Here is a 93377-nt window from a genome sequence, read left to right on the forward strand (position 1 = left end):
CAGGCATTATGGCATCTTGGCCAGTGCATTTAAGGCCACACATAAGGTCAATATCGACCTTCAAATCGGTCAGGTGGTGATAGAAGTTGGGGAAAAACCTGCTTCCCTGCTCAGAAAGTGTCCTTGTTGCAAAACCGGGGAACTGCATACAGTGGCATGTTTTGACCAACGGGGGCCACCAGCCAACTGGTTTAAGAAAATCAGAAAGCAAAATAAAAAGCGCCAGTTAGCTTAATGGGACAGGTATGTCCAAAAGGGAAAAACCACCTAATAATCACGCTTAAAACATCATAAAAGTGACTTTAGCCTACTAAAAAAACAAAACAACGTAAAGGAAAAACCTATAACTACCTAACTTTTTCATCCTCCAACCATTGAAAAATAAAACAGGGAAAACCATTCCCCATAGTAATCCTAATTCCCAACACCCTTTCGTTCAACATTGCATTCAGACTAGGCTGTTCCAGCCGTCAGAATGCTTAGTTATTGTGGGTAGTGTTTTTATTTTGCTCGTTTTTCAATTTCATCTAATACAGAAGTCAGGTCTTCATTTATCTGTTTTCCACTAAATCTTAAAACGTCCACACCAATATCATTTAGTTTCTTGCTTATTTCTTTGTCTTTCATTTCATCGTGAAATTCCTTTCCGTCACAAAATATAGCAAGTTTTTTTTCAGGGAAATAGAAGTCAGCAGAAGTTATAAGTTGTTCTTGTCCTACCCAAATTTCATTTTCTTGCATTTGATAGTAGTTGGGAAAAATTTCTCTGTTTTTATAAAAGCACATCTGAATTTCAGGATACAGTTCTCTAAGGCTCAGTCCTTGTAAAACAAATAATTCGATTGGAGAATCACATCCCCATATTCTTCTCGGTCTTGTGTCTTGAAATTGCTTAAAATACAAATCAGTCTTGAATCGTCTGTATTTTGCATTGATTTGCTTACTAAATGTTGGGTTTTCTATTATTTGAACTTCTTTTTTGTCAAATACTGGTGAAAGAAAATACATTCCCCAAACAAAACCGATACAGTCAGAATATCCTTTATTAGGGATGCTAGAAAATACATTGTAGTGGGAAACATACCCGTCATACCAACCTTGAAATGGATTGAAGTCAGAATAAACATAACCACCTTCTTGACATAATTTTTCTAAGTCAAATTGTTTTAATAGATTAATATTCCAAGTGTCTATTTTCTTATTCTTCTCCATTGGAACTAGTGAAATACTATATGGTATTCCACGTAAAGCCTTGTCCCTTTCTTCTTTTAAAGTGTGAAAGTTCATTACTATTTGAATTGCTTGAAATTCAGTTGCTCCAATACTTTCATAATATTCATATTCTTCTGGAAGTGGATTAGTGAATATTACTGTTGATTCTTGATCTTCTACATTTCCGTTTTTTCCGATAAAATCAAACCTTGATTTAGTCAATGGTAAAATTCCATTTAAAGTATGAAAGTCTAAGTTTAGCAATGGAGGCAATTTATGATAGTCAGCATCCAGGTTAAAGCCAATAGGAAACTCCTTATAATACTTTAAATTTTCTTCCAAATATTTTGGTCTGTTTGCTATCATAGTCGTCTTTTAGCATTACCCTCAACGTTTGATGTAAGCGTAGTTGCGGATTTCAAGGCACTTACTTTCAATTTATCACTAAACTTTGTTCAAAGATATAAACTTTAAATTAAGCACAGAACCGCAATTACGTTTACATTTTGTTACCTGCTGGCTGTTTTATTAGATTCGATTGTCAATAAACAATGATAATCATTAAATTTAATATAAATTTACAAAAAATATAATTAAATGGAATTAAAATTTATTGGTCAAGGATTAGATTCAGAAAACGATATTGCAGCTGGTGATTATTTGATTGATTCTTTAAATGATGAAAGATATACTTCGTTTAAGGCTTTCGTTGCTTTTATAAGTAAAAGTGGCATTGAAAATATCATTGATGAATTAACAGGGTTTATAGGAAATGGCGGTTCTGTCTGCTTATATGTAGGTGTAGATTTGAATAGCACATCAAAAGAAGCCTTGGAAAAATTGATTGAATTAGGAATTGAAACCTACATAATATTTTCACCTAACAGTATAATTTATCATCCAAAAATATACACTTTTGAAGGTGATGAATATTCAAGAGCAATAATTGGTTCTTCAAATTTCACTAAAAGAGGACTTTTTCAAAGTATTGAAGCTTCGGTATCTGTAAGTTTTAATATTGAAGAGGATGAAACTGGGAATAATTTTCTAGCTGAAGTTTATGAATATTACAATACAATTTTAAATGATGAAAACCCAAGTTGCAATAAATTAACTCCAGAATTGTTAAAAATTCTTATTGACAGCAAAGTTGTCCTTCCAGAAGCTGTTAATTGGAAAAAACAGAATAAAGTAAATAAAGAATTTGGTTCAAAGGATTCAGCAGCTTACGATTCTTTACTCAAAAAATTTGGAAAACTTAAAGCAAAAAGACCTCCAAAAGGTTATAAAAAGGTTGTAACAAAAGAGGAAATATGTTTTAACGAAGATAAAGAAGAAAGCATAACTTCAGAAATTATTGAATTGGAAACTGGTTCAATGTGGATTGAAACAGGCAAGGTTACAGGAGGCTCAAAGAATCAACTTGATTTAAGTAAGCAGGGAAAACTAGATGATGAAATAATTCAAGGAAGTGTTGCATATTTTGGGATTGTACCTGATGAAATAGATACTATAAAACATATTGATATAAAATTAGGTGGTAAGCTTTATAAAGATAATCCTATTGAGTATAGATTAGGAAATAGTAATTGGAGATTATTATTAAAAGGTGTCACAGATGATGGAGATAAACTGACTTCAATATCTAGGATGCAATTAGGTCAAGAAGGTGGTTTTGTATATAAAATTCTATTATTCACTAAAATTCAAGATGAAATATATAAATTAGAAATACTTGATTTAAATGACAAGGAAACCTTAATAGAAAACTCAACTGTTTGGGGGAAAATGGGTCGAGGAAATACAGGTAGAGCCTATGGATTTATTTGATTTAAGTTTGGAATAACTCTCTATAAACCATTCTATATCATTTTCAGAATATTGTTTAATAAACGATCCTAAAAGAAGTCGTATTTCATTATTTCCTAGACGATATAGATAAATAAATAGCAAATCAATATATCTAATTATTTCAAATCTATTTAAGAGATTATTGTTTGAATTACTGTATTGATTAATATTTACAAGTTGCACAAGTTTTGTGTCATTTTTGTATAATAATGAAACTAAAAATGATATGTGATTTTTAACAGAAAGAACTGTATCATAAAGCTCTAATTTTTCATCTAATAGTTGATTATTAGGTACAGGAACTTGTTTGATTAAGTTTTGTGTTAAGTCTATTCCATTTATTTTTTTCTTTAATATAAAATCAAAAACTACTGAATTAAAAAGTCCATTTAAATAAAACAAATCATACTGATTAGTTGTTAAAAATTGAACTGATTGAGACGCTGGTATAAAAGGTAGTACAGTTGCAATACAAGTCCTAGTATTAGTTGCAGAAGTTAAACTTCGCCAGCATAACATATAATCTTCTGAATGATTTTTTGAAAGTTCCATCCATTTTTTTTCACTTATAAAATATCTCGACTCGGGATAAAATAATATATCTTCTTTTTCAGAATCATTAATTATTCTGGATGATGATTTATTACCATATCGTAATTTATCATCAACGTCATTAAAGCCAGAATACTTATTGTCAAATTGATTGAAAAATTTTCCTTCAAATATTCCTAAATTTTCAGATGTTTTATTTTAGTAATAAAAGCCGAATGGCTTGTGAAGTGAACTATTCGACCGAATTTCACATCATCATATACATCTTCGAAATAAGGATTGTTTTTTGAAACTCTAATTAAAAAATTGATTTCATCTTTATTTGAAAAATTTGGTAACATTCCTGTAAGAGGATTGATTAAAAATAAATCGCTACTCGATAATATAACAGTAGATTTCGATTTATTTAAATCATCACAATCTAATAGATTCATTGAAACAGAAAATGAGTTCGTTTTTGAATTACCTAATAACAGAAAGCAAAATCTCTCTCTACTATCAATATTGAATATTTTTTTTCGATTAATAAAGTCATAAATTGCAATTAAAGAATTGCTTTTTGAAAGAGTATTAAATAATAGTTTATTGACTTGACTTGTAACAATACTGCTTTTTAAAACCAATCCTATGACACCTCTTTTAGTTTTCAATTTATATGCTGCATCAGTAAACAAGGCATAAGTATTAAGCTCTCCCTTATGCGATAAATTGAAAAAAGAATCTTTTTTTAATTTAGCCTTTGCTAAATTAATTTCCTCCTTAAATGAATTAGCAAATTCTGCTAATTCAATATTTTTCTCCTTTAACTTTCTAATCTCTTTTGTCCTTGAGGATTTAAAATGTGCGTTGGAAATTATATTATCATAAAGTGCATAAAATTTCTTTTCTTCAAATCTAATTTTTTCCCAAGGAGGATTTCCGAGTATAACATCAACTTTCTTTAAATTTTTATTATCAACAGATAATTTACTATGATATATAAAGCCACTAGAAAATATTTTCTGTTTTTCAAATGAAGATTCTTCAAAATCTGAATGCAATAGAAAATTGCAATGACTGAAATTGTAATTAATTAGACTGTAACTTGAAGTTTGATTAATCTTCAATGTTAAAAGTATTTTAGCAACTTCGAGTGCTATACAATCTACATCATAAGCATAAATGTTTTTGGCAATGTTAACCAATAACACATCTTTTTCTGTTGAATTTAAATTGGATTTCTCGAAAAGGGTTACAAAATAAGAAATGACCTCTAAAAGAAAAATTCCACCACCACAAGAAAAGTCAGCAAATGTTATTTCTTTTAAATCATCCAATAGCTCTTTACTTATGTCTGTTTTTTTGGAGCTAGAAAGATTTTCAATATTATAATTAAGCTCAAAAAAAAGTGTCAATTGTTCTTTGCGTTATTTTCCTCGCTAAACTTTTAGGAGTATAGTAACTACCTAACTTATTTCTATAATTTTTGGCGTTTGAAATCGTTGTTTCAATATCACCAGTAAAAGATTCAATACTTAATAAATCTTCATATAATGTAATAATATCAACATCATCAATACTGCTGAAATTCGCAAAACTACTTTCAATGATTGATGATAAATCTTCTGGTATATCATTTAATATTGAAGAGAAGAAATTTTCTTTATGGAAATTAAGCTTTAGCCATTCGTTTGCTTCAACTAGAACAAGTTCACTTTTTCTGCTATTATTGTTTTTAAATATATAATTACAGCTATAAATGCTGCTCTTATTCTAAATCTCTCTTTATTAAGTTCAATAGGATTAATATTTTTAAAACCGTTAAATCTCAAGGAAAGATATTCCTTTAGTATAGCTGAAAATATTTCTAATGCTTTAATCATATTACTCTTGACCAACAATTACAGATTCATTATATATTGATACTAAAGGCTTATTCAAAAAACTAGTTTTATGGTGTTTAATAACAATGAGTGCGATTGTCTTATTCAAGTCTTTTAAATTTTTAGAAAAAAATNTTTATGTTTTAATGTCTGTACTAAACATTTAAATTAATTATCTTCTTTGAATAATCTGAAATATGATTAATTCCTAACTCAAAAAGAACCAATTTGTGAAGTAAATCTTTATAATATTTATCTTGTGTAGATTTCAATAGCTTAATATTATTAACAAGATGCGTATATATAACTTTAGGACTTAAATCATATATATATGAAAGTTCTTCCAATATACTTTCACTTCCAATAGAAAATCCATTAATTGTCTTACTTCTTGAAAGGCAATTGATGTCTATGCAATTACTTAAAAATGAATCTAATTCTATAATCGACAATTCCTTTTTGTTTTTTATTATAAAAAGGTGATTCTCCAACCATCCTTTTCATTTCTGCCAATTCTTCTTTCCCAAATTTGTATTCTCCTCGAATCCTATCTTCAATCTTAAATTCTAACAATAAGCGCTGAAAATCATTCTCTAAATCTTTCAATATGCATTCATTAATAAAATTGTCTAATTTTTTAATCGTAAAATAATCGATGTGATTAAATTCAAAATTCGGTAGTTTGTTTTTTAAATAATCATCCTTTAAATTGAGACATAACTCACTTTTATTAGATATATATTTAGAATCTAGTATGTTTTTAGCAACAGGAATATTAGAAATGTAACCTGCACTAATTGTGAATTTTGGATTAATTAATTTTAAAAGAAAAGTTGCAACTCTAGAGTTTAAAAATGCTAAATGAGCAAATTTGTCGCCTTTAATCACTTGAATTCCTGGACCAGAAGCTATAAATACTTGGTTGTTTTTTAAAATCCTTACATTTAATCCTAGAGTGCCAGTATCACTATATACTAACTCTGTGGAAGGGATTTTATTTATATTACGAAGAGCACTTCCTTTATTAGCTTTAATAAATTCTGCGTTTTCACCCCAAAGTACTTTGTAATAATTTAATCCAACCCATTTACTAAAACCACCACCTTTACTAACAAGTTTCCAGTCAGAGTTTCCATTTACTTCCCAAGCATACTTTACGAATTCTTTATTATTTCCTGTGGATGTACCTTGCATTGGGTTACCATAATCAGAATACAAATTGAATTTTTTAATAGTTTCAAATCTATCAGTTAGTTGGTAGTTAAACTCAAAGTTTTGATTATCTAAAAACGCATTCTGATTGACTGTATACACAACTTCTACAGGCATATTATTACTTGAAACTAATAACTTCTTTTCATTTCCTTTTTTATGCTTAAGATTAATAAATAAGGTAGGACTTGAATTTGATTTCTCTATGACACACAAGGCTATATTAGTTTTCTCTCCATTTATATCTTCAAAAGCATTGGTTCCTAAATCTACACAAACTCTTAAACTGTTTTCCTTTAAAAATAATTCTCTAAACCCTTTTAAAGAAGACAAATACATCCAGTTATTTTGAGTTACAATAGATAGTATATCGTTGTGATTCATTATCTGCATAATTCTTTGAATAAAAGAAACACATAAGTCTCCTTTACTTTCTGGGTATTTATTTAACAAGTAGTTTTTAAGAGTTACATCCATATCTCTTTTACCCATAAAAGGTGGATTCGTCAAAAATATTTTCTTAAGGTTATCTTGATTAATCCTTTTTAGTTTAGAGTTTATTGTTGCTCTATTAATTGAATTTGAAGTGATTTTAGTATTTAAAAAACCTAAATTGTCATTTTCTTTTCCTCCGAAAATATTAATTGATACTGACTTATCTGGTATTGAATATTGACAAGCATTAATGAATAAAGATAATGAGGCAATTTTTGAAAGATTGGAGTCTAAATCATAACCAACTATTGCATTATTTAATAACCAATCAACAATTTCATTATCTGTCCAATCTTTTTTGTGAGACTTAAACAAATAAAATAATCTTTCAAAAGAATAATTCAGAAAATTGCCTCCTCCAGACGCTGGGTCAATTATAACTATATCTTCGAGTTCTTGAGGTTTAATACTTAAAACTGTTTCATCCACTAAATATTTAACCATATAACTGTCAGTGAAAAACTGGGTTGTTAAAAGCAAATCAGCATCTTCAATCTTATTGTTATTCTGACCAGTCTTCTTAAACGCTTTGTTGGTTAATTCCTTTTTTAAATATTGAAAAGACCAAGAAATAATATCTATTATATCCTCATTTACATTTTCAAAACTTAACTGTAAATCACTAATAGTTGGAGTAAGTAATTTTGAATTAATGCTTTTTTTTGTCTCTTTAAATGATTCAATAAGTTCAGGAAATCTATCTTCAATTATTAGCAATTCGTCTTTAAAAGTCAATAATATATTATCAGAATGAATCTGATTTAATTGAATATTTGTTTTTCTATTTTTAAGAATAAAACTTGAAATCAACACAGAAAAAAACACACTTAAATCTGAAACAGAGATTTCTGCACAAGTTGTATTTAATTGGCTATTAAATTTTGAAATTATTTTCTTTATGTCTTGCTTCAAAATAATTATTTTTTATTCTTTTTATTATAATTTATCAATTGTTCATTCACTAGTTTAACAGCATTAAATGTAATATCGTTAGCACCATAATCTTTCAATATTTTTTCAGCAACGTGTTGTATTTTTAATTTTTCTTCCGATATTTTGTAATATTCTGCAAGTCGTTTTATTTGTTCTGAAGTTGGAAGTCGTTCACTTCTTTCTATTTTACTTAAAAGGGGAGAGTCTATATCAGTTCCTTTTGAAACCTGATGTAAAGTTTCACTCTTTAAAGTTCTTAACTCTCGTAGATATTTCCCTAATTCTAATTTATTTAAACCCATTTTGCTAACTATTGACTTGTCAAGTTTTGTCAAAAATACTAATAATATATTAAATTAGGAAGTTACTAGGGTGTTTTTTTTTGCTTGCAGGTAACTCGTTTATATGCGCAGTTTTATTGCACAATATAACCCTATATTGCTGACTTGGTGCAGTTTTACTTCCTATTATATTTTTATACCCATGTCCTCTATTGGGCTTCGGATCTCTTTAATTTCACGGTTACTTACCTGCAAATAATTTCTGTCGCTCTACTGCTTTGATGCCCAAGTAGCGCATGTGTGTACCTTATATCCCTCAGCCTTTCATGCAAATGTTTGTTCAGGAAGGTGGTACTGATGAGGAATAACCAGCTTTTTAATACCCCTTTTGAAGCCTATTATTTTTCAAAATAATGGTCTTACGCATAAGGTTGAAAAAATTGGTTACCACAAGATACAAAATTTCAGGATTTCCCTACTATCTAAATCGTTTGAAGTCACTATTTTGAACCCGGATTGTGTAAAAGGATTTCCTTAACTTTCTCAGGAAGCGTTGTAATCGCAAGAAAACAGGCTGTTTGGCTGATTTTGAAGCGACTTCAACACGGAATAGAAAGTCTATTGCCTATTTCGGGCTGAAACACATTGCCTTCCCAGCTACAGTTGCTCCTCCCTTCGATTAAGAAGAAGTGTAACCCCCTTTCCTTATCGGTACTTGGTGATAACAAATACTCCTATGTATTGTGTCAATAGGTGAAAAACCCAACCAAACGTAAAGATGAAAAGAACACGAATTAGTAAAAATAGGATCAGAATACACCTGAGGGTTTTGAGAAAACGGTGGCACATAAGATTCACCAGGTTTTCTCAAAAGCCCCCTAAATAAAACCAAGCAATCCTTCCAACTTCATGCCTCTACTCCCTTTGATTAGAATTTGATAATCTTCCAAATTGGAGTCCTGTAGCCAGTTCCTTAGGGAAAAAGGATCGGGAAAATAAAGGGCTTTGGGTGCTTTTGACAAGGCATACTGGGTGTCTTTTCCTGTAAAACAGATTTTATCCAAGGTCATTTTGTTGACAAGTTCTCCCAAATGCTCATGTTCAGCCTTGCTGTAATCCCCCAACTCATACATGTCGCCAAGGATTACCATCTTATGCTTTCTCTTATTTAGCTTTCCAAATGCATCAAGCGCAGCTTCCATGCTGGTAGGGTTGGCATTGTAGGCATCCAGTAATATCAGGTTGCTTCTTTTTTCGATGACCTGAGAACGCATGTTTTCAGGAACATAAGCAGTAATGGCTGCCGCAGCTTCCTTCATAGGAACCTCAAAAAAAACTGGCCACACATAGGGCTGCAGCAATATTGTCAAAGTTATAATGCCCTATTAGGTTGGAAACATAGTTTGTCTCATCGGGAGGCAGGCTAAAGGAGACATTAGGTGATGCGTTCAGGAATTCTACCTGGCAAAAATCAGCCTTTCCAGGAAACAGGACAGGATTTTTGAATCTCTTGATCATATTGGTAAAGATTTCTTGCCTCGAATTGATAAATACCTGACCATTCGTTTCCAGTAGAAACTGAAAAAGTTCTGTTTTTGTCTTCAATACGCCTTCCGTCCCTCCCATGCCTTCCAAATGGGCCTTGCCTATATTGGTAATCAACCCATGGCTAGGCAGGGCTATCCGACACAATTCATCGATGTCCCCTTGCTTGTTGGCCCCCATTTCTATTATGGCAATTTCAGTTTCCGGCTTCAATCCCAATAGGGTCAACGGAACCCCTATATGGTTGTTAAGATTGCCTTGAGTGGCCTGCACCTTGTACTTAGGAGACAAAGCCCTTATCAATAATTCCTTGGTGGTGGTCTTGCCATTGGAACCTGTAAGCCCTATGACAGGTAGGGACAATTGTTTACGGTGGTGCATGGCCAATTGCTGCAAAGCCACCAAAACGTCTTCTACTAAAAAATAGCTTTCATTCTCCACCACTTCCGGATCATCGACGACAACAGCTTTGGCACCTGCTTCCAGGGCTTTTTGCGCATATTGGTTCCCATCAAAAGAGGGCCCTTTTAAGGCAAAAACAAGTCTCCATCTGCAATGGTACGCGTATCTGTCGACACACGTGCTGAAGAAAGGAAAAGGGAGTACAATTGCGCTATTTTGTCCATAGTGGTTTTATGGTTTACTTTGATCAAACTTAAGACAGGTAATCTAAATGCTGAAATGAGAGACAAAAGTAATGCATCTGTTTTCAATTATGGCCGTTAAAGATGAAAAATACCTTTCTAAATGAATCGCAAAAATTTAATTTTGCCAGTACAGGAGATTTGAAGCCAATTCATTATTTTCACTTATGTTGACAAAAACCATTCGCTTACTTATACTATTTACCCTCTTTTATAATATTGCAAAGGCCCAATACAACTTTGCTTTCGAAACAAATTTGGAGGTATTGGACGAAAATGGTGAGGTCCTTCCCATGCCATTTGCTGGCGGGATAAATGCGGCACAACTCCAGCAATTTGACAGCAACAACAATGGTGAAGAGGAATTGGTAATTTGGGACATCAACTCAGGAAACATAAAGGTTTTTGAGAAAAATGGTACTGCCTATCGCTTTCTCCCGGGGGGAAGTTATTTGTTCCCTGAAGATGTCAATGCATTTCTGCTCCTGGTGGATTTTGATGGGGATGGTAAAAAAGATTTGTTTACCGGCTCTCCGTTTGGCATCAAGGCCTACAAAAACATTACCCCTCAGGACAGTGCTATACCAGTTTGGGAAGTCGCTCAAAGCTTTTTACGCCTGGAAAATGGATCTAACCTCACGGCCAATATATTGGACATTCCGCTAATTGAAGACCTAGACCAGGATGGGGATTTGGATGTACTAACTTTTAATTTTGCCTCAGGAGATTTTTTGGAGTACTACCAGAACACCAGCATGGAACGCAACGGCAGTCCTGACATTGACCAATTCAAGGCTTCTCAAAATCATTGGGGGAATTTTGAGTTTTGTGATTGTGGTGACATTAGTTTTGGTTTCACATGTGGTGGAAGCCCCATAAGTAACGCCCGGCTGGAGGCAGAAAGGTTGAAAACCCTTCATTCCGGTGGACATTCCCTACTATACAAAGACCTAAATCAGGATGGTATCAAAGACCTCCTTATGGGAAGGGATGAATGCAACAGCCTGTATTTCTTAGCCAATGAAGGGACAGATATAGCACCAGTTTTCACCTCTATCAGTACAAGCATCCCTCAATTTGGTCAATTGCCTCAATTCCCTATTTTCCATGCGGCTTATGTATTGGAAGAGGATTTGATTGTTTCTTCCCACTCTTCTGCCACTTCTTACAATTATAAAATAGACTTTGCGAAAGCACTGTACCGTATCCCACCAGGACCAAATACCAGCCCTGAACTGTTTTTAAAACCGGATATGCTGGAATTTGGAGAAAATTCCAGGCCTTTTTTTATTGGAAATAAATCCAATGGTGAACTCTTCATCGCAGCCAATACCAAGGTAGGAGACGATGTACAAGGGAGAATATTCGCTTATGAAATAACAGCAAATAAAGCCGTACTCACATCCAGTGATTATCTCAATATTAGTGAACTCGAATTAACAGAACCCAATTACCAAAGGTACACTTCCAAAGACAATCAATCTTTCCATATCATTGCAGGGGACATTTATGAAGAAAACGTCCCTTATAAAAAAATTTACGTGGCGCCTGTTGCCAGTCCTGAAGAACGCCATGAAATAATACTCCCTTCGCTTGTTTTGAGAGGTTTGGATCAGGTTCATCTTTTTCACGACCAAGCGAATGACTACCTGCTTTTGGCAAGACAAACCGGGGAGTTACTGCTTTATTCCTTGGACATTGACAAGGGATTTGAGGTGGATTTATTGGAAAATGATTTTTTAGGTTTTATAGACAATCCTGTCGCAAGAACACTATCCGTTGCCGTAAAATCAGGGGCATCTCCTTTGTTAATGGCTATCAACCAACAGGGAATCTTGTATGCGATTGAAGATTTTCTTCAGGAAAGCGAGAGGGTTCAAGTTGCTATTCATTTGTATGACCAAACATTTGACCCTACCAGGTTTGGCAGAAATACCTCCCTAACATTTGTGCCGGAATTGTTGGGAGAAGGTTTTGATTTGATCCTTGGAAGCAGAGCCGGTGGTTTGGAATACCTGAGCCAATTAGACGATGGAGGTTCCGAGCCCGGGTCTACTACTGAAATCTTACTCTTTCCGAACCCTACCAATGGACAAGAGTTTAAGTTAATCACCAATAGGGACGCAAAGCTAAACCTTTACAGTACTTCGGGAAAACTTATATACAAGGACATCGTCCTGATAAAAAATCAGGAAAACTTACTTAATAGCTATGGATTACCTCCAGGCTTGTACCTCGTCGAAGTTATCAATGAGGCCAATGAAAGGCATTATAGAAAGTTAGTCGTTAGTCCTTGATGGAGGAGTCATTAACTCAAAAAATTATCGTAAGAATCCCCCCTTAATCAAGGGGGATTTTCGGAAATTGGTATTTTATTGCTAAAAGTTAGAATTTATGTCGGCTCCTGAAATTTCGAATCAGAAATGTACTCGCTAATCCTGAAAAACCTCCCTTTTTTTAAAGGTGGATCAAGGGTTTTTTTTATTTAACCTGTAAACTATTTTTCAGTTCGGGTCACTCTATAGAAAAGCCATCCGCATCTTTCCATGCGGGGAATTTGGTACGGTAATCTACAAGCTCTTTTCCGCTCAACTCTACGATGGATATCTTTGCAGATTCACCAGATTGAATAATATCCTCGCCTTTGAATCCGTAAGCAGCAGAATGTCCACAATAACTTACACCATTTCCATCTTCACCTACACGGTTCACTCCAACGCAATAGCTAAGATTTTCTACGGCCCTGGCTCTGAGCAAGGCATCCCAGGCAGTTACCCTAGACGCAGGCCATGAAGCAATATAAAAAAGCAAATCATAATCCATTTCACCTTCAGGAGTGGAAGCATTTCTGGACCAAAGTGGAAACCTTAAATCATAACAAACCTGTGGTCGTATCTTCCAACCTTTGCAGGTAAAAGTTTATTTTCAAGCCCCATTGAAAAATAATTGTCTTCCCCAGCCATTCGGAAAAGGTGTCGTTTGTCATAGTGCAACAGCTCACCATCTGGAGTTGCCCAAAGCAAGCGGTTGTAATGCTTTCCTTCTGCTTTAATGATCACACTCCCTGTAATGATGGATTTCAACTGCCCGGCCATTTGAAGCATCCACTTGGTGGCATGCAGGTTCATGGGTTCTGACTGACTGGCGGAATTCATGGTAAAACCGGTAGTAAACATTTCCGGTAAGACGATAATGTCCACCTTTTGGTCCATCGCCCATAGCTTTTCCTCAAACATGGCAAGGTTAGCAGCGCTATTTTCCCAATAAAGATCAGATTGTACTAAAGCTAAGGTTAGATTTTGCATGATGACGACCTATAAAAAATTAAAACTCTTTAATCAGGGGTAAAGCATTCGGTAATCGGTTGACACTTTGCCTTTGCTAATATCCACCAATTTACCTTTTACCATTCTTCTTTTAAGGCCTTTGAGGTAATCCACAAATAGGATCCCTTCCAGGTGGTCATATTCGTGTTGAATAACCCTGGCGGTCATGCCTGAAAACTCTTCTTCTTTGAGATTCCAATTTTCATCAAAGTACTCAATGGTTAATTTTTCAGGTCTTGTTATTTCTGCCCTCACTTCTGGAATACTCAAGCATCCTTCTTCAAAGGTATATTTGTCTCCATATTCGTCAAGAATAATGGGGTTAATAAAAGCTTTTCTTATGCCTTTCTCGTCGTCTTCTTCGTCCAACATCAGGTTACTGTCGAGCACAAAAAGACGTATCCCCTTATTGATTTGAGGGGCAGCAAGACCTACACCATTGGCTTTGCCCATGGTGTCAAACATATCCGAAATTAACCCGCTAACATCATCACCTTCATGAATTTCTTCTGCCTCTTTCTTTAATACTTGGTGACCGTAAGCTACTATAGGGTATATCATTTTCTTTCTAAATATGTTTGTAAAATTATAGCGGCACTAATTTTATCCAGGTTACCCGCTTTTTCCATTCTATCTTTTTTCTTGCTTCCCATACTGATCATGGATTGCATGGCCATTTTGGAGGTGAAGCGTTCATCTACCAATTCAACCTTTATCTCAGGGAATATTTTCCTTAATTTTTTCTCCATGGCCACAACAGGTTGTGTCATGTTAGTATCCGTACCATCCAGGGATTTTGGCCATCCCAAAACTATTGTAGAGACCTCTTCCTTACTTGTGTAATTCTTTAGGTAATCCAACAATTTGTGTGTAGGTATAGTTTCCAAAGGACTTGCTACAATCACCAAAGGGTCAGTAACAGCTAAGCCAGTACGCTTAGTTCCCAGGTCAATGGCCAGCACCCTGCCCATCAATTGTTCTTAATTTGCAAACGAAGCTTTCTTAAAACCTCACGTTCAAGTTCTACTGCCTTTGGGAAAAGCAGGTCATTTTCAATTTTAGCATGTATCATTAATTCACTTTCGAGCTTTTGAAGTTCAAGGTACAATACACGCACAGATACGCTTGCGCTATTAGAAATCTGGTAATCGTTTGTAAGTTTCCTGATACCCTTCATTTCATCATCATGTGCATCATGCTCTTCAGCCATTTTCTGAATCGACGGTAAAGTAAAAACTTTAATCCCCTCAGACAATGGAACCGAACCATTTTCAATTTCATGCAAATAGGCAATCCTTTCAAAAAGGCTATCCTCCTCTTCATGAATGTGGTGAATAAAGTCGTCCACAAACAAGGGAAACATCAATCTCAAATCAGTGATCAGGCTTTTTTGGGATTTATCCATTTCGATTCCCTCCACCATACTGGTAAGGAAAGGCAAGGCCTGCCTGATAAAATGCCGGTGTTTTTTCTTGAGATATCCTACCAAAACGCCTATAGGATGAAGAAAGAGTTCATCTTTAGTTGGCTCTACCCTGCCAGCCCATTCTTCCAACTCAGCAATTACCTGGGAAGGGTTCACATTGTATTTGGCACAGACTTCTTTCAAGGAATGTTCCTCATGATGAAAGAAACTAATGCCAAAATAGTGCAGTACTTCAGCTAAAACATGGTTTTCAGTAACCAATTCTCCAATGGATTTTATATGTTTGTTTTCGGAAGAGTGCATTAACACAAAATTAAAAGAAATAAATGTAAAAAAAGTAAGTTAGCGCACCGATTTTAAAAATATTACGTTTATCTAAACGAAACGCCAGTAATAGATGTTTAATTGTAAAATTGGCGAAAAACCATTAAATTAAACGATGCTTTTCTTTGCATAAAAATATAAACAGGAACAACGTGAGCATAAAGAAGAATACGAAATCACAAATAAGACTACCAATTTTCCTGGCTTTGGGTATTTCGGCGGGTATTTGGATAGGAGCAACCTTTGCAGAACCCTCATCAGATAGAAATGATCTAAAATCAGCAATTTATAAATTGCAGGAGATCATTACTTACATCAACAGGGATTATGTAGACAGTGTAGATACCAACGAGTTGGTAGAATTTGGCATTGAAAAAATGCTCGGGAAACTTGATCCTCACTCCAGTTATATTCCAGCGAAGGATGCAGCCTTGGCAAAGTCTCAGCTAGATGGAGAATTTGACGGGATAGGCATTGAGTTTGGTATTTTAAGAGACACCATATATGTGGTATCCCCTTTAACCGGTGGGCCTTCTGAGAAGATAGGTTTGCTACCAGGAGATCAAATCGTAAAAGTAGATGGTGAAACGGTAGCAGGAACAGGTATTACCAATAGAGATGTTTTTGATTTACTACGTGGGCCAAAAGGCAGTCAGGTAGAAATTGCTATTAAAAGAAAGCGAGAAGAAGACCTTCTGGACTTTAAAATCACACGTGATAAAATACCTCAATACAGTGTGAACGCCGCTTACATGATAGACGGTGAAACAGGTTATATTAAAATAACCCGATTTGCAGCCAACACGCATGAGGAATTTAGAAGTGCTTTGGAAGAATTGAAGGCTGAGGGAATGAAGCGTTTAATAATGGATCTTCAGGGAAATCCTGGAGGCTATATGGGAGCGGCCATAAATATTGCAGATGAAATGTTGAAAGACAAGGCTGTAATTGTTTCTCAAAAAGGAAAACTGGATAGATACAATCAGGAAGCTTTTGCAGTTCGCCCTGGCGCATTTGAAGAAGGCGCAGTGATTGTCTTGGTAAATGAAGGAAGTGCTTCCGCCTCTGAAATTGTAGCCGGTGCCATACAGGACAACGATAGAGGGCTAATTGTAGGCCGGAGATCTTTCGGTAAAGGACTTGTGCAGATGCCTATAGATTTATCGGACGGTGCTGAATTAAGACTTACCATTGCCAGGTACTATACGCCTTCGGGAAGATCCATTCAGAAACCTTATGGGGAGAGCGAAGAAGATTATGCCATGGATTATTACAATCGACTAGAGCATGGAGAATTCTTTAGTGCTGACAGCATAGACTTTAACGACACCTTGAAATACGAAACTTTGAAAGGAAGAACCGTATATGGCGGAGGTGGTATCATGCCTGATTACTTTGTTCCTATGGATACAAGTATGTCAAGCTCTTATGTCAACAGGCTGTTTAGCTCTGAGTCATGGAGGGAATACATCTTGGATTACCTGGATATAAATAAAAAGAAATTTGATAAAATGTCTTTTGAGGCATTTAACAAAGACTTCGAAATTACGGATGCGATGCTAAGTGATTTGGTCAAAACAGGAGAAAAATACAAGGTGAAGTTCAATGAAAAGGACTTTGCTAAATCGAAAAACTATTTAAAGATTCTCCTCAAAGCCCACATGGCTAGAAACATCTACGATGATGACGCCTTTTATAAGGTGATTAACGAGGTCAATGAAATTTACCAACAAGCAATAAAGCTGCTGGACAATGCAGGGGCTTTGGCTTTCTTTAAAGAAGAATAATAACATTATCACCATATAAGCCGGGGGAACAATTTCTCCGGCTTTTTTTGTGCCTTAGTAATTTTAACCCGAAATAGGCAATAGATCATCTATTACGTGATGAAATTACTCATCACGAACCCTATTGTATAATCCGGGTTTAACTTAAAAAATACAATCCAGATTTAAACCCTAACCCGCTACTCCAAATGAGTGAATCTGTTCAAATTAAATTTAATCATTACGCCATTTACGCACGTAACCTTGAAGAAACCAATGACTTTTACAGTGAGGTTATTGGCCTTCAAAAAATTGAGGATCCCTTTAAAGATCACTTACATACTTGGTTCGATATTGGACATGGACTTTCTGTACATGTAATAGCAAGAGAACAGCCTTGGAAAGAACAAAAAGTAGATCGAACCAACCACATATGCTTTTGCGTCAAAGACCTGGAAGGTTTTATGGAGAAATTGAATAAACATGAGGTGCCTTTTGGGGATTCAAAAGGCAGTAATGGGAAGGTTAACCTCCGCCCGGATGGTATTAGGCAGATATTCTTTCAAGATCCAAACGGCTATTGGCTAGAAATCAACGATGATGTTTAAAAGGAAAATCGTCTGTCCTTTATTGGAAATGCTAAATAAAAATAAAAGGAGGGGCTAGAATGCCCCTCCTTTTATGCCTACTCTTTATAAATATCACTTGGCCATTTGTCATTGGCAATATTAATGTCTGGAAGCACTTTGTCAGGGTCAATTTCAACACCGACCAGCTGTTTGTTGGATTTGTGTTGGTAATTCCAACTGTCTCCCCTTTGCCATATTTCTACAGGCAACATTATTCTTTCCTTGCTGCCATCTGCATAGGTTAGGCCCAATTTCACAGGCATTGGCACGCCACCTTTATTGCTTAAAATCACCACCTGATCATTGCCATAAGGCACTACATTTTCTATGGCCAGATCAATATTATCAGTGCCATAAAACCAGGACTTCCAAAACCAGGAAAGGTTTTCTCCTCCTACATTTTCGATGATATTGAAGAAATCATTTGGCTGGGGATGCTTGTAAGCCCATGCTTCAATATAAGCCTTAAAGGCATTGTCAAAACGCTCTTCACCCAATATATACTCCCTTAAAAGAAACAACCCAATGGCTGGTTTCATATAGGCAATCATCCCTAAGTTTGAGGTATTGGCAACATCAGGATAAGTGTCGATTCCTTCCCTATCTTCGCTGTTTAGCCAGTTTACGTATTTTCTTGTTTGCTGTAAGTCAGAACCATACTCTCCCTCGTTGAATGCGACAGAACTGTAATGGTTGATAAATGAATTGAACCCTTCGTCCATCCATGCATAACGCCTTTCATTCGTTCCTACAATCATAGGGAACCAATTGTGACCAAACTCATGGTCTGTCACGCCCCAAAGGGAACCTTCTTTGCTTTTATAGCTACAGAAATTCAAACCAGGGTATTCCATACCGTTAATGTCTGCCGCAACATTTACTGCCGCGGGGTAAGGATAAGGATACCATTTATTGGAGTAATGTTCGATAGACGCCTTGCTGTATTCTGTAGAACGGCTCCAGGCATCCTGTCCGTCACTTTCTTTTGGGTAAACAGATTGCGCAATGGCCTTTTTACCTTCAGGTAAATTTATTTGGGCAGCATCCCAGATAAAAGCCTTAGAAGAAGAAAAGGCTACATCTCTGGCATTTTCTATTTTGAAGTGCCAGGTAAGGGTACCCTCCTGTTTCGGTCTGGTTAATTCTGGCTTTAAAACCTCCTCAGGTTTTACGAGATAAACAGTTGTGTCGCTATTGCTTGCCTTTTCTAATCGTTCCAATAAAGTCCCATTCAGTACTTCTTTGGGATTCTGAAGTGCACCCGAACCTACCACAATATGGTCATAAGGAACGGTCACTTTATAATCAAAGTCACCATAGTCCAGGTAAAACTCTCCTGCTCCAAGGTATGGCTCTATGTTCCAACCCTCCACATCATCAAAAACCGCTACTTTTGGATACCATTGCGCCAAAGCGTATATGGTACCATCAGCTACAGTCAGCCTTCCCATTCTGTCCATGCCTTTTACAGGAACCTTAAATGTGAAATTCATTGAAACAGTGGCCACTCCACCCTTAGCAGGAATAGGTTCATTAAAGAAAACCTGCATCCTCGTATCTGTAATGATATGTTTTGAAGAAACCGTACTTCCTCTTTTACTCAATTGTGCAGCTACATTATTGATCGTATAGCCACCATCAATATCACCATTGTACCTATTGCCCTGAATAGGTGTAGTAAGTGTACCCCTGGAATCTGGCGTAAACCTGTTTTGCTCCAGGTGAAGCCAAATAAATGACAAACTTTCCGGACTATTATTGGTATAGGTAATGTCTACCTTACCAGTAACGGTATGCTCGTCTTCATCAATGGTAACAGCAATTTTATAATCGGCTCCATTTTGCCAATAGTCTGGCCCTGGCTTGCCTGAAGCAGCCCTATAGGCTGAACCTTGACGGTAGGTAAATTCATTGAAGTCATTCTGGTTATTGCTTTCCACCTGGGCCAAAACCCAATTGCTGGAAAACAAAAAGGCTACAACCAGCCATTTGCTTAGATGATTATATTTCATAATTCTTTTTTTGCTAAATTAAAAGAATTGAGTAACAAAAAGGAATTCACAGGTATTATTCGTTCTTTAACTTGCAATGTCTGGAACAAAAAAAGCCATCATATCAGCTAAAAATTAAAAGTTTATTTCGTTAAATACAGGTCTCTTTATTAGAACTATAAGTTTGCGGTCTTGAACGACTACGATCTTCGGATTTGTATTTCTAAGTTTTTGAAGGGTACTTTGGGCCGCAAATAACTATTCATATGAAATACTGCCTACTATTAAGCTTTCTTTTGCTCAGTGCATTAACCACACTGGCCCAAAATGACAGCATCACGCATACCTTGGATGAAGTAATCATTAAGGAGAATAGGATGAAAATCCCCTTTTCCAAGAGCTCCCGAAACATAAATATTATCCATAGAAAGGAAATTGAAACAACCCCAGGAAGGAGCCTACAGGAAATCCTTTCTTTCACACCAGGCATTGACGTTAGGCAAAGAGGAGTAAGTGGTGTGCAGGCAGACATAGGCATACGAGGTGGCTCTTTCGAGCAAACCCTTATGTTGGTCAATGGAATCAAGCTTTCAGATCCGCAGACAGGCCACCACATGGTCAATATCCCCGTACCCTTGTCCAGTGTGCAGAGAATTGATGTACTCAAAGGACCTGCTTCCAGAATATACGGGCAGAATGCCTATGCTGGTGCAATAAACATAGTTACGGAACTATCTGATAGGTTCAACGTGAACGGAGGCGTTTACGGTGGTGATTTTGGCATGAGAGGAGGTTCTATTCAAGCGTCTCTACCGATAGGGAAGTTAAAACAAAACATCTCAGTTGCTCACGATGCCAGCGATGGCCATTGGCACAACAGCGATTATTCGATCAATACCCTGTTCTATGAAGCTGGAATAGCCTTGACAAATTCGCAGGAATTAAAAACCATCCTGTCTTTTGCCAATAGGGACTTTGGCGCAAATGGTTTTTATACAAGCACCTTCCCTGACCAATGGGAAAGCGTCCAAACCAGCCTGGCGGCCATCAGCCATACGCTGGAAAAAGGCAATACTTATCTTCAGACACGGGCTTATTGGAGAAGTAATAAAGACGAATTCAGGTTGGTAAGAAATGATCCTTCCTTTTTCCAAAACCAACATACTACCAATGTCTACGCCCTAGAAATCAATGGTCGTCAGGACACAGATTTTGGTACTGTAGGCTATGGAGTCGAAGGAAGGCAGGAAGAAATAGACAGCAATAATCTCGGCTTGAGAGAAAGGACCATCATGGGCGCTTTTTTAGAACACCGCATGAATTTCTCTAAACATGGGGACGTTAGAGCTGGGCTCTATTCCAATTATTATTCAGAATATGGATGGAAACATTTTCCAGGAGCTGAGGTTGGTTATCAACTCAACCCATGGCTGAGAACCTACGCCAATTTTGGTATGAGCTTCCGAATCCCTACTTATACTGATTTGTACTATGTTGGTCCTACCAATATAGGCAACGAGGAGCTGAAACCTGAAAAAGCGATCAATTATGAAGGTGGATTTAAAATTTTGAAAGAAGGATTCAGAGCAGAAATAGTGTATTTCAACAGACATACCGACAACCTGATAGAATGGACCAGAGCCGATACTGAATCGCCATGGAAGCCTCAAAATTTTAACGAGGTCACCTTTCAGGGAATAGAAACGGGATTCCATTATCAATTTGCTGATACGCAAAAGGATTTAAAATTAAGTGAAATTAGCCTCAGTTATAACTACATAGATGCCAACCTCATTGAGAAAGAAGGCATAGAAACGAGGTATTCCCTAACAGCTTTGCGTCACCAGTTAATCACCGGTTTGCAGCTCACTTTTAAAGAAAGCTTTGAACTTACCGCTAAAATGAGGTACATAGAAAGGATGAGTTTGGACCCCTATTTTCTATTTGATGCCCGTTTGGATTATAATCGCTTGAAAAAATTCAGCTTTTTTACAGAAGTTTCGAACATTAGCAATACGGATTATGTAGAAGCCGGAACCGTGCAAATGCCGGGAAGATGGGCACGAGCGGGAATGAATTTCAGGTTAAAGTAAGTGAATTTAGGGTAGGAAAAGAAAACTTCGATTCCATCTAACTCTTTATAGCTTAACATTACATTCTATGCTCATGTTAAGCTAAAAAATTCAATAAATCCGAAAAACCCCACCGAGGTGGAATTTTTGTACCCAATGGCGGCAGCCCTAGGGTTAGAGAAATATATAATATACAATTTTGGCTTCAAAACATTACTAATCGATGTATTCGAATCCGGGTTAAAGCAAAGAAGCCCCTGCATACGGAAATTATCCATTTGCAGGGGCTTTTCCACTACCTAAAGAAATTTAGACAGTTCCTTTATTTATTTTTTCCGTGCTTCCAGATAAGCATCCAGGTATTTTTTATCATTCTCGTCACTGTCTCCGTATTTTTCACGGAGTCCTTTCAGCCTTTCATGCATCATGGTCCTTACCTCTGCATATTCTGGATCGTCATATACATTGTTCATCTCAGAAGGATCTGTTTTCAAGTCATACATTTCCCACTCGTCAATGTCATAATAGAAATGCATCAACTTGTAGCGGTCTGTGGCCACCCCATAATGACGCTTTACCATGTGTACAGAAGGATACTCATAATAAGTGTAATAGACAGCATCTCTCCATTCACCTGATTCTCCACTGACCAATTTTCGGAACGATTCTCCCTGCATTTCTTTAGGTGTTTCAACACCCGCATAATCCAAGAAGGTAGGCGCAAAATCTAGATTCTGAACCAATTTATCGATTTTGGTCCCTGCTTTTATTTCCTTTGGATATCGAACCAAAAGAGGCGTTCTGAAGGATTCTTCATACATAAAACGCTTGTCAAACCAACCATGCTCACCCAAATAGAATCCCTGATCGGAAGTATAGACTACTATTGTATTCTCTGCAAGACCATTAGCCTCCAGGTAATCCAGCACCTCACCTACTCCATCATCTACTGACTTGATTGTTCTTAAGTAATCTTTAATGTAACGGTTAAATTTCCAATGAGCGATTTCTCTCTTTTTCTCAGCACTAAAAGTAGATTCATCTCCTTGCCCAAAAGCCTTTTTAAAAGCTTCATTTTTTGGATCATAGGCCGCTTTCCACTTGGCCAGTTGTTCAGGATTAAAACGCTTTAATTCATTGGCAAAACCAGTACTGTCACCGTAAGGATCCACTTCCATTTTAAAATCATGTCCCCATCGGGCATGTCCATCTATTTCCATCTCTTGTGTCTTGGCAGCAGTGCCTCTACCCACATAGTTGGTTTCCTGGTCAAAGAAACTGGCTGGAGGGGTGAAATCCTTGTCATCATACAAGGTCAGGTATTCTTCTGCGGGTTTCCAGTTTCTATGAGGTGCCTTTTGATGGTACATCAATGCAAAAGGTTTTTCTTTATCCCTTCCAGTTTCCAACCATTTTAAAGCTTCATCTGTGGTAATGTCGGTCACATAACCCTCAAACCTTGTTTTCTTACCATCTACCAAAAAGTCTGGATTGTAATAATTTCCTTGTCCAGGCAAAACCATGGAATAATCAAAACCCTGAGGCAATCCATCCAAGTGGATCTTTCCGATCAAAGCTGTTTGGTAACCATTAGCCTGTAATAGCTTCGGGAAATTGTCTTGGTTCCAATCAAAGGGTTGAACATTGTCTACCTTACCATTGACAAAACTGTGTTTACCAGTAAGAAGTACTGCCCGGCTAGGCGCACAAATGGAGTTGGTAACGGTGGCTCTGGTAAAGATCGCCCCTTCATTCGCAATCCGGTCTATATTCGGCGTTTCATTTAAATCATGCCCATAAGCGCTGATCGCCTGATAAGCATGATCATCTGACATGATAAAGAGGATATTGGGTGGTTTTTCATCCGTATTTTCCTCCTCTTTGGTATTACATCCTGTTGCCATATAGACAATTGCAGCCATGTAAAAGATTAATTTGAGTTTACAAAAATTCATGGTATTTATTGTTTAATTGTTTCAATTCTACCAGGTTCACGCCTGTTTTTTCCAGCTATATCCATCAAATCATCCCCCATATCTTGACGGACTTCATTAGCCAGTGCTGATAATTCCGCTACAATTTGGGGATTTTCTTGCTGCACATCATAACGCTCTCCCGTATCTCTTCGGAGATCGTACAAGGCCATGCCTGTTGCTATTTGCCTGGTCTCTCCATTCACTCCTTCTTTGCCAGGAGAAGACCCTTCATAAGTACGGTGTAAATGTGGAAACACGAGTTTCCAATTGTCTTTTCTAATGGCCTCCAAAGCATTTTTTTGGTAATAATAGTTAAACGTTTTCCTGGGATTGGCATCAGGCACATTCTCCCATAAAGCCAAGATACTAATGCCATCAATTTTTCTTTCCGGTAAAGGCACCTTCAATATTTCGGCAAAAGTTGGAAAAAAATCGATGGTGGAAGCCAGCTTATTGTTGATGGTACCAGCTGGGATTCTTCTGGGCCATTTCACGATACAGGGTACTCGCTGACCACCTTCAAAACTGGTTCCTTTTCCTTCCCTTAAACCACCTGCAGAACCTGCATGTGTCCCGAAATTAAGCCAAGGGCCGTTGACATCATTTCCTGATGATTAGTAGCAAGTACTACCGCTGACTTCTTACAGAGAGCAGAAAGCCTATTAGATCATCCGATATTAATCCTAAAAATCGGCAAATTAATCTTCCTTTACAAAAGAAATTTTGAAGAAATAATCCCAGGGTTGATAAAGTTCCTAAGCTTGCAAAACAAAAGTGAATTCAAGTTCACCATATCGTGGTACAGGTTACCGAAATCTACACTAAAATGCATGTGTTAATGGCGTGAGTTTTATATGCGGATTCATAAAAAGCTTCAACAGCAATTTTAATTGGAAAAAAATCAGGTATATTTTTGCAACATTAAAATTTAACCCTACATTTGCAATCCAAATCGGGTGATTTACCGCTGCTAATTGCTTTAAGCGTACTTCATACCACTTGGTTAATTTGTTGAAAAAATAGTAATTAGAAGGTTAAAAGTAACCTAAAACTAATTTAAAATATTGCGAGTTTAGCTCAGTTGGTTCAGAGCATTCCGATTTTAATCGGAAGGGTCATGTGATCGATTGTTAAAACGTATTGGGAGTTTAGCTCAGTTGGTTCAGAGCATCTGCCTTACAAGCAGAGGGTCGGGGGTTCGAATCCCTCAACTCCCACAATAATTATAAATCACATTTCCGGTAAAAGTACCGGTTTAACAATACAAGTTGTTAAAAGCATATTGGGAGTTTAGCTCAGTTGGTTCAGAGCATTCCGATTTTAATCGGAAGGGTCAAAAGAACGAATTCTTAACTCTTATATCTTTCAAAACAGCATTAAAATATTGGGAGTTTAGCTCAGTTGGTTCAGAGCATCTGCCTTACAAGCAGAGGGTCGGGGGTTCGAATCCCTCAACTCCCACATCAAGCCTTTTAATAAGGCTTTTTTATTTCATGTCATGCCATTTTTACATATTGTTTTCCGGCATTAAAAACCGTTTTTATATCGGCGCAACCTGTGATGACCTTAAGGAAAGGGTTCGCAAACATAATTCAAACCATAAGAAGGGATTTACCGGAACGGTAGGTGACTGGGAGGTTATTTATTCTGAAAGCTTTGAAACTAAGGAGGAAGCCTTTGCCAGAGAGCGAGAAGTTAAAAAATGGAAAAGCCGAAAGAAGATACTAGACCTTCTTAATTCCAAACCATAATACCTCAGAGCATTCCGATTTACATCGGAAGGGTCGGGGGTTCGAATCCCTCAACACCCACACCAAGCCTTTTGATAAGGCTTTTTTATTTCATGTCCTGCCATTTTTACATATTGTTTTCTTAGATTAAAAACCGTTTTTATATCGGCGCAACATGTGATGACCTTAAGGAAAGGGTTCGCAAACATAATTCAAACCATAAGAAGACATTTACTGGCAAGGTCGGTGACTGGGAAGTTGTTTATACTGAAAGCTTTGAAACCAAAGACGAGGCCTTTTCCAGAGAGACACAGCAACACATCTCAATATTGATGAAATAACACTTCCTCAATGGGAAATGAATGGCCGGCTAAAGGAAAAAAATGTAGCTCGATGGAAGTTTCCGTAAATCTCATTTAGTCAAAATGATCATTTTCTTATTCAAAAAATCTTTCATGACGCTTTTCCTTTTTTTATAAACCGACAGACATTACTTAAGCTGAATCTTTTAATGCAATAAAAAAGGCCACCATTAAGGTGACCTTTTTATATTTAGTAAGTTGATTGTACTTGATGATCTATTCTATTATAGACTCAATTCATAATAAGAACGCTGCCCATTTGGATAGACTCCTAAAATAATTACTTCTTCTCCCTCGTAGTTCTTAAGGGCTTTGATCACATCCTCACCTGTAAGGATTTTGATCCTTCCGATTTTAGTGATTATAAAGCCTTCTTGAACACCTGCATCTTTCCATGATTTATTGTCGATGGAGGATATTGTCGCTCCACCTTCAAGTTCAAGTCTAGCTTTGTACTCTACTTTTAAGTCTTCAAAGACTACTCCTTCAAATTCCGTAATTTTTGGAATTGTCTTAACCACGACCTTCGTATCTCCTGATACATTCTTAAGTGTTGCCGTAGTCGTCATTTCTTTCCCGTCCCGAAGGAATTTAACATTAATCTTATCTCCAGGACGCTTTCTAGCGACCCTTTCTTGTAGGGAGGAGGTTGTGTACGTATCTGCACCATCAATGCCTATGATAATATCTCCTCTTTGTAAACCTGCTTCTTCGCCACCACTGCCTTCATTGACTTTATCAACGAAGACACCTCTGTCAGCTTTCACTTCTTCACCAATTGACTCCGCAAGGTCAGCATTTACATCCCTGATAATTACACCAAGCAATCCTCTCTGTACAGTGCCAAATTCTAAAAGATCATCCATTACTTTTTTTGCAATGCTACTTGGAACTGCAAATGAATATCCACTAAAACCACCTGTTCTTGAGGCAATGGCTGTATTGACCCCAATAATCTCTCCATTAAGGTTTACCAATGGTCCGCCCGAGTTTCCTGGGTTAACAGCTGCATCAGTCTGGATAAATGACTCTACTTGCATATTGCTCTCATCTCGGAGGATGCCAATATTTCTTGATTTGGCGCTGATGATACCAGCAGTTACCGTTGAATTCAATTCGTAAGGATTACCTACTGCTAGAACCCATTCTCCAATTTGAGCCTCATCTGAGTTTCCAAAGGGAATAAAAGGCAGGTTATTCGCATCAATCTTTAGCAATGCAAGATCCGTTGTTGGATCTAAACCTATTACCCTGGCAGTAAACCGCCTGTTGTCCTCTAAGGTAATCTCTACCTTCGAAGCATTTTCTATCACGTGATTGTTGGTCACGATGTATCCATCTTCGGAAATAATTGCACCAGATCCAGTGCTTTTACCTTCTCGTGGAGTGGCTTCGCCTCTTGGAGATCTGAAACCAAATAACTCTTCCATTGGATCCACACCTTGTTGGCTCCTACTTGTGGTTACTGTACTTCTTACGTGTACTACAGCAGGCGTTACTTGAGCTGCTGAAGCCACAAAATTAATTCCTTCAGGAATCACAAACTTGTCATCACTAAGCCAATTCACCAAACTGGCGTTTTGCTTTTCAGTAAAATTTGTGGTGGAATCTTGATTGGTTTGTAAAAAACCCACACCAAGAACTGCTACAAATCCCCCTATTAAAGAAGCGAGCACGATTCCAAGGAAAAACTGTTTTCTATTCATTGTATACCTTTCTTTTAAATTAAATCAATTAACACGAAATATTCTTTCATATTGTTACTTCTAAAACGATGCCAGTTGGGTTTTAGGTTTGCTATTTAACAGCATTTAACATAAAAAAGAGTATTTCTTTCAGCATATTCTTAAATAATCACCAAAAACAAAATAAACAATGCCCTCATACTAAAGAAGGCAATTTCAATATAACTCATTAACAACAATTTGCAACGAGAAAAAGTTAATGTAAAGTTTGTTTTATTTTTTAATCCTTAAAAACAGTCCATTTAGATCTGTTTTTTATAACCATGATTATACAACATAACGAATAGAAGCCTGTTCTCCACTTTCTTAGAAAACAATGTAATCGAAAGACAATCAGCACTTTTATAGTAAAAACGGACACCTCATGAAACGGTCTACACAGCTAATGCCCCATTTAACTTATCCTGCATACAGCTCAAGGTAAGAGAAATGTAGAATTGCAGCCGTAAAAATCAGCATCATTGTTTATGCCACGGTGACACACCTCCAATTGGAATAAGTAAAACAGTTAGAAAACAGAAAGCACCACTTTAGCGAAACCCTTTTTAAACCAGCCTTAACTGACTGCCATTTTGACACTTTTCGAAATGCATTCGCTAGCATAAAAGCACAAAACGGTTATTTTTTTATCATTGACTTATAAGTGAGGCCTTCAGGCTGGCTTTTACCTTTGGGGAATATTAAACTAAAAACAAACCCAATGACAACACAACTTAGCACACCTACAGCGCCATAGAGGTATCCATTCACATCTGTATACCTGCTGACCATAAAAGTAATCCCAGCCCCTGAAAGCGTCCCAATAATCACTCCAATTGCATTGGCTCTTTGACTAAATATCGCCAGGATAAAAACACCTGCCAGACAGCCGCCAATCATTCCCACTAACTTTTGGAACAAATCAAAAATAAACCCTACCTCAGTAGCTGCAATCCAAACGGCTGTTAAGGTCCCAAAAACCCCCATAATAACCGTAACAGTCTTGGCCAATTTTAAGTACTCCCGATCTCTGAGCCCTGGCTTTAGGTACTTGTGAATGTCTGTGATGTAGGCCGTAGAGATACTGTTCATACTACTGTCCAGTGAAGACATACTTGCTGCAAAGATTCCAGCAATCACTAGCCCAGCAATACCCATAGGAAGTTCTGCTACTATATAGTAAGGCAATAGCTCTTCAGGATTGGCACTTCCAATTTTTTCTGGATTGGTGAGGTAATAAACAAATAGTACAGTTCCCAAACCAAAGAATAAAAATATCCCAGGAATCGTAATAATCCCATTTGTCCAAAGACTTTTCGCCGCTGCTTTTTCATCTCTCACAGTAAGGTAACGTTGGATTACTACCTGATCTGAGGTATAAGGGATTAAATTTAAAAGAAAAACCCTACAATGGCCACCCAGAAAACCAGCTGTGTGTAATCCCAAGACCAGTCTACCAGCTTAAATTTATGGTATTCCATCCCTACGTCAATTACTGTAGAAAAACCGCCATCAATATTGGCTATCGCTATAAATATGGATAGTAACGCTCCTCCTAACAATACCACAACCTGAATTACATCTGTCCAAATCACGGCTTCCATACCACCCAAAACCGTATAGATGGTACTGAAAACGCCCATTATGGCGATACACAAAAAAATATCCATATTGGTTACCGACGAGATCGCTATGGCTGGTAAATAAAGTACCACACCCATACGGGCCAACTGAAATACAATAAAAGTCAAGCTACCCAGAAGGCGAACCCTTACATCAAACCTCAACTCCAGGTATTCATAGGCCGTAGTAATGTTTAAACGCTTAAAAAAGGGCAGGTAAAATTTAATAATCAAAGGTACAATCGCTAAAATCATAAAGGAGCCCACTGCCAGGCGCCAATTGGTGGCATAAACAATGACTGGAATGGCCATAAAGGTAATTGCACTTAACTGTGTACCATATATACTTAGTCCTGCTGCCCACCAAGGTATGCGCTTCCCTGCCAGAAAATATTCCGTGGTGGTATTTTCTCTACTTGAAAAATAGAAGCCAATCCCAAGCATACAAGCCAAATAAGCGCCTAAAGTAGTCCAGTTGGCCCAACCAAATGGATTGTGTACGGATAAGCCAAAAACTTTAGGCGACCTAACGCCTGGGCCTTTTTCTCCATTTGGAACAACCCAAAAACCATCCCAATAGACAGATGGGGCAGTAACCCTGGAAGTACCCTCAGGCATGTCTCCCATTTCTACCCATTCCTCAGAATTGGTATTGTAAGCCAGCATTTTATCCAAAAACCCAGGATGACTTGCAGGGTCAGTATGCGTCAATGTTTTTTCATCCAGACCACCGGGAATCAAAATATGGTCTCCACCCAAACTGAATGCTGGCGAAGGTGCTGCGGCAACACCTCTGGGCAAATCTTTTAATTTCTCCCAAATTCCTTGTGCAGGTTGATCTCCAGGAATAAATCGGTAAGCATCCTTTAACAAGGTCCTGCCTAAACTTTCGTCTGTGTTTTTATAAAGGCCAAAACCACTAAAAATATAAAATGCCTCTTTGTGTGAAGCGGCTACAGCCTGGATTCTAGCCATACCTGGAAATGCAGGGCCTTCCTCCCACTTCATCTCTGCTTTGCTTTTCTTTAAATCAAGATAATAGAATTTTGTCTCTGCAAGGCCAGTAGCGGTCTTCTGCCCTCCTAAAACATAAAATACCCCGTCCAGAATTGTTCCTGTCATGCTTGCCAATGGAACTGGAAGCGGTGGGTAATCATTTTCCAAAACAATTTCTCCCTTACGATAAACCAGGCTAATGACCAAATTGCTATGCGCTTTGGCATCATTTCCACCTATAATCCAAACCTTATTTTTGTAACTTCCGGAAACAGAATAAGCCAATGGTTGTGGTAACTTTTGCCCCGCAACTGTCCAGCCCGCTTCAGTGTTTTCCATAAAGTAAATCTCATCATACCATACTTTTTCACCACCTTCCCAAGGCCTCTTTTCTGGAAAATTAGCACCGCCACCTACTAATAAAGCACCATTACTCACGCCTGCAAACATTCCAGCAAAACCCTCTTTGTCCGGAATAGCAGGCAATTCCTCCCATCTTACTTCTTTACCAACTGCTTGAAAAACTACAAGAATAAAAAATAGAGTAACAAATAAGTATCTTTCCAGCGTTGAATGCATTTTTATATTGAATTATAGTAATTATTTTTAATTTAATGTAGCCTTATAGGCGCTCCTGTAGCAGCAGAATCAAAAGCTGCAAATAAAACTTCCATGGCTTTTAAGGTAAGCCCACCAGAAGCAATTGGCTCTCGGTCTTCCATTATAGCTTTGGAAAACTCCTCCCATTGATTGACCAAAGCTTCATTCATCCAATCTTCGGAATAGGAATCAGGTAGAAGCTGATAATTTTGATCCTTTCCCAAGAAAGTACCTTTGGTATTGTCAATTTTAAGACTGCCTGTGCTTCCGTTAAAATCGATGCAGATATCATTCACGCCATTTTTAAATCCTGAGTAATGCAGGGAAGCTTTCTGACCGTTTTTGAAACCCAGCATAATCACCCCTCCATCCTCTACTTCATCTTCATGAAAAGCATTGGTCATTTTGGCATAAACACTGCTGACATCAGAAGGTATCAAAGCACACAAGGCATCCAATTGATGGATGGCTACAGTGAGCAAATATCCTCCACCAGAAACCTTCTTCAAGTGCCAATCCTTCCGATCACCATGTTTCCAAAATGATATTGAGCTGGCTTTAACCATGTATATTTCACCAATTTCTCCAGAAGCAATAGCAGTTTTTGCAGCAATAAAAGAAGGTGAAAATTGAGCGACTTGCCCAATCATTAACTTTACGCCTGATTTAACACTGGCTTCATGGATGGCTTTACAGTCTGAATAAGTTGATGCCATAGGCTTTTCTAGCAAAATATGCTTTCCTGCGGCAGCGGCCTCAAGAGCAATCTTTGTATGCAAATGGTGGGGCGTGGCAATAAGAACGGCACCTATCTCAGGATCACATATCAATTCGCGGTAATCTGTAACTCCTTTAAGATTGTATTTGTCAGTGAGTATGGATAATGAAGCTGCATCTCTTCTGCAAATTGCCTTCAATTCAAGTGATGGGATTTTTTGTATGGCTTCAATATGTCTTGAGCTAAAATTTCCCGCACCTATAATTCCAATCCCTATCATTTCCTTCTTTGTTCTGTCCATTTAATTCAATGGCATGCCTTCAATGCCAATGTTAATTCGGCTTACTTTACCTGGCCCTGGTTCGCCTACTCCACCTGTTATCCATAAATAGCCACCTGCAAAGCAAAGGTTGCTGGTAAGTGGAATACCCGAATCGTAGCTAGCGAGCAATTCCCCCTCCTCCGAAAGCACCTGTATGGCCTGCATTCCATAATGAGCAACCCATATTCTGCCTTCCCTATCCATCGCCAAACCATCCGGAAGGTTTCCGGTCTCCTTGTTTTTATCATTAAATGGCAAGGTTGCCAGCACCGTTAAGGAATCAGGGCTTGTTTCAGGAAGACTCAGGTCTATTTTCAATATCCTGTTTTTATAGCTTTCAGCGATGTACAATACATTTTTATCTTTATGGAACACAATGCCATTTGGGAAATCAATACCAGTGGCGACAGCATATGCCTCACCCTCCCAGCCTACAAAATATACACCCCCATTGTGCCTTATGGAATCGGTGAAAAAGAAACCTTTGTCTGTATGCACTGCGACATCATTGGGACAACTGATCGTCACCCCATTGATTTCAGCAGGAGATACATCTCCCAGTAGCTTCCCCTCCCGGTCATACCTTGTTACTCTGGCAGACAAACTGTCACAGAGCAGGTGGTCTCCATTGGCTATGATCGCTTGTCCATTTGGCCGTTTTCCTTTGGCCCATAGTTTGGGTTTTTCATCTTGATACCGGTAAATTCCTTCACCTGCCAGATTCGTGTAATAAAGGAAACCATCATTCCCTAAAACTGGCCCCTCTGTATAATATTCCAGCTCCAACATGATTTCTGGCTGGATGGCATTAGGATCAGGGAGCTTCTGGTGAATGTGGTTTCCTTTCTTCATTTAACTTATATTTTATCCAATGGAAACAAAGGTTTTCTTCGGTGCTTGTAAGTCAAACTTGCCATATCTGCCCTTGTAACGCCAGGGGTATTGGCCCTTAAAATCGTTTTGCATACAGATTGGTAAGCTGCCAATGGCGCATTAACTCCTTTTGCCACCAACACATCATAGGACGATGGGTCAATATTAAAATGAAGCAATTGCTGAAGACTAAATGGTACAATACGCAAGGAGGTAAGCATAATGGTATTGCCGGCTTTGCTGGTTACAATGGCTGTTTCTCCCATATTGAAGTTGACCTGTCCACCATGTCTTGGTTCTTTCTCTGTGAATTTCCCATCTACAATTTCCTCCAGTTTCACTTCCAAAGACATGGTTTCACCATGTAATTTGTCTGTTTTTGCGCCAATATTTATAGTGTAATACCCTTCTGGATTCTTCGCCTTAATTTCAGCTACTGCTTCAGGATCATAGATACACACAAAACTTTTTACTCCAGAACAGGATTCCAAAACATCAAGAAGAAAGGTGCTGTCTGCCGGTGAACCGCCACCAACATTGTCACCCATATCCAGTATCAGCAAAGGTTTTTCAGCTTTGTCGATATGCTCCGGCAATTCTTCCAAGCCTATTTTCTTTCCAGAAAAATCCTGGTGGTTTTTAAGCAAATAATCATTTAAAACATTTGCTTTATTTTCTGCCAGGTATTTATCGTTATTGGTTATCACAATAAAGCTCGTTCCCATTTCTGGTACATCAGCATAAGGAAATCCCAAAACAACATTTGTAGACAATACGCCAGGATCATCCTGAATTTCCCTGGCAAAGGCAAATAAGGTTTTGCAAGGATCAGATCCAGTGTGCTGCATTTCAATGCTTATTGCCACCTTCGTTTGCATAAGAAACATTTCAGGCTTTATCTTGCCCTTAAGCGTATCCACCATCAAGATAGCTGCTGATTTACCTACATCTCTTTGGTCTACATGAGGATTGGTTTTGTAAGCAACAAGCGCATCTACCGCCTCCACCATTGTCTCACTTAGATTGCAATGTGGATCAATGGTGCCAATAATAGGAAGATCTGGCCCCAGGATTTCCCGAACCATTTTTAACCAATGACCATCAAAATCCAAATAGGGCACACTAACACCAGCACCATGAGGCACTACCATTAAGCCATCTAATTGAGGAGCCTCTTTTAGGGTTCGCTCCACTTCTTTGATTAAGCGAATAGCCGTTTCTTCAGCAATTATTCCTCCTGGAGTCGCTTCAGCATAAAACAAAGGGACAAGTTCTATGTCCTCTTCAGCGCTTAAAATCGAAACCATGCCACCAATTTCATGAAAAGCATCACGGTATTCGGCTATAACATCCTGTCCATACAGCAGGTGTCCATTTTCGAAATCTCCCCAAGTAGTTTCCTGGTCTAAAAAGGTGTTTGATTCATGGTAAACACCGATTATACCAATGCGTTTTTTTGAACTATTCAACATATGCTACTAAATCTACTTCAAATTTCAGCAAAGTACCCAAGCAACCAATCAAGGTAGTTCTAGCAGGAAATGGTGCCTGAAAGTATTCTTTATAAATGGCGTTAAATTCCGCCAGGTCCTCTTGATTTCCTACGTAGTTTCTCACCTGAACCACATCACTAAAATCTAAACCAGCGGCCGCCAGGATCTTTTTAGCGTTATCAAAAGATCTTCTTACTTCATTTTCAAATGTGTCGTTTACGATTTTCCCATTTTCATCAACCGAAGCCTGGCCAGAAACGAAGACCATATTGTTTACTTTGAGTGCTGGAGAAAAAGGCAATGGACTTCTTGGAACACCTTCGCCTGAAATAACTTCTTTGTTTACCATAATTTTTTTAATCGTTTTTCTGTGATTTGTTTTACCCGGATTTTAATTGGGTGGATTTTAAATACAATTTACAAATCTGATCAGTCAAATATTATTATTAATCCAGATTATACGAAAGAATTCGAAATAACCCGTCCTGAACTTTTATCAGGGCCTGTCCTGAACATTCTTCAGGGGATTGGTAAAACCACATGATAACCAGACTATCTGCCTGATTATCGTGTGATTTTACCATGTATTAGGATAGCAATATCCCAATCCAATATTAAGCACCTATTTTTGCTGCTTTTACAACTCTATCAATCAATTCTTCCACTTTCTTGTCTTCCCAAACTTTATTGGTATTACCCACTGGTGCTATAGAAGCCCCAATATCTACTCCATACCTCATTTGAATGGCTTGTCTAAAGAAAGTCCAGATATTTGGTAAGGTTTCAGCAATTACCTCTTGGAAAACCAGCATGAAGTCTGTTGCCAATGCCACATCCCCTTTTACAAATGCATCTCGAACATGTTTACACTCAGGCTCGAAAACATTATAATAAGAACCAATGGCACCATTAGTACCACATAAGACTGCATGACACATCAATTCATCTGCTCCACTAAAAAGCACCAACTCACCCTTTGAACTATAAGAAATGGTACTAATCTCAAGAAGGTTATTGGTAGTCAATTTCATGCCCACCATATTAGGCATCTTGAGTAATTTATTTACAAATCCGCCCAATCCGTCTGAAAAACTGGTGGAACCCAATTGGTAAGGAAAGAAAGGCAAATCTGTAGCGGTAGCAATAGCTCGATAATGTTCCAATGCCATCCCTGAACTTCCGTCTGTAGGACCATAATAAACAGGCGCAACAGAGGAAATACCATCTATTTTGCATGAAGCAGCATGCTTGGCTAAACGTACAGACTCCTGTGTCGTCATGGAACCTACCTGTACCATAATTGGCACTCTACCCGCATTGACATCTGCAGTAATCTCAGTCACCTTGTTTCTGTCAGCTTCACTTAGTAAAAACCCTTGACCTGTAGATCCAAGTAGATACAAGCCATCTACTCCACCCTGAGATATTAAAACATCTACCCACTTCTCTAACTGCTTAAATTCAGGACGACCATTGCCATCCATTGGAGTAAGCATTGCTGGCCATACCCCTTTCAAATTTTCATACATATTTAATTGATTTATCTTTTATACTGCAAAATATTGATCCATTTCTTTATAACTACTTAAATAGCTTACCGGGTTGTGGACAATCAACTCTTCAACGGCATCGGGGTCTTTAAATCCACTTCCAGAGACAATACAAACTGCATTGGCATCTTTATCCACTTCACCAGCGGCTACCGCTTTCATCCATCCCGCCAAAGCTACCGCACCCGCAGGTTCTGTGTATATCCCTTCTTTTATTGCCAATAATCGCTGACATTCAAAGGTCTCTTCATCACTGACCAAAAAACCATTTCCACCAGTTGCCTTGCATTCTCTTAAGGTTTCCGTTCCGTCTATTACATTGGCCACTTGAAGCCCGCTCACTTTAGTCGTGGCATTTGTTACAGCCTGGGCTTCTTCCAAGCCTTTTCTCAGATTTCCGGCAATGGTATCATTTCCCTCAGGTTGAACGCAATGCACTTTTGGCACTTCAAAATTTGCATGCTGGCATTTCCATGTTTGAAAGCCTCTGGCAATCGCCAAGGCCAAGCCTCCACCTCCGGACGGTACAAATACATTGCCCACATGCTCAAGGTCTTCTGCCAGCTCAAAACTTATCGTTTGTACGCCTGTCATCCCAATAGGACTGTACTTAAAAGCACTTACTTGTAAGCGGGTATTGTTTTCTATAGCTACTTCACCAAGCTTGTCGAATACCCTTTCGCTTACTTCACTGTTCTTTCCAAATTCTTTAATAACATACAAAGAGGCACCATAAGCCCTCATTTGTTTTAATTTACCTTCAGGCGCGCCATCTACTATCGCAATTTTGCAAGGAATACCTGCTGCGGCTGCATAAGCAGCGAGTGCGGCACCAGTATTCCCACTGGAGGTAGCCAAGCAAATCTTGCCTTTATTCGCCAAAACATCTGCTATGGCAAAAGCAGCGAAGCGGTCTTTGTAGGAACCGGAAGGATTGGAGGATTCCAATTTGAAATAAAGGTTTGGAAAACCCAATTCAGGGCCAATTTGCCTTGACTTAATCAAGGGCGTATTTCCTTCTCCCAATGAAAATGGTGCTATTCCCTGGGGTAAATTTAATAACGGTGTGTATTTGCTTATTCCTTTCAAAATTCGTTGGGGAATTGTAGGTTCTTGTTTTTATAACTATTGAAATTATGGGTAAATCCTCCATCGATAACCAATGAGGTCCCATTTACAAAAGAAGCATTGTCAGAAGCCAACCAGAAAACGCCGTTAGCAATTTCCTCAGGTGAGGCACTTCGTTGTAGAGGTGTCATGTCTTCCATTTCATTCACCAGGCTCTGACTTACATCAATGCCTTCGGTATCTTTGAAATTACTGCTCATGGCCGTGGTTACATTTCCAGGGCAAACCGCTACAACTCTGATACCTGACGGCCCATACAAGGCTGCCATTTCATAGGTTAAGCTTAACAAAGCACCTTTTGCAGCAATATAGGCTGGGCTTGAACCTCCTGCTCTTTCTGCCATAACACTGCTCAGGTGGACAATTACTCCTCCCTTGCGTCCAGACGCCATCTTTTTTGCTGCCAATTTCGAAAGAAATACCGGAGAGGTGAGACAGATCTTTAAGGTCTTTTCCCAATTTTCCCTGGAAATGGTATTCAAAGTCTCAATGGTTCTCCAAGCTGCATTGTTAATTAAAACATCTATTCTACCCCATTTACTAAATGTCGCCTCCACGATTTCATCCACAAAATCATCTATTGCCAGGTCTCCATCTAAGACCAAAACATTTTCTGGTTTTGAAAGAGAATTCGCTGCGTCCTGCAATTCATCTTTGTTTTCTGAAACCATGGCAACAAAATCACCATTGGCAACAAAAGCCTCTGTAATTGCCTTGCCTATGCCTCTAGAAGCGCCGGTAACAATAACTACCCTAGGCTTGTTTTCCTCTTCACTTTTCATTTAATGCTATTTATTGTATTGGTAAAATTCCAGCAAGTGCATCTCCTGCCTTTGCCATAGGCACCGCCCTTTTTAAGAATACCATTCCTGATCGTTGCGCAATGATGTCCGCTCCTTTCTCCCCATTCTCTCTTAGTAAATACCCCAACTTATCTCCTTCGCTAACGGAATCACCCAAATCAACCTGAGCAATAAATATCCCTTCTTCAGGGGCAGGATGCATCACCTGCAAATGCCCACTTCCAGGCTTATTGTCTTCAAGCGTATATTGAATGTTTGCCTGACTGGCCTGGCCAGGCAACATACCGAAATACTTCAATACATTCTCACAACCTTCAACAAGGTCATCCACCCCTTCTGCCCGGTAACCTCCACCTCTGTACTCACTATAAATAGCCGGCACATTGGCATCCCTTGCTACTGATAAAGTTCTTCCCTCTAGTTCAGGACTTGTTCCCCAAACAATAGGCAAGTTAAAAGCGGCTGCCATGGCTCTCTGAGTGTCCAAAACCGATGGGTCCTGGTGCAACATATAACCTGAAAGGGGAGAAATATCAAACAAGTCTCCTCCCGTGTGCATGTCAATAAAGAAATCTGCTTTTTTGATCAGCTCACTTATTTCTGCAGCAACTTGTTGGGTAATGGTACCTTGAGAATCTCCAGGGCAAGTCCTGGCAAGGTCAAGCTTGTCTTCTCCTACCCGTGCTCCTGAAAAATAGGCGTTTCTATTAGTAATTGGCACAAGTGTAATCGAACCAGCTATCAAGGTCTCTTTCAACTGGTTAATTAACTTCAACACCGCCAGGACAGGTTCGTATTCATCACCGTGAACCCCTGCAATTATAAGCCCATTTGGGCCTTCTTTAGAAGCCTTGATAATATGGGACGAAAATAATTCAGCCATTTTTAATTTAATTTTTCAACTTTTCGATTCTAACTATTTCTTGGCATATTTTGTCTGCCATTAGTGCATGCCCCTTGTCATTGGGATGCACCCCGTCCAGTAATATTTCTTCTACTGTATTTTCCTTACTGTCATAATAGTCGGAAAACAGCTTGAAATTGTCCACCAGACCTGTCTTGTATTTATTTGATAGCTTTTTAACAACGGCTACATATTGTTTCAGCCTAACATTCTGGTATTCAGGATACTTTCCTCTCAGTCCATTCGGTGCGATTAAAAGGACCTTAGTCCCTCGGGATTGTAGTTCCTTTATCATGAATTCCAGGTTGCTTTTATACTGTTTTAATGGAATTCTTGATTTCCCATCAGGCCCGGAATCATCTATATGGGCATCATTGGTACCAAAACCTATGATCACCAAATCAGGATTATGAGCTAGGACATCCGTTTCGAATCTGTCCATACCATGTTTAATTTTGAATAAATCATGGTCTTTAATGCTACCAGTATGACTTCCTGGAATCCCGGAATTGATCACTTCTGCCGCTATGCCTTTCTCCAAAAGCAGTGAAGGCAACCTTTGGGCAAAAACCTGTTCTATGGTACTTCGTGTTGCTGTTATTGAGTTCCCAAAAGCGACAACTTTTAGTTTATCCCCCATCAAGGAAACGGTTTCTGTTTCAGCGCGCTGTTTGAAATTGGCATTAAAAACGGCATCCACTACCGTCAATGGCAATAACTTTAATAAAAACAAAACAACTAATAGGTTCATCTCTGCATTAAATTTATGCTAGCCAAATATATTTCAGGCTTCAATAACATATCGAATTACTTATTCTCCGTAAACCCAATCCAAATCTAAAAGCGTCAATCTGGTTACGGAAAGCCCTGTTCCTGCAGGTCTATCCCCCGCACAATAGGAGAGTAAGACCTCATCATCATTTACAAAATGAATGGCCGTATAACAATACCAACCATCAGGATCATCTTCCAAAACTTTTTCGCTTTCCCAGGTTTTGCCTTCATCTTTAGAAATGGCAATATTCAATGGGGTCCTTTTCCCCTTGTACATTCCTTGTTTTACTCCGTTATTGTTCCAGACCATCAATAAATCCCCTGTAGAAGGGATTCTTGCAATAGTAGCCGGAGAGACTGGAGATGAAATATTTGTAGGTTTTGCGGGAGTCCATTTCTTTCCTAAGTTTTTAGAATAAGAGGAATATTGCACACCATCATCAGTACGAATAATCATCATCAATTTTCCGTTTTTCAGGGCAACCAAACCAGGCTCTTGAAAGACGATATTGTTTTGGTTTTTCACTTCTTTTCCTGACTTCCAGGTTGCGCCATTGTCATCGGAAAAATAGGTGAATAACTGACCATTTTCGTTGAAATCTTCTCCTTCCGAAGTTCTGTGTAAGGCTACAGGCATTATCAACCTGCCATTTTCCAATTGGAGCACCCTGTTATTATTGAGGACAAAGTATCCTTCCCGATCCGTAATACAAGATGTAGGTGCTGACCAGGTTTCTCCTTCATCTTTGGAAATTCGCATCAAGGGTTTGCAATCGCTTAAACCGTTTTTACGAGCGTAAAACAATGCAATATTGCCATCCTGGAGTCTCAATAATGAAACGGACATGACATTCATTCTCCCATCATTTGGAACTATGGTCCTGTCCTCATCAGTCCAGGTTTGACCATCATCTTCAGAATACCTTGCTGCCAAAAAAGCGGAGCCAAAATCACTGGCGGATTTGCCCGTAAAATGGGTGTAAATAAACATGATCCGCCCATCTTTTAAGCGGATAAAATCTCCCTCACTGTTTCGGGGATTGTTTTCTCCTGGATCCAACTGCAAAACAGTTTTTCTATCCTGGGCTTTTAACTCATCCAAGGCGGAAAAACTAAAAAGGAGGAATAGAAAAATCAATCCCTTACCTAGCTTCATACTTAAATTATTTCCATTCATATTTTTAACTATTTTCTATGGTAGGTTAATTCTCTTCCAAAACATAACGCCCAAAATAATCCGGATATCGCCAATGAAAAGAGCTGTCTTTTTGATAGCTATGATCTGGATAATACTTGTTTATTGAGTCAACTTCTTCCCTGATCATTTTTACATTAACTGAATCCATAAATGGGTCTCTTGTATCTATCCTCCAATTATTAAGCACACGCTTTAAGCGCTCCATCTCCTCCTTATAATTGGGATCATCTGCCAGATTTCTAAACTCCCAAGGGTCATTCTCCAAATCATAAAACTCAAAAGCAGGTGGGTTCTCCCAGCGCTCATAAACTTCTTTAAGTTCATCTGATAATGAGGCTATTTCTTCTCTGGAAGTACCTGACAAAACAGTTGGATAAATATGATCCGTATACACGGAAAAGTAGGGATCAGGCGTTCCACTGAACAAATTATGAATCAACTTGTATTGTTTGCCTCGAACACTTCTTTTAGGATAAAAATACTTAGCCGTTCCAATCATTCCTCCTGCAAAAATATACTCATGCCCACTATCCTTCCCTTTACCTACCGCTAAAAGCGATTTTCCAGGAAGTCCCGATTGTTTTTGGTCAGAAACCGCATCCACTATGGTTGGAAAAATATCGATTACAGATACCAGTTCATCATGCATCACCTGTCCTCCAGTTAATTTTCCTGGCCAGTTCACTATTAAAGGTATTTTTAGGCCTGCTTCATAATTTGTGGTTTTACCTCTGGAAAACTGAGCCCCATGATCACTGAGGAAAATTATCAAGGTGTTTTCTGCTTTTCCAGTAGCTTTAAGAGAATCCAACAACATTCCAATAGATTCATCCAATCGATTAATCTGACTATAATAGTCCGCAGTCTGCTCTCTCAGTCGTTCTGTATTTGCACCTACAAAAGGCAGTGTACTTGACACATTGTCTCCCGTAACTTCAATCGTAGGAAGACCTTCAACCTTCCTTAATAGAGGGAAATGTGCATCAGGAAAATTGACCATAAGAAAAAATGGTTGTTCACCTGCAGCTCTGATAAACTCAGACGCTTTAACCGCATAATCACCCATTTTTTCCTTGGCAAAATTTGAGCTTTCAATTTCATGAAAGTCGAATGGAAATGCTGATTCTGGATTGACATGCAGTTTTCCCAGGCATCCTGTACTATACCCCTCTTCTTTCAAATAGAAAGGGATGTTATCAAAGGCCTTATACATTTCAAAATCATGTGTGGCCAATCCTATCTGACCATTTTGATGAGGATAAAGCCCCGTCAAAATTGAGCCTCTGGAGGGGCTACAGACAGAATACGTGGTATAGGCATTTTCAAATAGGACTCCATTTTCTGCCAATGCGTCAATGTTTGGAGTTGTTACTATGCTATTACCATAAGCACCAAGGTCTTGCCCATGATCTTCTGAAACAATTAGAATAATATTGGGTTTTGTTTCTCCAGAACTTTTCAGGCCAGATTCGCATGAAGCCATCAATACCAAGAGTAGTAAACCTGATAAAATCAATTTAAATCTGTTGCCTAAAAGTTCTTTCATGTTAATTAATCTTTATAAAACCAGTCCGTACTTAGCTTAGTTACTTTGGTAACTGAAAGGCTTGTTCCAGCTGGTCTGTTACCTGCACAATAGCCCAATAACACATCATCACCTACAAAATCCATGGCGATATAGCAGTACCAACCATCAGGATCGTTCTCCAAAGTCTTGTAATTGCTCCATGTTTTTCCTTCGTCTTTAGAAATGGCTGAGCTCAAAGGTGTCCTAAGCTTGGCCACATCTGGATCTTCTGATAAGTTATTGTTCCAAACAGCCAATAAATCTCCTGTTCCAGGAATTCTTTCAATTGTCGCTGGTGACACGGGGGAAACCAAAGTACTTTTTTCTACTTCTGACCAGGTTTTCCCTTTGTCTTTGGAATAAGAATAGCATTGAACGCCTGCATCTGTCCTAATGACCATCAAAAGTGAACCATCATTAAGTTCAACTAAGCCTGGCTCTTGCAAAACTATTTCTTTTGGGTTAGGTACCAATTCGCTACTTTCCCATGTTTGTCCGTTGTCAGTAGAAGAATAAGAAAAAAGGTCAGCTCTACCTCTCCATTCCATCCCAGGGCCAGCATGTTTGGCTACAGCAAGAACTAGAGTACCATCTTCAAGTTGAATAACCCTGTCATTGTTAAGTACAAAATAACCTTCATTGTCGGTAATACATGCAATAGGTTCTGACCAGGTTTTGGCTTCATCCTTTGAAATTCTCATATAAGGAATACAATCGTCTGTATTGTTTTTCCTCAAATAAAACAGGGCGATGTCACCATTTTGCAATCGCAACAAGGAAACTGACATCACATTCATTCCACCTTCATTTGGCAAAACTTCCACATCCTCTGAAGTCCAGGTCTGTCCTTTATCATCTGAATACCTTCCAGCCAAATAAGCTGTTGCATGATCACTGGAAGATTCGCCATAATAATGAGAATAGACGAAAAGCATTCTTCCATCTTCTAGCTCAATAAAATCACCTTCACTGTTTCTTGGGTTATTGTCTCCAGGGTTTAAAACTAAACTACCAGGAATACTTTCAATCTCTTTCGCAGTGGTATCGGATTCGGCTGTTTGGTCTTCTACTGGCTTACCGCCACAACCATAGGCTATCAAAGCAGTTAAAACCAACATTTTGATTGCGCCACTCAATTTGTTCATTGTCATATTCATATCATTTAGTCGTAAAATTCATCCAAATTTAATTTCCGCACTACCAAAGGTATTTTTTCTTTTAATCCCAATCGCTCTGCAGCCATATACCCAAGTAATACTTCATTGTCTACAAAAGAGATGGCTGTATAGCAGAAAAAACCTTCAGGGTCATTTTCAAGTACTTTTAGGTGCTTCCAACTTTTGCCCTCATCCTTAGAAATGGCCGCTGTCAGTGGCGTTCTGAAAGTAGCTGTCTTTTTATCTAAACTTTTATTGTTGTTCCAAATCAACAAAAGGTCTCCGGTTTTCGGGATTCTTTTTAGAGAGGCTGGAGCTCTGGGTGAGACAATTTTTTGAAGGATGAACTTCTTCCCAGGTAAGTCCACTATCTTGGGATGTACTTAAGTACTGGACACCTCTATCGGTTCTTAACCACATCATAATGTCACCATTTTTTAGCAATACCACCCCGGGTTCTTGCACGACGACATTGTCTTGGTTGGGCATTTCCTGGCTACTGTTCCAGGTTTTACCCTGGTCGTCGGAGTAGTAGCAGTAAATACTACCACGCATGCTAAAATCAACTCCAGCAGTTTTATGCAGTGAAACAGGTGCCAAAAGTCTTCCGCCAGGAAGTTGAATTACCCTGTCATTGTTCAAAACGAAATAACCATCCTTGTCATTGATCATAGGGATGGGGGCGGACCAGGTTTGTGCTTCGTCATTAGAGATCCGCATAAAGGGTTTGCAATCGTCCAAAGAATTTTTTCTAGCGTAGAAAATAGCGATTGAACCGTTGTCTAACCTTAAAAATGACACGGACATGACATTCATACCCCCTTCATTGGAAACGATTATCTCATCATTTTTGGTCCAGGTTTTTCCTCCATCTGAAGAATAGCGTCCAGCGATTGATCCATTTGCATGGTCACCAGATCCTCCTTCGAATTTGGAATAGGCAAATAAAATCCTTCCGTCTTTCAATTGAATAAAGGCTCCCTCGCTATTTCTAGGAGGAATACCGTCTTCTCCAATATGAAGCACCACTTCTGAAGGATTCAGTAGTACCTGTGCTTCAGAAAAATTCACAAAACTCAGAAGGATCAAACCCGATAATACCAAAAATCTAATTTCTTTCATCAATATCGTTTTGCACATAGGCGCCATTTAATGTTTCCCTTCATAATAAGGCCCGCCACAGGTAGACGCTTCAGGGTCAAAAATTGAGAGCTCCTTGAACATCAGCCTTGCTATTTCAGAATGCCCTTCACCATCTGGATGTAGCGGATCATTCAACCATTCCTTATTTACGTTTATACCGTCAGCCTTTTCAGCTGTCTCAAGCCAATGCCCATAATTATCAACCAGGATAATGTTTTCTTCTATTGCAACCTTCCTTATTACGGCAACATATTTATCCAAACTTGCTCTGCTAGGATCCAATTCTTTGATAATTAGATTAGGGGTGTGAAGGATAGGAATTGCACCGAGCCCCCTGAATTTTTTAACCAAAAGGTTAAGATTCTCTTCATAAGCTTCTATTGATACCTTCTCATTGGAACAATCATTTGTACCAATCATCAAAGACACAACATTTGGCTTGAACTGTTTAATCCTCCAGTCAAAGTCCTGAAGGATTGTTTCGGTTGTATTTCCGCTGATTCCTGTATTTATAATTACATCTCTTACTCTTCCCAATTCCCAGCGAATGCGTTCTCCAAAAACTTCGGGATAGGAGCGGTACCCATGAGTGTGTTTTGCTCCATGGGTAATACTGTCTCCAGTAAAGGTCCATATCAATGGCACTTTATCTTTTAGTAAGGCGGAAATGCGCTCCTTGTCACTTTCACCTGAAAGTGGAGAAATAGGAAGATCCTCCAAGCTTGTGAGTTTATTGGTAAAAGATAAAATTGCTGGCAATGGAAGCAGAAATAAAGATTTTTCAAAAAACCTTCTTCTAGAGAATCTTTTCATTTTCTTTATTATCGATTAAAGACAAATATTTAAGTAAACATTTTAAACCCGAAATATGCAATAGTCAAATCTTGATTTTCTCATCAAGTTTGCTTTTACACCAATGATCCAATTAATGTGTAAAATCCTTCTCATAAAATTTAACACGTAGTTCTCCCTGCATGGTGGTCACCCATAATTCTCCAGGGTTTCGTTCAAAAACATAGGGATAAGAAATCCACTTAAAGGTTGGGTCCGTTTTTTGATTATCGCCAATTTTAGCAATTACTATTGGGTCTGACCAGGTTTTACCATCGTCTTCAGATAAGGCGATGGACAATTCACCCCTATGATTACTGGCCGCTACTTCCGACCATTGTCTGTCCCCTCCTCGTAAGGGATATTGATCGGTTCCTTCAGGGAATCTTCTATTCCACACCAAAATTAATCTGCCACTTTCGAGCCTTTTAAGAAGTCCTGGTGCAGAACTTGCAGCTATATCAGTAGGACGTATATTGTCCCAGGTTTTACCATCGTCCATTGAGAAAGCTTCCCAAAAAGTACCCCAATTGGTCCGCATCAATAGCCATAATTTTCCGAATTCAAGGGCTTCCAGGGTAGCTTCTGTTACACCGCTATGGTGACCAATACCACCAAGATCAATAATATTAGACCTTTCCCAGGTTTTACCTTCATTGCCCGACTTATAAGTCAATACCGTATGGTGGCCCGGGTGGTGTCTCATCATCATGGAGGTGAAGACTATATTCCCATTTTCGGTTTCTATCATGTCACGAACCGCACCGGTCCACTCATTATGGAGCTTTTGCACATCTTGCCAGGTTTTACCCCCGTCTAAACTTCTCACCGTATAGGTCGGTAGTCTGGCTCCCGGCGAATCCGAAATTTCTTCTTGCCAATTCCAATTTGCCCTTTCCTGCAAATTCATAAAAGCCAGGATGATCACCCCATTGCTGGTCTTTAGTATTGCCCGTTCATTTGAAATCAAGAAATTTTCAGGATCTTCAAATACAGGATAGCTTTGCCAGGTTTTACCATTGTCATTGCTAATGGTGCAATCTGTTCCCTCCACTGTCAGAATGTCCCCATTGTCTAATTTGACAAAAGGCCCCATTTTAAGGCCTTTTATTTCTTCTACATCATGATGTACCAAAGCTCCTGTGGAGATCGCTTTACCATTGTCAGCATTTAAAAGAACATGCTGCGCCTTTCCCGAAAGGGAAAGGGCAGTCATGATCACAATTAGGGTTAAAAATCGGTGAATTTTAAACATGGTTATTAGGGCTATTTATAGGTTTAAGACTGCATTTTTATTACTGCTCGTAACCAGTATTTTGGGTTATTTTAGAATTTAAGCTTATGGTTTCCAAAGTTATAGGCCACAACATAAGGTAGTTTTGACCTTCTTTTCCTTGTAAGGAAGGCACTTTCTCAAATGCTTTATCAAAGCGAACGAGATCCCACCATCTTTTTCCTTCAAAAGCCAATTCAAATAATCTTTCCTGCAATATGGCTTCGTCGTTTTCAGTTTGAGAACTACTAGTGAATTCGTAGCTAGAGAAATTCTCGCCATAAGCCCTACTTCTCACACTATTTATTTCAGCAGTTGGATCCTGACCAAGGGCATTTTTAGCTTCAGCTATAAGCAGCAACAACTCAGCTTGTCTGTAAATCACAATATCATCAAGAAACCTTCTAGAACCTGATTCAGTATACCCACTACCCTTTGTTACAATCGTGGTTATATAAGCATTATCGGCTTCATTGGAATATACCTCCAAAAAACTAGCTGATTTCCGGCTATCTTCATCCATAAACTGATCTCTCATTGTAGCAGAAGGGGCCCACCAATTAAATCCTCCGGGGGTTCCAATCGTTTCTAATGTTTCCTGATCAAAGGTCTCTCTTACATCAAGGGCATTGATATACATGTCTGAAAACATGTTGTCGGAAACCTCAAAATCACTAAAATGAACTGAGAAAATGATCTCTTGATTTCCTTTATTATCAAAGTCAAAAACCCTGGAATAATCATCCAATAGACTTAGATCAGCCGTGTTCGCTTCATTCAAGGCACTCAAAGCAATGGTAATATCAGCATCACCTCCACCCATGGTTTTACCTGTCCACAAATACACATCTCCTTTGAGCGTATTGGCTGCAGGCTTGGACCACATGGATCGGCCATTCTCAAACTCGTTACTTGGAAACAAGCTTATCGCCATGTCCAAATCATCTTTAATCAATTCAAAAACAGTAGCAACCGCGGCCCTTTCCTGAAAGGTCGTTTCTGCATCATAGCCTTCTACAGGATCAGTGATCAAAGGAACATCTCCCCAGGTTTTCGCAAGAACAAAATACACAAATGCTCTCATGCTATAAGCTTGCGCTAACAAATCATTTTTATTCTCTTCACTAGGAAAGGAAATGTTTGGAACATTTTTTATGACAAGGTTGGCATAATTGATCACCTTGTAGGTTTGCAACCAATCCAAATCAGCGTTTCCTTCATTCATGTCATTTTCAAAATACTTTCTTCTATAGTCCGCATTTTGAACTCCTTCACCCATTATTTCACTCCTTGCTTCACCCATAAAATAGAGTGTCCTACTTGACAAATCCCTAAACTGGTTGTACATCCCTATTACTCCGCCTACGGCATCTTGTTCTGATTGCCAGAATGAGTTAGCCCCTATTGAACTAATGGGTGCTAATTCCAAAGGTTCTGTACAGGAATAATTCAGAAAAAAACAACAACGCCGAGCAGGTATATCTTTATATTAACTAATTTTTTCATGACTTTTTATATTTGATCAGGACTTAATTAAAGAGAAAGGTTAATACCTAGCATGATGTTACGAGGAACAGGAAAACGTCCTCTGTTTATCCCTCCATCTTCCGGAGAAAGACCACTAAAGCTGGTAAAATAAACAAGGTTATTACCTGTCAGGTTAAGCCTAATTCCTTCAATTCCAATCTTTTTGTACCATCCTGCAGTATAATCATAACTTATAGTAAGCTCCCTTAAGGCAAGGAAATCTCCCTTTTCATAATTCACAGAACTTCCTCCACCATTGTCCAGGTTTCTAGGATCACCTCTCCAGTAATTGCTTTGGGCTACCTGATCTGCCCAGTAAAATTTGGGAACATCTGTCACATCTCCCTGGTTTTCCCAAGACCTGGCGATATTTGAGCTCATGTTGGTATTTCCAACGAACTCTCCATCCAAATTGGCCCTTACATAATTATAAATGGTATGTCCGGTGGTATAATCCATTCTCAAGTAAAGGTTCACTCCTTTATAGTTCACGTTATTTGAAAAACCTCCGGTCCATTTTGGGAAGATATTCCCCATATAAACCCTGTCTCTTGTGTCTATCACATTATTACCATCGACATCCTGCCAATCCACATCTCCTCCATACCTGGTTCTGTCAGGACCTGCCATGATTAAATCCTGAGGAGCTGCAGCTGCTGCCTCATCAGTAGGAAATACCGACAGGTATTGATAACCGTACATTTCGCCGATTTGTCCACCTTCTTGTAAACCACCTTTCCAGGCATAATCTCCAATTTCTTCATCATACAAGAACAAACCGCCAATTCTGTTGTTTTCATTGTCATTTTCAGGCAGTTCCAATATTTTATTCTTCACAAAAGAAGTGTTGAACCCAATGTCCCACATCCAATCCTTCGTTGAAAGCACATTAAAATTTACTTCAAGCTCTACACCACTGTTCTCCAAACTACCCAGGTTTGTTAAAATGCTGGTGAAACCAGTCAACTTCGGCATGGCCAAGGTGGTGATTAGATTGGAAGTTACCCTTTGATAATAATCAAACAGAACAGTAAGCCTATTATTGAAAAGACCTGCATCAAACCCCACATCAAAAGTTCTGGATTGTTCCCATTTAAGATTTGGGTTGGCAATAGTAGTGTATTCAACAGCGGCATTTCCTTGATAAATACCCCCAACACTGTAGGCTCCTTGAGCCTGGAAATCCGCTAAATTACCAAGGTTACCATTGAGACCATAACTAGCTCTCAACTTAAACTTATCAATAGCTGCTGGCGAGTCCCAGAAAGATTCGTTATGTAAATTCCAACCAGCAGATACCCCAGGGAAGAAACCCCATTTGTATTCAGATCCTAAATTAGAAGCACCATCATACCTGGCACTCATTGAAAATAAATACTTATTATCAAAATCGTAATTGGCTCTACCAAAATAACCCAGGATCAACTGCTTCCCTTTAGAACTGGAAACCTGTACAGCTTCCCCTGAAGCATTTAATGTCGGGATTAAATCTGTTGCTGCTCCTCTACCCTGAGCAAAAAGACTATAATTGTCTCTCTGATACATTGAATAGCCAAGGGTGGCAGTGAAATTATGTAGTTGAGCAAAGCTTTTTTCATAGTTTAAAACTGCATCCAACTGTAATTGCTCCCAGTTTGTTTGGCTTCCTGTAGCAATTCTATCTTCCACCAATTGGGTTGGTGAATTGAGATAAGACATCAAGAATGTGTTAGCTGTATTGGCTTTGGTATAAAGAGATGCTGAAGGTTCAAAGCTGAGGCCTGGAGCTAACTCCCAATTGGCACCACCACTCAATGTCATAAGACTTAATGTATTGTCATTAACACTACGACTTAATTGATAGGCTGGATTACCCAAAGAACGACCGACTCCCGGAGCAAGGGTTCCATCTTCAAATGCATACTTTGCAGTAGGAGGAGTAGCGATAGATCTTTCAAACAAGCTATTTTCACTGTACACCAAATTATCGGAGGACCTGGTGAAATTCAAGCCTGCAAATACAAACAACTTGTCACTTACTTTTAACCTACCATTCATATTGGCAGTGAATCTTTTATAATTGGTGGTAATTGCTATTCCATCCATATCCGAATAACCCACACCAATATTAAAAGTTGCTTTTTCAGTACCTCCTGATAAATTCAAATAGTGGTCTTGGGTCACTGCAGTTCTAAACAACTGATCCTGCCAATCAACTTCGTCAAAAATAATGGTTTTGGTAGGATCAACTGGGTCCGGCATACTTTGCCATCCTTCACTCAGCTTGTATTCATTTTCAGGTGTCAGGTATTGAGTAGTATAAGCCGTGTTATTGGTAAGGTCGTTACCAATGCCATACCCGAAGGCCCCATCTAACTGGGCAAGTCTTGTGGGAGATTTGATACCTGTAGCGGCTATTCCTAATCTTGAATAGTATATATAATCCCTTGCAGAAAGCAGGTCATATTTTTCTCTTAATTGTGAGGTACCAATAGTGTACCTATAGGTAACCTTAGTATCACCAGCCTTACCGGTTTTCGTAGTCAAAATAACCACACCATTAGATGCTCTGGAGCCATAAATCGCTGTAGAGGCCGCATCTTTTAAAACCTGCATGGATTCAATATCCATAGGATTGATCCCTTGAATATCATCTCTAATTACACCGTCCACTACATATAATGGCTCGGCACCATTCGGGTCGTTTATTGAAGTTCCACCCCTTACGATTATTCTTGGTGCAGCACCTGGCTGACCACTTAATGTTTGAACCCTTACCCCAGAAACTGTTCCCTGCAAAGCTGAAGCTGCATTACCTAAAGGTACATTTTCAAGCACCTTGGTATCAAGTGTACTTACTGCAGAAGTTAATTTTTCTCTGGATTGCTCGCCATAACCAACAACAATGATTTCATCAAGTGCACCAAGGGCTGTTTCTAAGGTTACATCAATATTGGTTTGATTTCCAATGCTTATTTCCTGCGGTTTAAAACCAATAGCAGAAAATTTCAATACGGTATTGTTACCTGACAGGCTTATGGTAAACTTCCCGTCCATATCTGTAACCGTTCCAGTGGCAGTACCCACGTGAATGATATTGACACCAGGAATTGTACTTCCATCTTCTTCGGAATATACTGTCCCTGTTACATTTTGGGACTGGGCCCAAGTCTTCTCTGTAGAGAAGGTTATTAACAGCAACACTATAAAAACGGATTGCCACCATTTTGTGTAGAGTTTCTCGATCATATTTGTCCTATTTATGTTATGTTTCATTAACATCCACCTATAAACTGCTTGTTTATAGGTATTAAAGTTAAATAATAATATGTATTATTTATTCAAATATAATGAATAATTCTAGCCCTCAAAATCCAGTCATCCAATAAATAAAGATTTTTTAATAAAAAATTAACAAACAAAATATTATTCTTTATTTTACCATGAAACGAATAAATCATAAATGAAAAACTTCCAAAACTACTTTAAAAAACTAAACCTAACACATTCCACAATTCACCGACATTAAGTAACAAAACGATACATCTTCCCATAATGAGGATAACAAATACAAATACCTTAAAAAAAATACGCATACTTGGTCTATAACCCCTTGGGGAAAATCCTCGCCGGAGCATATGTAATACTAGTTTTATAGTTTTTATAATGATGCAAGAATCACTGATTTAACTTACTGTACTATTCAATTAAAACACCCAAATTACCTGAAAAGTAAAATTTAGCGATGAAAAAGGAGGCGTTATTAAAAATTAAGATCTTTTATTATGTATTATATATTTTAAATAAGATTAATATTAATGATGGAATTACCAAAAAATCTTCATTTATAGGCCTATTAGAGGTAAAAAATCCTATTTTATTTTGACTATAAGTATAGATATGAAAGAGTAGAGTGGTAATTAAGGGAGCAGTTTAATAATACTTATTATATTTGCGGGAGTCAAAAAAACCAAAAACATAAGTGAGCAAATTCAGTGTCAAGCCAAAACCAGTTTTAGATGCCACCTTATCATTGGTAGACAAGGTAGAACAAAACTTAAGAGAGTACTTTGCGGAAGCCAATCTCCAGCCAGGTGATGCGATCCCAAAAGAGGCCGAACTTGCGCTATCCATGGGGGTAAGCAGAACCGCCTTAAGAGAAGCACTCTCAAGACTTAGAACACTTGGTTTAATAGAGTCCAAAAGGAATAGGGGCATTATCTTGACACAACCAGATATTTTAGGGAGCTTCGAGCGGGTATTGAATCCGATGTTATTAGACAGTGCCACCCTCCAGGACATTTTTGAGTTGCGTTTGGTTTTGGAAATGGGCATCACAGACTTTTTGTTTATGAGAAAATCCAAGGCCAACCTGGAAAAGCTTGAATTACTTGTAAAAAAAGAAGAAGAAACGAAAGACAAGTTCCTGAAAAACAGGTACGATGTAGATTTTCATTCCATGCTTTATGAAATTTCAGGCAATCAAACGCTTTTGAGGTTTCAGAAAATGCTGCTGCCTATATTCAACCTTGTACACAGCGGGCAAATCATCAGTAAATCCGAGGTTAAGAATGCTGTTACTCACCGTGACTTATTGCACGACCTTCAACAGGGTACGCCTGAATCCTTCCGGGAAAAAATGAGCATCCATTTAAAAGTATATTTGGACAAAGTGGATGAATAAAAAAAACGGACAGAATTAAATCCTGCCCGTTTCAATCAATAACTATTATACCGTGACTTTTTAGCCTTTGTAGTCTTCAGCAACTTGACTAGAAACACCTAAACCATCAATACCCAGTTCTACAACATCACCGGCCTTCATGTATCTTGGTGGCTTCAGCCCCATACCAACACCTGCAGGTGTTCCTGTACTGATCACATCACCAGGCAATAAACTCATGTATTGACTGATATGACTTACCAGTTGAGGAATATTGAAAACCAAGTCAGAAGTATTGCTGTCTTGCAACATTTCACCATTTACCTTAAGCCACAACCTCAATTTGTGAGGATCAGGAATTTCGTCCTTAGTTACTAAATTAGGTCCTAGTGGAGCAAAGGAATCAGCACTTTTCCCTTTAACCCACTGTCCACCGTGTCTTAACTGGAAATCCCTCTCACTTACATCATTGTGAACAACATAACCAAACACATGATCCATGGCATCCTCTTCGGATACGTAACTGGCTTTTTTGCCTATTACGACTGCCAACTCAACTTCCCAATCCGTTGCTTGGGAGTTCTTTGGAATCACAATTGGATCAAAAGGTCCTGAAAGCGCAGAAGTAGCTTTCATAAACAACACGGGTTGCTCAGGAACGGCCATGCCACTTTCCTTTGCGTGTAAAGAGTAATTCAACCCTACACAAATAATTTTGGATGGAAAAGGAACGGGAGATCCTAATCTCACATCAGATCCGATTTCCGGGCAACTTGCTGCATTCGCCTCTAACCATGCTTCTAATTTCTTCAGATTACCTTCATCGCCTAAAAATTCAGCGGTCCAATCTAAACCAAAAGCTGAACAATCAATTTTTTACCTTCAGAGGTTATCACTCCGGGCTTCTCCTGCCCTACTTTTCCAAATCTTATTAATTTCATTTTTCAATTATAGTTTAAAGTAATTACATTTTCAATTTAGAAAATCCACCGTCTACCAAATAATCAGCACCGGTTAAAAACTTGGCTTCATCAGACGCTAAAAAGAAAGCCATACTGGCCACTTCTGCAGGAGCTGCCATTCTTCCAATTGGTTGAGTAGCCGAAAGCTGTTCAAACATTTCCTTTTCTTTTCCCGGATAGGTTTTGGAAATATAATTGTCCACAAAAGGAGTATGTACCCTCGCCGGCGAAATGGCATTGCATCGAATATTGTCTTTGACATAATCCCTTGCAATGCTAAGTGTCATGTTGAGCACTGCACTTTTACTCATAGAATAAGCAAAACGATCCGGTATACCAACGGTAGCTGCAATAGAGGCCATGTTAATAATCACTCCTCCACCATTGGCGATCATCCTTCCAATCACTGCTTTAGAACAATGGAATACTCCTTTTACATTCACCGCAAATAAACGATCTAAATCAGCGCCTTCTGTCGATTCAATGTTTCCAATATGAGAGACGCCGGCATTGTTGATCAACACATCTATTTCACCGGGAATTGCTTCTATGACCTCATTTACATTGGCCTGATTAGAAACATCTGTTTGCTTAAAATAGACATCATAACCTTTGTCTTTTAGTTTCCCGACAATATCCAGCCCATTTTCCTGATTAAAATCCAATACATAGACTGAGGCACCAGAAACTGCAAATTTCTCCACTATTGCCAAACCTATTCCACTGGCCCCACCCGTGACCAAAACATTTTTCCCCTTCATTTAATATGAAATTTTCTAATAATTAATACTTTACATTCAATATCACTTTCCCAACATAGGGAACAATCGCTTCAAATCTTCTTCTGAAGGCTGGGAACCGTATTCACAAACTTCAAAAGCTTCCGCATACTGCGCTTTTTCAGCCTTAGCAGGGCCATACCATTTCTCCAGGCTCTTCCTCACAGCAGGATTTATCCCTCCTCCTCTTTTTTCTTTTAACCAGGCTATTCTTTCTTGTTTACCTTCAGGCACCTCGTCAGCGTAGCCCGCTATCCACGGTAGCCACTCATAAAATTGAGATTCATGTGCGTCCAAGCCATGTATTTTCTTGTCGATTACCGAGGTAATGTCTATCGCTATATGAGGCTCAAATGGATTAGGCTTTTGGAAATGATCCTGAAAGTATAAAAACACCGGGTTTTTACTTAGAGGTGGTGTATCTGGAGCCACATTAGGAACACCTACCATATAGGCAGCATCCTGTACCAACACACCGGTATAGCGATGATCGGGATGGTAGTCATTAGGTCTTGGAGCAATGACCACATCCGCATCCCATTCCCTGATTTTCCGGATAATCTGAAGCCTTATGGCTAGCGTAGGTAGTAATTCACCGTCATGGTTATCCAAAACGTCATAAGAAACGCCAAGTCTTTTGGCCACTTCCTGGGTTTCAGCAATACGCCTTTTGGCAAGCATTCCACCCCCCTCTTCCATATGTCCTGCATCACCATTTGTGACAGAGACAAATTTTACTTTGTGGCCCATAGCCACAAAAAGGGATGCTGTGCCACCACTTTTTATATCGCAATCATCAGGATGTGCACCTATCATAATGATTTTCAAAGGTCTTTCTTGGGCTTCTACTATAGAAACGGCGAAAAAACAGAACAAAATTGCAATAAAACTTGATTTCATAGTCAATTTTTCGGTTGTTAGAATTTAAAGCTTGAAGATAGGCATTTAGCCCTGTTTTGTCAATCCGTTAATCCAAATTATCAGTCATTTGCCCACTTTACTCAGAACTTATTCCTTATCTTTGCCACCTAAAAATTAATTTCGCGAAACAAAGTTACAATTAGATATGCTTCAGGTAAATGAAATAAGAGCAAACTTTTCCCAGGCCTGCGAAAGGCTTAACGCCAGGAATTTTGAAAACCCTGAAGAAGTGCTGGGAAATGTATTAAAGCTAGAAGACCTAAGGAAACAAATTCAGCTAGAGCGAGACACCCTTCAGGCTGAGTCCAACACAATTTCGAAGCAAATTGGTAAATTGATGCAGGCTGGCAATAAGGAAGAGGCAGAAAAGATTAAGCTGAGAACTTCTGAGATAAAAACACAGGTGAAGTCTTTGGAAGAAAGCTATTCGCAGACTGAAACTGAACTAACCCAGATTCTATATACTATACCCAATATTCCACATTCATCTGTTCCTGCAGGTAAATCTGCAGAAGACAATGAGATCGTCTTAGAAAACGGAACGGTCCCACAATTGGAAGAAGGCAATAAAAGCCCTCATTGGGAGTTGATTAAAAAATATGACATTGTTGACTTTGAGCTCGGGGTTAAAATCGCTGGTGCAGGGTTTCCTGTTTACAAAGGCAAAGGAGCCAAGATGCAAAGGGCTTTGATCAACTTTTTCTTAGATGAAGCAGAGAAAGCGGGTTATACAGAAGTGCAGCCACCCATATTAATCAATGAAGAAAGTGGCTATGCTACAGGGCAACTTCCAGACAAGGAAGGCCAAATGTACTTTGCGCAAGAAGATGGCCTATACCTTATACCTACCGCTGAAGTTCCGATTACAAATATGTACCGGGACGTAATTCTTCAGGAAGATGAGTTGCCTAAAAAGAATACGGGCTATACACCTTGCTTTAGAAGAGAAGCTGGAAGTTGGGGAGCACATGTAAGGGGATTGAATAGACTACACCAATTTGACAAGGTGGAAATTGTACAAGTTACCCATCCTGATAATTCGTACAATACCCTGGAGGAGATGAGCTTGCACGTTCAAGGCTTGTTGCAAAAACTAGAGTTGCCTTACAGGGTCTTAAGACTTTGTGGGGGAGACTTGGGATTCACCTCCGCATTGACATTTGATATGGAAGTGTATTCAGCTGCGCAGGAAAGGTGGCTGGAAGTAAGTTCTGTAAGTAATTTTGAAACCTACCAAACCAATCGGTTGAAATTACGCTTTAAGAACAAAGACAAAAAGACCGTTTTGGCCCATACACTCAATGGAAGTGCTTTGGCGTTACCTAGAATAATGGCTGCCATTTTGGAGAACAACCAGAGTGAAAATGGCATTAAAATGCCAAAAGCATTGGTTCCTTATTTGGGTTTTGACACCATAGCGTAGGCATTTATAACAAAACATTTAAAATGAAAAAGGGCTTCTTTAATAAAAGAAGCCCTTTTTCATGTCATTAAAGTTGATTATATCGATAATTTCTGTTTCCAGCCCTGCACCTCAGCATAGCATGTGTCCACTACACTTTGCTGAGCTGAAGTAAGTGGATTTTTTGCTCTTCTGCTTACAATTTCCAAATCCAGCCCTTCTTTATTAAGGAAATACCTGGAAGAAAGCATGTAATTGGCGGTCACCCTACGTTCCATGTCTCTAACTTGGTCTTGCAACCAATCCACCTGCTCTGTTTTTCCAGTATCACTGGCATTTTTACAAATCCATGCGATTACCTCTGGGTAATAATTACCTGCTATTGGGGACAATCCAGCCCCTCCATTGCGAAGGGAAGCTACTGCGCTACCCATGTGGGCATTGTAAAAGCCCATTTTAGTACCCTCTGCAGTTTTAAGTTTTTGAAGAATATTGTCGATGTCTTCAGATGTGTCTTTGTGGTACACAAGCCTTCCTGAATCCAACAAAAACTGTTGTACCCTTTGAGAAAGTATCCTTTTATAAGGAGTTGGGCATTCATAGGTTCCTAAAGTGATGTCACCTGTTAAAGACAAATAAGCTTCCAAATTTTTGATGACCACATCATCGGACTCTCCCTTTTCTGCAAAGTGAGAAGTAATCATAATTACGGCGTCAACGCCAGTATCAGCAATTTGCTTGGTGAATTCAGCTTTTTCCTTTGCTGTATCCCCAAAAGAACCTGTCGCAACGACAGGGAATTTCCCATTGACCCTTTTAACAACGGTCTTGGTTACTTTCAGTCTTTCCTCTGGGCTCAGGTCATACATCTCACTGCTTAGGCAATTGGCGAAGAAACCACGAGCACCTGATTCAAGATAGTAATCGGTAAGTTTTTTTAACCCTTTATAATCTACAGTCATGTCTGCTTTATAAGGGGTCAGCATTACAGGTATAAAAGCTTTTTCGACAGCTTTTGCTGACATTGGCGTATTCGCCAATAGACTATTCCAAGGGGTAAGTCCTGCCAAAGTTCCTAATGCCATTTTTCCTAAAAATTTTCTCCTATCGTTTTCAAAACTCATGGTAATATTATTGATTTAAACCCGATGACTCGGCTTCAATTGGGTGGTAAATTTAATTGTTTAAAATATTCGTACACACTAATAACCCCTAAAAAGGGGAAACAGACCAGTAGAAAGCAATAAAATTTGGCATTACGGGGGAATTATTATGATTAGGTGCCTATATTTGCCCTCTATATGTGGAAGGAAATAGCTTTGTTGGTAAAAAAAGAAGCCTTGTTGGAATGGCGGCAAAAGTATGCCATCAATGGAATACTCCTTTATGTGACCAGTGCTGTTTTTATTGCCTATTTAAGTATGGGGACAGGCCAGGGGAAATTGCAAGTACCCATATGGAATGCCCTTTATTGGATCATTATCCTTTTTTCGGCAGTAAATGCTGTGGCAAAAAGTTTCGTACAGGAACAGCAAGGTAGGCAACTCTATTATTTTATGATCGCTTCACCTGAGGCCATTATTTTATCCAAAACCATTTACAATACTGGACTCACCCTGGTGTTGGCGCTATTGGGCTACCTGGTATTTAGTGTGGTTTTCGGAAATCCTGTAGCTGACAATTCTTTATTCCTTCTGAACCTTTTGCTAGGAGCCATTGGTTTTTCGGCCGCCCTAACCATGGTCTCTGCCATTGCCTCAAAAGCAGGAAACAATGGTACCTTGATGGCCATTTTAAGTTTTCCAGTAATGATCCCAATACTTCTGATGACTATCCAGGTTTCCAAGAGTGCAATTGATGGATTAGACAGGGGCATAAGTGCCGAAAAGATCCTGACTTTAATGGCCATCAATGCAATTGTACTGGCCACCTCCTACCTGCTTTTCCCCTATCTTTGGAGGAGTTAAGCCTGTAGAATGGGGGCTGAGCCTTCCGAAGCCAAAAAATCAGTTATTTATAATTAATTTGTTCTCTCTATTTCGGCTAAAGCCAAATGAAATGGTATTGTCCTTTTTAAATGGGCTAAAGCCCATTCCTATTGAGGAGGTTTCGACAATTAATTTGTGTGGGTGGAAAGCTAGATTATTGAATGAAAGTTGGAAACTTTCGGCATTTTAGGTCTAAGTTACGCTTCGCTAAACTTAGACCAGATGGGAATTCTGGTATATCCCGAAAACGACATGGTCGATCAAATTTTCAATCGAATCGATTCCAGAATATCAATAGCCCCCAGCTTCAGCTGGGGGATTGAATTGCAATATGTCGTCTAGGGGATTTAGCCCAATGTTTCACCCGATGAGGTCATTAAATTATTTTGAAGCCCTAACCAAAGGCTAACCATAATTAAAAGGCTTTCTATTTTCCTTAAAATTTTGGCTAAAGCCGAATGAAATGACAATGCCCTTTATAAATGGGCTGAATCCCATTCCTATTGAATTGGTTATATTTATCAATTTGAATGTAAGAAATGCTGGATTATTAAATGAAAGGAGACTTTCGGCATTTTGGGTCTAAGTTACGCTTCGCAAAACTTTGACCAGTGCATCAGATAAACTCCCTATGGGCAATACTATTTAATAAAGTACATGAGCCATTAATTATAATCCCATGTACATTTAAATAATTACTCTTTTAACACCAAATAAGGAACTCCACTAGCTGAAAAGGATCCATCAACTTCCGATCTTAACCTTATCCCTAAAACTATGTTCTTATTAGGAAGATTATTGATGAGGTTTTCTGTTCTTAAAAATTCTTTTTCGGTATATCGATTACTCGTTCTAATCAAAGAACTGGTGATTACAGTATTGTCGGTAATATTGTACAGTTCAAGTAAAGCATGGTTACTGCTTTTTTCTACATATGGATCAGCTTCAAAGTAAACTGTTCCCACATTTGGATAATTTCTAATGTCAAATGGGATACCCGATACAATTGTTGGAGATGTGCTGGTCGTATTGGCTGAACTACCTACTCCTTCGGCAATCTTTAGCCGGATTTCTTCATTAATCACCCCACTACTTCCATTGCAAACATATTTGGTTACCAGAACTTCGCTTTTGTCCAAAATTTTATTCTCATTTTGATCAAGCCCTGCTTCAATTTTTATGCCGCTATACGCACATATATTTCCATCAGGTTCATCAGTAATATTAATAAGACTTAGAGTCCCATTCAATCCATTACATGTATAAGAAGTATATTCTACTTCATTTTCATTTAAGATTCCATCCATATCAGAATCCAAGCCATAATCAATTTTCAAACCTCCATTTATGCAATTGTCACCTGAATTTTCATTGGTAATTTTTATTAGGCCCGCTGTTCCGTTTATCCCATCACAAACATAGGCGGTAGAGGTTATTTCATTTTCTTCCAAATTACCGTTTCCATTTATATCTAAACCTGAATTCAACTTTATCCCACCATTTACACAGTTGGCTCCACTTGGTTCATTAATAACAGTGGTAAGACTGCTATTTCCATCGACTCCGTTACAGATGTACTTTGTGTTTTGAACTTCGTAAATCTCAAGGATTCCATTGGAGTTGGCATCGAGTCCAGTTTCTATTTTTAAGCCAGCATTCTCACAGAAATCACCTGCACTTTCCTCTAAAACATTAATAAGACTGTTTTTGCCATCAATTCCATGAGTTCCATCTTCCCCATTACAAGCAATTAAAAAATTAATCAAAACTATATAAAACAATGTTTTCTTTATCATGTATTTTTTCCAATTTTAAGTTTAGATCAACACCAAAAAATTAAACGCTTTTTTTGATTGCTGCTCCAACCTTTTCATTATTATTTAAAGGCTAAAAGAGCAACCCTTCCCCTGACAAATCACGATTTTATAGACAATATCAGATAGACTATTTATTGAAAACCTTTCACAAAAAGCAACGATTGCAATAAGTCAATTCTGGTTCCAAAAATTTCATTGTACCAGTTACAAAAACTATCTCTATAAACTAGACCAAATTATAAGGACGCTTAAAAAAGGCAATACCAAGTGATTTGAAAAAAAACTCAATCAAAAAGCATGTACCACTGTACCAAAAAACGTAAAAAAAGCATTCTTTCCACTGCCAACGTTTTAAGGATGATATTTATTTATAACTAATCAAAAGTAAAACTATTAATGAAACTATCTATACTTTTAAACCTGATTTTTAAATTTGAAATCAATGTGGGGGGTTAATTATTTTTCTCCCTCCGGAGGAATCTTTCCAAATTCTCAATAAAGAAAAATCAGATTTGTAAAAAGGTAAAGATTCAAATTGATAAATTCGCTCTAATAAAAAAATACAAACAAAATAAGTCCTTTCATTTACTCTTTAAATTTTAGCTAAATCCGGATAAGATAATGTTGGCCTTTGTAAATGGGCTGAAGCCCATTCCTATTGAGGTTTTTTTTAATAAATTTGTTTGTGAGCAAAGCTGGGCTATTAAATGAATTTGGAAACTTTCGGCATTTTGGGTCTAAGTTACATTTCGCTAAACTTAGACCATATCGGGACCTAGAAAAGACCCAACAGGACCCGAGTTTTTTGGTTGTAAAACAGTGATTAACAAACTTTATTCACTCTCTTATAAACTTACCTATCAATCAAAACGTTAATTGAATAATGGGTAGTTTCTTTCATCGGCAAGGAATACCCCATAATCCCCGAAAAAGCCAAGATACATTCTGGTACCTGATGAAATCACCTTCCAATTAAAATCAGGTAATTCTAATGCATAACCTTCAGTGAATTCATGACTTTGGTCATATTGTCGCCTTTTTTAGCTTCAATATGACCAAATTATTGACCTAAATTATTTGCAAAACGTTACTTATCAATGTCTTTGAATCAGAGTTGAATTACCCTCCCCTTGATTAGCAGACCCATTTATGAATTAAATAATTCTGAGAACAGTAAACAATTTCACGCGACCATGAAAAAAAGCATCATCATTTTAATCATTGCATTTATCAATATTAGTTCAGGATTCGCTCAGGATTGGCAGACTGATTTCTCGAAGGCAAAAGAATTGGCTACTAAAGAAAAAAAGCCCATTATTTTGGTATTCCAAGGATCGGACTGGTGTGCTCCTTGTATAAAATTAAGCAGAGAGATTTGGACCACCGAGACTTTTATAGCGTACGCTAAAGACAATTACATAATGTTTCAGGCAGATTTCCCTAGAAAAAGAAAAATGCTTTGCCAGAAAAACAGGCTACAGCCAACGCGAAATTGGCGGAGAAATATGATAAAGAAGGAGTATTCCCATTGGTAGTCGTTCTGGACAATAAAGGAACCTTATTGGGAGAAACAGGCTATAAAAAAATTACACCAAAAGCTTATATTCAGGAACTGAACAGTTTTGTCAAATAAAATGAGACTATTCATTACGCTTTTTGTTTTCTTATTGGCTATCACCTCTTATGCGCAACAAGCTCACAAACGCACCCTGAAATTAATGGGGAGCAGATTTGACATTACTGTCGTTGCCGAAGATTCCATTACAGCAAAGGATTACATAGATAGTGCAATTGAAGAAATTGACAGAATAGAAAAATTAATCTCTTCATGGGATGAAAATTCTCAAACTTCCGAAATAAATAAGTTCGCTGGAATCAAACCAGTCAAAGTTGAGGCAGAACTATTCAGCCTAATTGAGAGGGCCATCATGATCTCGAAATTGACTGATGGTGCTTTTGACATCAGTTATGCCTCAATGGATAAAATCTGGAAGTTTGATGGCAGTATGAAAAAAATGCCTTCGGAAGAAGACATCCGTGCTTCAGTAGCCAAAGTAGGCTATACTAAAATTTTGCTAGACAAAGACAAGCTTACTGTGTTTCTCAAAATCAGGGGAATGAAAATTGGCTTTGGGGCTATTGGAAAGGGGTATGCAGCAGATATGGCTAAACAATTACTTGTAGCTAAAGGAGTAAGTTCTGGCATTATCAATGCTTCGGGCGACATGAATTCCTGGGGCCAACAAGTTGATGGTAGCGAATGGAAAGTCGCAATTACCAACCCACTCAATAAGAACAAAGTTTTTGCCTTATTGCCAATCAACAACGGTGCAGTTGTCACCTCAGGTGACTACGAGAAATATGTTGACTTTAATGGCAAAAGGTATTCACACATAATTGACCCAAGAACGGGATATCCTTCTATTGGAATTATTAGCGTTACCGTTTTTGCTCCAAAGGCAGAGCTTGCAGACGCCCTTGCGACATCCGTATTTGTAATGGGAAAAGAAGCTGGCTTAGACCGTATTAATCAACTTCCCAACATAGAATGTATCATTATAGATGATAAGGGGAATATTTCAAAATCGAATAACATAGTCATCGATAAGTTATGAAAAAAACAATGGTATACTTCGCAATTATCGCTTGCCTGGCAAGCAGTTGTACGGTTGTAAAAGGATATGAGAAAATAAACATTAATGATCCGGACATGGCCCTTTCTGAAAAGAAGTTTGACCGAAATGTATCCACAATGCATTCTTATAGAGAAGCAGCAGTAGGTGCCAACAGTGGGAAAACCGGTGGAGGATGTGGTTGTAATTAATTAAACAAGAAATATGCATTCCTTAAAACAAATCATTTTCCTTTGCTTGTTTATTACTCCTTTTATAGGTTATTCACAAGATAGTACCCAAGTATATAAAAAGCGGGTATTGGAAACCGCAGAAGTCGATATTTTATCGAGTTATTATAGCCAAGATGGCGATAATGCTGCCGTAAGCGGTGGCATTGGAACCGAAGCATTAACCGATTTAACTACCACATTTATAATTTCCATCCCCCTAAATGAGGATGATATTTTAACCATTGATGCAGGAATATCTGCTTACACCTCTGCTTCATCTAGTAATATCGATCCATTTGACGGTGGAACAGCTGATGCTTTCCAAGCCTCTTCTGGTGCTTCCAAAAGCGATGTATGGACAAACTTTAACGGAAGTTATAGCCATAGTTCTGACGATCGCAATTCCATTTGGTCTACAAGCATTTCTTTCGCCAATGAATATGACTATTTTTCCGTAGGTGCTGGAGGCGCTTATACCAAACTCTTCAATGAGCAAAACACGGAACTTAGCATAAAAGGAAATGTGTATTTTGATTCCTGGACTACTATATACCCAATTGAATTAAGGCCTTTTTCGGCCGGAGAAAATGGTTTAACAAATAACTTATTTACTAACAATACCATTTCAGGCAATACAAATTACAACCCTGTTTTTAATGAATATGATGCAAAAGGACGAAATTCTTATTCGATGGGACTCGGTATTTCACAAATCCTACACAAAAATGTACAAGGATCAATGGCCCTTGATTTTATTCAACAGCAAGGCCTGCTTTCCACACCATTTCAAAGGGTTTATTTCAGTGATGTTGCAGATTCATTTATTGACAATTTTCAATTGGCAGATGCCAATGAGCGACTACCTGACAATAGGTTTAAAGTGGCTATTGGCGGGAGACTCAATTGGTACTTGAATGAGAGGCTGTCACTAAGGACTTTTTACAGGTATTATTTCGATGACTGGGGAATTGCATCACATACTGCAAGCATTGAAGTCCCAATCAAAATAACCAGTAACTTTACTTTGTATCCATCTTATAGGTTTTACAATCAAACCGCTGCTGATTATTTCAATCCTTATGAAACAGCATTGTCTACAGATGAATTTTACACTTCTGATTATGATTTATCTGAATTCTCGGCCAACCAATTTGGCTTTGGGATCTCCTATACAGATATTTTCACCAAGGTCCATATTGAGAAATGGGGATTAAAAAGTATTGACCTTAAATTTTACCGGTATGACCGGAATACCACCTTCCGATCAAACATGATATCAGCAGGGGTTAAATTTGTAAGGAATTAAACCCAAAATGTGCAATAGGCCATCTGATTACATAATCCGGGTAAACGGAATTATTTATAGCTATAAAACAGGAGAAAGAGTGCCCCCTCAAGTACACAAAAGGAAGATAAAAACAGTGTAGTTTCCTAAATTTCAAAGTGATTCAGGCGAATTTCGAAGTGTACCATTGCCAGTTGAAGGTTTGGACGTAATATTTTATCCGAAAAACACTTTAATTTCACCTTTGGAAGAAAATCACCAAAACCAAATAAAATACCAGTTTCAGGCCTTTTACTAAAAAAACCAACCATCCGAATGCTTCGGAAAAGCAGTTTATATGCTTTCTCAAAACACCACTAAAAGCCGCTTTTTGATTTACACTTACCGATAAGCAAATAAACGGGATAAAAGTAAATAAATCACTTAATATGCCCTATTTTTGCGTGTTGATTCAATGAGGTCAATAATCAATTTTCCCACCTGTACTCACTGTTGTTAAAGATTCAGGCATTTATGGATACTAATCTATAGATGAAAGCAATGGGAAGAACTTGACCCACTAAACACTATCGAATATGAAGGCTTATTGGTGGAAAATATTGGCCATTTTATTACTGGCTTATACCATAATTGCAGGTTTATTGATTGATGTTCCCAGACTTCCAATTCTGAATGAAACGATCAGAGGATTGTTCTTTCATGTGACCATGTGGTTTGCAATGTTAATTATGCTGGTGGTTGCAGTTATTTATGGTGTACGACACCTTAGAACTGGAAGCCTTGCTGACGATGACATGGCTGTAGAATTCACAAATGGCGCCATATTGTTTGGTGTCATAGGCATAACAACAGGCATGGTCTGGGCCAAATTCACTTGGGGTGATTTCTGGACCAACGACCCCAAACTTAACGCATCGGCAATAGGCTTATTAATGTATTTCGCCTACCTGGTTTTGCGTAACTCTCTTACAGACGTCTACCAAAGAGCAAAAATCAGCGCAGTGTACAGCATCTTTGCTTTCGCTGTTTTTATTCCATTGATATTCATCCTCCCCAGACTTACAGATAGCCTTCATCCCGGCAATGGCGGAAACCCAGGATTCAATGCCTACGATATGGACAGTAGCTTAAGGACGGTATTTTATCCGGCCATAATAGGCTGGACCCTACTTGGCACCTGGATAAGTACGGTAAGGGTGAGGTTAAGACGTTTGGAAAGAAATTTAGAAGACAAATTGATCAATCAGTAATATGAAAAAGTTCATTATTATATTCTTGTTGTTTATCAGCTTTTTTGCGAAGGCTCAGGATAAAATTGGCATTACAGAAAAGGATTACCAGAATTCAGGTGTCGAAATGGCGGATAAAATGCGGTCGGAAGGAAAAATCTACGTATTAGTCAGCATTATTGGAATTGTTTTAGGTGGTATTCTCGTTTATGTGATACAAACAGATAGAAAGATTAGTGGGTTGGAAAAAAAATATAACAATTAAGTCATGAAAAGAGGACATATATTAGGCTTGGGCATTATAGCAGTAGCTATTGTAATCATTATCACTTCTATAGGTGATGCCAGTACTTACGAAAGCTTTTCAACTGCCAAAGCGATGGCCATGAATGGGAAAACCGAAGCCATTCACGTGGTAGGTCAACTGAAAAAAGGACAAAGCGGTGAAGTGGAAGGAATAGAGGTAGGAGAAGACAAAACCTCTTTTATTTTCATAATGGTAGACAATGACGGCAAAGAACAGCAAGTGTATTACAATGAACCTGTGCCAGCTGACTTTATTAGGTCAGAACAAGTAGTGGTCATAGGTACATACAAGACCGAAGAAATGTTTGTAGCTGAAAAAATTCTAATGAAGTGTCCATCTAAATACCAGGAAACAGATGTAAAACCTACAACATCCTGATTGATTCTGGTCTTATTATACACAAAAAAAGAACCTTATAATGACGAATACCTTTATGGGTAATTTGGGGCACTTTATGGTAATTCTGGCTTTTGTCAGTGCCTTAGTCTCAGCAGTATCCTACTTCTATTACACCCGTGCTAGCGAGTTGGATAAACCATCCTGGAAAAACTTTAGCCGAATCACTTTTTACATTCACGGTTTTGCGGCTATTTCTATTGCATTCTGCCTCTTTGAAATAATTTACAACCATCGGTTTGAATATTTCTACGCTTACTCCCATTCTTCGAAAGGCCTGCCAGTACATTATATGATCTCCAGTTTCTGGGAAGGTCAGGAAGGTGCTTTTATTCTTTGGATATTCTGGGATGTAGTACTTGGTCTGGTTATCATCAATACCAATAAATTCTGGGAAGGACCTGTCATGTTGGTGTTCATGCTCGTTCAGGCATTTTTAGTATCCATGATACTGGGAATCGTTATTGGAGACCTGAAAATTGGTAGTTCACCTTTTATGCTACTCCGCGATGTTTCAGAAGCACCAATATTTCAAATCAATCCGGATTTCGTTCCTGAAGACGGTACAGGCTTAAACCCTTTATTGCAAAATATCTGGATGGTAATCCATCCACCTACCCTATTTCTGGGTTATGCATCTACTTTGGTTCCTTTTGCTTTTTTAATGGCTGGGTTAACCTTAAAGAGATATTCTGAATGGATAAGACCCGCATTACCTTGGGCCATTTTCTCTGCCATGATTTTAGGTATGGGCATTATAATGGGTGCTTATTGGGCTTATGTTACGTTAAACTTTGGAGGGTATTGGAACTGGGATCCAGTAGAAAATGCCGTCTATGTTCCATGGCTAATCATGGTAGCAGCGATTCATACCATGATCACATTTAAGAAAAGCAGCACCGCACTAAAAACCTCCATGATACTCGTCATTGGCTCGTTTATACTGGTACTGTATGCTACTTTTCTGGTTAGAAGTGGTGTCTTGGGTGATTCTTCTGTACATTCTTTTACTGATCTGGGATTATCTGGACAACTACTTATTTACATGTTGTTCTTCCTTGCCATTGCCATCTTCCTTACCGCCAAGGAGTGGAAACACATTCCAACCTCAGAAAAAGAAGCATCGGTATATTCCAGGGAATTTTGGATCTTTATAGGCGCCACTACCTTAGCCCTAATGGCTTTTCAGGTGATTGTACCTACTTCCATTCCGGTTTACAATGCCATTATTGAAATGTTTGGTGGCTTGTCAAATCTAGCTCCACCAGCTGATCAAATTGGATTCTATACCAAATTCCAACTTTGGTTTGCAGTTGCACTTGCCTTATTAACGGGTGTAGGGCAGTATTTCTGGTGGAACAAAATGACCAAGGAGGATCTTAAAAATGCCTTGGTTACCCCATATATCATCTCTATGGTTTTGGCAGCCGTAATCATCACAGTTGGTAAAGTTTATGACGTTACCTATATCGTGATCGTCCTTGCTGGAGCATTCACCATTGTGGCCAATTTCTCTATTTTAGTGAAATTATTGAAGCATAAAACCTTTAAATTGGCAGGAGGATCTCTTGCCCATATTGGACTAGGTATGATTCTGATTGGGATAATGTTCTCCTCAGGATACTCCGACACCATATCCATCAATATGTCTGGCCTAACTTATAAAAAAGATTGGGAAGATGACCTGAACAAAGAAAATGTATTGCTTTGGATCAACAAGCCGCTACAGATGAAAGATTATGATGTAGTCTATAGAGGAAGGTACAAGAAAGTAGTAGGCGTTCCTGACTATGTCAAAGCAGATGCAATGGAATCCCTCGATGGAGTAAATCAAGCCCTGGCTTTAGAAAACATTGAAGTTAAGGACAAAGTGTACTTTCAAAAAGGCGATACGCTCAAACTGGTTTTGGAAGAAAACTCTTACTTTAAGGTGGAGTATTTTCAGGAAGATGACAAGAAATTCACATTGTACCCCATGTCTCAACCTAACCCTACCATGGGTTTAATTTCTTCTCCAGACTCAAAAAGATACTTAACCAAAGATCTTTATACCCACGTCTCAGCGATCAATGATTACGAAGAACCGGAGTGGAATGATGACCAGTTTATCAATGCCGCCCCTGGTGAACAGTTTTTCATCAATGATTTTGTTACTCAATTTGAGAGTGCGGATGTGGTCAAAGAAATGGATGGAATCCCCTTAGAAGAAGGAGACATAGCTGTTCAGGCAGTCCTTACCATTATGGATTATGATGTAAAGAAAACATTGAAACCAGTATTCTTAATTCGAGGAAATCAAGTAGGCAAAGTTGAACACATCGACCATGACCTGGGCATCAAAGTAGAAGTCGACAATATTGTTCCCGAAGAAAACAAATTTGTATTCAAGGTCAACACCTACCAAAAGGATTATGTAGTAATGAAAGCTGCTGTCAAACCCATGATCAATGTATTGTGGCTCGGTACGATCATTATGTTGATAGGCTTCTCTGTAGCCATATTCCGTAGGTTTGATGAATTCCAAAAAATGAAAGCCAAAGGCCTGGAATAATTTCTAAAAAGTAAATAGATAAGTTTTAACCCCTAAATAACTTTAGGGGTTATTTTTTATAAATTTATGGACATGAAGTTTACTATAGCGATTATCGGAACGGGTAATGTGGCCTGGCACCTGTCATCCGCTTTGGAGAATGCGGGGCATGAAATATTGGAGGTGTATGGAAGAGACATCCAAAAAGCGCGTCAACTTTCTTCCCGACTATATGCTACAGAGCCTCAGGATCACCTGGATTTCACAGAAAGCAAGGCCAATTTATTTATCATTGCGGTAAGTGACCAGGCCATAGCTCAGGTTGCAGAAGCGGTACTGTTGCCAGAGCGTAGTATTCTTGTGCATACAAGTGGCACCATGCCTTTGGACATTTTGTCCTACAGCTCAGCCGATTTCACCGGCATACTTTATCCTTTACAAGGCTTCAGTAAAAGCCGGGAGGTATCCTTTGAGGAAGTCCCTTTTCTTCTGGAGTCCGAGGACAAAGAAACCTTGAAAAACTTGAAAAAACTTTGTAAAAGTCTCAAGGCCCCAAGTCATGAAATCAGGTCAAAAGACCGAAGGTCCATCCATGTTGCAGCAGTATTTGCGGCAAATTTCACTAATCACATGGTGTTTATGGCTGAATCCATAATGAAACGCCAAGGCTTGGATTTTGACATTTTAAAACCGCTGATCATTGAGCAGATGAATAAAACACTTCTACTGGGAGCCAGTGATGCTCAAACTGGCCCAGCTGTAAGAAATGATATCAATACTTTGGAAAACCACCATGATTACCTAAGTTATAATGAACAACTTGCAGAGATTTATAGAAATATTTCTCAAGACATTATGGACAGCCATTAATTATTGTTATTAACTTAATAGCCGTTATCTCTATAATAATCAGTATTTTATTAATTCTTAATGTTCAGATTGCACTTAATCTCATTAGTTTTGTAGCATGAAAAATCCAAAGGCTTCTCCTGTATTTACTTTTGGTGGGTTTATGAAAATTATCCGTCCGGAAAACCTGCTAATGGTCGCCTTTGCGCAATTGATGACAGCCTTCTTTCTTGTTGGTACCACCAACAATGGGTTATCGGTATTGCAGGATTATCACCTCTACTTATTGATCATTTCAACGGTCATCCTTACGGCCTCAGGTTACATGATTAATGATTACTATGATGTAAAGATTGATTATGTCAACAGGCCTCAAGCCGTAGTGATCGGGAAGGGAATGAAAAGGCGCATGGTAATGATTCTTCATACCGTAATGAATGTCGTTGGTATTATGATTGGCTTATTGGTGCACCCAAAAATCGGAGCCATCACCTTTGTGGCAGCATTCCTTTTATGGCTTTACAGCAATTCCCTCAAGCGACTTCCTTTTATAGGCAACTTAACTGTGGCTTCTTTAACAGGCCTTGCCATCTGGATTGTTGGAATATATTACCAAAAATCAGAGCTTTTAATCATCACCTATGCCATATTTGCCTTTTTCATCAATTTAATGCGTGAGATATTGAAGGACATAGAAGACCGAAATGGAGACCGGAAACATGGCTGCAAGACCTTACCAATTGTTCTGGGGTTTAGAAAAACCAAAAACATTATATTTATCATTGCTTTCCTATTTGTTGCAGCTATTCTATTTGTCACATTTAAGATAAATGAGCCTTTACTCTTCCTTTATTTCGGAGGGCTTAGTCTGTTTTTCATCGCTTTTATGGTGAAAATATACAAGGCTGATCGAAAATCTCATTTCTCTGAATTAAGTACTATATCTAAAATACTTATGCTTACAGGCATACTAAGTATGGGATTCCTTTAAGAAAATTTAAAAACCATCAATATGAAAAACAACATCATCGCCTTAGTCTTTTTCGCTGTCCCTTTTCTCTTCCTCTCCTGTTCAGGAAAAAGCAATCAGTCAAATACTGTAGCTGAAGAAACACCACAACTCTTTCCTGACGAAATTACCAAGTTCAGTCCAGTAGAAGGAAACCCGATTTTTACGGCGGCAAGTGAAGGCGCCTGGGACAGTGGCATCAGGGAAAGGGGATTTATAATGAAAGAGGAGGACGGCTATCATATGTGGTATACTGGATTTGATAAGTTTGGTGAAGACAGGTTCCTCAATTTAGGATATGCCTTTTCAGAAGATGGCATCGAATGGACCAGGTATGAAGGCAATCCTATTTTCAGTGAGAGTTGGGTAGAAGACATGATGGTCTGGAAAGAAGATGGTGTTTATTATATGTTTGCCGAAGGAAGAGGTGACATCGCCAAAATGCTTACTTCCACTGATCGCATCCATTGGGAAAACCAAGGAGATCTTAATATCAAGAAAGTGGATGGCTCACCAATTAGCGAAGGTGCTTATGGCACACCAACTGTTTGGGTAGAAGATGGGATTTGGTATCTGTTTTACGAAAGAGGCGATCTGGGCATTTGGCTGGCAACTTCTACAGACCGAAAAGTGTGGACAAATGTTCAGGATGACCCAGTAATTACTATGGGGCCTGAGGCTTATGATATATATGGAGTGGCTGTAAATAAAATAATTAAATATCAGGACCATTATTATGCCTACTACCACGCTACTTCCTTAGAAGATTGGAGCGATTGGACCATGAACATGGCCGTTTCGAAAGACTTGAAAACCTGGACAAAATATCCTGAAAACCCTATCATGGGAGACAACAAATCTAGTGGTTTCCCTGTTTATGATGGAGAACAATTTCGATTCTACACAATGCACCCTGAGGTGGCGTTACATTTCCCTGCTAAATAAACAGGACAACGGGATAAATAAATGTGGAATGCAAAGAGATTCCTTTGTATTTTTACAGTGAGAATAAAACAAATCATACAGTGAAAAACATTGCCATACTCGCTTCTGGAAGCGGATCAAATGCGGAGAAAATAATAAGCCATTTCCAAGGGTCTACAAAAGCCCGCATTGCATTAATTGCCTCAAACAAAAAAGGTGCATATGTACTTGAAAGAGCAAAAAAATTGAATGTGCCTAGCCATGTATTTTCCAAAGCGGAATTGGAAAGCGGGGAATTCACTGAAGTGCTTCGAGACCAAAAAATTGATTTCGTTGTATTGGCCGGTTTTTTGCTTCAAATTCCAGGAAATCTAATCCAGGCTTTTCCAGACCTTATGGTCAATATTCATCCCGCGCTATTGCCAAATTATGGAGGGAAAGGAATGTATGGAGACAATGTGCATAGGGCAGTAAAAGCAGCTGGAGACACCGAAACCGGAATCACCATTCACCTTGTCAATGAAAATTATGATGAGGGAAAAATCATCTTTCAAACTGCGGTAGCTGTAGGTGAAAATGACAGTCCTGAACAAATTGCAGAGAAAGTTCATGTCCTAGAACATAAATACTATCCAAAAATCATTGAAAGTCTGATTTAATGCCTTGATTTTCCTAACTTTGTCTCTTCGTAAAGTTATATTAAAAAGTAAATACCAAATAATTTCCTTCTCTATCGGTTTAATTCCAATTAAAATTTTCCGATGGGTTTAAATGTGATAAATTACAACAGTAATGGCTGAAAAAAAATACAATCTGCGCTTATCTCGGTATATTATAAAGACAACCTGGAACCCATCATTGAACTATTAAAAAACCAGGGAGTAACCATCTATTCTACGGGTGGAACACAGAAATTTATCGAAGAGCAAGGTGCTGATGTAATTCCGGTGGAGGAACTGACTGGCTATCCTTCAATTTTTGGAGGTAGGGTAAAAACCCTTCATCCAAAGGTATTTGGAGGTATTTTGTATAGAAGGGAAAATGAAGGCGATATCAAACAGGCAACTGAGTATGGTATTCCAGCCATCGATTTAGTAATCGTAGATCTTTATCCTTTTGAAGAGACCGTGGCATCTGGCGCTTCTGAAGCAGACATTATAGAAAAAATTGACATTGGAGGAATTGCATTAATCAGAGCAGCCGCGAAAAACTGCAAAGATGTAACCATCATTGCTTCAAAAGCACAATACGGGGAATTAGAGGAAAGACTAAAAGCACAAAACGGGGCTTTGACTACCGCTGACCGTAGGTATTTCGCAGCCCAGGCTTTTAAAGTATCCTCCAATTATGACACGCATATATTCAATTATTTTAATCAGGAAGAAAACATTCCTGCCTTAAAAATAAGTGAAGAAAATGCATCGGATTTAAGGTACGGAGAAAACCCACACCAGGAAGCACGTTTTTACGGAGACCTTAAGGCCTTGTTCGATCAGCTAAACGGAAAAGAATTGTCTTACAACAATTTGGTCGATGTGGATGCTGCAGTGTCTTTAATTGCTGAGTTCACTGAAGAAACTGCTTTCGCTATTTTAAAACATACCAATGCTTGTGGTGTTGCACTAGGAGCGACTGTTAAGGAAGCTTACGAGAAAGCATTTGCTGCAGATACGATCTCTGCTTTTGGCGGTGTTTTAATAACCAATAAAAAAGTAGATTTGGCTGCGGCCGAAGCCATACATGGATTGTTTTTTGAAGTGCTTATAGCTCCAGATTTCGATCAAGATGCTATGGACTTGCTAAAAGGAAAGAAGAAAAGAATCCTTTTAAAGCAAAAAATGAATTTGACTGGTGCCAAGCAAGTCAAAACGCTTTTGAATGGATTTGTAGAACAGGACAAAGACTTAAAAACGGAAACCAAAGCGCAATTTGAGGTAGTGACTAAAGTGGCTCCAAGTGAAGCTGAAAAAGACGCCTTGGTATTTGCGTTAAAAATCTGTAAACACACTAAATCAAACACCATCATTCTCAGCAACCATGACCAACTCTTTTCAAGTGGTGTAGGACAAACCAGCAGAGTAGATGCGCTCCAACAAGCGATAGAGAAAGCCAAAGCATTTGGCTTTGACCTCAAAGGTGCTGTTATGGCATCTGACGCATTTTTCCCATTCCCAGATTGTGTAGAAATCGCTGGAAAGGAAGGAATATCTGCAGTGGTACAACCAGGAGGCTCTATCAAAGACAAAGACAGCATCGCTTATTGTGATGCCAATGGCATGAGCATGGTGATGACGGGTATCAGACATTTCAAGCATTAATTGACAATGGCTTTGGTATTTTTTTCCAGATGAATATTTATATGATTCATCTGGAAAAAATACCGATTTCCAATAATATTCCTTTTACATTGCTGACAAATTAGACGCAGATTATGTAATCGGTAATAGGATTCGTTTTAAGTGCTAAAGCTACCTAAATTAAGGCTATATTGAAGATGAGCGGTTGCAGCTGCTTGGGGACATGGATAAAACCAGATTTACCAATTAATCATAAATCAACTGTTGATTAATCCCTGGTAAATCTGATGAAATCACCTCTTCGGTACTACAGAAAGTTGGAATAATAGGCCAGACCTGTTTACTCCCACGGATTTAATTGTGTTAAATTTAAAGAAACAAGAATCATTTAATTAGAAAATATTAAAATGGGATTATTCGACTTTTTCTCAAGTGACATCGCCATTGACTTAGGTACAGCCAATACGCTAATTATACATAAAGAAAAAATAATTGTGGATGAACCATCCATAATCGCTATAGATAAAACAACCAATAAAGTATTGGCTATTGGCCGTGAGGCCATGAACATGCACGAGAAAACGCATGAGAATATCAAGACGATCCGCCCATTAAAAGACGGAGTAATTGCGGATTTTTATGCAGCCGAACAAATGATCAGAGGATTGATCAAAATGATCCCTGGACATAACAAAGGTATGTTTCCCCAATCTCATAGAATGGTGATTTGTATCCCTTCCGGCATTACTGAAGTGGAAAAGCGAGCTGTCAGAGATTCTGCAGAACATGCTGGTGGCAAAGAAGTTTACATGATATATGAACCCTTAGCAGCAGCTATCGGTATAGGTATAGACATAGAGAAACCAATGGGATCCATGATCGTGGATATCGGAGGTGGAACCACTGAAATAGCACTTATAGCGCTTTCAGGAATAGTTGCAGACCAATCCATAAGGGTAGCTGGTGATACTTTCACCAAGGACATCCTGGATTATATGCGACGACAACACAACCTGCTTATTGGAGAAAGATCTGCAGAAAAAGTTAAGATCGCCATCGGTTCAGCATTGACTGAGCTTGATGATCCACCGGAAGATTATGAAATAAGAGGTAGAGATTTAATGACCGGTATTCCAAAGGTCATAAAAGTTTCTTATTCAGAAATCGCTTTTGCTTTGGACAAGTCTGTTTCTAAAATTGAAGAGGCTGTACTCAAGGCATTGGAGATTGCTCCTCCGGAACTTTCTGCTGATATTTATGACAATGGCATCCATCTAACAGGTGGTGGCGCATTGCTTAAAGGCTTGGACAGAAGGTTACACCAAAAGACCAAGTTGCCAATTCATATTGCAGAAGACCCACTTAGGGCAGTAGTAAGAGGCACTGGTAATGTCTTGAAAAACATCAAACAATTCAGAACTGTTCTCATGACCTAAAAAGAAGATGCAGCAAATCTTTCTATTTTTATATAGACTAAGGGCATTTATTCTTTTTCTGATTCTGGAATTACTGGCATTGGGGATTATTTTCACGCATAATTCACCACAGGGGGCGGTCTATTTTAATAGTAGCAATAAGTTTACAGGGCGTTTATTGTCTTCAAAAAACAACTTTGTCTCTTATTTTACGCTCTATTCTACCAACAAAGCATTGGCTGAGAAGAATGCTTCCCTTCTCAACCGGCTGGATAGAATGACTCCCGTTGCCGATTCTGCCTATTTCGCTTTAGACAGTACCCTTAGTAATAATTACAACTTCTGGTCGGCCAGGGTAATCAATAATTCTATCAATCTGAGCCAAAACTTCATCACGCTGGATAAGGGAAAAGTAGACGGCGTAGTAGAAGGAATGGGTGTATTCAATGAACAAGGTATTATTGGAAGAGTAAAAGGTACAAGCAACCATTTCTCTTCGGTAATATCTTTATTACATACAGACCTTCTGATCTCCTCTAAGATAAAAGCAACAGAGGTTTTTGGCTCTATAAAATGGGATGGAATTAACTCAAGTGAAGCCAAATTGCTCTATGTTCCACGGCATGTGATGGTGGAGCCCGGCCAGGAAATAGTTACCTCCGGATACAATGCCGTCTTCCCTGAAGGCATTCCAGTAGGCAAGGTAAAAGAGGTTTCTTATGGAAATGAGACCAACTACCTTGACATAACAATCAGTTTGGGGGCTGATTTTAGTAAACTCAATTTCGTATATCTGGTAAAAAATGATCTACGAGAAGAAATGGACAGTTTGGAAATAGAAATGGTGAATCCCAATCAATGACAACAGTTAATTTACTCAAATATAGCTTTAGCTTTTGCCTTTACTTTCTAATTCAGGTTTTCATCCTGAAGGATTTGGTTTTGTTTGGCTACTCCTTTTGCTTTTTATATGTATTTTTTCTTTTGAGTCTTCCACATGAAGTACCTACCATTTCATTGTTATTAATTGGCTTTTTCTTAGGGCTATTCATAGATATGTTTTATGATAGTTTTGGGATTCATGCAGCCAGCACCGTGTTTCTTGCCTTTCTTCGGAATTCATGGATCAAGGCAATTATCCCCACTGGAGGCTATGATGACAATGTCCCCCCCACTTTATTGAACATGGGATTGGCCTGGTATATATTATACTGCCTACCGCTGATCCTTATTCATCATCTTATATTTTTTTATATTGATAGTTTAGGAACGGATTTGTACCTCCCGCTCGTTATTAGAGTATTCAGCAGTATGGCGTTCACATTTCTCTTGGGAGCAATCGTACAAGCAATATTTTACAAAAAAGAAAGGGTAGTATAAATGTACACAGGAAGATCTTTAGTCGTTGCCATTACAATTGGGGTAATTGCTTTGATTTTATTGGGTAAATTATTTTTAATTCAGGTAACAGATGACAGTTACCTTAGGAAAGCAGAGCGCAATGCCATCCAACGGGTAGTAGACCATCCTTATCGAGGGCTTGTTTACGATAGAAATGGCGCTTTATTGGTCTTTAATGACCCTGTTTTTGACCTGATGGTAATCCCAAAAGACTTTAGTCTAAAAGATACAGCCAGGTTCTGCAACTTGTTTGATATTGAAAAAGATTACTTGATAGAGAATTTCACGGCAGCAAAAAATTACTCTTGGGTAAAACCCTATCCCTTAATCAAGCAAATTTCCAAGGAAGACTTTGCCAAAGTGCAGGATTTTCTCATCGATTACAAAGGCCTCTTCGTGATGACCCGATCCGTAAGGTCTTACCCTAGATCTTCTGCTGCTAATATACTTGGATATATTGGAGAAATAAGTGGTTCTCAACTTTCCCGTGACAGCAGTCGGTATTATGTTCAGGGCGATTATGTTGGACATAGTGGTCTAGAGGCTTATTATGAACCTGAATTGCGCGGAAAGAAAGGCGTTAAATACAAGCTCGTCAATGTCCGAGGCATTGAAAAAGGCGCTTTTAAAAATGGAGACCTGGACACCCTTTCTATGCCCGGGGAAAACCTGCAATCGACTATTGATTTGAACTTACAGCTTTATGGAGAGCAACTAATGCAAGGCAAGCGGGGATCCATTGTGGCAATAGAACCCAAAACCGGAGAAATCCTTACCATTATTTCCGCACCTACTTATGACCCGAATGTTTTAACGGGTGCAAAATTTGGGCAAAATTATACCGTTTTAAACAATGACCCTGAAAAGCCACTGTTTAATAGACCCATCATGGCAACCTATCCTCCCGGATCAATTTTTAAAATTGTCCAATCCTTAATCGGACTTCAGGAAGGAATCCTGACACCAAATTCTACTTTCCCTTGTAATAAATCCTTGGTTAATTGCCATAACCACCCTACACCAGTAAATCTATTTGGTGCCATAAGAAATTCTTGTAACCCTTATTATCACCAGGCCTTTAGGCAGGTAATCAACCAGGAAGTTTCTACCAACACCTATACGGATACCCAAATTGGACTTGACAAATGGCAAAAAGCAGTTGTTAAATTTGGTTTAAACAACCGATTGGGAGTAGACATAAATGGAGAAAAAGGTGGCTCTATTCCTTCAAGTAGCCTATATGACAAAATCTACGGCAAAGGAAGGTGGAAATACTCTACCATTTACTCCCTATCAATTGGACAGGGTGAGATGTTGGTTACCCCGTTACAAATGGCAAATCTTGCAGTCATTTTTGCGAACAAAGGGTACTTTTATACTCCCCATTTGATCAAATCGATCAATGATGATCCGTCCAGAATTCCAGCAAGATTTAAAGAAAAAAGGGATTCAGGTGTTGAAGCAAAACATTTTGATTTGATACAGGATGCAATGGTTCAAGCCTTGTCTGGTACTGCCACAAGAGCTATAATGAAAGACATCGAAATAGCAGGTAAAACTGGTACGGCGCAAAATCCTGCTGGTGAAGATCATTCTGTCTTCATTGCTTTTGCCCCAAAAGATGATCCAAAAATAGCCATTGCAGTCTATGTGGAAAATGCGGGATGGGGAGGAAGAGCTGCTGCAAGTACAGCGAGTCTTTTGATTGAAAAGTACCTTACCGGAGAAGTTAAAAGACCGGAATTGGAGGAATATGTGCTAAAAGGAGATTTTATTTATTAAGTGAGACAAAAAGACACCAATTTACATAAAATAGACTGGGTAACTGTAGGGTTATATTTCGCGTTGGTTTTTATAGGCTGGCTGAATATCTATGCAGCAGTATACGATGAACAAAATGCTACCTCCATTTTCGATTTTTCCATCAACTCAGGGAAACAGTTGGTATGGATAGGTACAGCCATTCTGCTTATCATAATCATCATGGTAGCAGATTACCGCCTTTTTCATAACCTTAGTCTCGTACTATATGCAATATTTGTCCTCATCCTTTTTTTAACCCCTTTTATAGGCAAAGAAATCAACGGACAAAGGGCTTGGTTTGAGATAGGTGCTTTTAGATTGCAACCCGCAGAATTCACCAAGTTTGCCACTGCACTGGCATTGGCAAAGGTTATGGAAGGCCCAAGCTTTGATCTAAGCAAGCTTAAAGACCAAATGAAGGCCTTAGGAGTTATCTTCTTACCAATTGTCCTTATATTATTACAGCCGGATACAGGTACTGCAATGGTTTACAGTGCGTTTTTCATCATGCTTTATAGAGAAGGCATGCCACAAAGGTACTATGTCATCGGACTGTCACTAGTGGGTCTTACCATCCTTACCCTGGCCATCGAAAACAACCTCTATTTATTTGGGAGCATCGGTGTCGTCATCCTTATTTTGGTAGCGATGAGTAAAAAATCCTGGCAGAACGCAATAAGCTTTGTTTTTCTGGGATGTATCATGGCGGTGTATGCCTTAAGTCTGGACTATGTGGTAGAAAAACTTCCTGAACACCAGCAAAATCGAATCATGGTTTTGTTCGACCCAGATGTTGATCCTCTCGGTGTAGGCTGGAATGTTACCCAATCAAAAATAGCCATCGGTTCAGGTGGTTTATTGGGAAAAGGCTATCTGGAAGGCACCCAAACAAAGTTTGACTTTGTACCTGAACAACATACCGATTTCATTTTTTGTACCCTAGGTGAAGAATTTGGATGGGTCGGAAGTTTTGTAATGATTGCCTTGTTTGTCACCATGCTACTAAGGCTCGTTTTTTTAGCGGAAAGACAAAAAACACGGTTTTCAAGAATTTATGGTTATTGCGTGGTTAGCTTGTTATTGTTCCACTTTACCATAAACATTGCCATGACCATTGGGCTATTTCCAGTGGTGGGGATTCCTTTGCCTTTCTTCAGCTATGGAGGTTCTTCACTTTGGTCGTTTACGATCCTGCTATTTATCTTTATAAAATTAGATTCAAACAGAATTCAGATACTGGGAAGGAGTTACTAGATTTATCGCTTTCCCCTATTTCTACTTAAGTTGAACCTGGATAGAATTTTTACCTGAAACAAAAAAATCCGAGAAGTTAACTCTCGGATTTTTCTTTGTTTAAAAACGCACCTAAACAAATCACTATTTAGTGATTTACCTACGTTAAAACGTTAAATACTAGTCTCTTTAATATTTCTACCTCACACACCCACTTAAACGGTGGGCTTAGATTCCATTTGAAATAGATTTACAACACTCCTCCAGTCCCAAGAAGCAAAAAAAGCGATGCCGCCAAGGCAGCTCCTACTACAGGACCAACGATTGGCACCCAACTGTAACTCCAGTCGGAGGTTCCTTTTCCTTTTATTGGAAGCAGTTGATGCATAATCCTGGGCCCAAGGTCTCTTGCAGGATTTATAGCATACCCTGTAGTGCCACCCAAAGAAAGGCCTATTACCCAAACTAAAAAGGCTACAGGCAGTGCACCGATAGATCCCAATCCTATTGGGGTCCCCTGACCATCATCTATGACAGGACCGGTAGAGTATAAAATAACAATGATCAAAACAAAGGTACCGATCACTTCCGATGTGAAATTGGAAGACAATTTTCTTATCGCAGGGGCAGTCCCGAATGGGGCAAATTTAAGCGCCGGATCATCCGTAACGTCAAAGTGATCCTTGTAGACCAAATAGGAAATACCTGCTCCAAACATAGCGCCTAATACTTGAGCCAAGATATAACCTGGCACCATTTCCCAACCAAATTCACCCACAATAGCCAATCCAATGCTTACTGCTGGATTTAGATGGGCACCGCTGTGGGGTCCTGCAACCACCACTCCGATAAAAACACCCAAAGCCCAGGCAGTAGTGATGACCATCCAACCTGAATTTTGTCCTTTGGTTTTATTCAATACTACATTCGCTACTACTCCTGAGCCCATGGCCAAAAGCAAAGCGGTTCCGATAAATTCAGCTATATAAACGTTCATATTTAACCGTTTATCCAGTTTAATGATCTCTCAACTGCTTTGTGCCAATAGGCTAAAGTTGATCGCATCATTTCTGTATCCTGTTTGGGTTCAAAGGTTTCATCTGCTTTCCATAAGCTTCTAATTTCATCCATGTCTTTCCAGTATCCTATTGCTAGTCCTGCGAGGTATGCTGCGCCCAAGGCAGTGGTTTCAATAATTTCAGGTCGTTTTATCGAGCACTGGTTCAAATCAGCTTGAAATTGCATTAAGAAATTATTGGCAGTAGCTCCACCATCCACACGCAGTTCAACAGTTTCTTCTCCAGCATCTTTCTCCATCGCTTTCAATACATCATGCACCTGAAAAGCGATGGCTTCCAATCCTGCCCTGGCCATATGGGCTTTTGTAGTTCCCCTGGTGATCCCAAAAAAAGCACCTCTGGCTTCCTGGTCCCAATAGGGGGCTCCCAATCCCGTGAGAGCAGGTACAAAATAAACGCCATCATTGTGATCCAGACTTGAAGCCATGGCCTCACTGTCTTTTGCGTCATTAAATATTCCTAAACCGTCTCTTAGCCATTGGATGCCTGCTCCACCTATAAACACACTTCCTTCCAAGGCGTAATTGACCTTATCCCCTATTTGCCAAGCGATAGTGGTCAATAGTTTATTGTTAGATTTAACGGGCTTATCTCCGGTATTCATTACTAGAAAACAACCTGTACCATAAGTAGTTTTTGCCATTCCAGGTTCTGTACACAATTGACCGAATAAGGCCGCTTGCTGATCACCAGCAATTCCAGCAATTGGAATTTTTGCTGAAAGCAAATTGCCTGAAGTTTTGCCATAAACTTCGCTACTTGACTTTACTTCGGGTAAAATGGCCGCAGGAATATCCAAAAGCTCAAGCAATTCTTTGTCCCATTTCCTTTCGTGAATATTGAAAATCATCGTCCGGCTGGCATTTGTAATATCGGTAACATGCGTTTTGCCAGCTGTCATTTTCCATACTAGCCAACTGTCCACGGTGCCAAAACACAATTCTCCCTTTTCCGCCCTTTCTCTGGCTCCTTCTACATTATCAAGTATCCATTTGATCTTGGTTCCAGAAAAATAGGCATCTATGATCAAACCGGTTTTATCCTGAACCATTTCTGAATGGCCGGCTTCCTTAAGGGAATTACAGTAAGCGGCCGTACGTCGATCCTGCCATACAATGGCATTAAAAACTGGTTCGCCGGTTTTTCTATCCCATAGTATGGTAGTCTCCCTTTGATTGGTAATCCCTATGGCAGCCACCTGACTGGCAGTGATATTGGCTTTGGTAAGGGCTTCAGTTGCCACAGAGGCTTGTGAAGACCATATTTCGTTGGGATCATGTTCCACCCAACCAGATTTTGGAAAGAATTGCTCAAAATCCTTTTGGGCTGTGGCTACAATTTGCCCTTGTTTATTAAAGATTATGGCGCGCGAACTGGTCGTCCCCTGGTCCATGGCCATTATATATTGATTGTTTGGGTTCATTGGGTTTTAGATATTTATTAAATACTTTCTGGCTAATTTATAAAATTCTTCTAACTCTTCACTTATCCATGCCTCATCTTTGCCAAGTTCCTTCGCCATTATAGCCGCTACTTTCGGAGCCATTAGCATAGATGCTTTGGCATCAAGTAATAAAATCCTGCAACGACGAGAAAGGAAATCTTCAATCTTGAGTGCCATCTCTTCCCGAACGGCAAAGACCACTTCAGCTCCAGTATAGGGGTAATTTTCGTGTATTCGCTCCGCCAAAGCTGAATCTTTCTTCTGCAAATCAAGAATAAATTTGGCATCTGTTCCGTACAGCTGCAAATGCCCTTTTATCTTTTCCTCACTGTATCCATGGAGATGCTTGTCTGCTGAAGTACTTTCTATTTTACTTATTCCCTGACTTTTAAAATGAGCATCCACAGTGTCCTCTCCCATTTTCCTGAAAGTAGTCCACTTCCCACCAGTGATGGTGATCAACTTACTTTTAGAAACAATAACTTTATGGCTTCTGGAGATTTCCTTGGTTTTAGTACTTCCTTCTTTAGGAGCTGCAAGGGGTCGAAGACCGGCAAAAACAGACAAAACATCTGCTCTCTTCGGTGGTTTCACTAGATAATTACTAGCTGTATCCAATATGAAATTAATCTCAGCAGCCAAAGGCCTCGGCTCCATTTTTGGTTTTTTCACCAAAGTATCGGTAGTCCCTACTACTAACTTGCCTTCCCATGGAACAGCAAAAAGCACCCTGCCATCAGAAGTTTCAGGAATCATTAATGCATCATTACCTCCCAAAAAGGAGCTGTCCATCACCAAATGAATCCCTTGACTTGGCTGGATCATTCTACGGGCTTCAGGGTTATCCATTTGCAGGATTTTATCCGCAAAAACACCTGTAGCATTGACAACAGAAGTTGCGGAAATGACATAATTCTTCTTACCTATTAAATCCCTAAAGACCAAGCCATTAATTTTACCTGAGTCATCTTTAGTCAATTTGTTGACCCTTGCATAATTAAGAATGCAACCTCCCATTTCAATACAGGTCTTGGCAATTACCAAGGCCAACCGGGCATCATCAAATTGCCCATCATGGTATAGAATTCCGCCTTTCAATCCTTTTTGACGAATTTGAGGCAACCTTTTAATGGTTTCTTCCCTGGATACAAACTTGGATTTCCCAAGCCTCAGGCTACCAGCCATCCAATCGTATATTTTTAGGCCCAGGCCATATTTTAGTCGATCAAAATGCGTATACAGAGGAATAACAAAGGGCTGATTGATAGTCAAATGAGGCGCATTCCTCAATAATCGACCCCGCTCTCTCAAGGCTTCCAAAACCAAACCTATTTCACCCTGAGCCAGGTAACGAACTCCTCCATGCACAAGCTTGGTGCTACGGCTTGAAGTGCCTTTAGCAAAATCCGATTTCTCTAATAATAAGACCTTCAAACCCCTCGATAATGCATCCAATGCAACACCTAACCCAGAAGCACCGCCTCCGATTATTACCAGGTCCCAACTTCCCTTTTCGTCTTTAATTCTTGATAAACTATTCTTTCTAATCATCGCCACCATTTTACATTACTAAAGTAACACAAAAGGAAATAAAAAGAAACAAAAGGAAATCATTTTGTATATTTGCACTTCAATCTTTCTCCTATTATGGTAATTGCTAAAAGACATAAACACATATTAGACAAGCTTGAGGAAGCGGGCTATGTTAGTGTGGCAGCTTTGAGTAAGGAAATGGATGTCACCATGGTTACTGTCAGGAAAGACCTCAGAATCCTGGAAGAAAAGGGCTTGCTTTTTAGAACCCATGGAAGCGCCACCCCTGTCGCCCCCTATGTCAATGACAAACCAGTTACTGAAAAGAGATTGGTCCAGGTAAGTCAAAAAAATGCTATAGCAGAAAAAGCCACCACATTTCTCCAACAAGACGATGTGATTATTATTGGCTCGGGAACAACGGTTCTGGCATTTGCTCAGTCCATACCCAAAACGCTTTCAATCACCGTGCTTACTGCTGCCATGAATGTTAGTATGGCATTATTGGATGTACCAGGAGCCGAGGTAGTTCAGCTGGGCGGAGTTGTGCGAAAGAGCAGTAGTTCAGTAGTAGGGCATTTTGCCGAAAACATGATAAAGGATTTTGCCTGCAACAAATTATTTATCAGTGTAGATGGCATTGACCCTGAATTTGGATTGACAACATCCAATATATTAGAGGCTCATTTAAACAGTATCATGATTGCATCGGCTCAAAAAACAATCGTTTTAGCAGACAGCAGCAAGTTTGGCAAAAAGAGTTTTGGGAAGATCGCCAACCTTGAAGACATAGACACCTTAATTGTTGACAAGAACCTCTCCACACATTATGTAGAAATGCTCGAAGAAAAAGGCGTTAGAGTGATTTTGGTTTAGATGAGTTGCATTAGAGTGGTTGGTAATTACTGTTGGCCAAACGTATTTACCCCCGCAAAACCTTGCCATCAGCCAACTCTATAATGCGTTGTGTTTTTTGAGCAAAATCCAAATCGTGGGTGACCACCAAAAGTGTTTTGTTATATTCTTCCGTTAGTTCTTTAAATATGTTGAACACAATGTCCGCATTTTTACTGTCCAAATTTCCGGTAGGCTCATCACACATAATTATCAGGGGATCATTTATCATTGCCCTAGCGATGGCAACCCGTTGTTTTTCCCCGCCAGACAATTGATTGGCCATTTTATGGGCTAATTTTTCTATTCCTAAATCTTTCAGGAACTCATAAGCATTGTGCTCTAATTCTTCTTCACTTAGCCTATCCAACTTAAAGCCTGGCAACATCACATTCTTTAATGCTGTAAACTCATTTAATAAATAATGGAATTGAAATACAAAGCCTATCTTTTCATTCCGTATGGCTGCCAATTCTTTTTCTGACTTGCCTCGGATGCTTATACCATCTAATAAGAGTTCCCCTGTAAAGTCGGTATCCATGGTCGAGAGAATGTAAAGCAAAGTAGATTTCCCACTGCCTGACCTGCCAATGATTGAGGCGTATTCGCCTCGAGACAGACTAAATGAAACCTCCTTAAGGATGTCAATCTTGACAGGATTTAGGAATGATTTGCTAATCGCCTGAGCTTCTAATAGTATATTTCCCTTCATCTACTTTCCTCTGATTATGATTACAGGATCTACCTTACTTGCTTTAATTGCAGGAAACCATCCTGCAAAAAAGGTGGTGACCAATGCAAAAATTGCTGCTACTGTATAATATTGAATGCCATAGTCAATTGGATAAGTAGTTACTGTGGGCATGGACGGTGAATTAAAAGGAATGGCATCTATGGTTATTGAAAGTAAAACCCAAAAAGTATCCCAGCCAATGCTCCCGCAATACCTATACTCAAGGATATGGAGATGAAAATCTTCTTTACATCAGTACCAGCAAAACCTGTGGCTTTTAGTATGGCAATAGTATCCATTTTTTCATAAATGAGCATGTTTAATATATTGTAGATCCCAAAGCCAGAAACGATTAGTAAAGTAATGCCAACGGCATAGGAAATAATTGAACGTACACTGCTACCTGTTTCAAACTGAGCATTGGCGGTTTGTATGTCTTCTGCGTCTATTTTAAAGAAGTTTTCATATTCTACTGCCATGGCTGGGGCTTGAGTCATGTCTTGTAATTTGATTTGAATATCACTGATATAATTGCTGTTCTCTCCAAGGATTTTTTGGGTTGTAGACAAACTAGCAAAGCTTTGAACTTTATCTATCTCTGCAATTCCCGACTGAAAAAACCCAATTACTTTTAAGGAAAACTGTTCCCCTTCGGTTGAAGTAACGGTTATATTATCGCCTACCTTGGCCCTCATGATATCTGCAGCCCCTTGACCAAGGATGATACTATTTGAAACATTTTTAAGATCTAGGGGCTTTCCATCAAATACATAATCATTAAACGAGAAAAATGCAGCCTCTTTCTCGGGGTCAACGCCATTAATGATACCATTTAGGTCAATATTCCCAAGGTTATAAAAAACTTGAGCCGTTATTTTAGGAGCAACTCCTATAACTCGTTTGTCCTTGTTCAGCTTATCAATAATCTGTGGGGCATTGTATATTTCCTTACGGGTATTGGTCGGTTTTAGAGAGCTAATAAAATTATGGTGATCCTTATAATCTTCGGTTAAATCAATGGGCTGAATTTTAGAGGGAAGAATATCATTGTATAGACGAACGTGAGGTGTCCGGTTCAAGACTATTCCATCCAACAGCTGATTCAATCCTTCCATAAAACCCAGCAGGGAAATAAAAAAAGCAATGCTAAACGTAACACCAACAGCCGCAACAAGTGTTTGTTTCCATCGGGCACGCATAAGTGCACCAGAGATTTCTGTGATGTGTTTTATCTTCATTACTCTGGAAGTTCTAGCCTGGTGTTCTCATTTATGCCGGCCTTTATTTCTACCAGATCGTAGTCCATTAGGCCAACATCCACTTTTTGCAACGCTCCTCCTTCTAACATCACCGTTGTATCATTCACCAAATAATTTCTGGGAATAGTTAAGGCATTTTGTTGGGTATGGATTAAAATATTGGCTTCAACTGTAAGGTTCGGAAAAAGCTCAGCTGGGTTTTTGGTAAATACTGCTTCAGCCTGAAAGGATCTAGTCCTAATGTTCATCATTGGGTCGATGGCAATAATTTTAGCCTCAAATACTTCAGATTTGTAGCTGTCCATTCGTATGAATGCTTGTTGCCCTTTCTTTATTTTTACTATATCAAACTCATCAATATTCAATTCTATAATGAAATCCGCAGCGCCGATAACCGCTGCAGCTACTGAGCCATTTATTAAATCCCCTACCTCTTTGTTAATTTTATAAACCACTCCATCTACCTCACTTCTAACGATGAAATCACCTTCCAATATTTTTGCGATTTCTAAATTGTTTTTGCTTTGGTCTGACGACAGTTTAACTTGACGTTTTAGCTCCGCATAATTGGTGCGAGCAGAAGCCAAACTCTGTTTTGAGTTTTCAAAGTTCAACTCTTTCTGTTCTAAATCAATTCTGGTGCCGATGCTTTTGTCCCATAGGTTTTTCTGCCTTTGAAAAATTAAAGAATCGTTTGCTAGTTTCTTTTCCGCTAAGAGAATGGCCTTTTCCGCATCAAGTAATTTGTCTTTATTTAGAGAATAATCGGCAGCAGCTGAAGCTAGTCTTGCATTTTCAGTGGCTATTTTTGAGTTTTCATTGTCCAATTGAAAAATTGGGTCGCCCTTTTTCACCTGCATTCCTTCGGTTACAAATATTTTTTCTATAATCCCAGAGGACTTCCCAAACACCTCATATTGGTTTTTGCTTTTTATAAAGCCTGATGCATAAACACTTTCAGTAATGTCTTTAATTTGAGGCGTAATGGATTCATTTTCGCTGGAACAAGAAAGTAGCGTCGAAATTATCACTAGAGTTAGAACTAAAAAACTATTACTCATCAGATTAAGGATTAATTTTGTTTGTTTCCTAGACAATTGTTTTTTTAATACAATCTGGTCTAAAACAAGATCGTAAGCATATCGATAGTAAGTTTTCACTAAAAGACCAATACTTGGCACCTATTATAAGGTACGCTAATTTGTTAGTAAGTATAGGTAAAAGATAAAATACAATTAAACGTAATTATAGCAAAAGTACATTAAATTGCACCTGATTTATATCATGTATTTTTAGTTAAAAATACATGATAACCTTAAGGTGGTGTTCCTTTTTGATAGTTTTTGCAAACTAAACCAGGATATTTAGTTCATTACAACAGCAAGAAAATTCAGGCTACCCTACTGATATTTCGCATTGAGGCCCTCAATGTATTGATGCAAGAAACACTACAACCTTTGAACATTTAGCTCAAAAAAGATGCAATGAATCAAGGCTTTTAGTAAATCGACAAGGGCTATTCCTTATCCTCTCCCTTTTCAGTTTTAATAAATGCATCAAGTCGTTTCTGATAGGATGCTTTGTCTCCTTCATAAACTGGCATCAAACCACTTTTCTCAGGGAAGGTTTCCATGTGTAACGTTTGTGTGGGAAAGGCAAATCTCACTCCTAGTTCATTGGCTAGTCGGATGGCTGACAGAATCAATTCTTCTCTGGCCTTGAGCTCCTCCGGCCAGGAAGGCACTTTGAAAAAGACATAAAACATGATGTCTAAACTATAAGCTGAAAGATTGTTCAGGTATATATTATAATAATCCTTCCGGGTCTTAGGGTGATTTTGAACGATTTTTCGCAAACCATTCAAATACACTTCAACCAATTCCGTGGGAGTATCATAAGTAATGGTAATAGTAGTATAGAATCTTCTGTACTTTCTAAGCCCATGGTTATCTACGGTAGCATCTGCAATTTTCCCATTGGGAATGTACACAAGGGAATTTCTAAAAGTCCTCACCCTTGTGGAACGAAACCCTACTTCTTCAACCGTACCATCCACTTCACCGCTAGTGATCCAGTCACCTACTTGAAAAGGCTTGTCAATAAAGATCATAACAGAACCGAAAAAGTTTTTGATAGTATCCTGGGCAGCCAATGCAAAGGCCAAGCCACCAATTGACAGGCCTGTAAGGAAAGGCACTATATCAATGCGCAAGGCGTATTTCAATATAAAAAGCGAACCTATAACAATGACAAAGGTTTTGAGGGTTTTTCGAACCAAAGGCACCAATTGATCATCTAGCGTAGAAGCCGTCTTGTCGGCCATCCGACTCATATAAGCAGACAGCACATCCACCAACTTATAAAAGATAATGGTAACTATAAAAGGTTCGGCTGCATTAAGCAATAAGGTGATCCAGGACGCGATATTAATTGGAAGTTGTAAAACACGAATAAATATTGCCAGTAGCAAAATAATGATGTAAATACTGATTATCCTGGCAACCGGGAGAAGGTACTGTTTGGCAATTTGTCCATATCCCGACTTGACAAGGAGGTAATAAAAGAGCCTATCAATCAATAGGGTAAAAAACTTATGACTTGTAAAAACCATCAATACCAAAAAGAAAATCCCTACCAACTGCCACAAATACAATCCGAAATAATCCTGACTACCAATTCTGGGTAAAATGTCAAGCAACTTTGCTGTTCCAAAAGGATACGTTTCCTGGTGCAGTGCTTTGACATTTTTTACGGTAGCCGAAGAAAATTTCCATCTATCTCCAACTTTTTCAAGATAAACGGATGGAAGTGTTAACTCATCAAATACATAAACCTGTTGCCCATTTCTGATAGTATCTCTATAATCAGCAGCATTGGGAACCGTGTTCATCCGAACAAATACGCCTTTCCCATCAAACACCTGTTTTAGTTTGACTGCTAAAGCTGCAGCATCTTGCCCTTCGCTTCCAGCCATATTCAATGCTTTAGCCGCTACCTCTGGGTTATAATTTGGTTCATTTAAGTTATAGAAAAAGGTATAAACCGTATGGTAAGGAGAACTGAAGTTATTGTGATCGGTAGTATCCTCGAGTACCAAAGACCCCGAATTGAAAACTTGTGCCTGAAGGGGTGAAAACCACCCAGAAAAAATCAAAAAACAAATTACTAATATATTTCGCATGCAATTATTCATTGTTATAAACCTCCCTTAATTTTACTTGCCTTCCCTCAAATTTACAATGGTATTTTGTATTCGTAAAGCTTGTCGCCATACACTGTCATAAGCGTATACTCATTGTCACTTCCAGAGAAGTCTATCCATAAGCTTTGGCTAATACTGATCGGCTTTTGATTGATAAGTTGCCCTCTACCATTATACAAATAGGCGAAATCCTGCATCTTATCCAGTACAGCAAATATTTTATTGCCTTCTCCAAAAGAAAAATACATGTACTCTATCTCACTGGATGGAATACTCATTTCAAAAAACAACTGTTCATTTGGCCGCATAACTTTAAGCTTGTTATACTCCTCAATTACCCATACATAATCTGTTTTATTCTGGTCGTTTACCAGACTAAACTTTGTATCTGTTTCAGGTCTAAGCAATTGATTTCTATAGGTAAGCTCTCCTTTAAAATTAACATTTACCACTTCTCCAGCCTCATTTATAGTTACGAGTTTGGAAGGTTCGTTGTTCCCACTTTCTTCAATGGCATAAGCCGTTGAGATACCATCCCCAAGGAGAATTCCTCCTCCTACTTTCGATTCACCTCTACGGTTAAACAAGTTTAATTTTCCATTGCGGTGCACACTTACCATAAAATCTCCAAGGTCAGGTTCCCGATGGTGACCCGGCATATAACTTAGCGCTCCGCTCCTATGGATGTTGGGTACCCATCCCTCCAACAAATCACCCTTCTGATCATACAAGTATAAATCGCCTTCACTGTCTGCCACGAAATACCTGTAATTCCTATTATTGTCATAGTCCAAAACATTTAGAAAGGCTATTTCTTTGTCTTGTAGGAATGGAATAGGGTATCCTGGCAATAAATTTCCATACCTGTCCAATGCATAAATAAAGTCCCTTGTAGCAAAAACAAGTTGGAGTTTTCCGTTTTTAAAATAATCTATTTGATGTATTTCACTAATGATGGCACCAGGGATTTGTTGGGAAAACACCCTTTCTCCCTCCCCACTTATCAGATGAATAAAATAATCTTCATCCTGTACCAGAAAATCAGTGCTTCGATCATTGAAATTTTGAATTCCTTTAGGTCCGTAGATCAATTGCTTTCCAAAGGAAGTGCTTCTTGATTCAGTAAGAATCATCTGCTTGTTAATTTCAGGCTCACCTAAATCAATATCCAACTTGATTTGGACCGTTCCTTCCTTAAAGATGGAAATATTCATCCAGTCAAAAGAACGAAAAACAGGTGCATATTTCTGAAACACAGGACTCCAGGAAGGACTACTGTTTTGGATCAAAATGGGGTAAAAACGGTCATTGTTCAATATCAACCGAACAGGTGCACCATTGTTATTCTCTTTCAAGATATCCTTATAAGCCAATGATTTCCCCCAGGTATTGTCATTGTAGTAATCTTCTAATAGGTTTTTTACGCTTTTGAGACTATTCCCTATGATCAGGTGGTTTCCCGCCATGGAAATATAACTTCTGGAAAAACCGGTGAAGTTTCCTTCAAAAAGATGCGCTGGGAATTCCTCTACATCAAGCATAAAGATTTCTTTTCCCATATAGTACTCTTTGAAAAGCTTTGTGCTGTCATTTTGACTCACTTCCAAAGCAAACTTCTCGAGATTTCGATACCTGCGTTCCGTGTTTTCAGGATGAAGCAAAAGAATTTGGTTGGGGTTCTTTTCAAATAGATTTTCTTCGAGCACCATGGTGGCTTCACCCCCCAAAGCATTTAAGAAATCTTGAATATCCTGACTTTCATCAAGTGCCGCTGCAATTAAGGGCCTTGGGTTAAAAGCTAAGTTGGGGATTTGTTTGAAACCTTCAAATCTGGGAAATAGGTATTGCGTTACCCAAGCAGCTCTATTGCTAATGACTGGTGCAAAAGACAATCCATTTGGCGATTCCCCTTCTGACTCCATTCGACCAGACTCTCCATCGGTATAAAACTGCCCTCCAAATGAAATGGTTGTATCACTAAAGGAAGGAATCAAATTAGAAGACAATTTATTTTCCCTCAGGTTTTTTAACAAAGGCTCAGCAATTCCATCTGTCATCTCATTGACCAGGGAGGCAAATCCTTCACCAGAAAACCTTAAGACGCCTTTAGAATTTAATGGGATCGAGGGTTGAAATAAATGAGGGTAAGATTGCTTAAAGTTTTTCAGCTCAAGGGATTTTGCATATCGAATGCCATCTTCCACTAAAAAGGAAGTATGACTTCCAATCAATACATTCTCAAAGCGGGTAAATGTAAAGGTTCTCGCCCCACCATCGGTTTTGATTTCATAGAGGGCTACACCGCTGTAATTTCTTTTCTTCAGTCCAGAAATTCCATTGTCAGGGTTTTCTTCAAGTTTCTGGATAAAATCAAAGAATTGTTCATTTTCAAAGGCTATACCAATTAAAAACCCAAATGCTCCTTTACCTATAGGATGCAGGGATAATCTAAATCGGTGCCCTTTGAGGTATTTATCCAGATTACCACTTTTACCAGTGATGCTGTCTAAAAAAATCAATTGTGACTCAACGTCAGCTAAGGCTGGTAAATTGTGAAGCTTTTCCCAGACAGGTTGATTCACCAGATTGTTCCAGTAGCCTACAGGATCATTTGTTTCAAAAACGAAAATGGCATTAGGAGGTACTACTTCCATCCCATTCAACCTGGAGTCAAAAAAATCGCTCTTAACCAGTAAAAAGGCGATAAACCCAAACACCAAAATCAATAAAATTATCAGCAGATTTTTCAATAGGCCCTATTCATTTAATGTTTATCAACTACTATCAAAACAACAAAAAAATCACGA

The 93377-nt window shown here is 38.7% G+C and carries 76 protein-coding genes, 3 tRNA genes and 4 pseudogenes; 34 read left to right on the top strand and 49 right to left on the bottom strand.

The features are described from left to right. Positions 1–235 (top strand): annotated as a pseudogene (locus ADICYQ_RS28325) (IS91 family transposase); the annotation flags it as partial. A gap of 266 nt (positions 236–501) precedes the next feature. On the opposite strand, the gene ADICYQ_RS06290 reads toward ADICYQ_RS28325, so the two are convergent. After that, positions 502–1578 (bottom strand): DUF559 domain-containing protein, encoded by a 1077-nt coding sequence (locus ADICYQ_RS06290; protein WP_020891826.1) that lies wholly within the window; start codon positions 1576–1578, stop codon positions 502–504. Positions 1579–1809: 231 nt separating this feature from the next. Here ADICYQ_RS06290 and ADICYQ_RS06295 point away from each other — a divergent pair, with 231 nt between their 5' ends. Continuing rightward, entirely contained in the window at positions 1810–3042 is a 1233-nt protein-coding gene (locus tag ADICYQ_RS06295; protein WP_020891827.1) for a phospholipase D-like domain-containing protein, read from the top strand. Here the strand turns inward: ADICYQ_RS06295 and ADICYQ_RS27070 are convergent. The 5 genes and pseudogenes from ADICYQ_RS27070 to ADICYQ_RS06325 form a co-directional block, all read right to left on the bottom strand. Next, positions 2983–3615 (bottom strand): hypothetical protein, encoded by a 633-nt coding sequence (locus ADICYQ_RS27070; RefSeq protein WP_152520467.1) that lies wholly within the window; start codon positions 3613–3615, stop codon positions 2983–2985. The two genes, ADICYQ_RS06295 and ADICYQ_RS27070, sit on opposite strands and share 60 nt — an antisense overlap. A gap of 176 nt (positions 3616–3791) precedes the next feature. Beyond that, on the bottom strand, positions 3792–5009 hold the full coding sequence (locus ADICYQ_RS06300) for an Eco57I restriction-modification methylase domain-containing protein (protein ID WP_020891828.1): 1218 nt from the start codon (positions 5007–5009) through the stop codon (positions 3792–3794). 885 nt (positions 5010–5894) lie between these two features. Then, positions 5895–8096 carry an Eco57I restriction-modification methylase domain-containing protein gene (locus tag ADICYQ_RS06315; protein ID WP_020891830.1) on the bottom strand — a complete coding sequence of 734 codons (2202 nt, stop codon included), beginning with the start codon at positions 8094–8096 and terminating at the stop codon, positions 5895–5897. A gap of 5 nt (positions 8097–8101) precedes the next feature. Then, entirely contained in the window at positions 8102–8419 is a 318-nt protein-coding gene (locus tag ADICYQ_RS06320) for a helix-turn-helix domain-containing protein (RefSeq protein WP_020891831.1), read from the bottom strand. An 857-nt stretch (positions 8420–9276) separates the two neighbouring features. Next, a pseudogene (locus ADICYQ_RS06325) lies at positions 9277–10569 on the bottom strand (UDP-N-acetylmuramoyl-tripeptide--D-alanyl-D-alanine ligase). 185 nt (positions 10570–10754) lie between these two features. Here ADICYQ_RS06325 and ADICYQ_RS06330 point away from each other — a divergent pair. Continuing rightward, positions 10755–12884, top strand: coding sequence for a T9SS type A sorting domain-containing protein (locus ADICYQ_RS06330; RefSeq protein WP_020891836.1), 2130 nt, complete (start codon positions 10755–10757; stop codon positions 12882–12884). 217 nt (positions 12885–13101) lie between these two features. Here ADICYQ_RS06330 and ADICYQ_RS29575 read toward each other — a convergent pair whose 3' ends face one another. Genes ADICYQ_RS29575 through ADICYQ_RS06350 form a run of 5 tightly spaced genes read right to left on the bottom strand, consistent with a single transcriptional unit; the run spans position 13102 to position 15642 of the window. After that, on the bottom strand, positions 13102–13482 hold the full coding sequence (locus tag ADICYQ_RS29575; RefSeq protein WP_316929271.1) for a nitrilase-related carbon-nitrogen hydrolase: 381 nt from the start codon (positions 13480–13482) through the stop codon (positions 13102–13104). Next, positions 13455–13892, bottom strand: a complete 438-nt coding sequence (locus ADICYQ_RS29580) for a nitrilase-related carbon-nitrogen hydrolase (RefSeq protein WP_020891838.1) — start codon at positions 13890–13892, stop codon at positions 13455–13457. The genes ADICYQ_RS29575 and ADICYQ_RS29580 overlap by 28 nt, the downstream gene beginning before the upstream one ends. A 33-nt stretch (positions 13893–13925) precedes the next feature. Further along, positions 13926–14474, bottom strand: coding sequence for a peptide deformylase (def, locus tag ADICYQ_RS06340; RefSeq protein WP_020891839.1), 549 nt, complete (start codon positions 14472–14474; stop codon positions 13926–13928). Next, the gene (ruvX, locus tag ADICYQ_RS06345) at positions 14471–14884 is read right to left on the bottom strand and encodes a Holliday junction resolvase RuvX (RefSeq protein ID WP_020891840.1); all 414 of its coding nucleotides are present in this window, start codon (positions 14882–14884) and stop codon (positions 14471–14473) included. The genes def and ruvX overlap by 4 nt, the downstream gene beginning before the upstream one ends. Continuing rightward, complete coding sequence (locus tag ADICYQ_RS06350; RefSeq protein WP_020891841.1) at positions 14884–15642, bottom strand: hemerythrin domain-containing protein; 759 nt, start codon at positions 15640–15642, stop codon at positions 14884–14886. The genes ruvX and ADICYQ_RS06350 overlap by 1 nt, the downstream gene beginning before the upstream one ends. 173 nt (positions 15643–15815) lie before the next feature. Here ADICYQ_RS06350 and ADICYQ_RS06355 point away from each other — a divergent pair, with 173 nt between their 5' ends. Both ADICYQ_RS06355 and ADICYQ_RS06360 read left to right on the top strand, forming a co-directional pair. Beyond that, the gene (locus tag ADICYQ_RS06355) at positions 15816–17450 is read left to right on the top strand and encodes a S41 family peptidase (protein ID WP_020891842.1); all 1635 of its coding nucleotides are present in this window, start codon (positions 15816–15818) and stop codon (positions 17448–17450) included. 188 nt (positions 17451–17638) lie between these two features. Continuing rightward, complete coding sequence (locus ADICYQ_RS06360; RefSeq protein WP_020891843.1) at positions 17639–18037, top strand: VOC family protein; 399 nt, start codon at positions 17639–17641, stop codon at positions 18035–18037. A gap of 77 nt (positions 18038–18114) precedes the next feature. Here the strand turns inward: ADICYQ_RS06360 and ADICYQ_RS06365 are convergent, their stop codons facing one another. Beyond that, positions 18115–20070 carry a M1 family metallopeptidase gene (locus ADICYQ_RS06365; RefSeq protein ID WP_020891844.1) on the bottom strand — a complete coding sequence of 652 codons (1956 nt, stop codon included), beginning with the start codon at positions 20068–20070 and terminating at the stop codon, positions 18115–18117. Between the two features lie 245 nt (positions 20071–20315). On the opposite strand from ADICYQ_RS06365, the gene ADICYQ_RS06370 reads away from it, so the two are divergent. After that, positions 20316–22142, top strand: a complete 1827-nt coding sequence (locus ADICYQ_RS06370; protein WP_040414849.1) for a TonB-dependent receptor plug domain-containing protein — start codon at positions 20316–20318, stop codon at positions 22140–22142. Positions 22143–22447: 305 nt separating this feature from the next. Here ADICYQ_RS06370 and ADICYQ_RS06375 read toward each other — a convergent pair whose 3' ends face one another. Both ADICYQ_RS06375 and ADICYQ_RS28330 read right to left on the bottom strand, forming a co-directional pair. After that, a complete protein-coding gene (locus ADICYQ_RS06375) occupies positions 22448–24076 on the bottom strand; it encodes a sulfatase family protein (RefSeq protein ID WP_040414851.1) in 1629 nt (542 codons plus the stop codon). A 5-nt stretch (positions 24077–24081) separates the two neighbouring features. After that, positions 24082–24645: pseudogene (locus tag ADICYQ_RS28330) on the bottom strand (sulfatase/phosphatase domain-containing protein); the annotation flags it as partial. Between the two features lie 594 nt (positions 24646–25239). Here ADICYQ_RS28330 and ADICYQ_RS06385 point away from each other — a divergent pair. The 5 genes from ADICYQ_RS06385 to ADICYQ_RS26665 all read left to right on the top strand — a co-directional run bounded on the left by ADICYQ_RS06385 (position 25240) and on the right by ADICYQ_RS26665 (position 26168). Then, a tRNA-Val gene (locus ADICYQ_RS06385) sits at positions 25240–25314 on the top strand. 67 nt (positions 25315–25381) lie between these two features. After that, positions 25382–25456 (top strand) — tRNA-Lys (locus ADICYQ_RS06390). A 27-nt stretch (positions 25457–25483) separates the two neighbouring features. Then, positions 25484–25558 (top strand) — tRNA-Val (locus ADICYQ_RS06395). A gap of 32 nt (positions 25559–25590) precedes the next feature. Further along, entirely contained in the window at positions 25591–25848 is a 258-nt protein-coding gene (locus ADICYQ_RS06400) for a GIY-YIG nuclease family protein (RefSeq protein ID WP_040414853.1), read from the top strand. A gap of 143 nt (positions 25849–25991) precedes the next feature. Continuing rightward, positions 25992–26168: a GIY-YIG nuclease family protein gene (locus tag ADICYQ_RS26665; RefSeq protein WP_235114428.1), complete on the top strand. Its 177-nt coding sequence runs from the start codon at positions 25992–25994 to the stop codon at positions 26166–26168. Positions 26169–26413: 245 nt separating this feature from the next. On the opposite strand, the gene ADICYQ_RS06405 is transcribed toward ADICYQ_RS26665, so the two are convergent. The 21 genes from ADICYQ_RS06405 to ADICYQ_RS06495 all read right to left on the bottom strand — a co-directional run bounded on the left by ADICYQ_RS06405 (position 26414) and on the right by ADICYQ_RS06495 (position 51620). Next, positions 26414–27895 carry a Do family serine endopeptidase gene (locus tag ADICYQ_RS06405; protein ID WP_020891851.1) on the bottom strand — a complete coding sequence of 494 codons (1482 nt, stop codon included), beginning with the start codon at positions 27893–27895 and terminating at the stop codon, positions 26414–26416. Between the two features lie 657 nt (positions 27896–28552). Further along, positions 28553–29359 carry a sodium:solute symporter family transporter gene (locus ADICYQ_RS29290; RefSeq protein WP_262485364.1) on the bottom strand — a complete coding sequence of 269 codons (807 nt, stop codon included), beginning with the start codon at positions 29357–29359 and terminating at the stop codon, positions 28553–28555. Beyond that, positions 29305–31110 (bottom strand): sodium:solute symporter family transporter, encoded by a 1806-nt coding sequence (locus ADICYQ_RS29295; protein WP_020891853.1) that lies wholly within the window; start codon positions 31108–31110, stop codon positions 29305–29307. The genes ADICYQ_RS29290 and ADICYQ_RS29295 overlap by 55 nt, the downstream gene beginning before the upstream one ends. A gap of 32 nt (positions 31111–31142) precedes the next feature. After that, positions 31143–32150, bottom strand: a complete 1008-nt coding sequence (locus ADICYQ_RS06415; RefSeq protein WP_020891854.1) for a Gfo/Idh/MocA family protein — start codon at positions 32148–32150, stop codon at positions 31143–31145. Further along, positions 32151–33023 (bottom strand): SMP-30/gluconolactonase/LRE family protein, encoded by an 873-nt coding sequence (locus ADICYQ_RS06420; protein WP_020891855.1) that lies wholly within the window; start codon positions 33021–33023, stop codon positions 32151–32153. 5 nt (positions 33024–33028) lie between these two features. Then, entirely contained in the window at positions 33029–34516 is a 1488-nt protein-coding gene (locus ADICYQ_RS06425) for a M81 family metallopeptidase (protein ID WP_040414856.1), read from the bottom strand. Then, the gene (locus tag ADICYQ_RS06430) at positions 34506–34886 is read right to left on the bottom strand and encodes a RidA family protein (RefSeq protein ID WP_020891857.1); all 381 of its coding nucleotides are present in this window, start codon (positions 34884–34886) and stop codon (positions 34506–34508) included. The genes ADICYQ_RS06425 and ADICYQ_RS06430 overlap by 11 nt, the downstream gene beginning before the upstream one ends. A 265-nt stretch (positions 34887–35151) precedes the next feature. Next, positions 35152–36066, bottom strand: a complete 915-nt coding sequence (locus ADICYQ_RS06435; protein ID WP_020891859.1) for a dihydrodipicolinate synthase family protein — start codon at positions 36064–36066, stop codon at positions 35152–35154. An 18-nt stretch (positions 36067–36084) separates the two neighbouring features. Beyond that, the gene (locus ADICYQ_RS06440) at positions 36085–37176 is read right to left on the bottom strand and encodes a threonine synthase (RefSeq protein ID WP_020891860.1); all 1092 of its coding nucleotides are present in this window, start codon (positions 37174–37176) and stop codon (positions 36085–36087) included. Beyond that, a complete protein-coding gene (locus ADICYQ_RS06445; RefSeq protein ID WP_020891861.1) occupies positions 37173–37997 on the bottom strand; it encodes an SDR family NAD(P)-dependent oxidoreductase in 825 nt (274 codons plus the stop codon). The genes ADICYQ_RS06440 and ADICYQ_RS06445 overlap by 4 nt, the downstream gene beginning before the upstream one ends. 10 nt (positions 37998–38007) lie before the next feature. After that, positions 38008–38901, bottom strand: coding sequence for a succinylglutamate desuccinylase/aspartoacylase family protein (locus ADICYQ_RS06450; RefSeq protein WP_020891862.1), 894 nt, complete (start codon positions 38899–38901; stop codon positions 38008–38010). A gap of 7 nt (positions 38902–38908) precedes the next feature. Then, positions 38909–39673 carry an SGNH/GDSL hydrolase family protein gene (locus ADICYQ_RS06455; RefSeq protein WP_020891863.1) on the bottom strand — a complete coding sequence of 255 codons (765 nt, stop codon included), beginning with the start codon at positions 39671–39673 and terminating at the stop codon, positions 38909–38911. A 60-nt stretch (positions 39674–39733) separates the two neighbouring features. Beyond that, a complete protein-coding gene (locus ADICYQ_RS06460) occupies positions 39734–40852 on the bottom strand; it encodes a sialidase family protein (protein WP_040414887.1) in 1119 nt (372 codons plus the stop codon). Positions 40853–40898: 46 nt separating this feature from the next. Continuing rightward, positions 40899–42440: a sulfatase family protein gene (locus ADICYQ_RS06465; RefSeq protein WP_020891865.1), complete on the bottom strand. Its 1542-nt coding sequence runs from the start codon at positions 42438–42440 to the stop codon at positions 40899–40901. A 5-nt stretch (positions 42441–42445) separates the two neighbouring features. Further along, on the bottom strand, positions 42446–43612 hold the full coding sequence (locus ADICYQ_RS06470; protein WP_040414889.1) for a sialidase family protein: 1167 nt from the start codon (positions 43610–43612) through the stop codon (positions 42446–42448). 11 nt (positions 43613–43623) lie between these two features. Continuing rightward, positions 43624–43893 carry a sialidase family protein gene (locus ADICYQ_RS25830; protein ID WP_152520468.1) on the bottom strand — a complete coding sequence of 90 codons (270 nt, stop codon included), beginning with the start codon at positions 43891–43893 and terminating at the stop codon, positions 43624–43626. Further along, positions 43871–44740, bottom strand: a complete 870-nt coding sequence (locus tag ADICYQ_RS06475) for a sialidase family protein (protein ID WP_051160136.1) — start codon at positions 44738–44740, stop codon at positions 43871–43873. Before ADICYQ_RS06475 ends, ADICYQ_RS25830 begins: the two co-directional genes overlap by 23 nt. A 27-nt stretch (positions 44741–44767) precedes the next feature. Beyond that, on the bottom strand, positions 44768–45574 hold the full coding sequence (locus ADICYQ_RS06480; protein ID WP_020891869.1) for an SGNH/GDSL hydrolase family protein: 807 nt from the start codon (positions 45572–45574) through the stop codon (positions 44768–44770). A 112-nt stretch (positions 45575–45686) separates the two neighbouring features. Next, positions 45687–46808 carry a sialidase family protein gene (locus ADICYQ_RS06485; protein WP_235114424.1) on the bottom strand — a complete coding sequence of 374 codons (1122 nt, stop codon included), beginning with the start codon at positions 46806–46808 and terminating at the stop codon, positions 45687–45689. A gap of 79 nt (positions 46809–46887) precedes the next feature. Beyond that, positions 46888–48294, bottom strand: coding sequence for a RagB/SusD family nutrient uptake outer membrane protein (locus ADICYQ_RS06490; RefSeq protein WP_235114425.1), 1407 nt, complete (start codon positions 48292–48294; stop codon positions 46888–46890). Between the two features lie 104 nt (positions 48295–48398). Next, complete coding sequence (locus tag ADICYQ_RS06495) at positions 48399–51620, bottom strand: SusC/RagA family TonB-linked outer membrane protein (protein WP_020891872.1); 3222 nt, start codon at positions 51618–51620, stop codon at positions 48399–48401. Positions 51621–52353: 733 nt separating this feature from the next. On the opposite strand from ADICYQ_RS06495, the gene ADICYQ_RS06500 reads away from it, so the two are divergent. Continuing rightward, on the top strand, positions 52354–53055 hold the full coding sequence (locus ADICYQ_RS06500; RefSeq protein WP_020891875.1) for a FadR/GntR family transcriptional regulator: 702 nt from the start codon (positions 52354–52356) through the stop codon (positions 53053–53055). A gap of 60 nt (positions 53056–53115) precedes the next feature. On the opposite strand, the pseudogene ADICYQ_RS06505 reads toward ADICYQ_RS06500, so the two are convergent. From ADICYQ_RS06505 to ADICYQ_RS06515, 3 genes and pseudogenes are all read right to left on the bottom strand, one after another. Further along, positions 53116–53975, bottom strand: a pseudogene (locus tag ADICYQ_RS06505) (fumarylacetoacetate hydrolase family protein). 23 nt (positions 53976–53998) lie between these two features. Further along, on the bottom strand, positions 53999–54757 hold the full coding sequence (locus ADICYQ_RS06510) for an SDR family NAD(P)-dependent oxidoreductase (protein WP_020891878.1): 759 nt from the start codon (positions 54755–54757) through the stop codon (positions 53999–54001). A 42-nt stretch (positions 54758–54799) separates the two neighbouring features. Continuing rightward, complete coding sequence (locus tag ADICYQ_RS06515; RefSeq protein WP_020891879.1) at positions 54800–55675, bottom strand: PIG-L deacetylase family protein; 876 nt, start codon at positions 55673–55675, stop codon at positions 54800–54802. A 166-nt stretch (positions 55676–55841) separates the two neighbouring features. Here ADICYQ_RS06515 and serS point away from each other — a divergent pair, with 166 nt between their 5' ends. After that, the gene (gene serS / locus ADICYQ_RS06520) at positions 55842–57119 is read left to right on the top strand and encodes a serine--tRNA ligase (protein WP_020891880.1); all 1278 of its coding nucleotides are present in this window, start codon (positions 55842–55844) and stop codon (positions 57117–57119) included. Positions 57120–57196: 77 nt separating this feature from the next. Here the strand turns inward: serS and ADICYQ_RS06525 are convergent, their stop codons facing one another. Next, entirely contained in the window at positions 57197–58222 is a 1026-nt protein-coding gene (locus ADICYQ_RS06525) for a dihydrodipicolinate synthase family protein (protein ID WP_020891881.1), read from the bottom strand. A gap of 177 nt (positions 58223–58399) precedes the next feature. Between ADICYQ_RS06525 and ADICYQ_RS06530 the strand changes: the two genes are divergently transcribed. Further along, the gene (locus ADICYQ_RS06530) at positions 58400–59065 is read left to right on the top strand and encodes a heme exporter protein CcmB (protein ID WP_020891882.1); all 666 of its coding nucleotides are present in this window, start codon (positions 58400–58402) and stop codon (positions 59063–59065) included. A 716-nt stretch (positions 59066–59781) separates the two neighbouring features. Here ADICYQ_RS06530 and ADICYQ_RS06535 read toward each other — a convergent pair. Next, positions 59782–60882 carry a DUF7151 family protein gene (locus tag ADICYQ_RS06535; RefSeq protein WP_020891886.1) on the bottom strand — a complete coding sequence of 367 codons (1101 nt, stop codon included), beginning with the start codon at positions 60880–60882 and terminating at the stop codon, positions 59782–59784. Between the two features lie 1214 nt (positions 60883–62096). Here ADICYQ_RS06535 and ADICYQ_RS30140 point away from each other — a divergent pair. The 19 genes from ADICYQ_RS30140 to rodA all read left to right on the top strand — a co-directional run bounded on the left by ADICYQ_RS30140 (position 62097) and on the right by rodA (position 80447). After that, the gene (locus ADICYQ_RS30140) at positions 62097–62438 is read left to right on the top strand and encodes a thioredoxin family protein (RefSeq protein ID WP_020891887.1); all 342 of its coding nucleotides are present in this window, start codon (positions 62097–62099) and stop codon (positions 62436–62438) included. Then, complete coding sequence (locus ADICYQ_RS27605; RefSeq protein WP_200861882.1) at positions 62363–62536, top strand: hypothetical protein; 174 nt, start codon at positions 62363–62365, stop codon at positions 62534–62536. Before ADICYQ_RS30140 ends, ADICYQ_RS27605 begins: the two co-directional genes overlap by 76 nt. Before the next feature lies 1 nt (position 62537). Beyond that, positions 62538–63518 carry an FAD:protein FMN transferase gene (locus ADICYQ_RS06545; RefSeq protein ID WP_020891889.1) on the top strand — a complete coding sequence of 327 codons (981 nt, stop codon included), beginning with the start codon at positions 62538–62540 and terminating at the stop codon, positions 63516–63518. Next, positions 63515–63727, top strand: a complete 213-nt coding sequence (locus ADICYQ_RS06550; RefSeq protein ID WP_040414862.1) for a DUF4266 domain-containing protein — start codon at positions 63515–63517, stop codon at positions 63725–63727. The genes ADICYQ_RS06545 and ADICYQ_RS06550 overlap by 4 nt, the downstream gene beginning before the upstream one ends. A 13-nt stretch (positions 63728–63740) precedes the next feature. Beyond that, complete coding sequence (locus ADICYQ_RS06555; protein WP_020891891.1) at positions 63741–65054, top strand: DUF3570 domain-containing protein; 1314 nt, start codon at positions 63741–63743, stop codon at positions 65052–65054. Between the two features lie 554 nt (positions 65055–65608). Continuing rightward, positions 65609–66283, top strand: a complete 675-nt coding sequence (gene ccsA / locus ADICYQ_RS06560; RefSeq protein WP_020891893.1) for a cytochrome c biogenesis protein CcsA — start codon at positions 65609–65611, stop codon at positions 66281–66283. A 1-nt stretch (position 66284) separates the two neighbouring features. After that, positions 66285–66527 (top strand): CcmD family protein, encoded by a 243-nt coding sequence (locus ADICYQ_RS06565; protein WP_020891894.1) that lies wholly within the window; start codon positions 66285–66287, stop codon positions 66525–66527. 3 nt (positions 66528–66530) lie between these two features. Continuing rightward, positions 66531–66947: a cytochrome c maturation protein CcmE domain-containing protein gene (locus ADICYQ_RS06570; RefSeq protein WP_020891895.1), complete on the top strand. Its 417-nt coding sequence runs from the start codon at positions 66531–66533 to the stop codon at positions 66945–66947. Between the two features lie 40 nt (positions 66948–66987). Next, positions 66988–69516, top strand: coding sequence for a cytochrome c biogenesis protein CcsA (gene ccsA / locus ADICYQ_RS06575; protein WP_040414864.1), 2529 nt, complete (start codon positions 66988–66990; stop codon positions 69514–69516). Between the two features lie 72 nt (positions 69517–69588). Then, a complete protein-coding gene (locus ADICYQ_RS06580) occupies positions 69589–70365 on the top strand; it encodes a Rossmann-like and DUF2520 domain-containing protein (RefSeq protein ID WP_040414898.1) in 777 nt (258 codons plus the stop codon). Positions 70366–70462: 97 nt separating this feature from the next. After that, positions 70463–71335, top strand: coding sequence for a geranylgeranylglycerol-phosphate geranylgeranyltransferase (locus ADICYQ_RS06585; RefSeq protein WP_020891899.1), 873 nt, complete (start codon positions 70463–70465; stop codon positions 71333–71335). Between the two features lie 21 nt (positions 71336–71356). Next, positions 71357–72298 (top strand): glycoside hydrolase family protein, encoded by a 942-nt coding sequence (locus ADICYQ_RS06590; protein WP_020891900.1) that lies wholly within the window; start codon positions 71357–71359, stop codon positions 72296–72298. 80 nt (positions 72299–72378) lie between these two features. Further along, the gene (purN, locus tag ADICYQ_RS06595) at positions 72379–72936 is read left to right on the top strand and encodes a phosphoribosylglycinamide formyltransferase (RefSeq protein ID WP_020891901.1); all 558 of its coding nucleotides are present in this window, start codon (positions 72379–72381) and stop codon (positions 72934–72936) included. A 147-nt stretch (positions 72937–73083) separates the two neighbouring features. Next, positions 73084–74595, top strand: a complete 1512-nt coding sequence (gene purH, locus ADICYQ_RS06600; protein WP_040414866.1) for a bifunctional phosphoribosylaminoimidazolecarboxamide formyltransferase/IMP cyclohydrolase — start codon at positions 73084–73086, stop codon at positions 74593–74595. Positions 74596–74981: 386 nt separating this feature from the next. Then, entirely contained in the window at positions 74982–76010 is a 1029-nt protein-coding gene (locus ADICYQ_RS06605) for a rod shape-determining protein (RefSeq protein ID WP_020891903.1), read from the top strand. 7 nt (positions 76011–76017) lie between these two features. Beyond that, complete coding sequence (gene mreC / locus ADICYQ_RS06610) at positions 76018–76851, top strand: rod shape-determining protein MreC (protein WP_020891904.1); 834 nt, start codon at positions 76018–76020, stop codon at positions 76849–76851. Next, positions 76848–77369: a hypothetical protein gene (locus ADICYQ_RS06615; protein WP_020891905.1), complete on the top strand. Its 522-nt coding sequence runs from the start codon at positions 76848–76850 to the stop codon at positions 77367–77369. Before mreC ends, ADICYQ_RS06615 begins: the two co-directional genes overlap by 4 nt. Then, positions 77370–79172: a penicillin-binding protein 2 gene (gene mrdA, locus ADICYQ_RS06620; protein ID WP_020891906.1), complete on the top strand. Its 1803-nt coding sequence runs from the start codon at positions 77370–77372 to the stop codon at positions 79170–79172. It begins immediately after the preceding gene. Then, positions 79173–80447 carry a rod shape-determining protein RodA gene (gene rodA / locus ADICYQ_RS06625; RefSeq protein ID WP_040414870.1) on the top strand — a complete coding sequence of 425 codons (1275 nt, stop codon included), beginning with the start codon at positions 79173–79175 and terminating at the stop codon, positions 80445–80447. A gap of 229 nt (positions 80448–80676) precedes the next feature. On the opposite strand, the gene ADICYQ_RS06630 is transcribed toward rodA, so the two are convergent. The 3 genes from ADICYQ_RS06630 to ADICYQ_RS06640 are packed head-to-tail and all read right to left on the bottom strand — an operon-like array spanning position 80677 to position 84500. Next, entirely contained in the window at positions 80677–81423 is a 747-nt protein-coding gene (locus ADICYQ_RS06630; RefSeq protein WP_020891908.1) for an MIP/aquaporin family protein, read from the bottom strand. Positions 81424–81425: 2 nt separating this feature from the next. Then, complete coding sequence (gene glpK, locus ADICYQ_RS06635; RefSeq protein WP_020891909.1) at positions 81426–82928, bottom strand: glycerol kinase GlpK; 1503 nt, start codon at positions 82926–82928, stop codon at positions 81426–81428. Between the two features lie 6 nt (positions 82929–82934). Beyond that, positions 82935–84500, bottom strand: a complete 1566-nt coding sequence (locus tag ADICYQ_RS06640) for a glycerol-3-phosphate dehydrogenase/oxidase (RefSeq protein WP_020891910.1) — start codon at positions 84498–84500, stop codon at positions 82935–82937. Positions 84501–84596: 96 nt separating this feature from the next. On the opposite strand from ADICYQ_RS06640, the gene ADICYQ_RS06645 reads away from it, so the two are divergent. After that, positions 84597–85358, top strand: a complete 762-nt coding sequence (locus ADICYQ_RS06645; RefSeq protein ID WP_020891911.1) for a DeoR/GlpR family DNA-binding transcription regulator — start codon at positions 84597–84599, stop codon at positions 85356–85358. Positions 85359–85404: 46 nt separating this feature from the next. On the opposite strand, the gene ADICYQ_RS06650 is transcribed toward ADICYQ_RS06645, so the two are convergent. From ADICYQ_RS06650 to ADICYQ_RS06670, 6 genes are all read right to left on the bottom strand, one after another. Then, complete coding sequence (locus tag ADICYQ_RS06650; protein WP_020891912.1) at positions 85405–86088, bottom strand: ABC transporter ATP-binding protein; 684 nt, start codon at positions 86086–86088, stop codon at positions 85405–85407. Continuing rightward, positions 86089–86241: a lipoprotein releasing system, permease component gene (locus ADICYQ_RS29585; RefSeq protein WP_020891913.1), complete on the bottom strand. Its 153-nt coding sequence runs from the start codon at positions 86239–86241 to the stop codon at positions 86089–86091. It abuts the gene before it with no gap. 32 nt (positions 86242–86273) lie between these two features. After that, the gene (locus tag ADICYQ_RS06655; protein WP_020891914.1) at positions 86274–87347 is read right to left on the bottom strand and encodes an ABC transporter permease; all 1074 of its coding nucleotides are present in this window, start codon (positions 87345–87347) and stop codon (positions 86274–86276) included. Then, entirely contained in the window at positions 87347–88429 is a 1083-nt protein-coding gene (locus tag ADICYQ_RS06660) for an efflux RND transporter periplasmic adaptor subunit (RefSeq protein WP_040414873.1), read from the bottom strand. The genes ADICYQ_RS06655 and ADICYQ_RS06660 overlap by 1 nt, the downstream gene beginning before the upstream one ends. Positions 88430–88884: 455 nt before the next feature. Continuing rightward, complete coding sequence (locus ADICYQ_RS06665) at positions 88885–90549, bottom strand: mechanosensitive ion channel family protein (protein WP_040414876.1); 1665 nt, start codon at positions 90547–90549, stop codon at positions 88885–88887. A 53-nt stretch (positions 90550–90602) separates the two neighbouring features. Beyond that, positions 90603–93320 carry a hypothetical protein gene (locus tag ADICYQ_RS06670; RefSeq protein WP_020891917.1) on the bottom strand — a complete coding sequence of 906 codons (2718 nt, stop codon included), beginning with the start codon at positions 93318–93320 and terminating at the stop codon, positions 90603–90605. Positions 93321–93377: the final 57 nt, after the last annotated feature.

The organism is Cyclobacterium qasimii M12-11B, from assembly GCF_000427295.1.
Lineage (GTDB): Bacteria > Bacteroidota > Bacteroidia > Cytophagales > Cyclobacteriaceae > Cyclobacterium > Cyclobacterium qasimii.

What these genes read in the sequence shown, in the direction of transcription:
- ADICYQ_RS06375 (WP_040414851.1), bottom strand. Translation starts at nt 24,076, where the DNA reads ATGAATTTTTGTAAACTCAAATTAATCTTTTACATGGCTGCAATTGTC.
- ADICYQ_RS06405 (WP_020891851.1), bottom strand. Translation starts at nt 27,895, where the DNA reads ATGAATAGAAAACAGTTTTTCCTTGGAATCGTGCTCGCTTCTTTAATA.
- ADICYQ_RS06590 (WP_020891900.1), top strand. Translation starts at nt 71,357, where the DNA reads ATGAAAAACAACATCATCGCCTTAGTCTTTTTCGCTGTCCCTTTTCTC.
- ccsA (WP_040414864.1), top strand. Translation starts at nt 66,988, where the DNA reads ATGACGAATACCTTTATGGGTAATTTGGGGCACTTTATGGTAATTCTG.
- ADICYQ_RS06605 (WP_020891903.1), top strand. Translation starts at nt 74,982, where the DNA reads ATGGGATTATTCGACTTTTTCTCAAGTGACATCGCCATTGACTTAGGT.
- ADICYQ_RS06530 (WP_020891882.1), top strand. Translation starts at nt 58,400, where the DNA reads ATGTGGAAGGAAATAGCTTTGTTGGTAAAAAAAGAAGCCTTGTTGGAA.
- ADICYQ_RS29295 (WP_020891853.1), bottom strand. Translation starts at nt 31,110, where the DNA reads ATGCATTCAACGCTGGAAAGATACTTATTTGTTACTCTATTTTTTATT.
- ADICYQ_RS27070 (WP_152520467.1), bottom strand. Translation starts at nt 3,615, where the DNA reads ATGGAACTTTCAAAAAATCATTCAGAAGATTATATGTTATGCTGGCGA.
- ADICYQ_RS06665 (WP_040414876.1), bottom strand. Translation starts at nt 90,549, where the DNA reads ATGCGAAATATATTAGTAATTTGTTTTTTGATTTTTTCTGGGTGGTTT.
- ADICYQ_RS06545 (WP_020891889.1), top strand. Translation starts at nt 62,538, where the DNA reads ATGAGACTATTCATTACGCTTTTTGTTTTCTTATTGGCTATCACCTCT.
- ADICYQ_RS06650 (WP_020891912.1), bottom strand. Translation starts at nt 86,088, where the DNA reads ATGAAGGGAAATATACTATTAGAAGCTCAGGCGATTAGCAAATCATTC.
- ruvX (WP_020891840.1), bottom strand. Translation starts at nt 14,884, where the DNA reads ATGGGCAGGGTGCTGGCCATTGACCTGGGAACTAAGCGTACTGGCTTA.
- ADICYQ_RS06370 (WP_040414849.1), top strand. Translation starts at nt 20,316, where the DNA reads ATGAAATACTGCCTACTATTAAGCTTTCTTTTGCTCAGTGCATTAACC.
- ADICYQ_RS06420 (WP_020891855.1), bottom strand. Translation starts at nt 33,023, where the DNA reads ATGAAGAAAGGAAACCACATTCACCAGAAGCTCCCTGATCCTAATGCC.
- ADICYQ_RS06515 (WP_020891879.1), bottom strand. Translation starts at nt 55,675, where the DNA reads ATGAAATCAAGTTTTATTGCAATTTTGTTCTGTTTTTTCGCCGTTTCT.
- ccsA (WP_020891893.1), top strand. Translation starts at nt 65,609, where the DNA reads ATGAAGGCTTATTGGTGGAAAATATTGGCCATTTTATTACTGGCTTAT.
- ADICYQ_RS06510 (WP_020891878.1), bottom strand. Translation starts at nt 54,757, where the DNA reads ATGAAGGGGAAAAATGTTTTGGTCACGGGTGGGGCCAGTGGAATAGGT.
- ADICYQ_RS06470 (WP_040414889.1), bottom strand. Translation starts at nt 43,612, where the DNA reads ATGACAATGAACAAATTGAGTGGCGCAATCAAAATGTTGGTTTTAACT.
- ADICYQ_RS06400 (WP_040414853.1), top strand. Translation starts at nt 25,591, where the DNA reads ATGTCATGCCATTTTTACATATTGTTTTCCGGCATTAAAAACCGTTTT.
- ADICYQ_RS06445 (WP_020891861.1), bottom strand. Translation starts at nt 37,997, where the DNA reads ATGAAAAGTGAAGAGGAAAACAAGCCTAGGGTAGTTATTGTTACCGGC.
- glpK (WP_020891909.1), bottom strand. Translation starts at nt 82,928, where the DNA reads ATGAACCCAAACAATCAATATATAATGGCCATGGACCAGGGGACGACC.
- ADICYQ_RS06460 (WP_040414887.1), bottom strand. Translation starts at nt 40,852, where the DNA reads ATGAAGCTAGGTAAGGGATTGATTTTTCTATTCCTCCTTTTTAGTTTT.
- ADICYQ_RS29580 (WP_020891838.1), bottom strand. Translation starts at nt 13,892, where the DNA reads ATGCAAAATCTAACCTTAGCTTTAGTACAATCTGATCTTTATTGGGAA.
- ADICYQ_RS06330 (WP_020891836.1), top strand. Translation starts at nt 10,755, where the DNA reads ATGTTGACAAAAACCATTCGCTTACTTATACTATTTACCCTCTTTTAT.
- ADICYQ_RS06465 (WP_020891865.1), bottom strand. Translation starts at nt 42,440, where the DNA reads ATGAAAGAACTTTTAGGCAACAGATTTAAATTGATTTTATCAGGTTTA.
- ADICYQ_RS06430 (WP_020891857.1), bottom strand. Translation starts at nt 34,886, where the DNA reads ATGGTAAACAAAGAAGTTATTTCAGGCGAAGGTGTTCCAAGAAGTCCA.
- ADICYQ_RS30140 (WP_020891887.1), top strand. Translation starts at nt 62,097, where the DNA reads ATGAAAAAAAGCATCATCATTTTAATCATTGCATTTATCAATATTAGT.
- ADICYQ_RS06485 (WP_235114424.1), bottom strand. Translation starts at nt 46,808, where the DNA reads ATGACTGCCCTTTCCCTTTCGGGAAAGGCGCAGCATGTTCTTTTAAAT.
- serS (WP_020891880.1), top strand. Translation starts at nt 55,842, where the DNA reads ATGCTTCAGGTAAATGAAATAAGAGCAAACTTTTCCCAGGCCTGCGAA.
- ADICYQ_RS06585 (WP_020891899.1), top strand. Translation starts at nt 70,463, where the DNA reads ATGAAAAATCCAAAGGCTTCTCCTGTATTTACTTTTGGTGGGTTTATG.
- mrdA (WP_020891906.1), top strand. Translation starts at nt 77,370, where the DNA reads ATGTACACAGGAAGATCTTTAGTCGTTGCCATTACAATTGGGGTAATT.
- ADICYQ_RS06475 (WP_051160136.1), bottom strand. Translation starts at nt 44,740, where the DNA reads ATGAAAGAAATTAGATTTTTGGTATTATCGGGTTTGATCCTTCTGAGT.
- ADICYQ_RS06295 (WP_020891827.1), top strand. Translation starts at nt 1,810, where the DNA reads ATGGAATTAAAATTTATTGGTCAAGGATTAGATTCAGAAAACGATATT.
- ADICYQ_RS06525 (WP_020891881.1), bottom strand. Translation starts at nt 58,222, where the DNA reads ATGAGTTTTGAAAACGATAGGAGAAAATTTTTAGGAAAAATGGCATTA.
- ADICYQ_RS06630 (WP_020891908.1), bottom strand. Translation starts at nt 81,423, where the DNA reads ATGAACGTTTATATAGCTGAATTTATCGGAACCGCTTTGCTTTTGGCC.
- ADICYQ_RS06640 (WP_020891910.1), bottom strand. Translation starts at nt 84,500, where the DNA reads ATGATTAGAAAGAATAGTTTATCAAGAATTAAAGACGAAAAGGGAAGT.
- ADICYQ_RS06645 (WP_020891911.1), top strand. Translation starts at nt 84,597, where the DNA reads ATGGTAATTGCTAAAAGACATAAACACATATTAGACAAGCTTGAGGAA.
- ADICYQ_RS06360 (WP_020891843.1), top strand. Translation starts at nt 17,639, where the DNA reads ATGAGTGAATCTGTTCAAATTAAATTTAATCATTACGCCATTTACGCA.
- ADICYQ_RS06655 (WP_020891914.1), bottom strand. Translation starts at nt 87,347, where the DNA reads ATGAAGATAAAACACATCACAGAAATCTCTGGTGCACTTATGCGTGCC.
- ADICYQ_RS06350 (WP_020891841.1), bottom strand. Translation starts at nt 15,642, where the DNA reads ATGCACTCTTCCGAAAACAAACATATAAAATCCATTGGAGAATTGGTT.
- ADICYQ_RS06435 (WP_020891859.1), bottom strand. Translation starts at nt 36,066, where the DNA reads ATGTATGAAAATTTGAAAGGGGTATGGCCAGCAATGCTTACTCCAATG.
- ADICYQ_RS06290 (WP_020891826.1), bottom strand. Translation starts at nt 1,578, where the DNA reads ATGATAGCAAACAGACCAAAATATTTGGAAGAAAATTTAAAGTATTAT.
- ADICYQ_RS06480 (WP_020891869.1), bottom strand. Translation starts at nt 45,574, where the DNA reads ATGAAAAGATTCTCTAGAAGAAGGTTTTTTGAAAAATCTTTATTTCTG.
- ADICYQ_RS06555 (WP_020891891.1), top strand. Translation starts at nt 63,741, where the DNA reads ATGCATTCCTTAAAACAAATCATTTTCCTTTGCTTGTTTATTACTCCT.
- ADICYQ_RS06450 (WP_020891862.1), bottom strand. Translation starts at nt 38,901, where the DNA reads ATGGCTGAATTATTTTCGTCCCATATTATCAAGGCTTCTAAAGAAGGC.
- ADICYQ_RS06365 (WP_020891844.1), bottom strand. Translation starts at nt 20,070, where the DNA reads ATGAAATATAATCATCTAAGCAAATGGCTGGTTGTAGCCTTTTTGTTT.
- ADICYQ_RS06455 (WP_020891863.1), bottom strand. Translation starts at nt 39,673, where the DNA reads ATGAACCTATTAGTTGTTTTGTTTTTATTAAAGTTATTGCCATTGACG.
- ADICYQ_RS06615 (WP_020891905.1), top strand. Translation starts at nt 76,848, where the DNA reads ATGACAACAGTTAATTTACTCAAATATAGCTTTAGCTTTTGCCTTTAC.
- ADICYQ_RS06320 (WP_020891831.1), bottom strand. Translation starts at nt 8,419, where the DNA reads ATGGGTTTAAATAAATTAGAATTAGGGAAATATCTACGAGAGTTAAGA.
- ADICYQ_RS06570 (WP_020891895.1), top strand. Translation starts at nt 66,531, where the DNA reads ATGAAAAGAGGACATATATTAGGCTTGGGCATTATAGCAGTAGCTATT.
- ADICYQ_RS06565 (WP_020891894.1), top strand. Translation starts at nt 66,285, where the DNA reads ATGAAAAAGTTCATTATTATATTCTTGTTGTTTATCAGCTTTTTTGCG.
- ADICYQ_RS06425 (WP_040414856.1), bottom strand. Translation starts at nt 34,516, where the DNA reads ATGTTGAATAGTTCAAAAAAACGCATTGGTATAATCGGTGTTTACCAT.
- ADICYQ_RS06550 (WP_040414862.1), top strand. Translation starts at nt 63,515, where the DNA reads ATGAAAAAAACAATGGTATACTTCGCAATTATCGCTTGCCTGGCAAGC.
- ADICYQ_RS06660 (WP_040414873.1), bottom strand. Translation starts at nt 88,429, where the DNA reads ATGAGTAATAGTTTTTTAGTTCTAACTCTAGTGATAATTTCGACGCTA.
- ADICYQ_RS06535 (WP_020891886.1), bottom strand. Translation starts at nt 60,882, where the DNA reads ATGATAAAGAAAACATTGTTTTATATAGTTTTGATTAATTTTTTAATT.
- def (WP_020891839.1), bottom strand. Translation starts at nt 14,474, where the DNA reads ATGATATACCCTATAGTAGCTTACGGTCACCAAGTATTAAAGAAAGAG.
- ADICYQ_RS06415 (WP_020891854.1), bottom strand. Translation starts at nt 32,150, where the DNA reads ATGGACAGAACAAAGAAGGAAATGATAGGGATTGGAATTATAGGTGCG.
- mreC (WP_020891904.1), top strand. Translation starts at nt 76,018, where the DNA reads ATGCAGCAAATCTTTCTATTTTTATATAGACTAAGGGCATTTATTCTT.
- ADICYQ_RS06580 (WP_040414898.1), top strand. Translation starts at nt 69,589, where the DNA reads ATGAAGTTTACTATAGCGATTATCGGAACGGGTAATGTGGCCTGGCAC.
- ADICYQ_RS29585 (WP_020891913.1), bottom strand. Translation starts at nt 86,241, where the DNA reads ATGCCCACAGTAACTACTTATCCAATTGACTATGGCATTCAATATTAT.
- ADICYQ_RS06495 (WP_020891872.1), bottom strand. Translation starts at nt 51,620, where the DNA reads ATGATCGAGAAACTCTACACAAAATGGTGGCAATCCGTTTTTATAGTG.